Here is an 83,088-nt window from a genome sequence, read left to right on the forward strand (position 1 = left end):
AAGCTCGTATCTGGGCAGATTTCACGCGCATCAGCCAAATCAATTCCAGGAGGAATTTGGATTTTGTCATCGTAAGAGTATAGCCGAAGCCGGGCGCCGTGATACGGAAAAGAGGCAAGGCAACCATATGTTAGTCCGTCGATGGGACCGTGCCAAAAGGATACAAAATCCGAAGATTTCGGGCGTCGAATTATGCCGGCAAGCCGGGTGAGAAAGTTCATTTTGACGGTCCCACCCAATTTTCGCTACCAGCGATAGCGAGGATTACATTAGCAGCCTTTAGTTTCTCAGCGTCGGGAATTTGTCAAGCTCCGGCACCGCGCCTCGATGTGCACCAGCGCGGCGGCCGCACGTTAAGACTCTCTAGAAGTAGAGCATTCCCGCTCCGTGCCGCCGCTGATACCATTCATGTGGTCGGATCGACCGGGTCGAGAATGTCCGCTGTGTCGTTCTTGGGCGACCCGACCTTCCTATCAATCGGCCACATCGTCATCAGTTCGGCCGGGAAGGGCTCCATTAGGTCGTACGGATCCGGTTCTGGCGACAGCCAGCGTTCATAGTCTTCGGGGTGCAAGATGACCGGCATCCGATCATGAATCGTCGCCATCATGTGGTTCGGCGGACAGGTGATCACGCAAAAGGTACGGATATCCTCCTCGGTCGCTGGATTGCGCCAGGTTTCCCAGATGCCGGCGAGCGCGAAGGGCTCCCCCGTTCATGGCAATTGCGTAAGGCTGCTTGTTCTTGCCTGTGCCGAAGATGTCCTTCCACTCGAAAAAGCCGTCGATCGGGATCAGGCAGCGGCGGCTACGATAGGCTGCCTTGAACATGCCGTTTGTGGAGATGCCCTCTGAGCGCGCGTTGATCGGCGGTGGCCGGCCGGGTTTTGTCTGCTTCATCCAGTACGGTATCAGGCCCCATCGCGCGCTGACGAAGACGGTCCGAAGACGTCGGGATCGCGGATCACGTCGCGGATGATGATCGGGTAGTAGAGCGTCGGCGCGCCGTTATAACGGGGGAACTGGTTGGCGAGCGCCTCGGCGCCTCCCTCGCGCTGCGCGAAACCAGCGTGGCTCGTCCTTGCCGGCAGCGAAACCGAAACCGCCCCATTTGGTGCAGCCGGGATACTCGCAGTAGTGTTCGTAAAGAGCCTTGTCCTTGTGCCTGTCCGCACCCTGTTCGTCGCTCGCCATTAATCTGCGCCTGCGAATAGATGCCGGGCGTATCCTGATAGCCTTGGCCTTGCTGCGAAATCTGTGTCGCCTCGGAGATCAGCAGGCCGGCGGAGGCGCGCTGGCTGTAATACTCTGTGGCAAGATCGCCTGGGACGAACTCCCGGCCAGCGCGATTTCGCGTGAGGGGCGCCATGACGACGCGGTTGGCGAGAGTCATCGAGCCGAGAGAATAGGGCTCAAAGAGTGTTTTGCTGGTCATGTATCACCTTTTCATCTGCTTTGGTGCGGAAGCGCCTGAAACGTCCTGAGCGCCATTGATCTGCATTGCGTTCGTGGAGGTCGGCTTCGAAGTCTCTCAAAGCGCTGCCAGGTAACGCTCGGCAGCGCGACTTTGTCCGAAGCCCGGAAGCATGGCTTGTCGCGCTGCCTGATAGGCGTCCCACTGGGCAGCATCGTGAAGTGGAGGGATAGTCACGGCTTCGCGACGGTCGAAACCAGCCAGCGCCGCATCCACCAGTTCGCCCACTTCCATCATTGCGGGAATGGCATTGATATCGATGCCCGAGCGCTCCCAGATTTCGGTGCGTGTCGCAGCAGGGAGCACCGCCTGAACGTAGACGCCCTTGGGGACAAGCTCGAGGTTGAGGCCCTGAGACAGAAACAAGACGAACGCCTTGGTCGCGCCATAGACTGTCATGCCGAACTCCGGCGCAACTCCGACCACCGAGCCGATATTGATGATCGCCCCTTCGCCAGCGTCGGCGAGACGCGGCGCAACGGCGCTGGCAAGCCTGACGAGCGCGGTGGTGTTGAGAGAGACAATCCGCTCGACATCGTCGGTTGCCTGCTCGACAAAGCTTCCGCCAACGCTAGCTCCAGCGTTGTTCACCAAGATCCCGATACGGCGGTCGTCGCGCAGTCGGGCTTCCACCGTCGCGAGTTCGACGGGCCTGGTGAGGTCGGCTTGAAGCACATCGACGGCAACACCGGTCTCGTTGCGCAATCGTGCGGCATTCACTTCCAGCCGCTCCTTGTCGCGCGCGACCAGCACAAGGCTGTGTCCGCGTCGGGCGAAACGGTCGGCATACGTAGCGCCGATGCCAGAGGATGCTCCGGTGATGAGGACCGAGGGATTTTCAGCCATGATCTTGTTCTCTTTCGAAGTACTGCTATATTCATGATGACAATAATGATTGCTGTATTAACATGATTGACATCATGAAAAAGTCAACAGCCGCGATGGAGAATTTTTGAAATGAAAGTGAGCCGAGAACAGATGGCCGAGAATCGCCAAAGGATCCTGGAGGTCGCGAGTCGGCTGTTCCGGGAAAAGGGCTTCGAGGCCGTCAGTGTCGCAGAGGTCATGAAGGCTGCGGGGCTGACGCACGGCGGATTTTACGGTCACTTCGATTCCAAAGATGACTTGATCGTGCATGCTCTCGGCCACGCAATCGGTACTCGCAAGGGCGCCTCGCTCGACCTTCGCGCCTTCCTGGATGAGTATCTATCGCCGCGCCATCGGGACAACGCCGCCGGAGGCTGCCCCATTGCCGGGCTTGCGGCGGACACGCTTCGCCAGGCATCAGAGGCCCGTTCGGCAGTAACGGATGGCGTGCGTGCCCAGATAGACTGGATATTCGAGAAACTGGCTGGGTTGGACGAGACCGATCGGCGCCGCGAGGCCATCGGAAGCTGTTCTGCAATGGTCGGAGCGATGATACTCGCTCGAACGACCACAGATCCCGCCTTATCGGACGAAATTCTGAAGGAGACCCGAGCGTGGCTCGATGACGGTCTGAACCGATCCACCGCCGCGATCCCGGAAACAGCATAGGGGCGTTCCTCTGAACCTTTCCCATGCTCCGTCGATTCCTGCCCCACCGCTCCCAGCGTTTCTGGTCGCATCCGTAGGCTGCGATGCCGCGATATGGCATCGCACGTCGGATAAGGTTTATGAGATCTATTCCCCCACCACGATGACAACCTTGCCTTTCGCACGCCCGGTCTCCACATAGGCCAAGGCGTCCCCGGTCTTCTCAAACGGGAAAATCCTGTCGACCACTGGGCGGATCACGCCAGATTCGATCAGGGAGGTGATCTCGCTCAAGTGTTCACCCTGCGCACGCATGAACAGGAACGAGTAACGGATGCTAAGCCTCTTTGCCCTTCTTCGGACCCCTCGGCTCAGCAGGCGCATCACAAGCTTCAGGAACAGATTCAATCTCAGGTCCTTGGCGAACTCCGGGTCTGGCGGACCTGATATCGAAATGAGGTGGCCACCCGGCTTCAAGACACGAAGGGATTTTTCGAGCGTCTTGGTGTCCTGGCTGTTCAGGACGAGATCATAGCCTGAGAGAACCTTCTCGAAATCCTGCGTCTTGTAGTCGATAACCACGTCCGCCCCGAGGTTCTTGACCAGATCAACATTCTTCGCACTCGTCGTCGTCGCAACCGTCGCGCCGAGATGCTTGGCGAGTTGTATCGCAAAAGTCCCCACTCCACCGGAGCCGGCCTGAATGAAGACCTTCTGGCCGGGCTTCACCTTGCCCATCTCGACCAGCGCCTGCCATGCGGTCAGACCTACCAGCGGAATCGAGGCGGCCTCGTCCATGCTAAGGTTTTTAGGCTTCAGCGCTACGTCGGCTTCATTCATCGCAATGAACTCTGCGAATGTCCCGATCCGGTGGTCGCGCGGCCGCGCATAGATCTCGTCGCCCGGCTTGTATCGCCGGACCTTCGAACCGACCCGGACGATGCTCCCGGCCACGTCGTGACCGAGAACGAAGGGCGGGCGATAGGGCAGAATGAGCTTGAATTCTCCATCTCTGACCTTGGAGTCCAGCAGATTCACGCCGGAAGCATGAACGCGAACCAGAACGTCATTGTCCCGCAACTCCGGCTCCGACACGTTGGCCAGGCGCAAGGCGCCTCTCTTTTTGTATTTATCGACAACGAATGCCTTCATCGGCTCTCTCCAATGTGCAGTTTTGTGGTGACGTCAGTGCCGAGGAACGACAGAACCTTCCGCACGAAATCGGCGTGGTTCTGGAAAATCCCGCCATGCCCGGCGTCTTCGTAGATCACCAACTGCGAGCCCGAGATACGCCTGGCGAGGTCGTAGGTATTGCTGCTCGGAACCATCTTGTCCTGATCACCATTCGCAATCAGCACCGGGATCCGAATGCTTCCGAGATCTTGTGGCGCCTGCCGTCCCCATGCAGTGATCGCCTTGAGCTGTCGCAGGAAAGCGCGGGGAGTCGGCCCCTTGTCTCTGCTCGTTTTGCGTTCCTTCAACCGACTCAGGAAGGCTTCCGCGGCGCGTCGACCATTGGCCGTGGAAGTGAAAAACAGATAGGTTTTCGGGTCGCGCAGTGTCAGCAGACCTTTGATAATAAGCGGCCAGGACACCGCCCCCACCTTGTCTATGCCTTTGCCGCCCGCCGGACCAGTACCGGTAAGGATGAGTTTTCGCACGAGGTCCGGCGCTTTGAGCGCAACATCCTGCGCCGCGAACCCCCCGAGGGAAAAGCCAAGCAGATCGACCTTCTCGAATCCCAGCGCCCGGATCAGGGCAATCGCGTCGCGCGCCATGTCGTCGATGGTCACAGGCGCCGTTCCGCCCGACGCACCAATACCGCGGTAGTTGGTCGCGATAACACGATGCTTGCTCGCGAGGCCATCAACAATCCGGGGATCGAAATTGTCCAGCACTGCCCCCCAGTGGTTGAGGAGAATGAGTGGCACGCCACCCAAGGGGCCCAGGTCTCGATAGGCAAAAGCCGTTCCCCCCACCTTGATGGAGAAATTGGGCGCATCAATGTAGCGCGCAGCCGATCCGACGTTGCGCAGAGGACTTGTCATTGGTTGCTCCATCGTCCGGCTCGGGCCGGATATTGAAACAGAGAAGTGGCTTTCAGCCGCTTCAGAGGTTTGATGATGGTGATCATGTAAATTGATACATGATTACCATCATAAAAAATGTCAAGCGGAATTTTGCTGGATCGAACAGGGCGCGATCACAAGATCAAGAGCCACGACGTAGGTCGTTTCAGTAGCGAACGGAGTGGGAAAAGATGAGAGTGTCGAGAGAAAGAACGAAGGAGATCGAGGGCCGGGGACGGTAACCGAAGACCATTCTTTGCTCCAGCACACGCTCCCCTCGTTATGAGCGGGGCGATCTAATTAATAAGACTGCGCATGTTTCCGATGGACCGACTTGCCATCAGTTGCGCCGCCCGCCTGGATCATCAAGGATGCGGCGCAGTGGGCGGAAGTTCGGCTGTCTCGGCCGATGAGATCGGAATGTGCCCAACAGCGGCCATCGCGCTAATAGGCACCGGTTACATCCGCCAAGCGGCTACCTCACATTCCACCGCAGATTCCTGTGAAGAGGCTATCCGGCTGTGCCGGGCGCCACTCGTGCGGCACGTCTCCGCAAATGCTCGCGAAATAAGGTTCGAAGGTCTCGAAAGTTCTCGAAGCCGAGGAAGCCGGCGAGCCGAACGACGGTTGTCGGAGACACCGAACAGGCAAGCGCCACCGAGTTGGAACTACCAAAAGCAATTAGTTCCGGCGTGAGAAGCGCGTGGCGGATAACCCGTTCAAGCTGGTCTGGGAAGACGATCTCTCTCGAGGCAATCATCGACTTCAGCTCCGAAAGGCTGCTTGGTGGTGCGCTGTCGTGCCAATCTCGCATTGTCGCTGTTCTCCAGATGTGAGCGACACCGGCCGCCCTCTAATTCCCAAGGGTTTGACGCTCGTGTCCAAACGTACGCCGCGAAGCATGCCAGGAAACCGAGTTCGGCGAACTGCTTCACCCGTCCGAGGATGGGAGCGAACGGACACCATCTCGGCGCAGGCGACGAACGTGAACGGGAGGGGTTGGGGGGACTATGTCAGCGCTCATAACCGCATTCCTTTACTAGCGATGGCGAGGTGGATTCGGATCGCGCCGGTGCGTCGTTCGAGCGTCAGATTGCCTGCGGTTTGAAGTCGCTTGGCGCGACGGGCATCACCCCCTTGAGCAGGGCGACGGATTTCTCCAACCCTTCGAGGCTATTGAGCAGCACATCCTCATGTTCGACCGACAGCCAGCCGTCATAGTCCGCCATCTTGAGCCGATAGCAGAATTGCCGCCACCATTGCTCGCCGTGGCCGAAGCCGAGCGTGATGTAAGACCAGCTACGCGCCGGGACGTTCATCAGCGAGCCGTTTTCCAGGAGCGAGGTCGTCGCCTGGATAGGGGCGTTGAGCATCGTGTCCTTGGCATGGACGTGATAGACCGCTTCTCCAAGGGCCTCGGCGGCGACGAGCGGATCGGCCCCCATCCAGAACAGATGCGACGGATCGAGGTTGGCGCCGATCACCGGACCGATGGCGGCCCGAAGCTTCAGAAGGGACGGAACGTTGTAGACGCATTGATTGCCGTGCAGTTCCAGCGCGATGCGCTCGACGCCGCTCTCCCTGGCGAGCGCCGCGATCTCCGTCCAGAACGGCAACAGCTTCTCCTCCCATTGGTATCGGAGAATTTCCTGGGTCTCCGGCGGCCAGGAGGACACGACCCAGTTCGGCATCAGGTCGCCAGCGCGGCCGGCAGGAAGGCCCGACATGGCGCAGACCGTCTTGATGCCCATCTCGCCGGCGATACGGATCGTGTCCTTGAGGCACTCGCCCTGTTGCGGCTGGGTCGGATGCAGCGGATTGCCGTTGGCGTTGAGCGCGATGATCTCAAGCCCGCGGCTCTCAAAGGATTTCATGAAGCTGCGGCGGGCATCGGCGCTCGCCTTCATCGTCACAAGGTCGAAATGCGGTGCTGTCGACCATCCCCCGGTATTCACCTCGACACCCGAGACGCCCAGGCGAGCGGCATCGTCGAGAAGCGCATCGAGGGTCAGGCCGCCAAGACTGTCGGAAACGAAGCCAAGTTTCATGTCTCTGTCCTTTTATCGGTTGTACAGGGACGGCTTTTCCGCCCTTGCGATCATAACGCGCTCGGCCTTGCGCAGCGCCTCAACGCCGGCCTCGGCGACGACGGCGGCGCAATAACCATCCCAGGCGTCGGAGGCGATCAGCGGGAAAACGCCGGTTCGCACGAAGTTCAGAAACGCCTTGTTCTGCAGTCGGTAGGCCTCGGCAAAGCGCGGGCGCCAATCGGGCGCATAACGCTCGTAGGCCATCAGTTCGCCGTTGTGGCGCGTGTAGACAGGTGCGTTCAGGGAAATCGATCCCTTCTCGCCGATCAGTTCACCACGAACGTCGTAGCCGTAGGCGGCGTTATTATTGATCTCGATGTTGACGAGCTGTCCTTTGTCGGTTTCGAGAACCATGAAGACCGGCGCGCCGGTTTTCAATGCGTCGATGCCTGCGGGCTGGAAAACCGAGATCGCCTTGTAGTCGGCGCCGAGTACGAAACGCGCGACGTCGAATTCATGCGGTGCGGAATTGGAAATCGCCATCTGACCGGTAAAGTTCGCTGGCGCTTCGACGTTGCGGTGGAAGTTGTGCATCATGATCGCGCCGCCAAGGGAGCCGTCGTCGAGCAATGCCTTCATGTCACGGTATGACGGATCGAAGCGCCGCATGAAGCCGAGCTGGACGAACTGACGACCGCGCGACACTTCTGCGTCGATCACGTCGAGGCACTCCGTCGAGCTCTGCGACAACGGCTTTTCGCACAGCACCGGCTTGCCGGCCTCGATAGCAGCAAGGGACAGCGACGCATGGGTTTCGTCGGGGCTGGCGATCAGCACGGCATCGATGTCCCCGCGCTTGATCGTCTCGAGCGGGTCGGAGGAGACGTCAGCGGCGCCGCACTCCTCCGCAACCTTTCGGGCGCGCTCCGATGAGGCATCGCACACCACCTGAAGGGTTGCCCCTGGCAGGTCTTCGGAGACAATCCGGGCATGGTCGGCGCCCATGATACCCGCGCCGATGATCGCTATTCTGACAGACATTTAAGACCTCTATTTCCGAAGTGCCCACTGACGCAGCGACCGGTCGCCATAGGCGGCGATCACCACGATGAGGCCCAGGATCAATATGAACCATTGCGGACGAACGCCCGTGACGACGAGATAGGATTGGATCGAGGACAGCACGAAAGCGCCCATCAGTGCCCCGATCAAGGACACTCGCCCGCCGGCGAGCAGGCAGCCGCCGAGCACGCAGGAGGCAATCGCCTGCAGTTCCATCAGGCGGCCCATCGAACCGTCCGCGAAGCCGAGCTTGCCGGCCTCGAGCGTTCCGGCGAAAGCGGCAAGGACGCCGCAAAGGACGAAGGCCGACAGCTTGATCCGACTGACCCGCACGCCGCGGGAATGGGCGCTCTCGGCCGAGCCGCCGACCGCGAGCAGGCGGTTGCCGAACGGCATCGCCTTCAGCATGACCATCAGAATGACGAGCACGATAATCAGCCAGTAAAGGGCAGTGTTGAAACCGAGGAACTCGCCTCCCCCGAGCCCGAAGTAAGCCCAGCCTTTGCGCGCCGCATAGGGGACGGAAAAGGAAAATCCTTCGGTCAATGCGATCGCAATGCCGCGGAAGATCATCAACGTGCCGAGTGTGATGATCAGGGACGGCGTCCCCGTCCGTGTGACGAGCAGTCCGTTGATCAGGCCGATTGCGGCGCCGACAGCGACCGCGGCCACGGCGGCAAGCGAGGGGTCAACGTGCGCGGCGAGCCAGAGATAGGCGAGCGCACCCATGCCGAAGGTCGAGCCGACGGAAATGTCGATCTCGCCCGTGCCTATCACCAAGGCCACGCCGAGGCTCATCAGCCCGAGCGTCGCGGTCACCTGCAGGATCGTGCCGATGTTGTAGAGATTGGCCCATTTTCCGTCCGACGTTGAGGCGAATATCACGACCAGAATCGCGCCGATCAGAAAGATGCCTATTTCCGCATGACGCCGAATGAGGGGTTTGGCGATCGACAGTGTCATCAGACTGCCTCCCGCTTCTCGACAAGGCGGCCGCCTTGCCGGATGACCTCTTCGAGTTCTTCCGCCGTCATCGCGTCAGTCGAGGCATCGGCGACCTTGGCGCCGTTCTCCATGATTACGACGCGGTCGGCGAGCTTGTGCACCTGAAAGATGTCGTGGGTGATGTAGATGACGAGCAGACCTTGCTCCTTGAGCTGCACCGCAAGCTCGTTGACATGCTCGCGCTCGCGCACCGACAGGTGGTTCGTCGGCTCGTCCATGATGACGACCCGGTTCATGAACTCGACCGCGCGGCCGATCTTCACCGATTGACGCTCGCCGCCGGAAAGGCGTTCCACCTCGTCGTCGGCCGAGACGTTGTCGCGCAGGCCAAATTGCCGGATGACCCGTGTCGACTTCTCCCGCATCTTGGCAAAGTCAAGAAAGGGGATGCCGAGGATCCGCTTCACCGGCTCACGTCCAAGATAGAAATTGCGCGCGATCGACAGATTGTCGCAAAGCCCGACAGACTGCTGGATCGTCTCGATACCCTGATCGATGGCGAGCTTCGGGTGAAACTTCTCGATCTTCTTGCCGTCGAAAAAGACCTCTCCTGAACTGGGCGCGTAGATGCCGCAGAGTACGCGGATCAGCGTCGTCTTTCCGGCACCGTTGTCGCCGACCAATCCGATCAGCTCGCCGGCATGGAAGTCCACCGAGACGTTCTTGAGGGCGTGGAAGGCGCCAAAATGAAGGTCGAGGTTCTTGACCTGAATGAGGGGGTGGGTGTTCGTCATTGAGCGTCCTCCCGCGTCAAGCGCTGTGCCCGAGAAAACGGGCCAGCTTCTGGTTGAAGATGACCGCGACGATGAGCACGGCACCGATGAAGGTGATGTACCAGGACGACGGCGCGCCAAGTGCGATCAGTTCGTAGCGGAAGCTGACGACGATCAGCGCTCCGAGGATGGCGCCGAGGATCGAACCGCGCCCGCCGGTCAGCAGGCAGCCGCCGATGACTGCCGCGGCAATCGCCTCAAGCTCCATGTTTTCGCCGAGCGTCACATGGGTCTGCGGCTGATTGCAGAGAGTGAGGATGCCGGCGAAGCCAGCCAGCAATGAGCAGAGAATGAAAGCGGCGATCTTGATCCGATCGGTGCGGACGCCGCGCGATTCTGCGCTCTCGCGGCTGCCGCCGGTGGCGAGGAGCCGATTGCCGAACGGCGTCGCCCACAGCAGAAGACCGAGGATTGCTGCGACGGTGATCAGCCAGAGAATGGCGGCGTCGATGCCAAAAAGCTCGCCGCCAAGCAGGCGTGTCATTGGGTGACTGCGTGCCGCCGGCGAGAAATTGTGCACGGAACCGCCGGTCCACACATAGATGATCCCGCGCGCGGCAAAGAGGCCGCCGAGCGTGACGATCATCGACGGCAGTTCGCCCTTGACCACCGCGATCGCCTGAAGAAATCCTACAAGCGCTGCGATGGCAAGGGCCAGGACAAAAGAGCCTGGCACGCCGAGCGCCGGTTCCAGCGTGATGAAGGCGACACCCGCCAATCCATAGACCGATCCCACGGACAGGTCGATTTCCTTCGTCATGATGACCAATGCCTGGCCCATCGCCACAAAGGCAAGAATGGCGGTAAACTGGCTGACATTGGCGACGGTCTGATTAGTCCACCAGCCGGAAAAATCGATCAATGTGAAGACGACAAGCATGGCGACGACGCCGATAATCGCGCCGAAGCCTTGGCTTCGCACAAGCTGTTTCATGACATTATGCTCGCTGGTTCAGTACGCGACGTGAGTCATATCCAAACAAATGAGGGCAGCCGGCTCGTGTGGTGTCCGGCCGCCCTCCGGGAGGAACCCTTACCAGGTGTTCTGCTCGTCGTAGGCCTTGTCGCCGAAGACGCCCCGGACCAGTTCGGCCCACTTGTCGGAATTATCCTTGTCGATGATGACCGGGCCCGTCAGGATGTTTGACTGCGGTGCGTAGCCGAACTGCTTGTTCCAGTAGAGCCACTCCATCGGAGCATAGCCCTGCAGCCAGAAACCCTGGCTGTTCGTCGCCAAGACGTGCCCCGCCCGCACGCCCTCGATCGAAACCGGACCCTCGTCGACCGTCAGGACGGTTACGCCCTTGTCGTCGACATCCGGGTCAAGCTTCATGTCGTTGGCGACACCCCATGCCCAGGGCGAAGACCAGCCGGCGACCGTGAAGATGTAGTTGGTGTCCGGATTGGCCTGCAGGAAGGCTTGCAGCGCGTTGCGAGCAGTCGCCGGCTCGGCGCCGATGAACAGTTCATCGACTTTGGCGCCGGCCTTCTCCATGGCGTCCTTCATTCCGGCACACCGAGCCTTGAGGCCCTGATGGGCCGAGTCATGGCTGGCACAGACCACATGCGTGGGCTTTGGGATCTCGCCTGCTTCCGCCTTTTCAAGCGCGTACTCGCCGAGTTTCTTGCCGGTGAGATACTCGTCGCCGCCGACATAGGTGAGGTAGGGAATGCGCTCACCATCGGGGCGTCCATCGGGAATGTTGAAGGCGACGACCGGGATTCCGGCCTCGATCGCCTTGCGCAGCGGCGCTTCGAAAGCATCGGAACTGACGATCGGCACGGCAATGCCGTCCGGTTGCGTTGAAATCGCCTGCTCGAGCAGACGAACGTGCTCCTGGACCGAATAATTGTTGGTGGAGATATATTCGGTTTTTACATTAGGATATTTCTTCTCGAACTCCTCCATCGATTTCGTCAGCCAACCCATGTTCGGATCGTTCGAGCCGATATGAGAGACCATGACGAAGCGATATTGTTTCTCGCCGTCCTGCGCATTGGCTATGCCTCCGAGTGCGGTGGCGGCCATCAAGGCAGAAAGCAGAATCGAATTTCCGAATTTCATGGGTTCCTCCTCCGTTAGTTAACGATGTGATTATCAAGATTGGAATCACATCAGACAAGGAAGATGAAGCCCATTACATGATGCAAAATACATCATAAAGTCTATAGGGTCCAACATAGCGGCAAGCCGCTCAAAAAATTGACGTTGCAATGAATGATGACTTCCAAGATGATGTTTTTACCATCAACTTTAACCGGAAACTGGAGAAAGCTGTGGTCGATCACCTGCAAAATCGAACATGGAAAGGCCCCAAGGTCCAGGAAATTGCCAAGCTCGCAGGAGTCGGTCCTGCGACGGTCGACAGGGTCCTCAACAACCGCAGCGGCGTCCGAGAACGAACGAGAGCCCGCGTCCTGGGGGCGCTCGAAAAGCTGAAGAACGAAAGCGCGGACCGCGACATCCCTTTGCATATTCGTCTATTCTGTGACTCTGGCGAAACCTTCAATGCAGCAATGGCGGCCGCTGTAACGGAGGTCAACCGAACCGTTGCTGGCATCGAGATTGAGGGAGATTACGTAACCACGAGCGAAGTCGAGCCCTCATCATTCGCGCGCCGGATTGAGCAGCAAGGCAGCGCTGCGGATGGCGTCGTGGTCATCGCTCGCGAACATCCGGCGATCAACCGCGCGATACGAAAGCTGCGGACCATCGATATTCCCGTCCTCTGCCTGACGACCGATCTGCCGAGCTCCCGTCGCAGCGCCTACATAGGCAATGACCAGTACGCCGCTGGCAGCGTGGCCGCTTTGTTGATCGGCAATGCGCTTCCGAAGGAGCGTAACAATATTCTGATCGTCATGAGCGTGGCGTTCCGCTGCCAGCAGGAGCGTGAGATGGGGTTTCGGAGGGTGCTCCGTTCCGATTTTCCATATTTGAAGATTGAGGAACGTGTGATTTCGGACGACAGGCCGGAGAGCACTTGTGAGCAGTTAACCCGCTATTTCGAGGCACATGGTTACCCCACCGCGATCTACAATGTCGCCGGTGCCAACCGCGGCGTAGCAAAGGCACTGGAACACGCCGGAAAGGCCCGCGATACGGTCTTTGTCGGCCACGAATTGACCAACCACTCACGAAACCTACTGGAATCCGGCGTCATGGACTATGTTATTTCGCACGACTTCAGCGGCGAGCTGACGGCGGCCGCCAAATGGATCCGTGACAACGTCGGGGGCGTAACCGTGGAGCCTTCTTATTCGCAGATCCTAGTGCACACCCGATACAATTGCGGTCTGTGACGAAAGAGACTCCGGTAAACGGCCATTTGCCCGCAGAGAAGCTGGCGGCCAGCTAAGCGACCCTGAGACCAGCGGCTGACAGGTGGGTCACGTCACCTATGCCGCTCCCCCTCGTCCGGGCCGACGGATCCGATATCAACTGTTCTGCCGCCAACGTGCTCGCCCCGGACTGCATAATATGGGCGTCGTTTGCCAAGCTGAGTGATCGGGCGTGGAGGCCCCCTCGTACAGGAACAACGCCGAGGCAATAAGCCTTAGCACGCGATGAACGCTCCACGCCTCCCTTGCGCAGCCATGGCAGCGGTTACAGCATTTGTCCACCCGAGATATCGAAGGAGGTGCCGTTCGCCCAACCCATGTCGTCAGAGAGGATTGCGGCGACCGCGCTACCGATATCGTCTGGCTGCCCGACGCGACCCAGCGCGATACCCTGTGCGACGAACGTGTTAACAGCCTCGTTATCGCGCACCACGCCTCCTCCAAAGTCGGTCGCGATTGCACCGGGGGCAATAGCGTTCACCCGAATTCTGCGGTCGCCCAGTTCGACGGCCATGAAGCGCGTTAGTACCTCGGTCGCCGCCTTCATTGCCGCGTAAACGCTATAGCCAGGCAGAGTGAACCGTACGAAACCAGAAGAGACATTGAGGATACGACCACCGTCCTTCATCAGCGGCAAAAGCTTTTGAGTGAGAAAGATCGGACCACGCAGATGTGTCGCTACCAGCGTGTCAAACTGTTCTTCCGTGGTCTCCGTGAAATTGGCGAACACACCGATGCCAGCGTTGTTGAGGAGATAATCGAACTGCTGGCGGCCGAAGGTGTCGCCTAGCGCCGTGGCCACTGCTTCGATAAAGAGCGGAAAGCTCGACGTTTTAGTCACGTCGAGCGGGATCATAGCGGCCTTGCCGCCCTTTGCTTCGATTTCGTGCCTCAATGCATCGGCTTCGGCCGCGCCGGTGCGGTAGGTGCCGATGATGCCGACGCCACGGTCGGCGAGGTGAAGCGCCATGGCGCGGCCTAGACCGCGGCTGGCGCCGGTGATGAGAGCGATTCTGTCGGTCATATTCGGCCTTTGAGAGAGATTATTTGGCGAGCGGCAAATCGCTCACGATGAGCGCTGCCTGCCTCTGCAAGATAGCGGCAAGCCGTCACCCGAACCCGCCTGATCGGATCAACATCTTGCCCAATTGTCTCAAGTGGCTTGTCCGGTGCCGGAGGTCCTGACATAGTCCCGGAATGACCAATGTTTTCGAACCGCATCTGGAAATCGCCTTGCGCCACGCCAGGCCCGATACAGTACTCACGCCGATTCCGCGCGTCGAGCTGCTGGTCGGACATCGCCCGACCGGTGAGACGCCTTGCCTTTATCGGTCGATGGTCTGCTTCATTCTTCAGGGCTCCAAACGGGTCGCCTTCAACGACAGCGTTCTGAGCTACGACAGTTCGCAATATCTGGTCAGCGCCCTCGATCTGCCGCTGACGGGCCAAGTGTTAGATGCCGACCAGCATCGCCCTTATGTCGCCGTCTCACTGACACTCAATCCCGCCTTGCTGGCAGAACTGGCGGCTGCCATGCCGCCCAAGCGGGAGAGCGACGGCGAGCAGATCGGTCTGTCGATCAATCCGATGACGGCCCAGCTTCGCGATGCGCTGCTTCGGCTGCTTTCGCTGCTGGACAAGCCCACCGACATTTCTGTTCTCGCGCCCATGGTTGAGCGAGAATTGCTTTATCGTCTCCTGCAAGGCCCGCAGGGGCGCCTTCTCCGCCAGATTGCGCAACCGGAGGGGCCGCTGGTTCGCATCCGCCGCGCCATCGCATGGATCAGGGACAATCGCGACCGGCAATTGCGGATTGATGCCCTGTGCGAGGCAAGCGGCATGAGCCGAGCGAGCCTGCATCGGCACTTTTCGGCGATCACGGGCCTCAGCCCGCTCCAATACCAGAAGCAACTTCGCCTGCAGGAGGCACGCCGGCTGCTCCTGGGGGGCGAGTATAATGCATCGGCCGTCGCCTTCGCGGTCGGGTATGAAAGTGCATCGCAATTCAGCCGCGAATACCTCCGGCAATTCGGCGCGCCGCCCGCCCGCGACATCCGCCAGATGCGGAAACAAATCGCTGCCGCATTGGCCAACTGATCCGCCCTTAAACAGCGCTCTCCAGCAAACCTACGTCTCTGGCATTTGCATCGGGTTGGCTCCTTTAGATGAACGAACGGCAGGAACCGAGGGCGCGTGCGGGTGGTTGGATTGGCTGAGATGAGGGCGCAAACCTGCCGTTCACGCGCAACGAATTGACAGTCCGCTTTGGGTCGAATCGAGCCATGCGCCGGCCGGCCTGCTGATGACAGCTTTTGGTGCACAGCGGAAGAGTTTGCCTCTGGCAAATTGGGTCCCCAGCCAATTTTCGTGCGATCGTAGATTGCGACATCGGCGTAGCGCGAAGCGGCCCGTGCCGGCGCTGAAAAGCTAGCATGTAGCTGTAAAACCTGCAGAATTTTTGGAGGCGATCGTCAGATCAGAATGAGGCGGTACAGGTGTAAATTGTGCTTGCCTGGGGACCTTGGATCCTCACATTATTTCAATGGCTTAACGAAATCGCCTTGAAATTCCCTTTGTTTTCCCGCCGCGAGCGACCGTGGATGCCACCCTTGTGCCCTGGCTTTGGGCATCAGTCAACAGGACCGAGCGAGCGGCAATAATTTCCGCTTGCGGACCTCAGGTTTGCGGTCAGGCCGCCATAACGCGCCCGGCAGCTTCGCGCCCTCAACACAGATCTTGAGCACATGGTGCTTGCCGGACCAAAAGCGGATGTCCACTCAACCCTCCGGTTGCAAGCCAGCCTTCAGAGTCCTCAGCCCTTCGCGTCACCTCTTGGCATCGAAGTACTGTGTGCCATGGGGCCTGAGGGATGCTGCATTGGGCAGATAGTGCTTTGCGACTGGTTGCCGCCGCGCGAAGGGAGTTTAGCGAGAATTGGCTGGGGAACCTGGACAGTAATCCAACTTTCTTGAAGCCTTTGATGTGAAACAACCTATTGCAAATAAACAGCTTATTTTCTACGACTGTTCCGGTTGGCTGTTCCGGAATAGTGCTACGGATGGGCGAAATTGGCAAGAGTTACATATCTCGAACGGCGTGGCGCTACCTACTACGCGAGACTGGATGTCCCGCTTGACCTGGTAGGCCATTACGGCACCACGACTCGCAAGAAGTCCCTCCGCACCAAGGATGAGAACGAGGCGAAGAAGCGGCTCTGGCCCGTGATTGAGAGCTGGCGCGCTGAGTTCGAAGAGGTTCGGGCTCGACGCGACATCACTGCAGACGATAAGGCGGTTGCCGTGTGGCAGCACTATGAGGCCACGCTCGACAGCTACGACCGCAAGCAGCGTGCCATGCCGACCCCCGAACAGGCGGACGCAGAATTGCAGCGCCTTTATCGCCGGATCGACGTGGGCGAAATCACGTCCGAAAACTTTTTCGGCATGATCAACGCCTATACCGACTATGAGCTTATGCTTCGGGCACGCACCGACGACGCAAACCTTCGTGCCCGCCGTCTTGATGCCTTGCGGGCCGCGCTCACGTCCGGCGATGCGAACTTGATCGAACCGGCAGCGAAGGATTTTGTTGTTCGGCATCGGCTTCTTGTCGATGCAGGTTCCGACGAATACCGCGAGCTTTGCGCCCTCATGACGCGGGCGGAAATCGAGGGTTTGCAGCGCACCCTTGAACGCGACAGGGGGGACTTCACCGGAACCCCAAAAGACCCAATCGTCAAGCCCGCGACCGGCACCGCCCGCGAAGCAGCGGCACCGGGCGAAACCATCATGGAGCTGTTCGACACCTACGCGCGCGAGAACCCGAATCAAATCAAGCCCGACACGCTTGCGCAAGCTCGCCGAGACGTCGGCCTATTCGTGGAATATGTCGGCAGTACGTTTCCGGTCTATCGGATCGACAAGAAGGCTGTCCGCGAGTGGAAAGCACTCTTGCTTCGGTATCCGATCAAGGCGAGCGAGACGAAAGCATTCGATGGCATGAAGCTTGCGCAGATCGTGAAGCACAACGAGACGGTGAAGAAGCCGACGATCAGCACGACCACCGTCAACCGTTACCTTTCCGGCTTCAGCGCCTTTTGCACCTGGCTGACGAACCATGGTTATCTCACGGCGAACCCCGCCGCTGCTATGTTCCTGAAGAAGTCGAAAGAGAAGACCACGAAGCCCTTCACGGTTGACGAAATGAACGCCTTATTCAAGTCGCCACTCTTCACAGGATGCCAGAACGATGAAGCACCCCGGTTTTGGAGTAAGCCGGGCAACGTCCTTATCCGCGATCACCGCTATTGGGTGCCGCTTATTATGCTTTACTCTGGCGCACGCCCGGCAGAGATTGCACAGCTTGGCATTGACGACGTGCGCGAAGATCGCGGCCATTGGATCATGCATATTACGACCGAAGGGGAGGGCGACAAGAGCGTGAAAACGGACGGCTCTATGCGCGTCCTGCCGGTGCACCCCGAATTGGTGAACCTCGGCTTCCTCGACTATCATGCGAAGGCAAAGGAGAAGGGCGACAAGCGCCTGTTCCCGCTCGCAGAGCGCAACGAACGCGGGCAGATGATCGCCGACTTTAGCCGCGACTTCCCGCGCTACCTGACGAAGATCGGCCTAAAGGACGGTCGCGGTTTGTCGCTCTACAGCTTCCGGCATGGTGCGGCTGACGCCCTCCGTCGTGCTGGCTTCCTTGATGAGCAATTCGGCTTCATCCTAGGTCATACTTCCGGCACGATGACGCAGCGCTATGGCACCCTGCCGCAAGGGATGCTCGAGCAGCGCGTGGAACTGGTAAACTCGATCTCCTATCCGGGATTGATGGTGGATCACCTGAAGTCAGTGAGCGCGGTGGGCGAGGCAGCGTAGCCCTACTCCTCAGGCTGTATGTCATCCGCCTCCTGGTCCAGTTCATAGCCGCGTCTCCAGCTAGGAGCCGCGTCGATCGCTGCCTGATAGCCAGCGTTGTTTCGTGCGCTGCTTGACCCAACCGACCGACATCCGCTTGCCTTGGTCAAGAGCCTGCTTGATGGCCTGCTGCATTTGTGATGTCGGCTTTACCGGGGACGGTTCGAAGGCCACTTGTCTCGATCTGCTCCAGCATAAAGCGGGTTATGAGGGACGCTTCATCATCGCCCATGACAATCCCTCTATCGGAGAGACTGGTCTTAAGTGCTTTCTTGAGTATGCGCCAAGTGTCGAGGTCTACCTGTAAAGTAACCACCTCGTTTCGATCCTCGGGAAGGAGAGAATGGATGAGCGGGTCTAGGTTTGCTGCATCGGTCATGAGGGGATGTCTCTATCGTGTGAAGGTCCTTCACACCAAACAGAATCATCAGTTCTGCAACGTGGCACCGCCGTTCTTGACGCTCCGGACAGCGCGCGTGATCCACGACAGGACTGTGTCCCTCTGCCCAGAGAGATATTCCCGTTCTGGAAGGCCCTCAGACGATCTCGCGAAGGCGCGCTCAACCTCTTGGCCGAGGTCTTCCGAGGACAGGAAAGTCAGGTCTATGATCTGGTTGCGCAATCTCAGGAGTTTCGTGGCGCGTCGCATGACATCCTCCATCCGCGCTCGGCCGATCCGGTCGGCAGTGTCGAGCCAGCCGATCGCAATGGCCTTAGAGAGCTGCGCATCCGCTGCGATGGAGGCGCGCTCGAAAATCTGAACCATCGCATCCTCGCTGAGGCCCTCAAGAAGATGCCAGCGCGCCTTGCCAGCCGTCTCACCCAGATCCAGGGTGCGCCCCCGGATCCAAAGTCTCTGGAAGGTGTTCCGGACGCCCCCCGCGAAGCGGGCACTCTGTCTCGCGGAGTAACGCCACACGACGAGTTCTTGGAGCAAGATGCAGGACAGGAAAGCCCAGGTGTCGTCGCGCAGCAGTTCGGGAGACGCCAGTTGAGGATGCCCGGCGAGCCATTTCGCTGCTTCGACATCGAAGCCAGTCTTCTGCTTGTCGGATGCCCGATGCGGATAGCCGTGCTGCTTCGCGATCGCCGTCATCTCGGCGAGTATATCGGCGACCAGTTCGGGGGAGACCGAGCCACCGCTCGGCGCATACCAGATCCATGCCTCATATTCGCTACGGCGTCTCTCGATGTCCATGAACTCCGAGTTTTCGTGCGTAAGGCGCTCGAGATCTTCCATGCACCGCATCACGCCGACGTGGTTCAACCGGGGTAGAAGTCTGACATTGCTCATTCGAGATCTCCCAGCTCAGCCGCCGCATGGATGCTGGCGTGGAAGTGACCGGGAAGACTGCGCCGGATGTTCTGGACCTCGGCCAGCTCGCGCCCCGGGAAAGCGAGATCCAGCCAGGCCGTGATTTGGGCGCCGACCGAGCCCTCCTCGCATCCGTCGAGCTGTTCCACAAGATCCTCCATTTCGAGGGTTGCCCCGACCATCTGAACCATCACGTCACCGAGGATAGCCTGGAGCGTGAGCACGTCACCATTCACGACCCGTTCTGCCAATTCCTGATGATCGGAGTTGACATAGAGGCGGATCGAGCCACCGAAATCCGCGGCCAGTCCGCCCGGCCGCCATGACAAGTACCAAGGCGCGGTGACATGCCGCTGGTTGGGGAAGGTCTCAGTGAAGGAGACGACCTCGATCGGGAAACGATTGTCACCACCATCCTCGAGCTCGATCGAGGTTTCGTGCGACCAAAGGCGAGACCCGACGCAGCTCGGAGACAGGATCGAGCCGTTGACGGCGGGGGTCGCGAGCAGCACCTCGGTCCGAGCGTACAGGCGCCCTGACAGGGTATTTCCTGGAACGACTGCACGCAATTCCGTCGGCTGATCCGTTGAAGCATCGACAACCCGAGAACTCACGCGCTTTACCATTCTGGGAAAGCGGCCCCGCCCCGTGCCGATCTTGAGAACGACCGCGAGGTTGAGGTCCTCCTCGGGGATCGCGAGCATCTTGGCGGCGGCCCGCACGTCAATCGAGATGGACCCGCGGAGTTCGATGTCGGCCGCATAGTCCCATTCGTCGAGGATGAGCTTCATCGGGAAGAGCGAAGCTCCGGGCTGGCCGATCATCCAGCGTCCGAGCGTCACGGCTTCGTCCGGCAGGCAAAGAAATGGAAGGGCGAAGGTTGCGGTCATGCAGCATCTCCCTCTTCGAAACTGAAGCGAATGCCGACGGCCGCATCGTCCGGCAGGGTGACCCGGCAGGTGACCATACCTTGTGTATTCTCGATCTTGATCCCCTTCGATCCAGCGGTCTTGTCTGCGAGGGATAGGTCCAGGAGGTCGATCGTGATGTCACCGGGCAGATCGTCGACCGAGGTAAAAGAGCCGTCCAGCACCAGATGCGGGCTGGCGTGGAGAACGAGATCGGGCTGACTGCCATCGTTTACCAGTTCCGCCTCGAACTTGGCGACACGCTGACCGTTGCGGTACTCCAAGCCGACAAACCGCGGCGCGGAGATCGTGATCTTCTTCTTGCTCCCGACACCGCCGTGGGAAGTCGCCCGCCCCGGTCCCTTTCCGGAACTCCTGGACAGCATTCTGCCCAACCTGGCGGCGATTTTCGCTACGGATGGCCCACGATCCTCGCTTGTTCCCAAGGCGGCCTTCGGCTGGACGTAGGTCGCGGCCGCCAGCTTCAGTTCCCGGAGCGCCACGTTTACGTAGGTCTTGGCTCGCCCCTTCGGCAGCATGTCCGGAATCCAGTCGTCGTGGGCCGGCGGCTCGGTCACGGCGAAAGCCTCCTCTATCTCATCTTCCTCCGAACAGATGAAGACGCCGGCCCATTCGAAATGCTTGTCCACGAATGGCTCGCCGGGCAGGTATCGAACGACGAGTTCGACGGGGCGCATCAGCGCGATGGAATGCGCCTGTTCGCGCATGGGGCTTCCATCGCGCAACGCCATCAGGTTGCGAGGTGCACGCAGACCTCGGACGATCGAGAGGCGGCCGAGATCCGCGATCGGTCTGGCGCTGCGGATCGTCGTAACTTCCCCAGCACCTTCGCCGCGCACGTTCCGCAACGCCTCGGCGTAGAGGTCTAGCGGCGGATAGTGTTCGGGCGCCGGGATCGCGACCTGTTCGCCTTCGAATTCCAGCCGCACCTCGATTTTCCGTTCCGCAGGCGTGAACCCGCACATCCTTGGCCAGAAATTCCAGAGAACCGTTTCCACCAACTCGGCGCGCAGATCCTCGCCCCGATCGACATGCGGAGCCACGATCGCAATCGTCGTGCCGGTCCGGCGCTCGTCCCGCGGTGGAAGCCCGAGGAGCTCGGAGAGTTCGGCTGCTTCCGCACCCTCGAGCGGCTCGACGCCACCTTCGGCATCGTCGCGACCCCACCAGTGACGCCCGGTAAAACGGCGACGCTCCCCGTCAGTGACAGCCTCGAATGCATCGCCAAGTTGGCACCCCATGACCCGGCGGACCGGAACCCCGCCGCAGGTGGTCTGAGTGTCGACGATGATGGTGGAGGCGCGGCTCAGCGCATAGAGCGACGTCTTGCCATATCCGTAGGTTCCACCCCCGTGATGCGTGTCGCGTGCAGCGCCGATATTGCGCAGGAAATTGACGAAATCTAGCCTCTCCGCGCCCGCTGTGACATCTGCGCGGGTCGGACCGGCAAGCCCTCTTGTGTTGAAATCGGCAATCTCGAGCAGGGAAACCCGATCCTCTCGGAGGATCTCTCGCAAGTTCGCAGTCTCTTCTTCTCCCTTTGCCGCATCGGCTTCCTCCGGAGGCAGTGTCTGGAAGAACAGATCGCGCAGGTGTACAAGCTCCTCTCCTTCGACGGTCCGGAAACGCAACAAGATCTCGACCCAATTGCCCTCGGGGGCAGCATCGACCGAGTTCTGCAAGGCTTCCCGTATCACAGTCTGCAGGAGGCCGAGTGCGGGGCGTCCCATGAGGCGTCGGGAACCCTCTCCGGCGATGTTTCCAGTTCGGGCGAATTTTTCACTATGCAGATCGAGTGGGATCATGCGGCGAACTCCAGGAAGAGGACCTCCGTCTGCGCCTGGTCAAGAAGATGCGCGTGGGCCGTCGCGAGGTCGATCTCGTAGGTCAGTGCCACAACTCCCGCAGGCAGAATCCCCCCGGAAAAGGATGCAGGAGTTATGCTCGGGAAACCGGCCGCCAAGGCGTAGATGTCGATCCCCTCGAGCGCAAAACTCGTGGCGTTCCATTCCTCGGCTTGCGGATCACGACACCCGAGCTCGGCCAGTCGTTCGTCGAGGACGAGCTCGTCTGCGCCGTAATCGATGATGGCACGATGGAGCGCGGCAACAGAGAGCTCGCCGCCGTCTACGGGTTCGATCCGCACGTGCGCGAGGTGCAAGCGACCATTCGATGGAGGCAGTAATTGCTCCGGCCCATGGATGGTCACGCGAGACGCGTCGGAGCGGAGCGATGTCTTTACCTCTATGGCGATACTGCGACGCCGGAAGTCATGGCGCTGTCCGATCGGGCCGGTCCATCCGTCAAGGGCAGTGGGCAGCTTGGCTGTTAGCCTCTCGAGGATGACGAGTTCGCCGATCAGCCCGCCGAGCTTCGTGAGGGGGATTTCGCCCTCTGGAGTGCGAGCGAGAAGATTTCGGAAATCCTGGATGGTCCCGTGGACGGCGGTTTCCGGGCCGTCGCCGCTCTCCAGTCGTTTTAGGATCTCCTCGACCAGTTCCGTGAAGACACGGGTCAGCCGCGGATTGCGGAGGGTAATGTCGATAAAATGCTCGAGCTTTCCACCCGATCTAAACGAGGAACGCGCGAGGAGGAGATTGTGGCTGCCCGCAGTAGCCGAACCTCCGGCCGGACGGCCAACAGGTACCAGGAGCCGCGGCTCGCCAAGAGGGCCGATTGCGATACGGACCTGACCGTAACCAGTCGTGACCGCCGTCGCCCGGCTCGGAACCTCGAGAATTCCATCGCCTCGGCCAGAGGCGCGGATCTCGGCCCATTCCCTCTCAAGCATTCCGGTATCAGGCATCCGTGCCTTCCACTTCCTCGATCTGGTCCTGGCTCTCCTCCGTTTCCTCAAGTGCGGGGGCCTCGATATCGACGGAGAAATAGCCGCCCGACCGATCCTTCTGACCCGGAAACACGATTCCGAACCCGACGACATCCGAGACGGCATCGAGTGCAACACGGGACAGGGGCTCGTCGCCACCCGACTTTCGTTCCTGTGGCTCAGATTTTGCATCGATCAGGTATAAGAGGAGCAACGGGATTGCGGGCCTACATGACTTGTAAGCCGTCCAGTCCTCCTTGTCCGGCTTCCGGTCGGCGTCGATCAGGATGTCTGCCTTGGACATCAGGGCCTTGATGTCGGCGTATCGGGGCGATGCCTCCCGCAGCCGAGAACGTCTCATGGTCGGAACTTGGCCCAGCCCGCCGAGCGGTTTGGCGGATTTCGTACCCGATTGTGTTTTAATGATCGCGACATTCCAGAGGCTAAGAGAGCCCTCCGTCTCGTCCAGATAGCGAATGAGGTGGGGCTTCTTGAGGTCCATGTGCTCATCGGAGATTTCGGTGGCGGCCAGGAAGCGCCGCACCGCCTGCGAGGGGATTTCCTTGAACAGTAGCCCCCGGGCCTTTTGGTCGGGGACAGTCGTTGCCAGCATCGCATCAACGAGCTGAGAGGCGGCGCTCCAGTTGCCGCCTACGATCTCGGTGTCGCGATGGTCGAAGCGGATGGTCTGGACGTGTTTCCCGGAGAAACTCATGCTTGTGCGGAAGGCGTGCTTCATCTTCGTCGCCGCCGTAATCGCCATGCCTGGTATCGAACGCACCTTCACCGCGAAGTCGCGTGGAGTGAGCTTGCTTTCGCGATAGACCGCGATGTCCTGGCGGATCTCCTCCTCGATGACGGCCAGAGAGCGGAACTTGGAGGCGAGGTCATCGGTCGTCCACAGGCGGGGGAGATCCTCGTAGCCGCGACGATAGCCGAACCAGCGCCCCATCTGTAGCAGGGTGTCATACTGTTTAGACGTCCGGAGGAAGAACGAAACACAGAGCCCCTCGAGCGTGAGGCCGCGTGCGAGCACCGTTCCCCCGACCACGATGCACGTGACCGGATCACCGGTATAGTCGAGGCGAAGGGCTTCATCCGTTTCACCATTCTCGACCGGATAGCGGAGCGCATCAAGGACCGCGGGAAGGTGAGCGAGCACCACGTCGAAATCCTCGGGAATGCGATCGTGGCCAGCCGGGGCTGTGCGCTCCCGTTCACGTTCGAAGACCTCCCGCAGCCTTGCGGTGGGTTCGCCAGTCCCCGGGATCAGGTCGGATTTTCTTTGCTCCACCCAGTTCCGGATGAGTTCGGACATGTATTCATGTTGACGTACAAATGGTGAGGAATGCACCAGCATCGACATGTGCTCGCCTTCCTGACCACGGGCTCGGCGAATCGCGCAGCTGGCGAGGAACCACAGGATTGCGTCCTCGAGGCTCTGGGTCATCTCGGGACGGAAGCTCTCTTTGTCCTTCGGCGAGGTCGGTCTCAGAAGATCTGGATCGTCCTCGTGGAGGGTACGGATCATGTCGCGCTCTTCGCCATCCGCCTCCGCGCTGTCGCTTCCAAAGACCTCGCGCGCACCGAAATAGCCGATCGGTCGCTCCAGCGCGGTGATGAAATCGCGCGGATAGAGATCATCCAGATCCTCGTCGTTCCCGTAAGGATAGGGATTGATGAAGACATTGGCGAAGGGCGTCGCGGTGTAGCCGACATAGGTGACTGCGGGCAGGGCGGCCAAGACATGCCGTATCTCGGCATTGATCCGGGTCATGTCGAACTCGCCGCGTGCGGAGTTCACCGAGGCCTGATCGCATTCGTCGTCGATCAGGAGCACTTTGAGTTCCCGCAGGACCACCGCGGAGGTCTTGGATATCGTACGTCTCAACTGCTTGAGACGGCTTCCCTCCTTCTTCATGACGATCAGCTGGGCATGGCCCTCTGCCGGCATGACGAAGCCCCCGTTCGCGGGCTGAACGAAATCCCCGGCGGGATCGCTCGTCGTGTAGAGTTGCCAGAGGCTGCGATGGCGCAGCACATCCTTTTCGAAGCGATCTTGGGTCTGCTTGCGCAGCTTGTTGGTCACGCCGCCGAGGACAATGATCATGTTGTAGCCGGCATCGATGGCCTTCGCCATGACAGCGGTCATGTTGGCGGTCTTCCCGGATTGCACATATCCCACCACGAGGCCGCGACAGGCGAACTTGTCCCTTCCGGGATTGCCTAGCAGCGAGACGACCTCCGTCGAAGCCCGGTCCAAAGAGCGGATCGTGTCGAGGTCCCAGCCCTTGGTCTTGAGGTACTCGTGCAGCGCGGTCCAATGGTGGCTGTTGGCGCCAGGCCCCCGATACCAGTCCTCCGGCGCATCGACGATCGAATGTCTGCGGAGGATTTCAACGTCTTGGATCTCCGCCCTCACTATCTCCACGGCCGCCTCGAGATTCGCTACCATCTCCGGCCCGAAGGGGCCGAACATCCCTTCCATCTCGCGCCGGCAAGCCGCTGCGGTGTCCTCCAGGGTGCCATAATTTGCACGTCTCTGGCGGAGCTGGGTGGCGAAGGTGTCGATTTGAGGAGAGGCCATTGCAATCTCTTAAGTTGAAACGCGATTCGCCTCCCAACTTTAGACTAAATGATCGTCAAAAGAAGAGCTTCGTAGAAACTGCGAGACCTCAGAGGTGCTTATCGGGATTGCGTTAGAGCACTTAAAAGTAGCTTGGCGATCTGCCGTGCCAGATACGGCGGCACTGCATTTCCAACTTGGACATACTGCTGCGTCCGATTTCCCAGGAAGAGGTAGTCGTCTGGGAAGGTCTGCAGCCGCGCGGCCTCACGCACAGTCAGGCTTCGGCACTGCAACGGATCGGGATGGATGAAGTAATGTCCATCCTTGGAGATGTGGCTTGTGACCGTGGTCGATGCCTCGTCGGTCAACTGGACCCGGAAGCGGTCATTGAAGACGCCGCTGTGCCAGTTGCGGTGATCCGGGCTGAGCGCGAGAGGGAAATCAGCGGCTTTTGGGCTGTAGCGGTGCACAGCTCCGAACACCGCGGCAAACAGGTAGCGTCCGAGATCCGACGCCATGTGCCCGCGGGTCTCGTGCTGTGCAAGGGCGCGCAGTTCCGGCCGCTCGAGCCAGCGCAGAAGTTCGTCGTCTGAGGTGCCATAACCTTCCATTAGGCATGACGCTGCGCGAAGGCTCGGCGATCCGTCGTTCACTCGCTTCGCCACGGACGAGAACGCGTGACGAAGCTTACCGTCGTCCTTCCCGTTGTAGATGTCGGCCAGCAGTGCCGCTGCTTCGACAACCTCGCGCCGCCACGCCGATGCATCGTCCCGGCCGCGGCTGATGCCGCTGCGCAGGGCTGGCATTGTCCCGATGGCGTCGCTGACCGCCCGCGCTATGCCGGGGACGGCGATTTCGGCACCGGCGGCACTGCCCGCAAGGTCAGACCGGATGCCGACGATGATCACCCTGTGGCGCCGCTGCGGAACTCCGAACTCCTCCGCGCGCACTATGAAATCCGACGGCTGGATCGCCTCCTGCAGGCTGGCCCTCCCATCCTCAAGCCGGATCGCACGCAGTTCGTAGTGATGGCCGTGACCGGTGCCAAGCGAGGACAAGTCCTCCATCAGCATCTCGAAGACGAGCCGGCTTTCAACAGTGGAGGAGAGCATGCCTTTGACGTTTTCCATCACGAAAGCGGCGGGACGAAGCCTGTCGAGTACCCGGATGTATTCGCGGAACAGGTAGTGTCGCTCATCTGCCTCGGGCACATAGCCAACCTTACCCTTTACCCGGGCACGTCCCACCAGGGAATAGGCTTGACAGGGTGGGCCGCCTATCAGGATTGTGTCGTCATAGCTTCCCCGCAGCTTCGCGATGGCACAATCGATCGCCTCTGCAGCCGCTTCGGTTCCGAGTTCGAGCCCTCGGGCCTCATCTGAGGCAAGACGCCATGCTTCAGCGTCGACGGCAGACCAGTCCAGCTCAGGGCTTAGCCCTGCATGGAAATCGATGAATTGGTCGGGCAATGAGCCGTGGCGCGCCCGGTACTCACGCAGGAATGCGCGCAGGGTCAGGGTGCGGTGGGCCGATTTCTCCTTCTCGACAGAGATGCCGATCCGGAACGGAAAATGTCCTTGGTCGACGAGTGAAGCAAAGCCCTCGCCAAGTCCCCCCGGACCGGCAAACAGATCGACAACTCCAAAAGTGGCAGGCAAATCAGGCTCCACGAGAACTATTCAGTCGGTGTATACCAGGTTCCGCAGCAAAGACCAGGTGGCAAGTGGCGGACATCGTAGACAAGCAAACCCGTTCCCGAATGATGGCCGGGATCAGAGGGAAGGACACAAAACCTGAACTGACCCTTCGTCGGGCGTTACATGCACGTGGCTTTCGATTCCGGCTGCATGCGAAAAACGTTCCCGGACGGCCTGACCTAGTGTTTCCGAAACATCGGGCGGTAGTTTTTGTGCATGGTTGCTTTTGGCATCGCCATGCAAATTGTCGCTACGCGACTACTCCCTCCACGCGCCCGGACTTCTGGCAGAAGAAGTTCGAGTCGAACGTGGCACGGGACAGCGCCGTAGCGGCCACGCTTTGTGGCAGCGGATGGCGCGTGGCGACGGTGTGGGAGTGCGCACTGCGCAAGCCCGACACGATTCAAGCGGCTGCGGAAAGCATGTCGCTCTGGCTTCTATCGGACGAGAGGCAGATCGAAATCGGTGAACGCGAGACGCATTCTCCCTACGCAAATGACAGTTCCATATACTGATCAGCCGAACATCGTTCTACAAAACCGAGCGTCGTCGGCTCTAAAGCAACCTTCCCGTAGTCATGCTAATGTTCCGCACCCCGCTTGCGCATCCCGTGTCATGAATAACCCAGCGGGATCGTGACAAGTTTTTCCCGAATTATTATTCGGAAACAGGCATACTGGAGGTCGGAGAACAATGGTATAGGCTTCTTTGAGAGCGTCGAGACCTAATAACTTATTTACTTGTCTCTCTTCGCATCTGCTCTTACCTAACAGTTCTCCTAAACACCCATCTCTCCCCTCACGCTCCTCTGAAGCCCTGCCAACGCCCGCTCCACAACCCGCGTCAGCTCCTTGTAAGCAATCATTGTTCCGTACGGACCCGCACCCGTCCTTACCTTGGACGGCATCTTGCTTCCCCTTGTCCTATGCCATCGCCTGATGCGAGGCATCTGTAACGCCTGTAACTGATGTTTCGCATCCTCCCCGATCTGAAGACCAAGCACGCCGGCGTTCAAGAATCTTTCCCTTCTGAACTCCTCTACCTTGCGCTTAACCGCTGCTGAGTTTGGTCGAGCGCCTCCCGGTCGGACAATCGCGAAGGTCGGCTTCATGAACCGAAAGAAGCCTTTCTGCAGGCGCGTTGATGGTAGTATCTTGAGATCGCTGAACTTGATGAGTCCGATCTCCCGGCAGCCCACATGTCCGAGCGTCACCTCAATGCGTACCCGCTTTTTATCTTCCGGTAATTCGTCCCGGATGCCTGCAGCCTTGTTCTGCTTGTCGAAAACCTTGTTCTGAATGCGCCAGAATGTACGGGGGTCGTCTCGCTCGCCGACGTAGTAGGTGGAATCGGAGAGCGCCGGACGGTCCATTCCGGGTGTCATACGGTCTCCAATATCGAGACTACCGTCACTCTCGTTGCGGCTCACCGTGTAGCCGGTCTTGTCGACAAAGCCGGGCGTGAACCGTGGCCACTTGAGGTTGCCTGTTAGAACCCGGGTGGTTGGGTAGAAATGTCGGACGAGCACGCCATGCAGCTGCGCTCGAGCTTCCTTACTGGGCTTGGCAGGATAGAAGTCGATGCTGATTTCGATGCCACTGATTTGGGCGGGCGCAACGAATCCATACGCGCTCTCAATGTCGTTGAGCACCTTCCGGACGGCGTCGAGATTTGGCTCCTGGACGCGGAGCTTGTATCGCGTTGCCGTTTTGCCTTCGCCAAGATCCAAGGCTTCAGGATACTCTTTTCGGCTCGTCAGCTTTTCAATGCGATCGTTCAGGTGCCAGTATTGAGTTCGCCGAGACAGTTCGAAATGAATGTCGATCCAATCGACCACAGCGCGGCACTGGTAAGCTCCAAGGTCAATCTGCGGGGGAGCGTCGTTCGATTGACCAAGCGCGCCTGTGACCTTCTGAGAGTCTCCTCGGCATATTTAAGAACCACCGGGTCCTTGTTCCCTTTGCCCGATAAAGAATGACCTCGTGTATCAACGCAGTTCTCCGCACTCGTCACTGTTGTGACAGCCGCGGCGTGATTAAGCTGATTCTTCCCATGAAAACAGATCGGGGACCGAGGCGACATCATTTCCGGCTTGTTCACAGGCGTCCACTGTCGAAACTATCCAGTGTGGCTGAAAAGCCGCATATTTCGCGGCGATCGCTCAGGTCGGCCGCTATAACTGCAAGTGTTACGATGATGGAGAACTGAGCGATGAAGATGCAGCAGGCCGTAGTAGTGGCACCGATCAACGGGGCGGCATCAGCTACGAGGGAGCAGCCTTCTTCGAGCAGACAAGGCTTCCGGCATTGGGTCGGACCTTAGCACTCGGAAGGAAACCGAAATGACTGATTTTATGATTCCGAACATGAACTGCGCCAACTTCAGCCTTCCTTATCCGGAAGAGATCGTGAAGAAGACGGGCTCGACGGGTATCGTTGCGTCCATCCGCCAGTTCTACCTGAGTGCAGCTGCTGAAGCAGACGATAAGGAGCCTCAGTGGGCTGCATTCCTGCGCGAGGTCGCCGACTACTATCCTGACACCAATGGCGGCGAAATCATCGACCGTGACAGTCGCGGTAATATCGTCGTCGAGGAAGATGATTGGGACGACCTGACTGACGAGCAGAAGATCCATCGTGGCAACGTTAATGCTGCTATCGCAGTGGTGGACCGGATCCGCTATCAGCTCGAGAATGCAGCGTACTACTATGATACGGCAGATGACGTGACTCGCGTGCGGCGTGAACTCGCCGCGATCTCTCTTTGATACGCTGTGGAGCTGGCCGGCATAAAGTCGGCCAGCTCCACAAGGGAGGGTGGGTACGGAATATCCCAGCCGGACAAACGCAATTGCTGCCTCTAAGGCTCCTCTGTCTTTGCCGAATGTAAGCTAGGTGTGTTTGATACCTGGTCGCAGTCGCTCAAGCCATCATGCTTATCAACGCGAAGGAGCGGCTCGACGTCTTGCCAAGACGACCTTCGGGTCAAAGCTGTGGATATGTTTTCGAAGCGGCCTACTAAGGCTTCCGCCGGAACACGACTGTCATCTGCGGCGACTCTGGGCCTTAGTAGTGAATATATTTCGGTCAATCTAAGCAGTTCGGATTTGCAGATCTGTCGGCAAGCCTCATAAGCGAGCAAGAAGATCTATCGCGACCTTTACATTTTCCAAAAAAATTGAAAATGCGAGGTTTTTGTCAAGATAGCGGAAGGTTATGTCAAGGTTGGCGCCGGAAATATGGGCTTTCGAAGCTTCTGACCTTTACATCGGTCATTCAAAAAATAGCTATTTCGGGTCGCTTGGAGGCCCAAACCTTTACAGATGTAAAGATGTGCAAGGTTGCATGTAAAGGTAGCGCGGCACCGATGCGTTTTTGACTATACTCGAGGGACAGCCATGATGTTCGTCAGTCAAATGAAGTCCCAGCCGTCAAGCAGCAAATGCAAAGTGCGGGACGATCCCCCGGCCTTCCGATTGTCAACGTGCAAAGCTACTCGCAGCTGCACACAGCTTGATTCCGGTCTCGGTTACAATGAAGATGCGTGCTTCCATCCCACTAATTCCGGTTATGAGGCCGGCGCTCTGCTGGGTGAGTTCCCTTTCTTCCGAGTATCCTCAAGTTAAGTAAACACTTACTTATATCTAGCCACATAGCCCGATAGCCCAGAGCTTCACATGCCCCTGTCGTAGCCGGTAAAGCGCAGCAGGTCGCCAACCAACTTGAGGGTCGGCACCCAATAGTAACCAATGACGGCGCAGGCGGTAGCACCCCAGACATACATGTCGGTGTCGTAGGTCGACCACTCCTTCACGAAGCTCCAGACGCTCACGCCAAGAGCGAAGATCTGCATAGGAATGATTAGGAACAGGAAAAACCAGTGCATCAGGTCGTCCTGCCACATATCGATAGACCAGACGATATTTGCTCCGGCCCACCCAAACAGCGCTGCCTGAAAGGCAAGCTTAGTCCAATGCCAAATGTCTTCGAGCACGCAATACCTCCTTGAAGGAACACGCCTCCCACATAGAGACCGAGCGGAAGCTCGACAAGCCAGAGGAGGACAGGGCCACCATGGAATCTCCCGCCAGGTTAGGGATGTGGATCACCGGGATGGCTGGATAGCTGGCTAAGGAGGATAGGTCGCCCGGATCTCGCCAGCACTAAAGGCATCCCCATCACGTCGCATGGAATTTTCTAGGACTTCGCTGATTTCGCAACCTGGTTCTGTAGCTGTTGTAGGGGATCAAACCTGTCGTACCATCCGATCTTAGTGTGAGCGCCTTGGCGGAATCAGATTGATCTGAGGTTCTTCTGGAGTTCGTCTCCAACAACGCAGGGTCTTCGCGGATTTTGCAGCGGAATGTGATTCACGAGAAGCAACACGTTATTTGTATTTTCTGTGGATAACCCGCTTAAGCAAAAACTTACTTTCGTATCATCTCTCGGAGCGCCGGAATATGTAGATGTCCTCGTGATGCGAGGATCGAACATGGCCCGTTATTCTGTAGGCGCTGTCGAGCGACACCTACGTCGCAAACATCCGGGTTGTCCCGACTTCGCCATTGCCTATTTTGTCAACGTTATCGCCGGCAAAGACTGGCTGGATGCATCGCTGGGAAAGGCGGTCGGCATCACGATGCAGACTTTTCTTCGGCATGAGATGACTGAGTACGACACTCTCCTTCTACACGGGATGGATCGCGAAGAGGCGCGTCGGCGAGTTCAGCCCAGGATCAACGCGATGCTCCAAGTCTGGAAAAAGAAGCCCAGAGCGGCGAAACGTACACGGAATGGACAGGCTGCTGATGTCTAATATCGAAGCTCGGATTGCACTTGCAAAGCTGATCGCTGCTCGAATTGAAGAACTCGGTATCAACCGATGGGATTTCATGAAGGCGACGGGCTTTACTCAAGAGTCGACTTTCACCTGCTACTTGCGCGGCTACTCGAACCTCCCTCTGAGGGAGGTGCCTGATGTATCGAGGATCTTGCAGCTCGATGAACAGCGTATCCTACTGATGTGCCTCGCTCAGTCCTACGATGATTGGGTCATGGCTCTCTTCAACCGGCACATAGGTACGTAGACGCCGAGAAAGCGGCCGAAGCGGGAGGGTTCTCGCAAAGCCTTGGAGGGACTTCAGCTATCCCAAATCTTGCGAGCTATAAATCAACTATCGATGCAAAATGCAGGAGCAAGCAATGAACAACAGTACGTCTGTCCTGGTTGACTTCTTGAAGGCGCGGCTTTCGGAAATCGAAGTGCCGGTAGGTGAGGGTAGCATCCTATCGAGTCCGCTCTTCCAAACGATTCTGCGCGGAGATGCGAAGCTTCCTCTTGATCGTGTCGAAGAGGTTGCCACGGCTTTGGGCTACGACGACCGGCAGCAGCTCTTCCGCTTGGCTATGCGTCAGTTCTACGACGAGGAGGCAATTTGCCTCTTCGAGCGGATGCTCGGCACGCCCATGACGAATGAGGAGCAGATGTGGCTCCATGAAATTCGATCAGCCTCCGAAAAGGCTGTTCGTGAGCCGAACATCGTGGCCAAGCGTCTGGTGCGCGCCTTGGTTCAGGCCTGAGGACCAGGATAACCTCTGGGGCTCGTGACCATTCACCTGCAATGACCGAAGACCGGTGAGTGGGGATCGTTGCCCTTCCTCGCTGCCATCGAAGTGGCATCGATCGTATATCTTTGGCTTAAGGGCGCTGTGGCGCGTTTCGAGGTGCCGATTGTTGGACTTCGGGGATCGTTGAAAAAGCTCGCCGAATGGCGAGCTCAATTTATCACGTGTGGACCGAGTCTATGCGGATTGGTGCAGCTGGCTTGTCGCTTTCACCGTCATCCGCTTACGCCATTCCCTCCGAAAGCCAAAACTCGCAGCTAGCGCGTCAAGGCGCTTTTGGCGGGCACGCAGGTCACGAAGGGCTGCACCTCGACCTCGGTGGTTGGGCGTGATGCAGCCGGACCTAAACCCTTCGGTCAAACCATCAAGTTCCCGCTGAACGGAGTCGATAGCAGCGTACTGATCGACAACTGACAGTTTCGCAAATGCTGCGGCGTGGGGAACGCGGTGTTTTGTCAAGCTTGCGCCATTCTGTGCCTTCGCGGCTGAAACCATGCGCTTCAACTCCGGGGAGAGTGCCATGTCAAGCGACCTCCAGGACTGCGAGGACAAAGGTTAACCGATGCACGGAATGTATAATATTCTCCTTTTGCTTGTGACGGTGAGTAAATGTGCGCCCAGTCTATGAACCGCCCACTTTACGGGATCAGTTCACCTTTGGCGCGGCCTCACTGTAGCTGGAGTCCGGCGGCCTCTGCCGTCACGCTTGTACCCATTGCCGCGAATGCAATCAGGACCTGGCCTGACGAGCTGCGGAAATAGTGCAAACACTTTGTTGGTCTCGTCTTCGTGCACGTCTCATGCGAATTTTCGTCTGAGATTTATCCATACTACCACCTACCTTTCTGCCCACAACTTCAGCGAGGGCGTTTAGAATGATGGAGACGGGTAGCACGACGGCGATTGAGATCGAGCCGGTAACAACTCCGAAGAACGATTTGTGTGTGGGATAAATCGCTTTCGAATTTTAGCTGTCCGGGAGTTCGAATAATAAACCGTGTCACTATAACTGTATTCGTGAGGCGCCGCGCCGTGATCTGTGAATAGAATACTCGTTTTTTCTTGAAAAATACCGGCAACCAATAGACTCTGCCCGCATACTTGATTCCGTGCGTCGAGGAGCCCAGATGGACCAGTCCGCAGGTATAGCGGGATTGCCCCAGATTGTGACTGCCGCCTTGGAGCGGCCGTCCGGCGCACGCTTCTACAAGTGCGCATTGCAGGTCAATCCATATGAGTATGTGAAGCGGCATCCGAAGGGTGAGAGCTTTGCCGACGAGGATGCCTATAATGCCGCCGTGCTCGATGCGCTGCAGGACCAAGCCGTCGAAGTTATCGCCATAACCGACCACTACCGGGTGAAGTCCGGGCTTCGTCTTGCAGAAGCGGCCGAGCAACGCGGCCTGCATGTTTTCCGCGGCTTCGAAGCCTGTTCCAAGGACGGCGTGCATCTCCTGTGCCTCTTCGATCCCCGTGCTGACACCGACAAGATCGACCGGTTCATCGGCGAGTGCGGCGTTCATGATGATTCGGAGGATTCGCCCGCCGGAACCAAGGACTGCGACGAGCTGATGACGGCCTGCACCCGGCGGTGGGGCGGGATACCTGTGGCCGCTCATGTCTGTTCCGCGGGCGGGTTGCTCGCAACGCTGCGCGGGCAGCCGGCAATCAAAGCCTGGCGGCACGAGCATCTGCACGCCTGCTGTCTTCCGGGGCCCGTAGATCAGGCGCCCGAGAACCATCGCCCGATTATCCAGAACCGCAACGCCGACTACATGCGCGAGCGTGCGATCGCCGTCGTCAACGCGCAGGACGTGAGCTCTCCAGCGCAGGCTGCGGCGCCGGGTGCGAGCTGCTGGATCAAGATGACGTCGGTGTCCATTGAAGGTTTGAAGCAAGCCTTCCTCGATCCGGTATCGCGCATTCGCCTTGTCTCCGACGATGAGCCGGAGGACCACAGCGAATTGCTGGCAATTGCGTGGGAGGGAGGCTTTCTCGACGGAATCGGCATTCACTTCAACGACAATTTGAACGTGATGATCGGCGGCCGCGGAACCGGGAAGTCCACCATCATCGAGAGTGTTCGCTTCGTGCTTGACATCCCGCCGCTCGGCGATGAAGCCGCGAAGCTGCACAGATCCTTCGTGAGCCAGGTTCTCGGCGCGGGAACGAAGGTGTCGCTGCTCCTGCGCTCGCATACCCCGTCGCCGCGGGAATACCTGATCGAGCGCACGGTCGGAAACCGCCCGACCGTAAAGGATGCGTCAGGAGAGCTGACAGAGCTTTTGACCCGCGACGTGTCCACCGGGATCGAGATATTCGGGCAGCACGAGATATCCGAGCTTGCCCGCAGCCCCGAGCGCCTGACTGGGCTTCTTGACCGTTTTGTCGATTCTAACGCGGGCGATACGGCAAAGCGCAGTGAAATCCGCAATCGTCTCGGCGATACGAGGACGGAGATCGCTGGGATCGAGACGCAACTGAAACGGATCGACGAGGAGCTTGCCGCGCTTCCCGGCCTGCGGGAAACCCTGCAGCGCTACAAGGATCTCGGTCTTGAGGAAAAGCTGAAAGACAAGAAGCAACTCGTCACAGAAGACGGCGTCCTGAAAAGCGTCGATTCCATCATCGACGATGCACAGGAGATGCGGGACGCCTTCGGTGACAAATACGCTCCCGATGTTTCCCGTCTCGACGAAGAGATCCTGAAAGAGCTCGGCGGCGCCGATATCCTTCGCAAAGCCAAGCCGCACATCGAGACGTTCAAGACCGAAACCGCCGCGGCGCTTGCCGCCCTCGACGCTGCGATAGCAAAGGCGCGAGCCGGCCTGCAGGACGTTCGCACGGAATGGGACGGCCGCAGTGCACAGGTCGAGGAAGCGCACCAAAAGACGCTGAGGGAACTCGCCAAGGACGGTATAGACGGGAGCGAATACACATCCGTGCTGCAGCGGATCGAGCAGCTTGAGCCGAAAAAGACCCGACAGGCCAAGCTCGCGGATGATCTGAAGGAGGCGAATAAGAAGCGTCGCAAGGCACTGGAAGAATGGGAGGACACGAAATCTGCACAGTTCCGCGCGCTCGAACGCGCGGCGAAGAAGGTCAGCCGCAAACTCGGCGACCGGGTTCAGGTCAGCGTTACAGCGACAGGCGACCGGGCCGCACTCGAGCAGCATCTGCGCACGCTTGGCGGCCGCGTCTCCGACATGGTGCAAGCGCTGCATAAGAAGCAGCCGCTTTCGGTGCGTTCCCTTGCGCAGGCCTGCCGCGAAGGCAAGGAAGCGATACTGGAGGCGTTTCCCATGCCGTCCGCACAGGCGGAAAAGCTTGCAGCCGCCGGCTCGTCCTTCATCATGGAACTGGAAGAGATCGACCTCCCGGCGACCACCACCGTGCAGCTCAATGTCGCGCGCGAAGGCGCTCCGGCCGTGTGGCGGAAACTGGATGAGCTATCCACCGGGCAGAAAGCCACGGCCGTTCTCCTGGTTCTTCTGCTGGAATCGCCGGGGCCGCTGCTGATCGACCAGCCCGAGGACGACCTGGACAACCGGTTCATTACCGATGGGATCGTTCCGCAAATCAAGCAGGAGAAGCGGCGGCGCCAGTTTATCTTTGCGACCCACAATGCGAACATTCCTGTCCTTGGCGACGCTGAACTCATTGCGGCGCTGGAGCCCGCCGAATCTGCGGACGGATCAGAAGTGCACCTGCCGGACAGGAACCTCGGTTCGATCGACTCGGATTATGTGCGGGAACTGGTCGGGGAAACCCTCGAAGGCGGCAAAGCCGCTTTCGAGATGCGGCGCCTGAAATACGGTTTCTGATGCAATGGCGAAGAGAGGCCGCCTCGGAAGGACTAAGACCGAAAAGAAGAAGAAGCCCTATTCCAAGGCTTCGGATGATGAGAAGGTTGCGCGCAACTGGAACAAAGCGCTCGGACTTTATGAGCGCGAAGAATGGTCGGTTGCGGTGCTGCGCTGCGCGACCTGCCTTGAGCTGATGGTCAATTTTGCGATCCGGCAGGAGCTTGTGATGGAGAAGAAGCTGCCCCTGCAGTTCGTCGACAAGCTTCTCCAGAACGCGAACGGGATTCACAACAAGTACCAGAATCTCTTCCTGCCGATCATGGCGCAGTATGAGGAGCATGACGATTTAAAGCGCCTCTGGAATGAGCGCATCGTGAAGGTGAATGCCGAGCGCAACAAGGTCGCGCACCAAGGCGAGTTCCGCAGCCGCAAGGCTGCGAAGAAGATCATGGAAGATACGGCATTCGCCATGCAGCAGGTGATGGGGCTGTATGGGCACGGTGCCGAACTAATGCCTTTCTCCGATCCAGACGATAGCGCATAATGTAGATTGAGCCGAATCGAAAGGTTCAATCATCCTGCTGGCTCTCGGAGCTTCTGTCCGCACCGCAGTCACAGCGGTAATCTCCGTCCCATGAGAATGAGGATACCGCGCGGAATTTCGGCTGCTCTCGCAGGCATTTTTCTGTTCATCCGATGTCAGGGAAAACGCTGACCCACCCTACCGGCGGTGTGTCTCCTCCTTCGGTGCAGCAGGATCGCGTTCGCTTCAGGGCAGTGTCTGCTTTCGGTGGAAGGTTCCGTGTCCAAATGACCGAGATGGAGGCGCCTATCCGACTACAGGTTCTTGCCGGGAGTGGCTTGATAGGTATCTAAGTTCGGTGAAAGGCGGCTCAGAGCAGCAGGTCTGACTTGGTGTTGGAGTTTCCAGCAGCATCAGGGCTGACATTATCAGTTCGTAAAGCATACCTGGTTGGTCGCTGGAGCTTCTCGAGAACGCCCTCGTCGAGTGCACGGTCGAGCCAGCGCCTGGATTGCGCTAGTTCAAGCTCAAATCGATCTGCAATCGCAGTGTCGAGCTGCGGTCCGTGCGCCAACCAAGAAGTGAGTCCATCCAGAAAGTAAGCGTACAGCGACTTTCCTGCGCGGAACGTCGGAGGCGCAATCGGCTGGGGCTTTTCTTGCAACAGATCAGGCTGCAACGGGCCGTCATCTTTGCTCGAGAACAGAAACGCCCTCAGATTTGGGAGCGGATCTTGTGGAACAATCGGCCGAAGACCCAAGTCAGCCAAGCGCTGGTTGCCCACCGGGGCATCGGCAGCCACTCGCACAAATGCGGGTGTCCACTGCTGTTTCTCATTCTCGACAGCACCCGTCCAAGTCCCGCCCTTTGTATCGCTATCGACGACCACTGCTGCCGAACCCAGCGCGTACATGTACTTGTTTCGGTCCATCGCCTTGGACACAGTAAAGCCGCCTTCGGGATCGTACGGTGTTATAAGCGCTAGTTTTCCCGCTAAGATGGCTTCCCTGTTCCGCTTCGACAAAACCGCTTTTGTGAGTGCATCCACGAGGACGGCTATGACGTTGCCACCTTTATCAAGAGCGCCGTCCATCGCTGCGCGATCAACGCCTCGTGCGTCGCCAGAAACCACGGCGAGACCTTCAGTTGCGCATCGCTTTCCTAGTTCGGTTGCGAATTCTAAGCCAGCGTCCGACACGTTGCGAGATCCAACGATGCACACTGCTACAGCGTTCATCAGCTCAGCATTCCCTGCGCAATAGAGAATAGGCGCGGCTGCCCCCCGAAGCTTCCTCTTTAGGAGTTTGGGATACGCCTCATCCGCACGGCCAATCACCCATATCCCGAGCCGCGTCCACCGTTCGATAGCGAGTGCGAGCGACGTTCCACGTGACAGCAGGGTCGTAAGCCGCGCGGTGTCCGCAACGAGCCCCTTCGGAATTTCCCGTACGAGGTCCGCTGGCCGCAGTTCGAGCTCGTGTAGCTGCTTCGCCAGCCGGTTGTACTCGACCGTTGTGAGCGGCTTAACCTCAGACGATTTGGAAAAACGCCCGACAAGCAATAAAGTTGTCTGCGTATCCGGCGTCAACGCTTCAAGCATCTGCTTCAATCTCCTGCTGCCGATGCTGAAGCCAGCACCAGCGGGAAGACCGGTCCTGCTCCAACTTCTCGAAGCAGCGCTCCTATCACTGTGAGTGACCAGCGGGAATCGACAACGTCATCAACGAGCAGCACTGACCCGTCTTGAACCAGATCGGTGTCGATCTCGAATGCTCCGTCCAAATTACTCGATTGTTGCCAGCTGTTCATCATATTTCTCTGGCGCTGCGTCTCCTTAACCTTTGACACAGCATCAATGAATGGGATCCCTAGCCGAACGGCCAAGCGTTCCGCAAAGTCGGGGACGAGGGCTTCACTGCGTAGAGACGGAACACAGGTTACCCAGCTCGGAGCAGGCCGCGGGTGCCACCGCTCCTCGATCATTTCTGCGCACGCCTCGACAAGCTCATCACTGAACCGTCCGGTCTCCTTCTCATCGTCGACTCGCGTCCCCCAGCCGGCGTCCCTCCACACAGAAAGCGCCCGTCCTTCCTCGCAACGGAGCTCGAGGGGAATATTACCGGCCCAACCATAGGTGGCGAACGCTCCAGTCTCCCATCTCTTCCTCGGCTTGATCGCGACGTCGCTTCGCTTGATGAAGCGGCTGGCCTCGGCAATGGCTTCGTCGCTAATCTTGACATTTACCACCGGGTAACCAAGACAGTTAGAGCAGCGCCCGCAATCGTCGGCATCCGGGTCGTCCAAGGCCTCCCTTAAGAAGCGCATGAGGCATTCGTCAGTCTCGAGATACGCCTGGACTTGATCCCATTCGTCTTGTCGCTGGCCGGTGAGCCGCTCAACCCGATTTCGGTCGGACTGGTATGGGTTCACCGTCCGGTACCAACGATATCCCTCCTTTGCCACGAGTCCGCTGCTCGCGACCGACAGCATCTTGAGGACCTTCTCGATCTGCGACTTTCGAAGATTTACTGCTTGGATGAGCCCTACGACTGATATGCCATCATCCGCCTGCGCTAGTGCGTCGAGGATGCTCTCAACCTGCCTTTCCGGAGGAAAAGACTGCCCTATGAAGTAGCTATTGATCTCGTCATCTTCGGCTCCGCCGAGGAGCACACCGTAGGCATCATCGATGCCGCGCCCAGCCCGGCCCACCTGTTGATAGTAATGCACAATAGATTGCGGCGCCTGGAAGTGCACAACGAAGCTCAAATCCGGCTTGTCGAAGCCCATCCCGAGCGCGTTGGTGGCAACCAGCGCTTTGACCTCGTTTCGAAGCAGCATGCCCTCGAGTTCTTCCCGGCTATTGACCTGCTCGCCGTCCTCGTCCTCCCCGCCAACGCCGCTGTGGTAGGCGCGAGCATCAATACCCTGCGATAGGAGCCACTCTGTAATCCGGTTCACATCTCGCTTTGTAAGTGCGTACACGATGCCGCTGCCGGGCAGCTGGCGCACTGCCTCTGCCAGCCAAGCAAATCTCGCAGCGCGGTCAGGCAACAGTACCGTCTGCAAGCTGAGGCTCGGTCGAGCCAACGGCCCGCGCTGCAACAGCGTGCCCGTTCCGAGCTGCGCCATCACATCGGCGACCACGCGGTCGTTGGCAGTGGCTGTCGTCGCAAGCACCGCCACATTCGGCGGCAGCTGAGCAAGAATGCGATCGATCCGCTGATAGTCAGGACGAAAGTCGTGTCCCCAATCAGAGATGCAATGCGCCTCGTCCACGACCAAGAATTGTATCCGGTCCGCAATGGGCAGAAGACAGCTGTCGAGAAATTCTTGATTAGCCAGCCGCTCAGGTGACACTAATAGAAGGTCCACCTCATCGGCACGGACGCGAGCCATGATGGCATCCCAATCGTCCCGATTTGTCGTGTTGATAGTTACGGCCTGAATGCCGAGCCTCTCCGCCGCCTCAAGCTGATTACGCATCAGAGCCAGCAATGGGGAGATGATGAGTGTGGGTCCTGCGCCAGTGTCGCGCATCATTCGGGTGGCCAGAAAATAGACCATGCTCTTGCCCCAGCCCGTGCGCTGGACGAGTAAAACGCGCTGTCGGTGGTTCGCTATGGCATTGATTGCAGCCCATTGACCGTCTTTGAACTCTGAGGCGGCACCGCTGGTTGCTCTATGCAGTAATTCCCGCGCTTCGTCATGCTCCACGACCTACCCCCTGTTCCCATCTTGATTATCAACACTTAGCCCAGCCTTGGAGGTTGGGTAAAGCGCTTGAGGGCTGACTATTGTAGAGGGCGAGCTCTAGGGGGCAGTGTCTGCCTGATCAGCGCACTAGCGTCTCGGCGCCGTCGTAACATGCCTGAATGTACGGCAGCTTGTGGGATCCTGCTTCCTCTTCGGAACGACTGAGATGAGGGCGCAAAGCGCCCGATCACGACTCCGCCTTTGAGAGTCTGCTTCGGGGTCGAGATCGGCAAGCGCCCCCCGACAAAGCTGTCCACGTGCAAGATCCTGCAGGTGAATCGCCGTCGGAGGAGATCGTGACTATCTTGGCTCTGAGCTGACACAAGGAGATCGTATGGCCCGACGTGATCTGTCCCGCGAGGAATTGTTTGCTTTGGTTTGGGAGAAGCCGACCCAAGAAGTGGCTAAGGAGCTTGGCGTGTCGGATGTTGCGATCGGTAAGCTATGCGCGCGCCTGCAGGTTCCGAAGCCACCGCGCGGATACTGGGCCAAAGCGGAGGCAGGCCAAATCTTACGTCGTCCACCGCTGGGCGCTTTTCGTGAGGAAATAGAGCGTAGCCGTCGGGAGGTGGCTCGCGCCAGATCAGCGAAATTATTGTCGAAACTTCAGCAACAGTTCTTTCGAGCGGCGCTCTCCGACTTACAGGGTCGCGGCGTCGAGGTGAGCGGAGCCGAGCTAAGAGGAGGCCGGCTCCCCGAGGTTAGTCCTGATGTCGCCGCCCAGGTCCTGCTTGCCATTCAAGACCGTGGGCATGAGTGGGTTAAGGCAGGGAAAGTCGCCGCGACTTGGGCGCACCCGGCACAGAATAGCCTGGCAGGTCTGGTCGGCAGGCTGCTGCCACTAGCCCGGCCACAGCTACTGGTGTTTGAGACCGCATACAAGAAGAGCTGGTCCACTGCAGATGGTCCAGTCGTCTTCGTGCGCCTGACATCAAATCTCCAGGAGCGGATCGCCTCTCTTGCCCGCTTCGTCCGCGAGCAAATGCTGCAGCATGTGGTCATGCCGCTGATTGCGACCGATCATGCCTGGTCAGTTCGTCACGTCTTCACGCCCGAGTCGCGTCTCTTTTTGGACAGCACTCTATGCGTTTCGGCAGCCGAGCTGTGGGTGGAATACACCCGTAAAGCCTGGCGTGACGAAGATCCGCCTGAGCGGTACGTGACGGGGAGGTTGGCACTGAAGGAGATAATGCCGATTGACCATATGCCTGCGCGCGAGGTGTCGATTTCACCAACTATCACGAAAGCCTCGGTAGCGCCCTATCTTGAGCGCCTTCTTGCCTTGCTAGAGGCGGAGCGAGTGAACGAGATGATGTTTAACGCCGCCTACGCGATTGAACGTGAAGTTCCGAGCGAAATGCTGGCCATCGCGGATCGGCTATGGTTCGGGGAAAGGCGCCCGTTCTCATCGGCGCGTGAAGCGTGGCGCCAGATCGAGGAGGAATTGGAGCGCTGGGAAGGAGAGCTCGAAAGCGAACGCTCGCTGTTAGCGCAGGCGATCCTGGGGATCGAAGTGGGAGATATCGTGACAAGCGAACACCGCGGCCGGCTTCTGCGCCTCTCCGTAACAGGAACGACTCTCTATGCCAGCGACGAATATGTGACCTTTGTCGTAAACGGCACGCGATTTCGAAAGGATGGCACGGTTGGCAAACTGCAGGACTCGATCAGCTTGCAATTCGAACGCGATGCCTTGAACAAGCGCAAGTAGCTGATTCAAGCGTGACGGACGCGATCTGGCCGCCTCAGGTATCGCAGAAGGGTCAAATCTTGGCGTCCGCAAGGAGCCTGTTCAGCGTCGTGGTTCAGCTCGCGCGGCATCCAGTAGTTCCTATCAACTCAGCGCGAGCCTTAAACGCGACGACCACCTGCTTCTATCGACATACTCCGCTTGCCGGTCGGTTGGCGTCGATCCCGATACCCTTGCGAGTATGTCGCATGTAAAGTGCGGAACATAACCGCCCTGCCGTATTTGGGTGACTGCGCAGGAAGATCTCTGAGCAACAGTCACATGCCGCGCTCGATCTAGGGCCGAACAGTGGTCGAGAACTCTGGTGCCACCTGGGAATAGAACGAACGCCTGGTTCCCACAGTCGGCAGGGGAGTGGCTCAGAACCGGCCGAAGTTTGGGTGATGCTGGTAGTCCTCGAGCGTGGAGTTCTTTAAGGCTTCGAGTGCCGCCCTGTGGGGCCTACGGAGCGCGGCTGCAGTCCAAGTTTCGCCGCGGCTGGTCTTCATGCCCAGAGCATTGAGTGCGCCTACCAGGGCCGGCACAGAGAGATCCTGCCAGCCGTTCCTCCGGACCGCCTCGGCGATCTCGTTGACCTTTTCCTCGGAACGGCGCTTGTTCGCGTCTGCACCGAGCCTCTGGGCCTCAGGCAAGTTCGTGCGATTTCCAAGCAAAGCGCCGGAAGCCTTCTTCTCGCTGAGCGCGCGCCTGGTCCTCTCGGCGATCTTATCCCCTTCAAGTTCTGCACGCGCCGCACGACTGACAAGAACAAGAGGATCCGTAGTGCGTCCATCAGCGACAGAGATCACCATAATCTTCCTTTCGCGAATGATGTGCTCGATGGTCCTCATATCACGGGACAGCCGGTCGAGCCCATCGACAAGCAGGTCGACATCGTTTGCCTGCGCAAATTCGAGTGCCCTTTGGAGACCATCCCGGAGTTCGAGGTTCTTCTCGCCGCGGCCGCTAGCGACATCCTGGAACCACTCAATGATCTCAACGCCGGCTGCATCAGCATAGGCTCGAATGGCCGCACGCTGCGCTTCAAGTCCGATGCCGACCTCGCCCTGCTTGTCGGTGGATACGCGGATGTAGGCGATTGCGTGCTTGGACGTGCGGTAGGTGCTCATGTGTATGGTAGTGCTCAGGTAGGGAGGTCGCTAAAGGGGATGCTATGTAAGCAACACTATACGATCCCGTTTAGAGATGATCAAGTCTTTAGTGGGTGAGCAACTCTAAAGGACGTTCAGCGACTTGGTAACCTACCGCTCTACCTGGAGATCAGCAGGTCGATCCCTAGGATCGCTGCCATTCCCCGGAATTCTCGCATTCCTAGCTCGACCAGAGGCTCCTAATCAGCGATTGTCACGAACTGGTCCTGGTTTGAACCAGTGAGCCTTCACTTCATATTTTACAGCCGTCTATCTGCCGCGCCCGTGGGGCGAGGATGGGCACGGCGTGGCCTCTGCTGCTTCGAGGCTTCGTCCTCTGGGATGCCTACGGCGCATGAGCCCTAGAGCGAATGACAAGTATTCTCCCCAGGAAGGGGAAACGGGAATGGTAGATGGAGTCTGTTAGTGAAGATCATCTGAGCCGCACTATCGCGCAAGTCTGACGGTGACGGTGAAGGCGGGCCGGCTGCAGATGATGATCGGTTGGTGGTCGAGCATGACGACCGTCGCCACGGCAAACATCACCTCTCTACGGTCGATACCCATTCGGAGCAGCTCCCGTTTGAGGTCGCGAAGGGTGCCTCTCTTCTCCCTACTGGCGTGTTGGCCCGGTAGCGTGATCTGGTAGCGGATGGCGGGCATCAGTGTCTGGTCATGCCGATCGAGACGATAGATGCTTCTCCCTTGAGGTTCTGGCCGCCTCTCCTGAAAACCATGTGTTTTTCTACTTCACGACTGAGAGGCCGGTCTGTCCAGCTTTTAGCGCTCGCCGGTGGTTTACCAGCTCGACCGCATCGACTGTGACGTTGCCGACTGCCCTGCTGAACTCTTCGGTGCCTGGGCCAACCTTGCTCCAAGCTTCGAGGAGCTTGTTATTGACGCCATGCGTGCCGCAGATGATGCCTTCGCTGTCCGGCGCGATGACGTAGATGTTCCACTTGCGCTGCATGTCGGAATAGCGCCAGACAACGGAGACACGCTCCGGCAGGTCGATCTGCTCAATGGTATAGCTTCTGCGGCGCATCGAATTTTGGTCTCTCTCTCTCGCTGTTGATGATCTCTTGTCGCACGTCAGCACTTGGAAGTGAATCTGGCTGCTCGAGGCGCTACTTGGTGAGAACCACGTATGGCACGTCGCCGTCGACCGGACCTGCCTCCGATATATCCGCTGGGAGGCACATAATCACCGGGGAGTTACCCTTGGGCGCCTCGACGTTCGCCGACAAGGCTTCCCGGCACGCCTTGGCGACGGTAATGGCGCTTGCCGGGGTGTCGTCAGTGATCTCGATCGCCATGGCCGGTGCGGCAGGGAGGATCAGGAGGGCGGCTGTGATGATGTGCTTCATGTGAACCTCGGATTGCAGTCGAATCTGCAATAGATGCCGAGGGTAGGGCGTGCAAGCGGCAATCCATGGGATCGGCCGGCCAGAAAGGCGCTCGAGGAGCGCCTGACCGTCTAGTGTTTCCTAGCCGCGATCAAGCTTGCGGGCGACGCTCGTCTCTCCGATACAGTTATCCGCGTTGAAGCCGACCGAAACGTTCCAGGTGAAGAGGGGCATATGCGCGGAAATGAACCGATCCGGACGAGTGTCATCGTAATCGAGACTCACAGAAGGCGGCAACGAGAAGCATTTAAAGAGAATGAGACGGACTCGATCATACTCGTCACGCCAATTCTGGCGTGATCCGGAAATATGATGCGGAAAACTGTTCCGGTTGCCTCAGGGCTCGGTCGCGTAAGTGGTTGAAAAGTAAGGGAAAATTGGAGGTGGCTGGGGAACCTGGATTCGAACCAGGACTAACGGAGTCAGAGTCCGCTGGTCTACCGTTAACCTATTCCCCAAGGTTCGCTGGCTGCGTGTGGCCGCCGCGTCGGTGTGGCGGGCTTATAAACAAAAGAACGCCCGATGCAAATACCTTTTGGCAAAAAAATGCGACTGGCCTGTGGCCAGCCATCGATTTCCGCGCGACAGGGGCGGGCGGGACGTAGAAAGGCGGGCGCATGGGTGTGATCACGCGCGCGTAAGCATCGGTGGGGGTTCGGTTTTATCGGTCTTGCTGCAGCGTCAAAAAAGGTTTGGCGAAAAGGGGCGGCGCTGGTACAGTCGCCGCAACGTAAAATCGAGAGAGCGCCTTGAGCGGCCGAAAGGTCTTCGCCCGGCGCGATGGTAGAGACAAGTGAGAGACCCCGATCACGGCGCAAGGCCGTCTGAGAACGGGGCGTCGGCAGCAGACCGTGGCGAGGGGCACAAGCATGTGCCGCGCGGCGGAAAAGGCAAGCGGAGACGGCGCAGGCCGTCGGGCTCGCCGTCTGCAGTTGCCAGCCAATCCGGCCAGGCCGGAGAAGCAGGGCGTCCCGCAGGACTGGAAGTGGCGGAGCCGGCGCGCAAGCGCAAACGGCGCCGGCGCTCGAAAGCAGCAAGACCGCAGGGCCAGACAGCGACCGCCGGTTCCGGCGGAAGCGTCGAGCTTCTCGATGCGGCGGTTACCGACAAGAAGGGCCACAAGCGCAGCAAGAAGGCGCGGCATCGGCGCGGGCTTCAGGGGCGGCCGCTGGCGTCGAACGGCAAAGCGCATATCACCGAGCGACCGGGCGATCAGCGCGGTGCTGAGACCGCCGCGGCTTCGCAGTCGACACAGGGATCCCGACCGGAAAATCTCCGAGCCCCCTTTGTTACGGCGGGCGAACCACCGACACCGCTTTACGCGGCTCTCGATCTCGGCACCAACAATTGCCGCCTCCTTGTCGCACAGCCAACCCGGCCGGGCCAGTTCAGGGTCGTCGACGCGTTCTCCCGTATCGTTCGGCTCGGCGAGGGGCTCGGGGCGAGCGGGCGCCTTTCGGACGACGCAATGGAGCGATCCGTCGAGGCACTCAAGATTTGTGCCGCGAAACTCAATGCCCGTTCGATCCGCCGTCGTCGGCTGATCGCGACGGAAGCTGCGCGCTCGGCCGCCAATGGCGAAACCTTCTTGAAGCGCGTAGCTGAGGAAACCGGGCTCGAGCTGGAGATCATCGATCGCGAGACGGAAGCGCGGCTGGCGGTTTCCGGCTGCTCGTCGCTGGTCGATCGCGAGACGAGGTCCGTCGTCCTCTTTGATATCGGCGGCGGCTCGTCGGAGATCGCCATCATCCGTATCGGCGACAACCGGTCGAGCAGGCTTGCCAATCACATCACCCATTGGACTTCGCTTCCCGTCGGCGTGGTGACCCTTTCCGAACGCCATGGCGGCGAGCATGTGACGCCGCAGAGCTTCGAGGAGATGGTGCGCGAGGTCGAGGGCATGCTCGCCCGCTTCGACAGCCCTCCGGTAGAGGCTTTGGCTAACGGCGCATCGGGCAACGGCTTTCATCTGATCGGAACGTCGGGAACGGTGACGACCCTTGCAGGCGTTCATCTCGATCTGCCGCGGTACGACCGGCGCAAGGTGGATGGGCTGTGGCTCTCTGACGACGAGGTTTCGGCGATGCAGTCCCGGCTGCTCTCGTGGAATTTCGAGGCTCGCGCTGCAAATCCCTGCATCGGGCCCGACCGCGCCGATCTGGTGCTCGCCGGCTGCGCGATCCTCGAGGCAATCCGCCGCCGCTGGCCTTCGACGCGCATGCGCGTGGCCGATCGCGGTCTACGCGAAGGCCTGCTGACGGACATGATGGCTGACGACGGCGCCTGGCGCCGCGCGCGTCCGCGTCGGCACCGTAGCTTCAATGGCGGAACGGCGAACCAGGAAGGAAGCAAAGCGCACGACGGGAACAAGGCCCATGAGGGGAACAAGGTATGACGAAATCGCCGATCGGCGGTAACCGCAGCGGCCGTAAGCTCGGTCAGAAGGTGAAGAAGGGGAAGCTCAAGGCTTCCTCGCGCCGCTGGATCGAGCGCCATATCAACGATCCCTACGTCCAGCGGGCGCAGCTCGAAGGTTATCGCGCCCGCGCGGCGTTCAAGCTTCTCGAAATCGACGAAAAGCACAAGATTCTTGCCGGCGCCCGGCGCATCATTGATCTCGGCGCCGCGCCCGGCAGCTGGTCGCAGATCGCCGCCAAGGTGACCAATTCGACCGATGCCGATCCACGTGTGGCAGCGATCGACTTCCTCGAAATGGACCCGATCCCCGGCGTGCGCTTCCTGCAGATGGATTTTCTCGATCCGGAGGCTCCCGACAGGCTGAAGGAAGCGGTCGGCGGAACGCCCGACCTCGTCATCTCCGACATGGCGGCGCCGACGACCGGCCACCGCCAGACCGACCACCTGCGCACGATGCATCTTTGCGAGGTCGCCGCCCATTTTGCCGTCGATGTGCTCGCCCCGGGCGGCCACTTCCTGGCAAAAACGTTCCAGGGCGGCACCGAACGCGATCTTTTGAACATGCTGAAGCAGAATTTCCGTCAGGTCATTCATGTCAAGCCGGCCTCGTCTCGCGCCGAATCGGTCGAGATGTTCCTGCTCGCCAAGGGCTTCAAGGGTCGGCGCGCGGAAGAACCCAGAGAACCGGCGGAAGACGCTGCGACGGAGTAGAACATGCTGCTTTATGTGACGCTCGGCACGAACGACCTCGATCGGGCGGGCGTGTTTTATGACAAGACGCTCGAAACACTTGGCCTGAAGCGCCGGAAGCAGGACGAAGTCGAAATCGGCTACGGCGCCGAAAGCGATATCCGCTGCCGCCTCTGGGTGGTGACGCCGTTCAACCGCAAGGCGGCGACGATCGGCAACGGTTCCATGGTCGCGCTCGAGGCGGAAAACCGCGCCGCCGTCGACGCTTTCTACGCGGCGGCACTTGCGAATGGCGGCACGGACGAGGGCGCGCCTGGCTTGAGGCCCTTCCATCCGAATTTCTATGCGGCCTACGTCCGCGATCCGGATGGCAACAAGCTGTCGGCGGTCTTCGAGCGGCCGGAATAGAGAGGGCGAGACAAGTGTGAGCGGTTTTCCGTCCGCGCCCCGATCCAAACGGAAATAACGAATAAGCTGCCCTATTTGCCGGCCGTCGTCTCGACTTCGCGCAGCTGAAGGCGGTGTCCGGAGATGGAAGCGCCGGCGTTCTTCGCCATCCGCAGGAAGGGAATTGCCGCCAGCAGGTTGGCGGCGGCGATGATCATGAAGGCGATCTGGAAGTCTTCGAGACCCAGCGGGCGACCGCTCACCGCCGTTTCGATCTCAAGGATCGCGCCTGCGACGGCAACCCCCAGCGCAAGGCTGATCTGCTGCAGCACGGCGCTCATCGACGTCGCCTTGCTGGCATCCTCGTCCTCGATTTCGGCGAAGGAGAGGGCATTGACGCTCGTGAAGAAGAACGAACGGGCGAAGCCGGCAACCAGCAGAATGAAGAGCATGACCAGATAGGGCGTTGCCGGTGTGAAGAAGCCGTTGGCGAAAGTCATCAGGGTGGCGATGATCGCGGCAATAATCAGCGTGGTGCGGAAGCCGGCAAAGGCCAGAACGCGGCGGGCGAGGAACTTGGTGGTGATGGCCCCGACGGCACCGATGAAGGTGATCAGGCCCGACTGGAACGGGCTGAGGCCGAAGCCGATCTGCAGCATCAGCGGCATCAGGAAGGGAACGGCGCCGACCGAGATGCGGAAGACCGTGCCGCCGATCGTAGCCGCCCGAAACGCACTGTCCCTGAAGAGCTTCAGATCGAGCACCGGCGCCGGATGCCGGCGGGCATGGACGATGTAGAGGAACGTGGCCGCGATGCCGGCCGAGACGGATGCGAAGCCGATCGCCGGCGGCAGCGCCGGCAGGCTGATGACCGAAAGGCCGAAGACGATGCCCGAGGCGGCGATGCCGCCGAGCAGGAAGCCGAGAATGTCGACCGGCGGCGGGTTTCGCCGCTCCATCTCAGGCAGGTAGAGGCCGGAAAGCACGTAGCCGGCAATACCGACCGGCACGTTGATCAGGAAGATCCAGTGCCAGGAAAAATAAGTGGTGATGAAGCCGCCGAGCGGCGGCCCGGCGAGCGGTCCGACGAGTGCCGGAATCGTCAGCAGCGCCATGGCCGAGACCAGCTCGCTGCGCGGGGCGCTGCGGACCAGAACGAGGCGCGCGACCGGCGTCATCATTGCGCCGCCGATGCCCTGCAGGAAGCGCGAGAGGACGAAGCCGATGAGACTGTTCGAGATGGCGCAGAGCACCGAGCCGACGATGAAGACGAGAATCGCCGCCCGAAAAATGCGCTTGGCACCGAAGCGGTCCGCCATCCAGCCGCTCAAGGGTATGAAGATCGCGAGCGCCACCATGTAGGACGTCAGCGCCAGCTTCAGTGTGATCGGCCCGACACCAATGTCGTGCGCGATCGCCGGCAGTGACGTCGAAATCACCGTTGAATCCATCTGCTCCATGAAGAGAGCCACGGCGAGGATCAACGGGACGACACGATTCATACGGAAATGCCTTGGGCTTAGTGGCGCGGGGCGGCGCGACGATGATCGGGTACAGCATAATTCCCGGAAGCGGAATCGATTTCAGGAAATTACGCTCGGTCAAAGCGGTACCGCGACCCTACAGCGCCGCGCGTCTTATCGGACGCGCAAAGGACGCTGTAGCACTTTTGAGTTGCTGCATGTTTTTGTTCTTAAATCGACTACGATTTAAGGAAACATGCAGTAGGCGTCTAAAAACACGAAACCCGTCGAAGCGCAAACAAAACCAGCGATTGCAGATCAAAAGCCCGTGATGCCGCCTGTGCTTTTTCTTTGGAGCCCTACTTCCTGCCTGCCACGGCACGTGGCGGCAATGGGCTCACTTGCAGGATGGAGGGAAGAAAATGACATTTTCGCTGACGCGCCGAACGCTGTTCGGAACGGGAGCAGTGGGCGCACTGGCGGCCCCGACCTTGTTGACGCAGTTCGCCAGGGCTCAAGACAGGATGGAAACCCGGCGACGACGGGCGGCACCGCCTTCAAGACACTCAAGCTCGGCGCAGCCAAGATCACGGTAATCAGCGACGGCACCCGCATGTCGGGAAAGCCGCACGAGACCTATGGTCTCAAGCAGCGGCTGACGCGGTTTCCGCCCTGCTGACGGAAAATTTCCTGCCCGCCGATGGCTTCGTCAACGGCTTTTCACCAGCGCTCGTCGATACCGGAACCGATGTCGTGCTTTTCGATACCGGCTTTGGTGAAGCCGGCCGGGAAATAGGAACCGGCAAGCTTGTCGATGGGCTGAAAGCCGCTGGCTACACGCCCGACCAGGTCTCGGTGGTGGTGATCTCATGACCGACGACAAACCGACTTTTCCGAACGCGCGCTACGTTACCGGGCAGGTCGAGTACGATTTCTGGAGGGACGAGGCGCGTGCCGGCACGCCGGCCGAAACCGGCCACAAGGCCGTGCTCGAAAAGGTCGTGCCGCTTGCGGGGAAGACCACGTTCATTGCCGATGGTGCCGAAGTGGTGCCCGGCATCACCGCGCTCGCCGCTTTCGGCCACTCTCCGGGACACATGGTGTTCCGGCTCGATTCCGACAACAAGGCGCTCATCCTCACGGCGGACACGGCCAATCATTATGTCCTGTCGCTGCAACGGCCCGATTGGGAGGTTCGCTTCGACATGGACAAGGCGGCTGCGGCCGCTGCACGGCGCAAGGTCTTCGACATGATCCCCACGGACCGTCTGCCCTTCATCGGCTATCACATGCCGTTCCCGGCGGTAGGCTTCGTCGAGCGGAGCGACCTCGGCTACCGATTCGTGCCGGCGACCTATCAATTCGATATTTGAGCGGCAGAGAAATGTTGCCCTGCAACAACAATTTCCGAGGCCCGGGAGATTTCCGGGCCTTGACTATTTTCATTCTGACATATCCGTGTTACGAGCCCTCGCCAACTTCCAAGACAAGCTTTGAAGTCACCCGGTGGACAAATCGCTGACCGTCCCCGGGGATTTTCGTTTATTGAAGAGGAACTGGCCATGGCGCGTATCATCGAAACGGCAACCGGTCTGGAGGCCCTGACCTTCGACGACGTTCTGCTTCAGCCGGGACATTCCGAGGTCATGCCGGGCCAGACGAACATCTCGACCCGCATTGCGCAGGACATCGACCTCAACCTCCCGATTTTGTCTTCCGCGATGGATACCGTCACCGAAGGCCGCCTGGCGATCGCCATGGCGCAGGCCGGCGGCATCGGCGTCATTCACCGCAATCTGACCCCCGCCGAACAGGCGGAAGAGGTTCGGCAGGTGAAGAAGTTCGAGAGCGGCATGGTCGTCAACCCGGTCACCATCGGTCCGGATGCGACGCTTGCAGACGCGCTGAGCCTGATGAAGGTGCATGGCATTTCCGGTATTCCGGTCGTTGAAAACGGCGGCAGTGGCGGACAGAAGCAGGGTCGCCTCGTCGGCATTCTCACCAATCGCGACGTGCGCTTCGCCTCCGATCCGGCTCAGAAGATCTACGAACTGATGACCCGGGAAAACCTGATCACGGTCAAGGAAAACGTCGACCAGCAGGAGGCCAAGCGGCTCCTCCACAAGCATCGGATCGAGAAGCTTCTGGTGGTGGATCCGGACGGCCGTTGCGTCGGTCTGATCACGGTCAAGGATATCGAGAAGTCGCAGCTGAACCCCAATGCGTCGAAGGACGCGCAGGGCCGGCTTCGCGCCGCCGCCGCCGTCAGCGTCGGTGACGACGGTTTCGAGCGCGCCGAGCGGCTGATCGACGCCGGCGTCGATCTGATCGTCGTCGACACCGCGCACGGTCATTCGCAGCGCGTGCTCGATGCTGTCGGCCGGATCAAGAAGCTGACGAACTCCGTACGCATCATGGCGGGCAACGTCGCGACGGCTGATGGAACCAAGGCGCTGATCGATGCCGGTGCCGACGCCGTCAAGGTCGGTATCGGTCCCGGCTCCATCTGCACTACGCGCATTGTTGCAGGCGTGGGCGTGCCGCAGCTTGCGGCGATCATGGCGGCCGTCGAGGCGGCGCAGACATTCGGTATCCCGGTGATCGCCGACGGAGGCATCAAGTTCTCCGGCGACCTCGCCAAGGCGATTGCGGCGGGTGCCTCCGCGGTCATGATCGGTTCGCTGCTTGCCGGAACCGACGAAAGCCCGGGCGAGGTCTTCCTCTACCAGGGTCGTTCCTTCAAGGCCTATCGCGGCATGGGGTCCGTCGGCGCCATGGCGCGGGGTTCGGCCGACCGCTACTTCCAGGCCGAGGTTCGCGACACACTGAAGCTCGTGCCGGAAGGCATCGAGGGTCAGGTCCCCTACAAGGGGCCGGTCGCGGGCGTGTTGCATCAGCTCGCCGGTGGCCTCAAGGCCTCCATGGGCTATGTTGGTGGCGCGACGATCAAGGACTATCAGGAGCGCGCGACCTTCGTGCGTATCTCCGGTGCCGGTCTTCGCGAAAGCCATGCGCATGATGTGACCATCACCCGCGAGAGCCCGAACTATCCGGGCGCGGTCTGATATCTTCCACGGGACGCCGTCCGGCGTCCCGCTCCACCCGATACTTTGACGCGGAACACCGATGACAGGCTTCGAGATCTTCTGGCCGATGGTCGCGCATGCTGCGCTGGTTTTCGCGCTCTATGCGCTGCTCTCGGCGCGCCGCGCTTCGCTTGTTCGAACGGGCAAGGTCGAGGCGTCGCAGTTCCGCGAAAACCGCCACGAGCCGGCCGAGAGCCTTGTCGTCCGCAACAGCATCGCCAACCAATTCGAGTTGCCGGTGCTCTTCCATGTCTGCTGCGTGCTGCTCTACATCACCGAAGCCGACAACCTTGTCTCGCTCGGTCTCGCCTGGCTCTTCGTCGCTCTACGCTGCGTCCATGCCGCCGTTCATGTGACCAGCAACCGTCTCCGTTATCGCCGCCCGCTGTTCATCACCGGTTTCGTGGCACTCCTCGCGATGTGGGGTTGGCTCTGCGTCCGGATGGCGACCAGCTGATTGCTGTTTGCCGGCGCGACTGTTTCAGATCTGCGACGAATTCCCCGCCGAATGCCCGCTCCTTGATGCGCGTCAAGGAACCGCGGTTTTTTCTGCCGCTAAGCTTCCCTCCGTCAGCGCGCCCCGCAGAGAAGCATGTGCGCGATGCCGGCCGCGCCGGCGCCAACGTCGAGCATCGGAGGAGATTGATATGACCATGAAAGCCGCTGTGGTACGCGAGTTCGGCAAGCCGCTTGTCATCGAGGAAGTGCCTGTACCGAGGCCCGGGCCCGGCCAGGTCCTCATTAAATACGAGGCGACGGGCGTCTGCCACACCGACCTGCATGCTGCAAAGGGTGATTGGCCGGTGAAGCCGAACCCGCCGTTCATTCCCGGCCATGAAGGGGTGGGCTATATCGCCAAGCTCGGCGCGGGCGTCACGGGGCTGAGGGAAGGCGACCGCGTCGGGGTTCCATGGCTGCACACCGCCTGCGGCTGCTGCACACCCTGCCGCACCGGCTGGGAAACGCTTTGCGGCAGCCAGCAGAATACCGGCTATTCGGTCGACGGCACCTTCGCGCAATATGGGCTGGCCGATCCGGATTTCGTCGGACGGCTGCCTGCCAAGCTGGAGTTTGGCCCGGCGGCGCCGGTGCTTTGCGCCGGGGTCACGGTCTACAAGGGACTGAAGGAGACGGAAGTGAGGCCCGGTGAATGGGTACTCGTCTCCGGCATCGGCGGCCTCGGTCATATGGCCGTGCAATATGCCAAGGCCATGGGCATGCACGTCGCCGCCGCCGATATCTTCCCCGACAAGCTCGCGCTTGCCGAGAGGCTCGGGGCCGACCTCGTCATCGATGCAAGATTGCGCGACGCGGCGGAGGAGGTAAAGAAGCGAACCGGAGGGGTCCACGGAGCGCTGGTGACGGCGGTCTCACCAAAGGCGATGGAGCAGGCCTACAACATGCTGCGTTCCAAGGGCACGATGGCGCTCGTCGGCCTGCCGCCGGGCCAGATCTGCCTGCCGATCTTCGATACGGTCCTGAAGCGCATCACCGTGCGTGGCTCGATCGTCGGCACTCGTCAGGATCTGGAGGAGGCTCTGGAATTTGCGGGGGAGGGCAAGGTCGCGGCCCACTTTTCCTGGGACAGGCTCGAGAACATCAACACCATCTTCGAGTGCATGGAGGAGGGCAGGATCGATGGCCGCATCGTCCTCGATCTCAACGGCTAGTGCATGATTCCTTAAATCGGAATCGATTTAAGGACAAAATCATGCAGCCATTCAAAGTGCTACAGCGACCTTTGGGCGTCCGATTGGGCGCGCGGCGCTGTAGGCAGTGAAACGGGACGGGGCGGTTCTTCGCCCCGCTTCGCCCGATCCAGTGCTGCCGGTAACGCAGTTTTGTACGCCATGCGCGCGCGGGTTGACTTATCTTGTCGCCGGGCGGCTTTCCTTCCGGTACCGCCCGCCTACGGAGAGGATAGCCGAAGGAGGGCGCTATGAACGAACCCGTCATCACCCAAGCGATGATCGATGCCTATGACGAATATACGCACCTGACACTGGACCGCCGCCGTTTCATGGAGACACTGACGGCGTTGGCCGGTTCCGCTGCGGCCGCTGCGGCGATTGCTCCGATGCTGGCTGCAAACAGCGCCAAGGCTGAGATGATCGCCGAGACCGATCAGCGCATTGAGGGCGAGGACATCACCTATCCGGGCGGTGATGGTGAGATGAAAGGTTACCTCGTCCGTCCGGCCAATGCCTCCGGCAAGCTGCCGGCGGTGATTGTCATCCACGAAAACCGCGGCCTCAATCCGCATATCCGCGACGTTGCCCGCCGCATGGCGCTGGAAGGTTTTGTCGCGCTTGCGCCCGACTTCCTTTCTCCCGACGGTGGAACGCCAAACGACGAGGACAAGGCACGCGAGATGATCGGCGCGCTTGACGCCGCCGCAACCAACGAGAACGCGGTTGCAACCGTCACCTTCCTGCAGGGGCACGAAGCGAGCACGGGGAACGTCGGTGCCATCGGTTTTTGCTGGGGCGGCGGTGTCGTCAACCGCCTGGCCGTCAATTCGCCCGATCTCAAGGCCGGGGTCGCCTATTACGGGGCTCAGCCGAAGGCCGAGGATGTTCCGAGGATCAAGGCCGCAATGCTGCTGCACTATGCCGGGCTCGATGAACGCATCAATGCCGGCATCGAAGACTATCGCAAGGCGCTGACGGCGAACGGCAAGGACGCCACGATCCACGTCTATGACGGCGTCAACCACGCCTTCAACAATGACACCTCTGCCGCCCGCTACAACAAGGCCGCAGCCGATCTCGCCTGGAGCCGGACGGTCGAATTCCTCAAGGCAAAACTCGCCTGAGACTTTCTACAGCGGCCTGCGCTTCGTGGTCGCGGCTCCGCAAATACCGCCGAATAAAAATATCGAAGAAGAAAGCCACGCCGCGGTCCCGGGGGCGTGGCTTTCACTTTGGACGCACTTTTTTACCAGCCGGGCAGCATATGGCTCTGCCTGAGGCGCGGATAACGCGGATAGCTCTTCAAGTCGCCGTCAAGGTCGTCATTGACCGTGATTGGCGTGATGTTGTCGAGGCAGGCGGTGATGTGGTTGGTGATTGCGTTGGAGAGTGACGGCGATAGGCCGGGGCGCTTCATAATGCCGATCTGCACCGGCGCCAGCGCCGGGAAGCCATCGGCCAGCGTCAACACCTTCATGCCGGGCCGCAGTGCCGATTCCGGCAGCACCGAAACCGCCATGCCGGCGAGCACGGCGGCGGCGACGACAGTCGACGACCAGCTCGTGAACAGGATCTGATATTCCTTGCCCGTGGCGTCGAGCGCCGCGCAGGCGGCTTGCCGCCACTGACAGTCGCGCCGGCCGACGGCAAGCGGGATCGGCGCGTTTTCCGGCAGCGGATGATTGATGGAGCTCACCCAGCAAAGCGGTTCCGTCCGCACCACGTCGGAAGCCCTCGCCCTCGGGTTATGGGTGACGAGCGCAATGTCGAGATCGCCCTTTGCCATTTTTTCGGCGAGGTCGACCGAGGGTTCGCAGACGATGTAGAGCTCGACGTTCGGATGCGTCTTGGCGAAACGGACGATGATCTCCGGCATGTAGCGATCGGCATAGTCGTCCGGCGTACCGATCCTGAGCGTGCCCTCGAGACGGTTGTCGTCGAAGGAGGCAATCGCCTCGTTGTTGAGGCGGATCATCCGGCGAGCGAAATTCAGGAGTCTATCGCCTTCGACGGTCAGCCGGTTGCCGCGCCCGTCCTTCATGAAAAGCGCCTTGCCGATCCGCTCTTCCAGACGCCGCATCTGCATCGACACAGCCGATTGCGTCTTGAACACACGATCGGCAGCCTTGGTGAAGCTACCCGTATCTGCAATGGCAACGAAGGTTTGCAACTGGTCGATATCGAGCGGTGCTGACATGGCCGTATACCCATAAGATTGTTTGATGAATATCATTAAAAACATTCGTTGGACTGATCAATAAGGATTTGCGACTAATAGCGTGCAAATCACATCAAGTCCTGTCCGCGAAATTCGTCGCTGACCCTAAAACTTCCGGCCTGCCCCTGCGTATGACCTCCCCGCAGGGGGTGGGCTTCTTCGTGCCTGAAAAAGGAGTACCGCCATGAGCACGACCCAACACGCCTTCAATCTCGACCTCGTTGCAGGAAAGCAGCCGCTTACATCCCGCACCGCAGGCGTGACCGGCGTGCTGACGACTGTCTGGCGCCTGTTCCGAAACCGTTGCCAGATCGCACGTCTGCAAGATCTTGATGACCGGCAGTTGCTCGACATGGGATTGAAACGCGAAGACCTGCAGGAGGCTTTGACCTCCTCCTTCTTCGACAATCCGGGAAGCTACCTGACGCGCGCGTCCCGAAACCGGGCTAACCTCTTCTACCGGGGGGTGCGCCACGATTGACCGTCCTGCTGCACGTTTCCTCAAATCCGTGCCGATTTGAACATGCAGCAAGTCAAAGTATTGCAGCGGCCGTAATGCGTCTGAAGAGACGCCGGGCGCTGTAGGCGCATCCCGCCGCCTTGGATGCGCCAATACGGCATGGTCCGCCAGAGGTTGCCGCCTTCGCGGATCATGCCGTGAGATTCCGGTTTGCGGTGCGTCGACCGCACCGAACGTTCCCCGCAGGGTATGAGCCAATAGACCCTGCCGCTTGCCCGGTACATGACCAAGACATGTACCGGGCTTTTTTGCACGATTCTGCGAGGACTGCAGTCATCGGAGGAAGCAAAGCTTGGACCCTGCTTCTCGCCCGTGAACGATCTGGCGGTTTGAACTGCGCAATCCCCAGGGAAAACTATTTTTGCGGAATCAGGCCTTGTCGCCCGAACTTTTCTTATAGCTCTCGAACAGAGCGTCGATGTTCTTCTGGTATTCCTTCTGCATTTCGAGCCCGCTGTCGAACATCGTGTTCATCATTTCGGAGAATTGCGCGAAGGCCGGATTTTCCGCAGGAGCTTTTTCAGGCGCGCCCGCGCCGTTCTGCATCATGTCCTGAAATGCCTTGACGAAAGGGTTGCCGGCGAAGATATCGGGCGTTTTCTGTTTATCTTCCGTCTTTGCCGTGCCGAAGAAACCCTGCATCGCCTGAATGAAGGGATTGTCGAAGGCGGTTTGGGCAGGTTCTGGCTTCTTGGCCAGCCCCGTTGCCTCCATCCATTGCCGCATCATCACCATCATTGGATTGTTTGCAAAGGCATCTCCGGACGTGCCGGTCGTTTGTCTGAAGAGGCCGCCCATTAATGTGCTCGCCATTACCGGCAGCATCTGCTTGTAGATCTCCTGGCCGATGCCGGTCATCTGCGCCGCTTGCGCGGCGATCGCGCGTGACATCTCCTTGGAGCCGAAGAGCTGGCCGAGGATGCCGTTGCCATCCGCCATGCCCTGTGGCGTGAATGCCTGGCTCATGTCCTCGAAGTACTTTGCGTAATTGCCGGTCGAAAGCGCACCCAGCAACGCACCGAAATCATAGGGATTGGCCGTGTTGCGCTTGAAGGCCGTGGAGAAAGCGGGCAGAAGCGCCGCCGTCGCCTTCATCATTTGTTCCTGGGCGAGGCCGAACTGCTTCGCCATCATTTCGATGGCCTTGCCGTTCTGCGCCTGTGCGAACATGTCAAAAAGCGGTGCCATCCCATTTCCTTCCCGGCCGAACGACGCATGTCGCTGCACTATAACGGGAATTGGTGGACTTCAAACCGCTTTTTAAACGGCGTGGGCAGCACCGGGCCGGAGCGAAGGCAGCTTCTAGGCCTTTGAACCTGCGCGATTGCGGACGGAAACCGTTACATACTTTTCCAGGAATTGCTCAATACTGGTATTCGGCGAAGACCGGTTCGACAGAGCCGTTCCAACGGCCGTTGTAAAGGGCCAGCAGGTCCTCGGCGAGCGTCGCTTTTTTCGCCAGCACTTCGTCGAGCGGCGCCAGGAATTGGCTTTCGTCTATTCCGTCGCCGTTGAGCCGATTGCGCCGCTTCAGGCCGTCGCGCGAAATCGTCAAAACTTCACGCGCGATATCGAAGAGGGAGGTTGTGCCGAGCTTTGCCGAAAGCGCTTGGCCAGGTACGGCGTCCCGCAACGCCTGCACATCGTCGTAACTCCAGCCGCGCGTCAGCGTCTCGGCGTCCGCGAGCGCCTCGTCGTCATAGAGCAGGCCGACCCAGAAGGCCGGCAGCGCGCAGATCCGGCGCCAGGGGCCGCCGTCGGCGCCGCGCATCTCGAGGAAGCGCTTCAGCCGGACATCGGGGAAGAGCGTCGAAAGGTGATTGGCCCAGTCGCCCATATTGGGCTGCCACTCGGCAACCTCGCCCTTGAGCGCACCCGCCATGAACTGGCGGAACGTTACATCGGTACAGTCATGATAATGCCCGTCGCGAACGACGAAATACATCGGCACGTCGAGCGCCCATTCGACATAGTCGGCAAAGCCGAATTCCGGTTTGAAGGCAGCCGGCAACAGGCCGGCGCGCTGATTGTCCGTATCGCGCCAGATGTCGCCCCGCCAGGAAAGGAGGCCGTTCGGCTTGCCGTCGGTGAAAGGCGAGCTTGCGAAGAGAGCGGTTGCAAGAGGCTGCAGCTTCATCGAAACCTGCATCTTGCGCCGCATATCCTCCTCGGAGGAGAAGTCGAGGTTCACCTGGATCGTGCAGGTGCGATACATCATGTCGAGGCCCTTGGTGCCGACCTTCGGCATGTAGCGCGTCATGATATCGTATCGCGACTTCGGCATGCGCGGCGTTTCGGCAAATGTCCACTTCGGGCTGCCGCCAATGCCGAGGAAGCGTATCCCGAGCGGTTCGGCAATTTCCCGAAGAACTGCCAGGTGTTGGTTGGATTCCTTGCAGGTCTGATGCAGGTTTTCGAGCGGCGCGCCGGAGAGTTCGAACTGTCCGCCCGGCTCCAGCGAGATCGCGCCGTTGCCTGAATGCTCGGCAAGCCCGATGATGTTGCCCTCGTCGACGATCGGCTCCCAACCGCTCCTTTCGGCCATGCCGTTCAAAAGCGCCTGAATGCTGGCTTCGCCTAAATAGGGTACAGGGCTGTTGTCCGCCTTGAAGAAGGCGAATTTCTCGTGTTCCGTCCCGATCCGAAACTTCTCTTTCGGCTTGGATCCCGACGCCAGATAGGCGGTCAGTTCAGCGACAGAGGTAACCGGCGTCTGGTCGGTGGTGTCTCGGGCCATAAGCGTCTTCTTTGTTTGAGCGGCTCTGCCGGGCAGCAGGAGCGATGGTGGGTGCTTGAACCGTAATCAGGTGCGGTGCAAGTGAATTTCTTTCAAGATCTCCTCAAAAAAACTTCCCACCGCCGGATTTCTTAAACCAGAGCCGATTCAAGGGCAAATCATGCAGCAATTCAAAGCGCTACAGCAATCTTTGCGCGTCTGATGAGACATGCGGCCCTGTAGGGTGGCCAAGAGGGCGGCGATCATCGCCAGTCGCCGACCGCCGCCTGGATGACCGCCATCGCCGCAACCGCTGCCGTATCCGCGCGCAGGATTCGCGGCCCGAGCGGTATCGCCGTTACAAAGTCGAGGCTATACAGCAATGTCCGCTCGGCTTCGGAAAAGCCACCTTCAGGGCCGATCAGCAGGGCGAGTTGACGCTCGCCGATTGCCTGCAGGATCGGCAGCGGATTCTGGCTCTCTTTGCCCTCGTCGCAGAAGATGATGCGGCGATCTCGCGGCCAGGTCGCAAGGAGGTCTTCGAGTTTTCTCGGGTTGTCGACCTGGGGAATGCCGAGGACGCCGCATTGTTCGGCTGCTTCGATCACATTCGCGCGAACCCGGTCGAGGCTGCCGATTTTGCCTTGAACGTGCTGTGTCATCACCGGCTGCAGACGACCGGCACCCATCTCGACGGCCTTCTGGACGAGGTAGTCGAGCCGGCCGACCTTGAGCGGCGCAAACAGGTAGACGAGGTCGCAAGGTGCGGGCTGCGGACGCGTCTGTTCGACCGCGGTGAGAAGGAGGCGCTTCCTGGACGGCAGCGACAGTTCCGCCCGCCACTCGCCGTCGCGGCCGTTGAAGACCAGCACGGACGCGCCCTCGTCGAAGCGCAGCACGTTGATGAGATAGTTGTACTGTTCCTTGGTGGCCTCATGTGCCGAGCCGGCGTGAAGCGGGCTTTCGACGAACAGGCGCTGCATACGGAAATTGGCACGCAATTCGGTCACCTTCAGAGGAAAAGGCCGGACAGGATGAGGTAGACGACTGCGGAGAGCAGGGCGGACGCCGGCACGGTAATGACCCAGGCCGCAATGATCGTCAGGAAATGGGAGCGGCGCACCAGCCGACGGCGACGCACTTCGGCGAAATTGGTCTCCGCCGAGCCCATGAAATCCGCCTGTCCGGTCTTTTGGCGAACATATTCCAGCCGCCGTCTGGAGTGGCGCGTATACCATTCGCGGAAGAAGCCGACGCCGAAGACTGCGCCGACTGCCGTGTGGGTGGAACTGATCGGCAGCCCGAGAGCAGATGCGAGCAACACGGTAACGGCGGTGGCAAGCGCGACACAAAAGGCGCGCATGGGATTGAGGCGCGTGATCTCTTCGCCGACGACGCGGATCAGAAGCGGCCCGTAGAGCAAGAGGCCGAGCGAAATGCCGAGCGCACCGATGAGCAGCACCCAGAACGGCGCCCTCGCGCCTTCTGTCGATACGGCGCCACTGGCGGCAGAAACGATCGCCGACAGCGGCCCAATGGCGTTGGAGACGTCATTCGCGCCATGCGCAAAGGAAAGCAGTGCCGCGGAGAATATCAACGGCATGCGAAACAGCTTGCGTAGCGACTGGTTGCGGTTGTCGAGTCCTACCGACTGGCGGTGGATCCAGGGCTTGCTCGATACATAACAGAACATGCCTGTGAGCAGGCCGATCAGAAGACCGCTCGAGAGCGAAATGACGGCCACATGAACGAGTGCGAAAACGGCCACATAGGCGGTGAAGGCGCCCGCCGTCACACCCAGGACGACCGGCATCCAGCGCCGCGCGGCCCCGATCTTGTCCTCGCGATAGATGATGAATTCCTTGAGGAAGGCGAGGAAAATCGCCGCGATGACGCCGCCAAACAGTGGCGATATCGACCAGCTTGCCGTGATACCGGCGAGCGCCCACCAGTTGACGCTGGAAAGACCGGCGGCGGTCATGCCGGCGCCGACGATGCCGCCGATGATCGAGTGAGTGGTTGACACAGGCGCGCGCGAATAGGTGGCGATGTTAATCCAGGCTGCGGACGAGATAAGCGCGGCCATCATCACCCAGACGAGCGCCGAAGGATCGACGAGCCCGCCATCGACGATGCCGGCCTCGATCGTAAGCGTGACTTTCCGCCCCGCGATCAGGGCACCCGCGACTTCGAAGACGGCGGCGATGCCCAAGGCCGTTGCCATCGTTATCGCTTTCGCGCCGACGGCGGCGCCGACGTTGTTCGTCACGTCGTTGGCGCCGATGTTCATCGCCATGTAACCGGCAATCGCCGCCGCCGCGACGACGATGGCGGCACCGGACGAGCCGGTCACATAGGTTGCCGCGAATGCCATGCTGAGAAGAAGGAAGAGCAGCGCGAGGCCGGGGGCAGCCAACCTGCGCATCACGTGATGCGATGCTTCCTCGGCAAGGCTGAGCTTGTCGAGGTCCTTGTCGAGGGTCAGCTTTTCCAGGCGCGGACGCGGCTTGGCCACAGTCGATCTCCATTCACTTAATCGCCAGTAGCGCTACAGGTCAGCGTGTTCAAGCGGAATTGGCGGGAGAATGGCGGCTATGGCCAACGGGCGCTTTTTTCACACGGGCCGGGCACCGCCCACCCAAATCCGGCCGTCAGCCGTTGGCGCTCTTGGGCACGGGCGCGGGAAGCGCTGACATCCGTTCGCCGAAGTTCAGGATGAGGCTTTTCAGTGAGGGTTCGGCGACGCGGTTTGCCGCCTCCTGGTAAGTGACCCACTCAAGTCGCCGTGCACCCTTCTCAGGGAAATTCTTGCAGAAGTCATCGACTTCAAGCGCGTGCACCTGAACCTTGCAGGAGATCTTCAGGCCATGATTCATGCGCTTCTGGTAGACATAGGCGCCGATTGCGGTCTTGTGCACCTTGCCTTTCACGCCGGCCTCTTCATAGGCTTCGCGCTCCGCGACCTCGTGTGCCCGTTTGCCCTGCATTGGCCAGCCTTTTGGAATGACCCAGCGGCCGGTGTCGCGACTGGTGATGAGGAGGATTTCCAGCGCCCGCGTCTTCTTGCGGAGACGGTAGCAGAGCGCGGCATATTGCATGCGCGCCGGGCGGCGCAACATCAGATGCACATCAGCAGCTAGCCGGTTCAAGAAGTTCAAGGGCGCAATTACTCCTGCGAATCAATGGACATCAATTACTGGACAAGTATGACGCGCCTATCTTGCCTGTAAATGACGTCGGTCCAGCGGTTAACTGGCGAGACGGCGTCGCGGTTCCGACAGCCTCGCTACTCCAGCACTAAATATATGTACGCGCTTTCATTTCGCCAAAAAAACAGTCCCGCCAGGCCTTCGGGCTGCATTCCGCTGAATTTCATGGGGAACGCAAGGCGGATAAGCTTCAGGATACTAGGATCCCGCACGATCCCGCTGCTGAAGCCGCAGCCGCGCGATACGTGCCCACTCGCCGGTGCGCTCGGCTTCGTATGCCGCTGCGGCGACAAAGTCGATGTGGCTTTGCGCCGCCGTCTTGGCGGCCTGCGGGTCACGGGCCATGATAGCGGCGTAGATCGCTTCATGCTGGGCGAGAAGCCGATCGCGTGCGCCCGGAGCGCCGAACACCGATGTTCGGTGAAAGAATATTCCCTGGGTCAAAAGCCTGTAGCAGGCGCGCAGCGTATGCAGCAGAATGATGTTGTGGGCGCTCTCGCCGATCGCGTTGTGCAACTCGACGTCAGCCTCCAGTTCCTCGTCGAAGTCGCCGTTGCGATGGGCCGCCCGCATCCGCTCGATGATGCGGGTGAGAATGTCGCGATCGAAATCCGTTGCGCGGCTCGCCGCCAGCTCCGCCGTCAGCCCCTCGAGCTCCCGCCGGTACTCCAGGTAGTCCTGCGTCGCCTTGTGGTGGCGCCCGATGAGCTCGATCAACGGTTTCGAGAAGATCTGGCCGACAACGTCGGCGACGAACGTGCCGCCGCCATGCCGGCTTTCCACAAGTCCGCGCGCCTCCAACTCCTTGAGGGCTTCGCGCAGGATCGGTCTCGACACGTCGAAACGCTTCGACAGTTCCCGCTCACCCGGCAAGCGGTCGCCGTCGCGCAACACGCCTTCGAGGATCAGAAGCTCGATCTGCTGCACGACCTCGTGCGCGGTCCGGCTGTGGCTGATGCGGGAGTAGAGGTCGATTTGCTCTTCGGTCACAGCGAAACTCTCCTTGGCGAGGCAATCTAGGCAGGCGCGCCCAACTGGTCAAATTGATTGTCCACTTCTCGGCGACGCGGACTGATAAAAGTCAAACTGCGTCAATGCGTCCTGTTCATTTTGCGCACTTGGTTGATAAGAGAGTGAAGATGAACGCGTGAGGGGGATGAAGCGCTTCATGGCAAAGGGCAGTTTCGCATTTCCGTCCGCGCCGCTGCGTGCGCAGGTTCTTGGCGAAGTTCACTCGCGGCCCTACGCCCTGGTGACGACGCCCCGCGTCATTTTTCAGCTTGCCTTCATGACCGAAGGCGGCTCGGTCGTTGACCACGCCGCATTGTCCGAGCTGTCGCGTTCGCGCGGTATCGCGCCGCCCGGCCGCGACGCCAACCACCACGCCATGCCTTGGGGGCAGGGCACGTTGCGCTGGGAACGGCACACAGAATTCTCGACCTATTTCTGGGACGCACCGGCACCGGAACGGTTCGGCGGCGAGGTGCCCATCCATCCGTTCGGCGACGGGTTTTCGCCGCCGGGAACGCTGATTTCCGGCATACGTCTCGAAATCCGCCCGGACACGCCCGAGGCACGCGAGGCGATCAAGGCCTTCGATCCGACCAGTCTCTGTTACAGTGAAACCAAGAACGGCCAGGCCGTGCTCGTGACGGATTTTCGCCAGAACGGCGATGGGCTCACCCAGATTCTCGTCATTGATTGCGGCCTGACCGAAGCGGGCACGGGCGCGCTGGTGCAGCGCCTGCTCGATATCGAGACCTATCGCACGCTCGCCATGCTCGGCCTGCCGCTGGCGCAGTCGTTGTCGCCGGAAATCCGCCGGACGGAGGACGGCCTGACCGCAATTACGCAGCGAATGAAGGAGAACGTCCGCGAAGAGGCCGACGAGATGCTCGCCGAAATCACACGGCTTGCCGCCGACGTCGAGGCCGGTGCCGCCCTCAGCCTCTATCGCTTCGGCGCCAGCCGCGCCTACTACGGCATCGTACAGGAGCGCATCCGCACGCTGTCCGAGACGGCCGTGCCCGGTTACGAGACGATCGGCACCTTTCTCGAACGCAGATTGGCACCGGCTATGCGTACCTGTCAGTCGGTCGAGGAACGCCAGGCGAACCTGTCGCGCAAGCTCTCGCGCGCCACGGCGCTGCTTCGCAGTTGGGTGGACGTGGAGCTCGAAAGGCAGAACAGTGCCCTGCTAAACTCGATGGACCGTCGGGCCAAGCTGCAGTTGCGCTTGCAGCAGACCGTCGAAGGCCTGTCGGTCGCCGCCATTTCCTACTACGTCGTTGGCCTCTTCGGCTATCTTGCCAAGGCGGTAAGCTACGAGCTGCCGGTCGATCCAAACCTGCTGACCGGTTTAGCGGTTCCCTGTGCCGTCATCGGCGTCTGGCTCGTGGTTCGGCGTATTCGCCGCCACCACGAGGAAAGCGCGCAGAAATAGAGCAATTCCAGGAAAGTGTGACGGTTTGGCGCCCGGAATGCGCTCGATCCGCCACGCGCCCCTATTGCTCCCAGTAGGGCACCGGTCCGTAGAGGGCCGCCAGGTAGTCGATAAATAGACGGACCTTGGCGGGCAGGAATTGCCGGCTTGGGTAGACGGCAGAGAGCGTCAGGTTATGGGATCCTTCCCATTGCGGCAGCACCTGGACCAGCTGTCCCGCGCGCAGTTCCTTGCCGATGTCCCAGGTGGAGCGCAGCGCGATGCCGGCGCCGGCGATCACCGCCTCGCGGATGATCTCCGACGAATTGGTGACGAGCGGCCCCTCCGGGCGATAGCTCAGGCTGCCGGCGGGGCCTTCGAGCTTCCAGTTGTCGTTGTTGTGCGCCGGCAGGCAGACATGGTTTGCGAGATCGCCGATTTCATGCGGAAGACCGTGGCGGGCGACATAGCTCGGTGCCGCACAGAGGAGACGACGGACTGGCGCGAGCTTGCGCGCGACGAGGCTTGAATCGGTGAGTTCGCCGATCCGCACGGCGAGATCGAAGCCTTCCGCGACGATGTCCGCAAAATCGTCGCTGAGAACGATGTGGAGTTTGAGGTCCGGATGATCCTTCATGAAGCCGGTCAGATGCGGCGCGATGTGCATGCGGCCAAAGGATGTTGGGGCAGTGATTCTGAGCGTACCCTGCGCCTGCGACGAGCGGCCGGAAGCGTAGGCTTCCGCATCCTCGATGCCGGCGAGGATGCCGAGGACGCGGTCATAAAAACCCTGTCCCGCCTCCGTCAGCGAAATTTGCCGTGTCGTGCGCTGCAGGAGCCGCGTGCCGAGCCTGTCCTCCAGGCGTTTGACGCGCTTGGAGATCACCGCGGGAGAAAGGCTGAGCGCGCGCCCCGCAGCGGACATGCTGCCGGTGGAGACGACCCGCGTGAAGATCTCGAGATCGCCGAGATTTGTCATCAATCTTGACCATTATTGCCGAAAACGAAAAGCTCATTAGCATTTGCCGGCTGTCGATCCTACTGCATGTTTTCTCAAATCGGAGCCCACGTGAGGAAACAGCGGTTCAAAGTGCTGCCGAGAGCTTTGCGCGTCTGATGCGACGCGTGGCGATCTCGTACATCCCGCTTTCACAAAACGGATAAGATGCTCTAGATTCAAATTGCCAACGCGCCCTTTGCGCGTTCATTTGAATGCGTGGCGATCTAGTGGTAAACAAAAAATACCACTCTGTGGCAGTTTTGTTTGGGAGTATCTCATGCCGGAGACGATCGGGTTTCTGAAACCGAAACAAGCCGTCCTGGATCGCCGGCAGGAAATCGTCGCCGACCTCAAGGATCTTTTGCCCAAAGGCTGTCTGATCAGCGAGGAGCGCGAGCTGAAGCCCTTCGAGACTGATGCTTTCCTCGCCTATCGGCGCTTGCCGCTTGCCGTCGCTCTGCCGGAAACGACGGAACAGGTGGCCGCCGTACTCAAATATTGCAGCCGTTACGGCATTCCCGTCGTGCCGCGCGGCGCCGGTACATCGCTCTCGGGCGGCGCCATCCCGCAGGAGGATGCCGTCGTTATCGGTCTTTCGAAGATGTCGCGCATTCTCGATATCGATCTCTTCAACAGAACGGCAACGGTTCAGGCGGGCGTCACCAACCTCAATATATCCGAGGCGGTCTCCGGCGATGGCTTCTTCTATGCGCCCGATCCGAGTTCACAGCTCGCGTGCACCATCGGCGGCAATATCGGCATGAATTCCGGCGGCGCCCATTGCTTGAAATATGGCGTCACCACCAACAATCTGTTGGGCGTGAAGATGGTGCTTTTCGACGGCACCGTCATCGAAGTCGGCGGCAAGGCGCTGGACGCGGCCGGATATGACCTGCTTGGCCTCGTCTGCGGTTCGGAAGGCCAGCTCGGCATCGTCACGGAAGCAACGGTGCGTTTGATCGCCAAGCCGGAAGGCGCGCGGCCGGTGCTCTTCGGTTTTGCTTCGTCCGAGGCGGCCGGTGCCTGCGTTGCCGATGTCATCGGAGCGGGCATCATTCCTGTCGCGATCGAATTCATGGACAAGCCGGCGATCGAGATCTGCGAAGCCTTCGCGCATGCCGGCTATCCGCTCGATGTCGAGGCTCTGCTGATCGTGGAAGTCGAGGGATCCGAGGCGGAGATGGACACGATGCTTCAAAGCATCATCGAGGTCGCTCGCCATCATGGCGTCACCACGATCCGGGAGTGCCAATCGGCGCTCGAGGCGGCGCTGATCTGGAAAGGCCGGAAATCGGCTTTCGGCGCAACCGGCCGCATCGCTGATTATATCTGCATGGATGGTACGGTGCCGCTCAGCCAGCTCTCGCATGTGTTGCGCAAGACCGGCGAGATCGTCGCCGGCTATGGCCTGCGTGTCGCGAACGTCTTCCACGCCGGGGACGGCAACATGCATCCGCTGATCCTCTACAACATCAACGATCCGGAGGATGCCGCCAGCGCCGAGGCGGCAGGCAACGACATCCTTAAGCTCTGTGTTGATGCCGGCGGCTGCCTGACGGGCGAGCACGGGGTCGGCATCGAGAAGCGTGAGCTGATGCTGCATCAATACAGTCGGGCCGATCTCGACCAGCAGATGGCGGCACGCGCGGCCTTTGATCCCGAATGGCTCCTCAACCCGTCGAAAGTCTTTCCGCTCGAAGGACGGCCTGCAGCATGATCGTCCACTTCGAACCGGCCAGCGAGGAGGGGATCGCCTCGATTGTGCGCTCCGCAGCGGCAGAGCGCGTCACTCTGGCGATCGTCGGCGGTGGCACGCGCTCGGGGCTTGGCAATCCGGTGCGGACGGACCGAACACTCTCGACCCGCCGCCTCTCCGGCATCGTCAGCTACAATCCGGCGGAAATGACGATGAGCGCGCTCTCCGGAACGCCGCTTGCCGAGGTCGAAGCCGCGCTTCGCGCCAACGGCCAGATGCTTTCCTTCGAACCGGTGGATCATCGGCCGATCTTCGCCACGTCGGGCGAGCCGACAATCGGTGGCGTGTTCGCGGCGAATGTTTCCGGTCCACGGCGCTATGTCTCCGGTGCCGCCCGCGACAGCCTGCTCGGCGTGCGATTCGTCAATGGAGCCGGCGACGTGATCAAGGCTGGCGGCCGGGTCATGAAGAACGTTACCGGGCTCGACCTCGTCAAGCTCATGGCAGGTTCCTACGGCACGCTCGGAATCTTGACGGAAGTCACTTTCAAGGTGCTGCCGCTGCCGCCAACGGCCGCGACGGTGGTCGTCTCGGGTCTCAATGATGCCGAAGCTGCGGCGGCCATGGCCGAGACGATGGCGCTGCCGGTGGAGGCCTCCGGCGCGGCACATCTGCCGGAGAGCGTGCGCGGACGCTTCCTGGACGGCACGCTTCCCGAAGGCGCGGCCACTGTTCTGAGGCTGGAGGGCTTGGCCGAATCTGTGGACATACGTGCTGAGAAACTCACTGCGGCTCTTTCCCGGTTCGGACCGGTCGCTCGACTCGATGCGGCGGCAACCGGTGCATTGTGGGCGGAAATCCGCGACGTGAAGCCCTATGCCGATGGCACCAGGCGACCCTTGTGGCGGGTCTCGGTCGCGCCGTCCGCCGGCCATCAGCTGGTTGCCGCGCTGCGCCTGCAAACCGGTGTCGATGCGTTTTATGACTGGCAGGGCGGGCTCGTCTGGCTGCGGATGGAAGCGGACGCTGAGGCGGCGCTCGTGCGCCGCTATGTCGGCGCGCTCGGCGGCGGCCATGCGAGCCTGGTGAGGGCCGGCGACGATGTGCGCGCCAGCGTTCCGGCCTTCGAACCGCAGGCGCCCGCCGTCGCTCAATTGACGGAGCGCATCCGTGTCAGGTTCGATCCGTCGCGGATTTTCAACCCGGGGCGGATGGCAATAGGCGCCTAGGCAGGAGTAGGAGTGAGTGAAAGAGCTTCTTCTGCCGCCGATCTCGCCGACAGGCGCGATCCGTTCGAAACGTGCCATGGGAGAACTCGATGAGCGATACCGGTCCCCGGACCCCGCTTTCCCGCCAGACGGATCGCTGGTTGGAACCGGGCAAGGTCAACATTCAGATCATCTATGTGCTTTATCTCGTCAGCTTTGCCATCGGTATAACCGCGCTCGTCGGGATCGTGCTGGCTTATCTCAACCGCGAAAAGGCGGAGCCATGGGCAAGGACCCACTATACCTGGGCGATCCGCACCTTCTGGATCGCCTTGCTTTTCTGCATAATTTCGGCGCTGCTTACCGTTATGGTCGTTGGCGTTCTAGGCTTTGTGGCCACAGCGGTGTGGATCGTCGTCAGATGCGTTGTCGGCTTGCAGAAAGCGGCACGGGAGGAACCGATCACCAATCCCGAGAGCTGGCTGGTCTAGACTCGGGACTGCAGGGTGGAATGCGGCGGGGCGCAAGTCTTCGCCCGGATTCCGCCCCAACTTGATAAGAATGGTCCGACGATCCCGGATCGCCTTAATCCGGGACCGTCGCGGTCCGGAGGCCGCAAGGCCCGCTAATTGGAGTATTCGGTTGCAGACCAATTTCTCACCCGCGCAACTCGCAGATCCCCGTGTCGCCGAATCCGAAAAGATCCTGCGCAAGTGTGTCCACTGCGGTTTCTGCACGGCAACCTGTCCGACCTATGTCGTCCTCGGCGACGAACTCGACAGTCCCCGCGGGCGGATCTACCTGATCAAGGAAATGCTCGAAAACGGCCGGGCGGCCGACCGCGAGACCGTTACGCATATCGACCGCTGCCTTTCCTGTCTCTCGTGTCTTACCACCTGTCCGTCGGGCGTCGACTACATGCACCTGGTTGACCATGCCCGCATCCACATCGAAAGGACCTACAAACGGCCGTTCAAGGATCGCTTCGCGCGCGCAGTTCTCGCCGCGGTGCTGCCCTATCCACGGCGGTTTAGGTTCGCGCTACGGGCGGCTGGTGTTACCCGCCCATTGGCGGGGCTGGTGAAGCGAATTCCCTGGATGAAAACCTTTGGCGTCATGCTCGACCTTGCTCCGAAAACAGTGCCGCCGGCGTCTGCAGGGACCAGGCCCGCTACTTATGCGGCGAAGGGCGAGCGCCGTGGCCGGGTCGCGATCCTGACCGGCTGTGCGCAGCCAGTCTTGAAGCCTGAGATCAACGAAGCGGCGATCCGGCTGCTCACGGGACAGGGCATCGAGGTTGTCGTCTCCGCCGGCGAGGGCTGCTGCGGAGCGCTGGTGCACCACATGGGGCGGGAGGAGCAGGCGCTCGAGGCCGCTCGCCGCAACGTCGATATCTGGTTGAAGGCGGCGGACGACGACGGTCTCGATGCCGTCATCATTACCGCCTCGGGCTGCGGCACCACGATCAAGGATTATGGTCACATGCTCCGGCTGGATCCGGGATATGCGGAAAAGGCCGCGAAAGTGTCCGCATTGGCAAAGGACATCACCGAATACCTGGCCGGTCTCGAATTGCCGCAGCGGGAGAAGCGGGGGATGACAGTTGCCTATCATTCTGCCTGCTCGATGCAGCATGGCCAGAAGATCACGACGGCGCCCAAGGAGCTGTTGAAGCGGGCCGGCTTCACCGTTCGCGAGCCGGCCGAGGGCCACCTCTGTTGCGGGTCCGCGGGTACCTACAACATCCTGCAATCCGAGATATCGGAGAAGCTCAAGGAGCGCAAAGTGCGCAACATCGAAGCGACGAAACCGGATGTGATTGCGACCGGCAATATCGGTTGCATCACGCAGATCGCGACCGGAACGGCGCTTCCGATCTTGCACACGGTCGAACTCCTGGACTGGGCTTATGGCGGGCCAAGACCCGCAGGTCTCTGACGTCAAAAAATACGAATGCCGGCATCGGTGCCGGCATTCGTCACGTTGCTGCGTTGATAAACTCAGCCGCCGAAGATCTGGCGGAAAATGTCCACGCCGCGATCGTCGTAATTGACATCGCCGTGCTTGCTGCCCGGGCCGATGACGATCACTTTCGTACCGATGCCGGCGCGCTCGTAAAGGTGCTCGACGTCCTCGTTCATCATCCGGATGCATCCCGACGACATGTTCTGGCCAATGGTCCAGGGCTGGTTCGTGCCGTGAATGCGGAAGATCGTGTCGCGGCCGCCCTTGTAGAGATAAAGCGCGCGGGCGCCGAGGGGATTGTCGATGCCGCCTTGCTGGGTGATCGGCAGGATGCGGCCCTTCGCGGCTTCTCGCACGCGCATTTCCGCCGGAGGCGTCCAGCTTGGCCACTCGGCTTTGCGGCCGACCTTGACGACACCGGACCAGCCGAAGCCTTCGCGACCGACGCCGATGCCGTAACGCGTCGCGCGGTTCGGGCCGTCGATGTAGTAGAGATACTTGTTGTTCGTATCGACGATAATGGTGCCGGGAGCTTCATTCGTCCGGAAACGGACCTTGGTGCGCCAGTATCTTTGCGGCGGCCGCTTCTGATACGCGGCCAACAGAATGTCGGAATGCTTGGCGGTGGCCTCCGGTGCATTCGCCGGAGTGAACGCCGATGCATTCGTCGCACCAAACAGCGCCGTGGCCGCGACAGCGAGCGCAACCACCTTCTTGGCATGAAATTTCATTAACGATTCCCTCTCAACCCTAATCGCGTGCAGGTTCGGCAAATTACCTGCAAGCTCAAGCCTGCGCCATATCCGATAGAGCATGGGCACTGGCGTAACTAGTATCTCTGGGAACAGCTGTTGCGTTTGGAGCACTGTTGTCACGGTGAACGCAATCTTTACGCGGGTTATTCAGGTGAAGAGCAGTTTTATATCACGATAACCTTGGTGCCTACGTTTACGCGTTCATAGAGATCAACGACATCTTCGTTGCGCATGCGGATGCAGCCGGACGAGACGCCATAGCCGATCGTCCAGGGCGCGTTGGTGCCGTGAATGCGGTAGAGCGTGGAGCCGAGATACATAGCCCGGGCGCCAAGCGGGTTTCCGGGGCCGCCTTCCATGCGGGCCGGCAGATAATGCCCCTTCGCGGCTTCCCGCGCGATCATTTCCTGTGGTGGCGTCCAGGTCGGCCACTCCGCTTTCCGTGTAATCTTATGCGCGCCGGCCCATTCGAAGCCCGGTTTGCCAACACCGACGCCATAGCGGCGGGCTTCGCCTTTGCCTGTGACGAGATAGAGGAAGCGGTTGTTGGTGTCGATCACGATCGTGCCCGGTTTCTCCGGACCATCATAGGCTACGGTTTGCGGCAGGAACTGCGGATCGAACTTCGTCTTCGCCGGCTTTTGGGCGCGCACGGCCGCAACCGGCTGGACCAAGGCCGGCGCGGCCCGGCGCTTTGCCTGACGTCGGTCGAACTGCTTTCGGGTGGCCGTCGGCATCTGCGGACGGTAGGCGACCGGACGCGCCTGCTGCCCGCCAAGCTGCATCAACCAGGGGGCGGTGAGATCCGGGCTGACAATAACAGGCGGGCGATTGTGATACCGGTCGCGCGCGCCGGCCTCGCCGGCAACGACACAGAGGAGGGACATGGCAAGAAAAAGGGATTTTTTCATCATGGGCGTACTCGCTACATTGCGCCGAAAATCTTCAAAGGAAGGCTCCGTGGCTGGGAAAGCGACGCTTTCGCCGGCCAGGCGCGCTTGGCAATGGCCAGATCGTGGCACTGCGTTGCCACCGAAAGGTAAACGGCCGTTCATTAAAAGGCCGGCGCGCGAATAAAGCTCCGGGTAGGGTTATCGGCCACTTTATGAAAGTGGTTTGCGAGTGGTAAACAGAACAAAAGAGCAACCGAGAGAGAATGAAACAATGGCCGCGAAAGGCTTGATGACCGGAGATGATGGACTTGATCGCTGCGCCTGGCACGGCAATCTCGAGGACTACCGGCGCTACCATGACGAGGAATGGGGCAGGCCTGTTACAGACGATCACCGACTGTTCGAGAAGATCTGCCTGGAAGGCTTTCAGTCGGGCCTGTCGTGGCTGACGATCTTGCGGAAGCGCGAAGCGTTTCGCGCCGCGTTCGCCGGATTCGATTTCGACCGCGTCGCCGAATTCGGCGAGGCCGACATCGAGCGTTGCCTCGCGGACACCGGAATCGTCCGCCATCGCGGCAAGATTGTCTCGACCATCAACAATGCGCGGCGGGCCAAGGAACTGCGCGCGGAGTTCGGCTCGCTCGCCTCCTATTTCTGGTCCTACGAGCCGGATCAGAGCGAGCGTCCAAAGATGGTGAACTATGAAACCCTGATCGCCAATCCGACGACATCGACGTCGACGCGGATTTCGAAGGATCTGAAGAAACGCGGCTGGACCTTTGTCGGACCGACGACGATCTACGCCTTCATGCAGGCCATGGGCCTCGTCAACGATCATCTCGAAGGCTGTTTTTGCCGCGGAGGCATCGAGGATATGCGGCAGCAATTCAAAAGGCCGGCGCGCCGGTCCGCGTGAACCGACGGCGCCAGCCGGAAAACCTCTCCCGTCGGGCCTCGTGCTTTGTTCAAGAGCAGAATGCCTCGACGGGAGAGAAGGTCTTGTTCATTAGCCACCGTTCTTGGCGAGCCATTCCTTCATCATCTTGATCTCGCCTTCCTGGGCCTTGATGATGTCCTCCGCCAGCTTGCGGATCTCGTCATCCTTGCCGTGTTCCAGCTCGACCTTCGCCATATCGATCGCCCCCTGGTGGTGGGCGATCATGCCGCGCACGAAGTCGACGTCGGCCTTGCCGGTAAAGACGATGTCCATGTCTTTGTGCATCTTGGCGTTTGCTGCGGCAAAGGCCTTGCTGGACGGCGAAACATCGCCGGCCGGATTTGCCGCCTCCGTCGAGCCGTGCATGGTTCCGTGGCCGCTTTCCTGCGCAAGGGAAGGGGCGGTGGCAAGTACAGCCAGCATGAGGGCGGCGGCGATCGTTTTCAGGGACATGATATTTTCCTTTCGAGATCCTATCCGACATTCGCGGGCGCTTGTCCGCGATATGCGGGATCGTTCCGCTTCCGGGCGGTTCGCCGAAAAACAGAGAGATGCTTCATTTTCAAACTTTCGGAACATTCCTCGCGGAGCGACCGTGTGGTTCCCTAGATCGAAAGGAAGGGCTTGGGCGGCGGAACCTGCGGCCTCACACTCTCGCCGAGAGGTTTCGCGTAATGCCGCGAGGAAAGGCGGGTGGACGGGGTTTCGGGCAGCGTCAATTTGGACTGAGCGGGGCTGATTGCCAGGCACGCCGCGCAGAGCGCGGGATGCAGAGGCTTCGTGGGAAGATCGCAGCGCTCTGTCGCCTCGCAGCGCGCATCATGATTTGCTGAAGCGTGATGATCGGCATCAACGGCTGCCAAGTGATAATGGCCCATGCCCGTGGCGGCAACATCCCGCGCCTGTGTCGCGGCCGACAGGGCGCCGACGAGGGGCGCGGACAGAAACAGCAGAACGAGGGCGAGGCGACGCAGCATGCATGTAAGATAAGATAAATTTCCGCCGGTGAAAGAGGGGACAGGTCGCCGCAATCACCTGCTCAACAGTTCCCGGTGTCGGGGAAAGCAAATATGCCTTCCAGCATGCCGTCTCCGACTTCACCGGCAAGCGTCGAGTTTCCGACGCAACAAAGCGGCGAGGCTTGTCCGAATCGACTGCGCACGCGCGTGGAAAAACAGAAGGAAGACGGTGTCCCGGTCGCCTGCTCCAGAATGTTCAGAATTATTGACCTGTCGTCTCCGTCGTGGACGCGCAGCAGGTCGATGATACCGCACGGGTTCTGTCGTGCGCCGAGAAGCGCAAGCGTCCGAGGCCCCAGAAGAAAGGTACCGTTGGCAAGATTGCACTGCCACGCCTCGACGAGATAATCCCCTTGCGCCAGATCGCGCGGCCAGCCCTCATGGGCTTCCAGATGGGCGGGCTTGATTGCGCCGCGACCGGCTTTCACAAATTTCAGCATGCCGCCAAAATCTCCGCTGAAGCCCTTGCGTCGTTCGCGCGCTCTTCGCATCGCGCCGACCTTTGTTCCGGCTTTAAGCAGAATATCGCCCGACTGCCAGCGGCAAAGCCTTGTGTGACTTCTGCCGCCGGATCGCATCGGGCTGCCGGACAACCCAATCGACCAGCACTTAACCTATAGGAGAATATCGCCATAAGTACAATCACGGCTTTGTTACATCCGATTGGCGCCTGTTGTGGAAGCGACGGAGCTCTCGAAAGAAAGCTGAAGCGTGCGTCGAGGAGTTTTCTCGCGTCCGGCACGGGCGCCCTTTATTCCGGCTGCCCTTGCCGCCCTTGACGTGATCCGGTAGGGAAGGCACCGATCAAATTTGACAGTCCGGAAATACTTTCAATGAACGAGAAACCGAAGAAACCGCAGAAGCTCAAGGCTCGGCTGCCGCGCGGCTTTGTCGATCGTTCGGCCGCGGATATCCGCGCCGTCAGCGAGATGATCGCCAAGATCCAGGAAGTCTACGAGCGCTATGGTTTCGATCCGGTGGAAACGCCGCTGTTCGAATATACCGACGCTCTAGGAAAGTTCCTTCCCGACAGCGACCGGCCGAACGAAGGCGTATTCTCGCTGACCGATGACGATGATCAATGGATGAGCCTGCGCTACGATCTGACGGCGCCGCTTGCGCGGCACGTGGCGGAGAATTTCAACGAGATCCAGCTTCCCTACCGGACCTATCGGGCCGGCTACGTCTTCCGCAACGAGAAGCCCGGCCCGGGACGCTTCCGCCAATTCATGCAGTTCGATGCCGACACCGTCGGCGCGGCGGGTGTCCAGGCCGATGCCGAGATGTGCATGATGATGGCCGACACCATGGAAGCGCTCGGCATTGCACGCGGCGACTACGTCATCCGCGTCAACAATCGCAAGGTCCTCGACGGCGTGCTCGAGGCGATCGGTCTCGGCGGCAATGACCAGGCGACTGCGCGGCTGACGGTCTTGCGTGCCATCGACAAGCTCGACAAGTTCGGTCCGGAGGGCGTGCGACTGCTGCTTGGCGAGGGTCGTAAGGATGAAAGCGGCGACTTCACCAAGGGCGCTGGCCTCAACGAGGAGCAGATCCGCAAGATCCTGTTCTTCATCGGCATCAGCGACTATGCGAAGAGCGCCGATGAACTCGCCGATCTCGTGGCCGGAACCGCCAGGGGCGGGGAGGGCGCCGAGGAACTCAATACGATCCGCAGCCTCGTACTCAGCGCGGGCTATGAAGCGGACCGCATCAAGATCGACCCCTCGGTTGTGCGCGGCCTTGAATATTACACCGGCCCCGTCTTCGAGGCCGAGTTGCAGTTTGCGGTCACGAACGAGAAGGGCGAGAAGGTCGTTTTCGGCTCGGTCGGCGGCGGCGGCCGCTATGATGGCCTCGTCTCGCGCTTCATGGGGCAGCCTGTGCCGGCAACGGGCTTCTCGATCGGCGTGTCGCGGCTGATGACGGCGCTGAAGAATCTCGGCAAGCTTGGGATCGACGACCTCATCGCGCCGGTGGTCGTCTGCGTCATGGACCGTGACATCGAAAGCATGGGCCGCTACCAGCGCTTCGTCCAAGAGCTGCGCCATTCCGGCATCCGTGCTGAGATGTACCAGGGCAACAAGAAGAATTTCGGCGACCAGCTCAAATACGCCGATCGCCGCGGTTCGCCGCTGGCCATCATCCAGGGCGGCGATGAGCGCGCCTCGGGCGTCGTGCAGCTCAAGGACCTGATCGAGGGCAAGCGGCTCTCGGGCGAAATCCAGGACAATGTCGCCTGGCGCGAGGCGCGCGTGGCGCAGATCTCCGTGCCAGAAACTGATCTGGTCGAGAAGGTGCGCGAGATGCTGGCGGCACAGGCCGAGGACCGAACAAGGGCGAACTGACCGCGATGCCTCTGATCAATCTCCCCGCCTTTGCTGGCGACCTGCTTGCCGATTTTGAGCGGATGGAGACGGTGCGTGTCGACACACCGGTGATCCAGCCGGCCGAGCCCTTTCTCGACATGGCCGGGGAAGACCTGCGGCGGCGTATTTTCATGACGCAGAGCGAGACGGGCGAGAGCCTTTGTCTTCGTCCGGAATTCACGATCCCGGTCTGCATTCGCCATATCGAGACGGCGACCGGCACGCCGCAGCGCTATGCCTACCTCGGCGAAGTGTTCCGCCAACGGCGTGAGGGATCGGGCGAGTTCTATCAGGCCGGCATCGAGGATTTAGGTGAACCGGACACAGCGCGGGCGGACGCGAGAGCCGTCGGCGACGCGATGCAGGTTCTTGCCAACAGATTGCCGGGACGGCGGCTGAAGGTGACGCTGGGCGACCAATCCGTCTTCGAAGCAGTGATTGCCGCCTGCGGTCTCCCGGCCGGTTGGCAGAAGCGGCTGATCCATGCCTTTGGCGATCCGAAGCAGCTGCAGAAACTTCTGGCAGAGCTCGCCGATCCGAAATCCGCGGGCGTCTTCGGCCATGAGGTCGAGCGGCTCGCGATCATGGGCATGCTCGAGGACGAGGAGCGGCTGGTCGCCTATATAGCTCAGACCATGGAAGCCACCGGCTACTCGACCAATACCAGCCGGTCGCCCCGCGACATCGCTCGCCGCCTCAAGGAGAAATTGGAGCTGGCGAACACGCGGCTGGACAAGACCACGCTCGCGGTCATGCGCGAATTCCTGACGCTGGACTTACCGCTCGCCGACGCCCCGGCTGCGCTTTTCGGCTTCGCCGCGAAGTCTGGGTTGAAAATCGAAGCCGCGCTGTCGCTCTTCGACGCGCGTGTTGCGGCCCTTTCGCGTGCGGGCGCCGACATCGATCTCATCCGCTATCGGGCCGCCTTCGGCCGTCCGCTCGACTACTATACCGGCCTCGTCTTCGAGATCGAGATCGAAGGAACGGCGGCTGTTCTCGCCGGTGGCGGACGCTTCGATCGCCTGCTGACGCTTCTCGGGGCCCGCGAACATATTCCGGCGGTCGGCTTCTCCCTCTGGCTTGACCGGATCGAGCATGCGGTTGCTACCGCGGGGGGCGCGAAATGACGATCACGATTGCACTGCCTTCGAAGGGCCGGATGAAGGACGAGGCTTCGGCGATCTTCGAGCGCGCCGGAATGAAGATCGTCGCCGTCGGCAACGACCGCTCCTATCGCGGCCGCGTCGAGGGCTGGGACGACGTCGAGATCGCATTCCTCTCGGCCTCGGAAATTTCCCGCGAAATCGGCAGCGGCGCGGTCGATTTCGGCGTCACCGGCGAGGATCTCGTTCGCGAGGGCCTGGCCGATGCCGATGCACGCGTGGAGTTCTGCGCCCGGCTCGGCTTCGGCCATGCCGACGTCGTCGTGGCCGTGCCGGAAATCTGGTATGACGTCGATACCATGGCGGATCTCGGCGATGTTGCTGCCGACTTTCGGGCGCGTCACGGGCGCAGGCTTGCGATCGCCACCAAATACTGGCGACTGACTCAGCAATTTTTCTCCGGAAGCCATGGCATCCAGCTCTATCGCATCGTCGAGAGCCTGGGTGCCACGGAAGGCGCGCCGGCTTCCGGCTCGGCCGACATCATCGTAGACATCACCTCGACCGGCTCGACGCTTAAGGCAAACCACCTCAAAATCCTTTCGGATGGCGTAATTCTACGGTCGGAAGCCTGCTTCGTCAGGGCTCGGAAGGCTGTCCATGCGGAAGACCCTCTTGTCGACCGGATCATCGCATCCATCCGCGCTGCGCTCTAACACCGTTCTTCGAAAGAAATGATGGAGCGATGCAATCGCTCGCGGAATTTTGCCTAACAAATGGAATTATGACGACCTATGTAGGGGCGGCACGTCCACCTCAGCATCCCACCTCGAGGCATCCTTATGGCTGATCTTTCCTCTTTCCCGATCACGACCCGCTGGCCGGCGACCAACCCGGACATTATCCAGCTCTATTCGCTGCCGACCCCGAACGGCGTGAAAATCTCTATTGCCCTGGAAGAACTGGGCCTGCCCTACGAGCCGCATCGAATTGCGTTCGACGCCAACGAACAGAAATCGCCCGAATTCCTGTCGCTCAACCCGAACGGCCGCATCCCGGCGATCATCGACCCGAACGGACCCGGCGGAAAGCCGATCGGTCTTTTCGAATCCGGTGCGATCCTGGTTTATCTGGCAGAAAAGACGGGAAAACTCATCCCCGCGGATGCCGCCGGCCGTTACGAGACCCTTTGTTGGGTGATGTTCCAGAAGGGCGGCGTTGGCCCGATGCTCGGTCAGTTCGGGCATTTCTTCAAGTTCGCGGCCGAGAAGGTCGCCAACAACTCCTATCCCGTGGAGCGCTACCGCGATGAATCGAAGCGCCTCCTCGGCGTTCTCGAAGCGCGGCTGAAAGGCCGGCAATGGCTGATGGGCGACGAATACACCATCGCCGATATCGCCACCTATCCGTGGGTAGAGGGAGCTCGCAGGTTCTATGGCGGTGCGGAAGTGCTCGACTATGAGAGCTTCCCGAATGTCATGGCCTGGGTCGATCGCGGTCTCGCCCGACCGGCTGCGCAAAAGGGAATGGAAATCCCGCGGAAGCCCTGATCCTGCAGGCGGTCTTGCCGTTCCGCCCGAGTTGACGAAGCTCGGGCGGAGAGGGTACGGCTGGCGGAACGCGAGCATCAAGAGACGGGTGGAACAGGTGTCGGGAAGACTTGTTGTTGTCGGCGGCGGCCAAGCCGCCTTTGCCTTGGTTGCCAAACTTCGCGCTTTGAAGGACGAGCGGCCGGTGACGATCGTCGCCTCGGAGGCAAGCCTTCCTTACCAGCGGCCGCCGCTTTCCAAGAAATATCTGCTCCGCGAAATGACTCTCGATCGGCTGCTCTATCGGCCGGAGACCTGGTATTCGGAGCACGACATCGATATTCGCCTGTCGACGACGGTCACACGCATCGACCGCGGGCAAAAACACGTAACGTTGAGCGACGGATCGGTGCTCGGCTATGAGACGCTCGCCTTCGCAACGGGGGCGACGCCGCGCCGGTTGCCCGCCTCGATCGGTGGCGATCTTGCCGGCGTCTACGTCGTGCGCGATTTCAAGGATGCCGACCTGCTGGCCGAGGAGATGCAGCCCGGGCGCCGCGCGCTGGTGGTCGGCGGAGGCTATATTGGTCTCGAGGCTGCGGCGATCGCCCGGACCTGCGGCATGGACGTGACCGTCATCGAAATGGCGGACCGCATCCTCCAGCGCGTCGCCTCCGCTGCCACCTCCGCGATCGTTCGCGGGGTTCACCGCTCCCGCGGCGTCGATATCCGTGAAGGCATGGGGCTCCACCGCCTGATCGGCGACAACGGGCGCGTCACCGCCGCCGAGCTTGCTGACGGCTCGACGATTGCAGTCGACGTCGTGATCGTCGGCATCGGCATTATCGCGAACGACGCGCTGGCGCATGAGGCGGGCCTGGAGACCGCCAATGGTATCATCGTCGACAGCTACGGGCGAACCTCCGATCCGGCGATCTTTGCCATGGGCGACTGCGCTGTCCTGCCGTGGCAGGGCATGCGGATCCGCCTGGAATCGGTTCAGAACGCCGTTGACCAGGCGGAGGCCATTGCTGCCGTCCTCGCCGGCAGCTCCGAGCCCTACGATCCGAAGCCCTGGTTCTGGTCGGACCAGTACGACGTGAAGCTCCAGATCGCCGGCTTCGGGCTCGGTCACGATGAAACGCTTGTTCGACCGGGCCAGCGTGAAGGCAGCGTATCGGTCTGGTACTTCCGACAAGGCAAATTCATCGCCGTCGATGCCATCAACGATGCCAAGGCCTACGTGACGGGAAAGAAGCTGCTCGAAGCGGGAATAACGCCGGATCGAGCGAAACTTGCCGACCCTGACACCGACCTCAAGTCGCTGCTCGCATAGGCGGCGACATCGCTCGGATTTCGGGATCCGTTAACGAAGAAAGCACTGTTCCGTTTCAGAGCGGTGGCCTACGACGGATCTTCACGCTTCCTTAAACGGCCAAACGCCAACAGATACGACGAGCGGCGCGGGCGATCTGCGTCCGCGTACTGCTTTGTTTAGGCGATCCGTGATGTTCAAGATCCTGACATGCCTCGCGGTGGAACACGATCCGCGACTGGTTGTGCTGGCGGCGTTGATTTGCTTCCTGTCGAGTTTCGGCGCGGTCACTTTGCTTCAGCATGCGCGCGCTGCGACCGGCAGACCACGCGCGGTCTGGGTCGCCGCCGCCGGTATCGCCAGCGGCTTCGGGATATGGGCGACCCATTTCATCGCCATGCTTGCCTACGATCCGGGTCTCGTGGTCGGCTATCAGGTCGACCTCACGACGCTGTCGCTGGCGGTGGCGATTGTCCTGACCACATCGGCGCTGGGCATCGCGACCTATGTGGCGGGGCGCGGCGGCTGGCTGTTCGGCGGTCTGGTGCTTGGCGCCGGCGTCGCCTCGATGCACTTTCTCGGCATGACGGCGCTTGAAGTGAACGGCTCCATCCGCTGGGACGCGACGCTCGTCATCGTTTCGATCCTTGCCGGATCGCTGTTCGACGCGGCAGCGCTCTTCGCGGTCGCCCACGCTAATCAACGGCTGAGGGCCAAGCTGCTTGCCACGGCGGCAATGACGCTTGGCATTGTGGCACTGCATTTCACGGCGATGGGCGCGGTGACGATCGAGGCTGGTCCGGCGGCCGAGGCGAGCCGAGGCATGATACAGCCGCATCTCCTGGCCTTCGTCATTGCCGGAACGGTTTTCTTCCTGCTGTCGATCGTTCTGATTGCCGCCGGTTTTGCCCGTCAGGCGGAGATCCTGGCGGCGATCTCGGAGAAGGAGTTTTCCC

At 60.3% G+C, this 83,088-nt stretch carries 71 protein-coding genes, 1 tRNA gene and 4 pseudogenes (1 of these 76 cut by a window edge); 34 read left to right on the plus strand and 42 right to left on the minus strand.

Annotated features, from left to right (window positions below):
• From QN219_RS00860 to QN219_RS00880, 4 genes and pseudogenes are all read right to left on the minus strand, one after another.
• On the minus strand, positions 1-221 hold the start of the coding sequence (locus QN219_RS00860) for a hypothetical protein (protein WP_283997238.1). It extends 640 nt beyond the left edge of the window; 221 of the gene's 861 nt are visible here — the first part of the coding sequence; the start codon lies at positions 219-221; the stop codon falls past the left edge of the window.
• Between the two features lie 185 nt (positions 222-406).
• Positions 407-1,090: pseudogene (locus QN219_RS00865) on the minus strand (SOS response-associated peptidase).
• A gap of 89 nt (positions 1,091-1,179) precedes the next feature.
• Positions 1,180-1,434, minus strand: a pseudogene (locus tag QN219_RS00875) (alkene reductase); the annotation flags it as partial.
• Between the two features lie 96 nt (positions 1,435-1,530).
• Positions 1,531-2,319: an SDR family oxidoreductase gene (locus QN219_RS00880; protein WP_283997240.1), complete on the minus strand. Its 789-nt coding sequence runs from the start codon at positions 2,317-2,319 to the stop codon at positions 1,531-1,533.
• Positions 2,320-2,430: 111 nt separating this feature from the next.
• On the opposite strand from QN219_RS00880, the gene QN219_RS00885 reads away from it, so the two are divergent.
• Entirely contained in the window at positions 2,431-3,009 is a 579-nt protein-coding gene (locus QN219_RS00885; RefSeq protein WP_283997242.1) for a TetR/AcrR family transcriptional regulator, read from the plus strand.
• 126 nt (positions 3,010-3,135) lie between these two features.
• On the opposite strand, the gene QN219_RS00890 is transcribed toward QN219_RS00885, so the two are convergent.
• The 9 genes from QN219_RS00890 to QN219_RS00930 all read right to left on the minus strand — a co-directional run bounded on the left by QN219_RS00890 (position 3,136) and on the right by QN219_RS00930 (position 11,992).
• Positions 3,136-4,140 carry an NADP-dependent oxidoreductase gene (locus QN219_RS00890; RefSeq protein ID WP_283997245.1) on the minus strand — a complete coding sequence of 335 codons (1,005 nt, stop codon included), beginning with the start codon at positions 4,138-4,140 and terminating at the stop codon, positions 3,136-3,138.
• Positions 4,137-5,036, minus strand: coding sequence for an alpha/beta hydrolase (locus QN219_RS00895; RefSeq protein WP_283997247.1), 900 nt, complete (start codon positions 5,034-5,036; stop codon positions 4,137-4,139). The genes QN219_RS00890 and QN219_RS00895 overlap by 4 nt, the downstream gene beginning before the upstream one ends.
• A gap of 532 nt (positions 5,037-5,568) precedes the next feature.
• Positions 5,569-5,871: a transcriptional regulator gene (locus QN219_RS00900; RefSeq protein ID WP_309486516.1), complete on the minus strand. Its 303-nt coding sequence runs from the start codon at positions 5,869-5,871 to the stop codon at positions 5,569-5,571.
• Between the two features lie 274 nt (positions 5,872-6,145).
• Positions 6,146-7,105: a sugar phosphate isomerase/epimerase gene (locus tag QN219_RS00905; protein WP_283997249.1), complete on the minus strand. Its 960-nt coding sequence runs from the start codon at positions 7,103-7,105 to the stop codon at positions 6,146-6,148.
• Positions 7,106-7,117: 12 nt separating this feature from the next.
• On the minus strand, positions 7,118-8,128 hold the full coding sequence (locus QN219_RS00910; protein ID WP_283997251.1) for a Gfo/Idh/MocA family oxidoreductase: 1,011 nt from the start codon (positions 8,126-8,128) through the stop codon (positions 7,118-7,120).
• A 9-nt stretch (positions 8,129-8,137) separates the two neighbouring features.
• Entirely contained in the window at positions 8,138-9,112 is a 975-nt protein-coding gene (locus QN219_RS00915) for an ABC transporter permease (protein ID WP_283997253.1), read from the minus strand.
• Entirely contained in the window at positions 9,112-9,888 is a 777-nt protein-coding gene (locus tag QN219_RS00920; RefSeq protein WP_283997254.1) for an ATP-binding cassette domain-containing protein, read from the minus strand. Before QN219_RS00920 ends, QN219_RS00915 begins: the two co-directional genes overlap by 1 nt.
• A gap of 16 nt (positions 9,889-9,904) precedes the next feature.
• Complete coding sequence (locus QN219_RS00925; protein ID WP_283997256.1) at positions 9,905-10,861, minus strand: ABC transporter permease; 957 nt, start codon at positions 10,859-10,861, stop codon at positions 9,905-9,907.
• Positions 10,862-10,960: 99 nt separating this feature from the next.
• Positions 10,961-11,992 (minus strand): sugar ABC transporter substrate-binding protein, encoded by a 1,032-nt coding sequence (locus QN219_RS00930; protein ID WP_283997258.1) that lies wholly within the window; start codon positions 11,990-11,992, stop codon positions 10,961-10,963.
• Between the two features lie 149 nt (positions 11,993-12,141).
• On the opposite strand from QN219_RS00930, the gene QN219_RS00935 reads away from it, so the two are divergent.
• Positions 12,142-13,230: a LacI family DNA-binding transcriptional regulator gene (locus tag QN219_RS00935; RefSeq protein ID WP_283997260.1), complete on the plus strand. Its 1,089-nt coding sequence runs from the start codon at positions 12,142-12,144 to the stop codon at positions 13,228-13,230.
• 304 nt (positions 13,231-13,534) lie between these two features.
• Here the strand turns inward: QN219_RS00935 and QN219_RS00940 are convergent, their stop codons facing one another.
• A complete protein-coding gene (locus QN219_RS00940) occupies positions 13,535-14,293 on the minus strand; it encodes an SDR family oxidoreductase (protein WP_283997262.1) in 759 nt (252 codons plus the stop codon).
• Between the two features lie 173 nt (positions 14,294-14,466).
• Here QN219_RS00940 and QN219_RS00945 point away from each other — a divergent pair, with 173 nt between their 5' ends.
• The 3 genes and pseudogenes from QN219_RS00945 to QN219_RS00950 all read left to right on the plus strand — a co-directional run bounded on the left by QN219_RS00945 (position 14,467) and on the right by QN219_RS00950 (position 18,152).
• The gene (locus tag QN219_RS00945) at positions 14,467-15,366 is read left to right on the plus strand and encodes an AraC family transcriptional regulator (RefSeq protein WP_283997264.1); all 900 of its coding nucleotides are present in this window, start codon (positions 14,467-14,469) and stop codon (positions 15,364-15,366) included.
• 971 nt (positions 15,367-16,337) lie between these two features.
• Positions 16,338-16,517: pseudogene (locus QN219_RS33925) on the plus strand (DUF6538 domain-containing protein); the annotation flags it as partial.
• 195 nt (positions 16,518-16,712) lie between these two features.
• Complete coding sequence (locus tag QN219_RS00950; RefSeq protein WP_283997266.1) at positions 16,713-18,152, plus strand: tyrosine-type recombinase/integrase; 1,440 nt, start codon at positions 16,713-16,715, stop codon at positions 18,150-18,152.
• A 145-nt stretch (positions 18,153-18,297) separates the two neighbouring features.
• Here the strand turns inward: QN219_RS00950 and QN219_RS00955 are convergent, their stop codons facing one another.
• The 7 genes from QN219_RS00955 to QN219_RS00985 form a co-directional block, all read right to left on the minus strand.
• Positions 18,298-18,570, minus strand: coding sequence for a hypothetical protein (locus QN219_RS00955; RefSeq protein ID WP_283997268.1), 273 nt, complete (start codon positions 18,568-18,570; stop codon positions 18,298-18,300).
• Positions 18,571-18,618: 48 nt separating this feature from the next.
• Complete coding sequence (locus QN219_RS00960) at positions 18,619-19,485, minus strand: hypothetical protein (RefSeq protein ID WP_283997270.1); 867 nt, start codon at positions 19,483-19,485, stop codon at positions 18,619-18,621.
• Complete coding sequence (locus QN219_RS00965; protein ID WP_283997272.1) at positions 19,482-20,396, minus strand: hypothetical protein; 915 nt, start codon at positions 20,394-20,396, stop codon at positions 19,482-19,484. The genes QN219_RS00960 and QN219_RS00965 overlap by 4 nt, the downstream gene beginning before the upstream one ends.
• Complete coding sequence (locus QN219_RS00970; RefSeq protein ID WP_283997273.1) at positions 20,393-22,240, minus strand: hypothetical protein; 1,848 nt, start codon at positions 22,238-22,240, stop codon at positions 20,393-20,395. The genes QN219_RS00965 and QN219_RS00970 overlap by 4 nt, the downstream gene beginning before the upstream one ends.
• Positions 22,237-23,241, minus strand: coding sequence for a PD-(D/E)XK motif protein (locus tag QN219_RS00975; protein WP_283997275.1), 1,005 nt, complete (start codon positions 23,239-23,241; stop codon positions 22,237-22,239). Before QN219_RS00975 ends, QN219_RS00970 begins: the two co-directional genes overlap by 4 nt.
• On the minus strand, positions 23,234-25,849 hold the full coding sequence (locus tag QN219_RS00980; RefSeq protein ID WP_283997277.1) for a Z1 domain-containing protein: 2,616 nt from the start codon (positions 25,847-25,849) through the stop codon (positions 23,234-23,236). Before QN219_RS00980 ends, QN219_RS00975 begins: the two co-directional genes overlap by 8 nt.
• Positions 25,850-25,947: 98 nt before the next feature.
• Positions 25,948-27,489, minus strand: a complete 1,542-nt coding sequence (locus QN219_RS00985) for a DNA cytosine methyltransferase (RefSeq protein WP_283997279.1) — start codon at positions 27,487-27,489, stop codon at positions 25,948-25,950.
• Positions 27,490-27,554: 65 nt separating this feature from the next.
• Between QN219_RS00985 and QN219_RS00990 the strand changes: the two genes are divergently transcribed.
• Entirely contained in the window at positions 27,555-28,043 is a 489-nt protein-coding gene (locus QN219_RS00990) for a very short patch repair endonuclease (protein ID WP_283997281.1), read from the plus strand.
• A 263-nt stretch (positions 28,044-28,306) separates the two neighbouring features.
• On the opposite strand, the gene QN219_RS00995 is transcribed toward QN219_RS00990, so the two are convergent.
• A complete protein-coding gene (locus tag QN219_RS00995; RefSeq protein ID WP_283997283.1) occupies positions 28,307-29,365 on the minus strand; it encodes a hypothetical protein in 1,059 nt (352 codons plus the stop codon).
• A gap of 504 nt (positions 29,366-29,869) precedes the next feature.
• Between QN219_RS00995 and QN219_RS01000 the strand changes: the two genes are divergently transcribed.
• Positions 29,870-30,295, plus strand: coding sequence for a hypothetical protein (locus tag QN219_RS01000; protein WP_283997285.1), 426 nt, complete (start codon positions 29,870-29,872; stop codon positions 30,293-30,295).
• A 905-nt stretch (positions 30,296-31,200) separates the two neighbouring features.
• On the opposite strand, the gene QN219_RS01005 is transcribed toward QN219_RS01000, so the two are convergent.
• On the minus strand, positions 31,201-31,521 hold the full coding sequence (locus tag QN219_RS01005) for a hypothetical protein (protein WP_283997287.1): 321 nt from the start codon (positions 31,519-31,521) through the stop codon (positions 31,201-31,203).
• Between the two features lie 498 nt (positions 31,522-32,019).
• On the opposite strand from QN219_RS01005, the gene QN219_RS01010 reads away from it, so the two are divergent.
• The 5 genes from QN219_RS01010 to QN219_RS01030 all read left to right on the plus strand — a co-directional run bounded on the left by QN219_RS01010 (position 32,020) and on the right by QN219_RS01030 (position 37,502).
• Complete coding sequence (locus tag QN219_RS01010) at positions 32,020-32,343, plus strand: DUF2293 domain-containing protein (RefSeq protein ID WP_283997289.1); 324 nt, start codon at positions 32,020-32,022, stop codon at positions 32,341-32,343.
• A complete protein-coding gene (locus QN219_RS01015) occupies positions 32,336-32,614 on the plus strand; it encodes a hypothetical protein (protein ID WP_283997290.1) in 279 nt (92 codons plus the stop codon). Before QN219_RS01010 ends, QN219_RS01015 begins: the two co-directional genes overlap by 8 nt.
• Before the next feature lie 100 nt (positions 32,615-32,714).
• Entirely contained in the window at positions 32,715-33,107 is a 393-nt protein-coding gene (locus QN219_RS01020; RefSeq protein WP_283997291.1) for a hypothetical protein, read from the plus strand.
• Positions 33,108-34,279: 1,172 nt separating this feature from the next.
• Entirely contained in the window at positions 34,280-36,976 is a 2,697-nt protein-coding gene (locus QN219_RS01025) for a TrlF family AAA-like ATPase (RefSeq protein WP_283997292.1), read from the plus strand.
• 4 nt (positions 36,977-36,980) lie between these two features.
• On the plus strand, positions 36,981-37,502 hold the full coding sequence (locus QN219_RS01030; protein WP_283997294.1) for a hypothetical protein: 522 nt from the start codon (positions 36,981-36,983) through the stop codon (positions 37,500-37,502).
• Positions 37,503-37,851: 349 nt separating this feature from the next.
• Here QN219_RS01030 and QN219_RS01035 read toward each other — a convergent pair whose 3' ends face one another.
• Together QN219_RS01035 and QN219_RS01040 are read right to left on the minus strand one after the other, a co-directional pair.
• The gene (locus QN219_RS01035) at positions 37,852-39,081 is read right to left on the minus strand and encodes a DNA-processing protein DprA (protein ID WP_283997296.1); all 1,230 of its coding nucleotides are present in this window, start codon (positions 39,079-39,081) and stop codon (positions 37,852-37,854) included.
• A gap of 5 nt (positions 39,082-39,086) precedes the next feature.
• Entirely contained in the window at positions 39,087-41,198 is a 2,112-nt protein-coding gene (locus QN219_RS01040; RefSeq protein ID WP_283997298.1) for a RecQ family ATP-dependent DNA helicase, read from the minus strand.
• A gap of 373 nt (positions 41,199-41,571) precedes the next feature.
• On the opposite strand from QN219_RS01040, the gene QN219_RS01045 reads away from it, so the two are divergent.
• Complete coding sequence (locus QN219_RS01045) at positions 41,572-42,948, plus strand: hypothetical protein (protein WP_283997300.1); 1,377 nt, start codon at positions 41,572-41,574, stop codon at positions 42,946-42,948.
• Between the two features lie 398 nt (positions 42,949-43,346).
• Here QN219_RS01045 and QN219_RS01050 read toward each other — a convergent pair whose 3' ends face one another.
• The 4 genes from QN219_RS01050 to QN219_RS01065 all read right to left on the minus strand — a co-directional run bounded on the left by QN219_RS01050 (position 43,347) and on the right by QN219_RS01065 (position 45,981).
• Complete coding sequence (locus tag QN219_RS01050) at positions 43,347-44,096, minus strand: recombinase family protein (RefSeq protein WP_283997303.1); 750 nt, start codon at positions 44,094-44,096, stop codon at positions 43,347-43,349.
• A 766-nt stretch (positions 44,097-44,862) separates the two neighbouring features.
• The gene (locus tag QN219_RS01055) at positions 44,863-45,162 is read right to left on the minus strand and encodes a hypothetical protein (protein WP_283997305.1); all 300 of its coding nucleotides are present in this window, start codon (positions 45,160-45,162) and stop codon (positions 44,863-44,865) included.
• 82 nt (positions 45,163-45,244) lie between these two features.
• Positions 45,245-45,484: a hypothetical protein gene (locus tag QN219_RS01060; RefSeq protein ID WP_283997306.1), complete on the minus strand. Its 240-nt coding sequence runs from the start codon at positions 45,482-45,484 to the stop codon at positions 45,245-45,247.
• A gap of 423 nt (positions 45,485-45,907) precedes the next feature.
• Positions 45,908-45,981 (minus strand) — tRNA-Gln (locus tag QN219_RS01065).
• Between the two features lie 335 nt (positions 45,982-46,316).
• Between QN219_RS01065 and QN219_RS01070 the strand changes: the two genes are divergently transcribed.
• The 3 genes from QN219_RS01070 to QN219_RS01080 are packed head-to-tail and all read left to right on the plus strand — an operon-like array spanning position 46,317 to position 49,039.
• Positions 46,317-47,918 (plus strand): Ppx/GppA phosphatase family protein, encoded by a 1,602-nt coding sequence (locus QN219_RS01070; protein ID WP_283997307.1) that lies wholly within the window; start codon positions 46,317-46,319, stop codon positions 47,916-47,918.
• Positions 47,915-48,652, plus strand: a complete 738-nt coding sequence (locus tag QN219_RS01075) for an RlmE family RNA methyltransferase (RefSeq protein WP_283997309.1) — start codon at positions 47,915-47,917, stop codon at positions 48,650-48,652. Before QN219_RS01070 ends, QN219_RS01075 begins: the two co-directional genes overlap by 4 nt.
• A gap of 3 nt (positions 48,653-48,655) precedes the next feature.
• The gene (locus QN219_RS01080) at positions 48,656-49,039 is read left to right on the plus strand and encodes a VOC family protein (protein WP_283997311.1); all 384 of its coding nucleotides are present in this window, start codon (positions 48,656-48,658) and stop codon (positions 49,037-49,039) included.
• Positions 49,040-49,110: 71 nt separating this feature from the next.
• Here the strand turns inward: QN219_RS01080 and QN219_RS01085 are convergent, their stop codons facing one another.
• Positions 49,111-50,520, minus strand: coding sequence for a DHA2 family efflux MFS transporter permease subunit (locus QN219_RS01085; protein ID WP_309486518.1), 1,410 nt, complete (start codon positions 50,518-50,520; stop codon positions 49,111-49,113).
• Positions 50,521-50,903: 383 nt separating this feature from the next.
• Between QN219_RS01085 and QN219_RS01090 the strand changes: the two are divergent.
• The 5 genes and pseudogenes from QN219_RS01090 (at position 50,904) to QN219_RS01110 (ending at position 56,382) form a co-directional block, all read left to right on the plus strand.
• Positions 50,904-51,854 (plus strand): annotated as a pseudogene (locus tag QN219_RS01090) (MBL fold metallo-hydrolase).
• A gap of 189 nt (positions 51,855-52,043) precedes the next feature.
• The gene (guaB, locus tag QN219_RS01095) at positions 52,044-53,546 is read left to right on the plus strand and encodes an IMP dehydrogenase (protein ID WP_283997313.1); all 1,503 of its coding nucleotides are present in this window, start codon (positions 52,044-52,046) and stop codon (positions 53,544-53,546) included.
• Positions 53,547-53,607: 61 nt separating this feature from the next.
• On the plus strand, positions 53,608-54,024 hold the full coding sequence (locus QN219_RS01100; protein WP_283997315.1) for an MAPEG family protein: 417 nt from the start codon (positions 53,608-53,610) through the stop codon (positions 54,022-54,024).
• Between the two features lie 190 nt (positions 54,025-54,214).
• Positions 54,215-55,237, plus strand: a complete 1,023-nt coding sequence (gene adhP / locus QN219_RS01105) for an alcohol dehydrogenase AdhP (RefSeq protein WP_289624019.1) — start codon at positions 54,215-54,217, stop codon at positions 55,235-55,237.
• 269 nt (positions 55,238-55,506) lie between these two features.
• A complete protein-coding gene (locus QN219_RS01110; protein ID WP_283997316.1) occupies positions 55,507-56,382 on the plus strand; it encodes a dienelactone hydrolase family protein in 876 nt (291 codons plus the stop codon).
• A gap of 122 nt (positions 56,383-56,504) precedes the next feature.
• Here the strand turns inward: QN219_RS01110 and QN219_RS01115 are convergent, their stop codons facing one another.
• Positions 56,505-57,455, minus strand: coding sequence for a LysR substrate-binding domain-containing protein (locus QN219_RS01115; RefSeq protein ID WP_280660005.1), 951 nt, complete (start codon positions 57,453-57,455; stop codon positions 56,505-56,507).
• A gap of 205 nt (positions 57,456-57,660) precedes the next feature.
• On the opposite strand from QN219_RS01115, the gene QN219_RS01120 reads away from it, so the two are divergent.
• A complete protein-coding gene (locus QN219_RS01120) occupies positions 57,661-57,957 on the plus strand; it encodes a DUF1127 domain-containing protein (RefSeq protein WP_283997319.1) in 297 nt (98 codons plus the stop codon).
• 408 nt (positions 57,958-58,365) lie between these two features.
• Here the strand turns inward: QN219_RS01120 and QN219_RS01125 are convergent, their stop codons facing one another.
• The 6 genes from QN219_RS01125 to QN219_RS01150 all read right to left on the minus strand — a co-directional run bounded on the left by QN219_RS01125 (position 58,366) and on the right by QN219_RS01150 (position 64,911).
• Complete coding sequence (locus QN219_RS01125) at positions 58,366-59,184, minus strand: DUF937 domain-containing protein (RefSeq protein ID WP_283997320.1); 819 nt, start codon at positions 59,182-59,184, stop codon at positions 58,366-58,368.
• Positions 59,185-59,359: 175 nt separating this feature from the next.
• A complete protein-coding gene (locus tag QN219_RS01130) occupies positions 59,360-60,733 on the minus strand; it encodes a glutamate--cysteine ligase (protein WP_283997322.1) in 1,374 nt (457 codons plus the stop codon).
• Between the two features lie 242 nt (positions 60,734-60,975).
• Positions 60,976-61,713, minus strand: a complete 738-nt coding sequence (locus QN219_RS01135) for a 16S rRNA (uracil(1498)-N(3))-methyltransferase (protein WP_283997324.1) — start codon at positions 61,711-61,713, stop codon at positions 60,976-60,978.
• Between the two features lie 11 nt (positions 61,714-61,724).
• Positions 61,725-63,227, minus strand: coding sequence for an inorganic phosphate transporter (locus QN219_RS01140; RefSeq protein ID WP_283997325.1), 1,503 nt, complete (start codon positions 63,225-63,227; stop codon positions 61,725-61,727).
• A gap of 136 nt (positions 63,228-63,363) precedes the next feature.
• Positions 63,364-63,870 (minus strand): NUDIX hydrolase, encoded by a 507-nt coding sequence (locus QN219_RS01145; protein WP_283997327.1) that lies wholly within the window; start codon positions 63,868-63,870, stop codon positions 63,364-63,366.
• A gap of 249 nt (positions 63,871-64,119) precedes the next feature.
• The gene (locus tag QN219_RS01150) at positions 64,120-64,911 is read right to left on the minus strand and encodes a FadR/GntR family transcriptional regulator (protein ID WP_283997329.1); all 792 of its coding nucleotides are present in this window, start codon (positions 64,909-64,911) and stop codon (positions 64,120-64,122) included.
• Between the two features lie 178 nt (positions 64,912-65,089).
• On the opposite strand from QN219_RS01150, the gene QN219_RS01155 reads away from it, so the two are divergent.
• Complete coding sequence (locus QN219_RS01155; RefSeq protein ID WP_283997331.1) at positions 65,090-66,364, plus strand: DUF3422 family protein; 1,275 nt, start codon at positions 65,090-65,092, stop codon at positions 66,362-66,364.
• 61 nt (positions 66,365-66,425) lie between these two features.
• Here QN219_RS01155 and QN219_RS01160 read toward each other — a convergent pair whose 3' ends face one another.
• On the minus strand, positions 66,426-67,322 hold the full coding sequence (locus tag QN219_RS01160; protein WP_283997333.1) for a LysR family transcriptional regulator: 897 nt from the start codon (positions 67,320-67,322) through the stop codon (positions 66,426-66,428).
• Positions 67,323-67,620: 298 nt separating this feature from the next.
• On the opposite strand from QN219_RS01160, the gene QN219_RS01165 reads away from it, so the two are divergent.
• From QN219_RS01165 to glcF, 4 genes are all read left to right on the plus strand, one after another.
• Positions 67,621-69,060 (plus strand): FAD-linked oxidase C-terminal domain-containing protein, encoded by a 1,440-nt coding sequence (locus QN219_RS01165; protein ID WP_283997335.1) that lies wholly within the window; start codon positions 67,621-67,623, stop codon positions 69,058-69,060.
• Positions 69,057-70,268 carry a glycolate oxidase subunit GlcE gene (gene glcE / locus QN219_RS01170; RefSeq protein ID WP_283997337.1) on the plus strand — a complete coding sequence of 404 codons (1,212 nt, stop codon included), beginning with the start codon at positions 69,057-69,059 and terminating at the stop codon, positions 70,266-70,268. The genes QN219_RS01165 and glcE overlap by 4 nt, the downstream gene beginning before the upstream one ends.
• Before the next feature lie 89 nt (positions 70,269-70,357).
• Positions 70,358-70,738 carry a hypothetical protein gene (locus tag QN219_RS01175; protein ID WP_283997339.1) on the plus strand — a complete coding sequence of 127 codons (381 nt, stop codon included), beginning with the start codon at positions 70,358-70,360 and terminating at the stop codon, positions 70,736-70,738.
• 151 nt (positions 70,739-70,889) lie between these two features.
• Positions 70,890-72,185, plus strand: coding sequence for a glycolate oxidase subunit GlcF (gene glcF / locus QN219_RS01180; protein ID WP_283997341.1), 1,296 nt, complete (start codon positions 70,890-70,892; stop codon positions 72,183-72,185).
• Between the two features lie 62 nt (positions 72,186-72,247).
• Here glcF and QN219_RS01185 read toward each other — a convergent pair whose 3' ends face one another.
• Both QN219_RS01185 and QN219_RS01190 read right to left on the minus strand, forming a co-directional pair.
• Positions 72,248-72,943 (minus strand): L,D-transpeptidase, encoded by a 696-nt coding sequence (locus QN219_RS01185; RefSeq protein WP_283997342.1) that lies wholly within the window; start codon positions 72,941-72,943, stop codon positions 72,248-72,250.
• A 188-nt stretch (positions 72,944-73,131) separates the two neighbouring features.
• The gene (locus QN219_RS01190) at positions 73,132-73,881 is read right to left on the minus strand and encodes a L,D-transpeptidase (protein ID WP_283997343.1); all 750 of its coding nucleotides are present in this window, start codon (positions 73,879-73,881) and stop codon (positions 73,132-73,134) included.
• Positions 73,882-74,131: 250 nt separating this feature from the next.
• Between QN219_RS01190 and QN219_RS01195 the strand changes: the two genes are divergently transcribed.
• Positions 74,132-74,776 carry a DNA-3-methyladenine glycosylase I gene (locus QN219_RS01195; protein ID WP_283997344.1) on the plus strand — a complete coding sequence of 215 codons (645 nt, stop codon included), beginning with the start codon at positions 74,132-74,134 and terminating at the stop codon, positions 74,774-74,776.
• 90 nt (positions 74,777-74,866) lie between these two features.
• Here QN219_RS01195 and QN219_RS01200 read toward each other — a convergent pair whose 3' ends face one another.
• On the minus strand, positions 74,867-75,250 hold the full coding sequence (locus tag QN219_RS01200) for a DUF305 domain-containing protein (RefSeq protein WP_283997346.1): 384 nt from the start codon (positions 75,248-75,250) through the stop codon (positions 74,867-74,869).
• A gap of 586 nt (positions 75,251-75,836) precedes the next feature.
• Positions 75,837-76,256: a hypothetical protein gene (locus QN219_RS01205; RefSeq protein WP_283997348.1), complete on the minus strand. Its 420-nt coding sequence runs from the start codon at positions 76,254-76,256 to the stop codon at positions 75,837-75,839.
• Between the two features lie 393 nt (positions 76,257-76,649).
• Here QN219_RS01205 and hisS point away from each other — a divergent pair, with 393 nt between their 5' ends.
• The 6 genes from hisS to QN219_RS01235 all read left to right on the plus strand — a co-directional run.
• The gene (gene hisS / locus QN219_RS01210; RefSeq protein WP_283997349.1) at positions 76,650-78,164 is read left to right on the plus strand and encodes a histidine--tRNA ligase; all 1,515 of its coding nucleotides are present in this window, start codon (positions 76,650-76,652) and stop codon (positions 78,162-78,164) included.
• A 5-nt stretch (positions 78,165-78,169) separates the two neighbouring features.
• Positions 78,170-79,312 (plus strand): ATP phosphoribosyltransferase regulatory subunit, encoded by a 1,143-nt coding sequence (locus QN219_RS01215; protein ID WP_283997350.1) that lies wholly within the window; start codon positions 78,170-78,172, stop codon positions 79,310-79,312.
• Complete coding sequence (gene hisG, locus QN219_RS01220) at positions 79,309-80,004, plus strand: ATP phosphoribosyltransferase (protein WP_283997351.1); 696 nt, start codon at positions 79,309-79,311, stop codon at positions 80,002-80,004. Before QN219_RS01215 ends, hisG begins: the two co-directional genes overlap by 4 nt.
• Before the next feature lie 126 nt (positions 80,005-80,130).
• Positions 80,131-80,838, plus strand: coding sequence for a glutathione binding-like protein (locus QN219_RS01225; RefSeq protein ID WP_283997353.1), 708 nt, complete (start codon positions 80,131-80,133; stop codon positions 80,836-80,838).
• Positions 80,839-80,935: 97 nt separating this feature from the next.
• Positions 80,936-82,153 carry an FAD-dependent oxidoreductase gene (locus QN219_RS01230; protein ID WP_283997354.1) on the plus strand — a complete coding sequence of 406 codons (1,218 nt, stop codon included), beginning with the start codon at positions 80,936-80,938 and terminating at the stop codon, positions 82,151-82,153.
• A 172-nt stretch (positions 82,154-82,325) separates the two neighbouring features.
• Positions 82,326-83,088: MHYT domain-containing protein (locus QN219_RS01235; protein ID WP_309486520.1), on the plus strand; the 763-nt coding region annotated here is incomplete at its 3' end.

It is taken from the genome of Sinorhizobium sp. 8-89 (assembly GCF_030124325.1).
GTDB lineage: Bacteria > Pseudomonadota > Alphaproteobacteria > Rhizobiales > Rhizobiaceae > Sinorhizobium.

What these genes read in the sequence shown, in the direction of transcription:
- QN219_RS00880 (WP_283997240.1), bottom strand. Translation starts at nt 2,319, where the DNA reads ATGGCTGAAAATCCCTCGGTCCTCATCACCGGAGCATCCTCTGGCATC.
- QN219_RS00885 (WP_283997242.1), top strand. Translation starts at nt 2,431, where the DNA reads ATGAAAGTGAGCCGAGAACAGATGGCCGAGAATCGCCAAAGGATCCTG.
- QN219_RS00890 (WP_283997245.1), bottom strand. Translation starts at nt 4,140, where the DNA reads ATGAAGGCATTCGTTGTCGATAAATACAAAAAGAGAGGCGCCTTGCGC.
- QN219_RS00895 (WP_283997247.1), bottom strand. Translation starts at nt 5,036, where the DNA reads ATGACAAGTCCTCTGCGCAACGTCGGATCGGCTGCGCGCTACATTGAT.
- QN219_RS00900 (WP_309486516.1), bottom strand. Translation starts at nt 5,871, where the DNA reads ATGCGAGATTGGCACGACAGCGCACCACCAAGCAGCCTTTCGGAGCTG.
- QN219_RS00905 (WP_283997249.1), bottom strand. Translation starts at nt 7,105, where the DNA reads ATGAAACTTGGCTTCGTTTCCGACAGTCTTGGCGGCCTGACCCTCGAT.
- QN219_RS00910 (WP_283997251.1), bottom strand. Translation starts at nt 8,128, where the DNA reads ATGTCTGTCAGAATAGCGATCATCGGCGCGGGTATCATGGGCGCCGAC.
- QN219_RS00915 (WP_283997253.1), bottom strand. Translation starts at nt 9,112, where the DNA reads ATGACACTGTCGATCGCCAAACCCCTCATTCGGCGTCATGCGGAAATA.
- QN219_RS00920 (WP_283997254.1), bottom strand. Translation starts at nt 9,888, where the DNA reads ATGACGAACACCCACCCCCTCATTCAGGTCAAGAACCTCGACCTTCAT.
- QN219_RS00925 (WP_283997256.1), bottom strand. Translation starts at nt 10,861, where the DNA reads ATGAAACAGCTTGTGCGAAGCCAAGGCTTCGGCGCGATTATCGGCGTC.
- QN219_RS00930 (WP_283997258.1), bottom strand. Translation starts at nt 11,992, where the DNA reads ATGAAATTCGGAAATTCGATTCTGCTTTCTGCCTTGATGGCCGCCACC.
- QN219_RS00935 (WP_283997260.1), top strand. Translation starts at nt 12,142, where the DNA reads ATGAATGATGACTTCCAAGATGATGTTTTTACCATCAACTTTAACCGG.
- QN219_RS00940 (WP_283997262.1), bottom strand. Translation starts at nt 14,293, where the DNA reads ATGACCGACAGAATCGCTCTCATCACCGGCGCCAGCCGCGGTCTAGGC.
- QN219_RS00945 (WP_283997264.1), top strand. Translation starts at nt 14,467, where the DNA reads ATGACCAATGTTTTCGAACCGCATCTGGAAATCGCCTTGCGCCACGCC.
- QN219_RS00950 (WP_283997266.1), top strand. Translation starts at nt 16,713, where the DNA reads ATGATCAACGCCTATACCGACTATGAGCTTATGCTTCGGGCACGCACC.
- QN219_RS00955 (WP_283997268.1), bottom strand. Translation starts at nt 18,570, where the DNA reads ATGACCGATGCAGCAAACCTAGACCCGCTCATCCATTCTCTCCTTCCC.
- QN219_RS00960 (WP_283997270.1), bottom strand. Translation starts at nt 19,485, where the DNA reads ATGAGCAATGTCAGACTTCTACCCCGGTTGAACCACGTCGGCGTGATG.
- QN219_RS00965 (WP_283997272.1), bottom strand. Translation starts at nt 20,396, where the DNA reads ATGACCGCAACCTTCGCCCTTCCATTTCTTTGCCTGCCGGACGAAGCC.
- QN219_RS00970 (WP_283997273.1), bottom strand. Translation starts at nt 22,240, where the DNA reads ATGATCCCACTCGATCTGCATAGTGAAAAATTCGCCCGAACTGGAAAC.
- QN219_RS00975 (WP_283997275.1), bottom strand. Translation starts at nt 23,241, where the DNA reads ATGCCTGATACCGGAATGCTTGAGAGGGAATGGGCCGAGATCCGCGCC.
- QN219_RS00980 (WP_283997277.1), bottom strand. Translation starts at nt 25,849, where the DNA reads ATGGCCTCTCCTCAAATCGACACCTTCGCCACCCAGCTCCGCCAGAGA.
- QN219_RS01000 (WP_283997285.1), top strand. Translation starts at nt 29,870, where the DNA reads ATGACTGATTTTATGATTCCGAACATGAACTGCGCCAACTTCAGCCTT.
- QN219_RS01010 (WP_283997289.1), top strand. Translation starts at nt 32,020, where the DNA reads ATGGCCCGTTATTCTGTAGGCGCTGTCGAGCGACACCTACGTCGCAAA.
- QN219_RS01015 (WP_283997290.1), top strand. Translation starts at nt 32,336, where the DNA reads ATGTCTAATATCGAAGCTCGGATTGCACTTGCAAAGCTGATCGCTGCT.
- QN219_RS01020 (WP_283997291.1), top strand. Translation starts at nt 32,715, where the DNA reads ATGCAGGAGCAAGCAATGAACAACAGTACGTCTGTCCTGGTTGACTTC.
- QN219_RS01025 (WP_283997292.1), top strand. Translation starts at nt 34,280, where the DNA reads ATGGACCAGTCCGCAGGTATAGCGGGATTGCCCCAGATTGTGACTGCC.
- QN219_RS01030 (WP_283997294.1), top strand. Translation starts at nt 36,981, where the DNA reads ATGGCGAAGAGAGGCCGCCTCGGAAGGACTAAGACCGAAAAGAAGAAG.
- QN219_RS01035 (WP_283997296.1), bottom strand. Translation starts at nt 39,081, where the DNA reads ATGCTTGAAGCGTTGACGCCGGATACGCAGACAACTTTATTGCTTGTC.
- QN219_RS01045 (WP_283997300.1), top strand. Translation starts at nt 41,572, where the DNA reads ATGGCCCGACGTGATCTGTCCCGCGAGGAATTGTTTGCTTTGGTTTGG.
- QN219_RS01050 (WP_283997303.1), bottom strand. Translation starts at nt 44,096, where the DNA reads ATGAGCACCTACCGCACGTCCAAGCACGCAATCGCCTACATCCGCGTA.
- QN219_RS01055 (WP_283997305.1), bottom strand. Translation starts at nt 45,162, where the DNA reads ATGCGCCGCAGAAGCTATACCATTGAGCAGATCGACCTGCCGGAGCGT.
- QN219_RS01060 (WP_283997306.1), bottom strand. Translation starts at nt 45,484, where the DNA reads ATGAAGCACATCATCACAGCCGCCCTCCTGATCCTCCCTGCCGCACCG.
- QN219_RS01075 (WP_283997309.1), top strand. Translation starts at nt 47,915, where the DNA reads ATGACGAAATCGCCGATCGGCGGTAACCGCAGCGGCCGTAAGCTCGGT.
- QN219_RS01080 (WP_283997311.1), top strand. Translation starts at nt 48,656, where the DNA reads ATGCTGCTTTATGTGACGCTCGGCACGAACGACCTCGATCGGGCGGGC.
- QN219_RS01085 (WP_309486518.1), bottom strand. Translation starts at nt 50,520, where the DNA reads ATGAATCGTGTCGTCCCGTTGATCCTCGCCGTGGCTCTCTTCATGGAG.
- guaB (WP_283997313.1), top strand. Translation starts at nt 52,044, where the DNA reads ATGGCGCGTATCATCGAAACGGCAACCGGTCTGGAGGCCCTGACCTTC.
- QN219_RS01100 (WP_283997315.1), top strand. Translation starts at nt 53,608, where the DNA reads ATGACAGGCTTCGAGATCTTCTGGCCGATGGTCGCGCATGCTGCGCTG.
- adhP (WP_289624019.1), top strand. Translation starts at nt 54,215, where the DNA reads ATGACCATGAAAGCCGCTGTGGTACGCGAGTTCGGCAAGCCGCTTGTC.
- QN219_RS01110 (WP_283997316.1), top strand. Translation starts at nt 55,507, where the DNA reads ATGAACGAACCCGTCATCACCCAAGCGATGATCGATGCCTATGACGAA.
- QN219_RS01115 (WP_280660005.1), bottom strand. Translation starts at nt 57,455, where the DNA reads ATGTCAGCACCGCTCGATATCGACCAGTTGCAAACCTTCGTTGCCATT.
- QN219_RS01120 (WP_283997319.1), top strand. Translation starts at nt 57,661, where the DNA reads ATGAGCACGACCCAACACGCCTTCAATCTCGACCTCGTTGCAGGAAAG.
- QN219_RS01125 (WP_283997320.1), bottom strand. Translation starts at nt 59,184, where the DNA reads ATGGCACCGCTTTTTGACATGTTCGCACAGGCGCAGAACGGCAAGGCC.
- QN219_RS01130 (WP_283997322.1), bottom strand. Translation starts at nt 60,733, where the DNA reads ATGGCCCGAGACACCACCGACCAGACGCCGGTTACCTCTGTCGCTGAA.
- QN219_RS01155 (WP_283997331.1), top strand. Translation starts at nt 65,090, where the DNA reads ATGGCAAAGGGCAGTTTCGCATTTCCGTCCGCGCCGCTGCGTGCGCAG.
- QN219_RS01160 (WP_283997333.1), bottom strand. Translation starts at nt 67,322, where the DNA reads ATGACAAATCTCGGCGATCTCGAGATCTTCACGCGGGTCGTCTCCACC.
- QN219_RS01165 (WP_283997335.1), top strand. Translation starts at nt 67,621, where the DNA reads ATGCCGGAGACGATCGGGTTTCTGAAACCGAAACAAGCCGTCCTGGAT.
- glcE (WP_283997337.1), top strand. Translation starts at nt 69,057, where the DNA reads ATGATCGTCCACTTCGAACCGGCCAGCGAGGAGGGGATCGCCTCGATT.
- QN219_RS01175 (WP_283997339.1), top strand. Translation starts at nt 70,358, where the DNA reads ATGAGCGATACCGGTCCCCGGACCCCGCTTTCCCGCCAGACGGATCGC.
- QN219_RS01185 (WP_283997342.1), bottom strand. Translation starts at nt 72,943, where the DNA reads ATGAAATTTCATGCCAAGAAGGTGGTTGCGCTCGCTGTCGCGGCCACG.
- QN219_RS01190 (WP_283997343.1), bottom strand. Translation starts at nt 73,881, where the DNA reads ATGATGAAAAAATCCCTTTTTCTTGCCATGTCCCTCCTCTGTGTCGTT.
- QN219_RS01195 (WP_283997344.1), top strand. Translation starts at nt 74,132, where the DNA reads ATGGCCGCGAAAGGCTTGATGACCGGAGATGATGGACTTGATCGCTGC.
- QN219_RS01200 (WP_283997346.1), bottom strand. Translation starts at nt 75,250, where the DNA reads ATGTCCCTGAAAACGATCGCCGCCGCCCTCATGCTGGCTGTACTTGCC.
- QN219_RS01205 (WP_283997348.1), bottom strand. Translation starts at nt 76,256, where the DNA reads ATGCTGAAATTTGTGAAAGCCGGTCGCGGCGCAATCAAGCCCGCCCAT.
- hisS (WP_283997349.1), top strand. Translation starts at nt 76,650, where the DNA reads ATGAACGAGAAACCGAAGAAACCGCAGAAGCTCAAGGCTCGGCTGCCG.
- QN219_RS01215 (WP_283997350.1), top strand. Translation starts at nt 78,170, where the DNA reads ATGCCTCTGATCAATCTCCCCGCCTTTGCTGGCGACCTGCTTGCCGAT.
- hisG (WP_283997351.1), top strand. Translation starts at nt 79,309, where the DNA reads ATGACGATCACGATTGCACTGCCTTCGAAGGGCCGGATGAAGGACGAG.
- QN219_RS01225 (WP_283997353.1), top strand. Translation starts at nt 80,131, where the DNA reads ATGGCTGATCTTTCCTCTTTCCCGATCACGACCCGCTGGCCGGCGACC.